The sequence below is a fragment of the Blattabacterium cuenoti genome, from assembly GCF_014251995.1.
GTDB lineage: Bacteria > Bacteroidota > Bacteroidia > Flavobacteriales > Blattabacteriaceae > Blattabacterium > Blattabacterium cuenoti_AE.
This window is the reverse complement of the sequence record NZ_CP059205.1, coordinates 346,030-461,372: the sequence shown is the minus strand read 5'-3', so window position 1 is coordinate 461,372 and position 115,343 is coordinate 346,030. Positions and strand designations below refer to the sequence as shown.

The window sequence follows — 115,343 nt, the reverse complement described above, 5'->3', positions numbered from 1 at the left end:
TTGCTAAAATGGGAGCAGAATGTATAGAAGACCTTTTAAACCGTATTAATTTAGATACTTTATCACTTGAATTGAGAAATCAAGCTAATAATGAAACTTCTAAACAAAGAAGAATTGAAGCCTTAAAACGTTTACAAGTGGTAGAATCTTTCAGAGAAGGAAAGAAAAATGGTGGATCTCCGTCTTGGATGATTATCCATGTATTATCCGTTATTCCTCCTGAGCTGAGACCATTAGTTCCTTTAGATGGGGGGCGTTATGCTGCTTCGGACATGACAGACTTATATCGTCGCGTACTTATCAGAAATAACCGTTTGAAAAGACTTATAGAAATTAAAGCTCCTGAAGTAATTTTAAGAAATGAAAAAAGAATGCTTCAAGAAGCAGTAGATTCTTTATTTGATAATTCAAGAAAAATATCCGCTGTAAAATCAGAAGCAAACCGTCCTTTGAAATCTTTATCAGACGCTTTAAAAGGAAAACAGGGTCGTTTTAGACAAAATCTCCTTGGAAAAAGAGTGGATTATTCAGCTAGATCGGTTATTGTAGTTGGTCCTCATTTAAAATTACATGAATGTGGACTCCCTAAAGACATGGCAGCAGAACTTTACAAACCATTTATAATTCGTAAGTTAATTGAAAGAGGAATAGTAAAAACAGTAAAATCATCTAAAAAAATTATTGACAAAAGGGATCCTATGATTTGGGACATTTTAGAAAATGTTTTAAGAGGACATCCTGTATTATTAAATAGAGCTCCCACTTTACATAGATTAGGGATTCAAGCTTTTCAACCAAAATTAATAGAGGGAAAAGCTATTCAATTGCATCCTTTAGTTTGTGCTGCTTTTAACGCTGATTTTGATGGAGACCAAATGGCTGTTCATTTACCATTATCGTATGGAGCTATTTTGGAGGCTCAAATTTTAATGTTGGCTTCTCAAAATATATTAAATCCTGCTAATGGATCTCCGATTACAGTTCCTTCTCAAGATATGGTATTAGGATTATATTATATGACAAAACCTTTGTTATCAAATATTAATAATAAAGTTAAAGGGGAAGGATTTATTTTTTATTCACCAGAAGAAGTAGAAATAGCTTATAATCAAAAAGCAGTTGATTTACATGCTTTAATTAAAGTTAAAGTAGATATTCGTTGTGAAGAAAACAATAAACTTGTTAAAAAAATAGTAGAAACTACTGTAGGAAGAGTTTTATTTAATCAAGTAGTTCCAAAAAAAGTAGGATTTATTAATGAATCTCTTACAAAAAAATCATTAAGAGAAATTATCAGTAAAATACTACATCTTACAGATGTTCCAACTACTTCTAACTTTTTAGATGATATTAAAGAATTAGGTTTTTACAACGCATTTAAAGGAGGATTATCTTTTGGATTAGGAGATATTATAATTCCTAATAATAAGAAAGATATGGTAAATAATGCTATTCAACAGGTAGATAATGTTAAAACAAACTATAACATGGGATTAATTACGAATAATGAACGTTATAATCAAATTATTGATATATGGACAAATACTAATTCTATGTTAACAGAAAAAGTAATGAAGTATATGAGAGAAGATAGGCAAGGATTCAATCCTGTTTATATGATGTTAGATTCTGGAGCAAGAGGATCTAAAGAACAAATAAGACAGCTTTCTGGAATGCGTGGATTAATGGCAAAACCCCAAAAAGCTGGTTCTTCTGGAGGAGAAATTATTGAAAATCCAATTTTATCTAATTTTAGAGAAGGATTGTCTATTTTAGAATATTTTATATCTACTCATGGAGCGCGTAAAGGATTAGCTGACACTGCATTAAAAACAGCAGATGCCGGATATTTAACAAGACGTTTAGTTGATGCAGCTCAAGACGTAATAATAAGAATGGAAGATTGTAACACTTTAAGAGGATTAGAAGTATCGGCATTGAAAAAAAATGAAGAAATAGTAGAAACTTTATTTGATAAAATATTAGGTCGTGTATCATTAAACAATGTTTATAATCCAAAAAATAATCAATTAATAATATCTTCTGGTGAAATGATTGATGAAAGATTTGCAAAAACCATTGATGAATCTGGAATAAAAACAGTGGAAGTTAGATCTCCTCTGACTTGTGAAGCAAAAATGGGGATTTGTTCTAAATGTTATGGACGTAATTTATCTACAGGAAAAATAGTACAAAAAGGTGAAGCTGTTGGGGTTATCGCGGCACAATCTATTGGAGAACCTGGTACTCAATTAACATTACGTACTTTTCACGTTGGAGGAACGGCAGGAAATGTAACTGAATCCTCACAAATAGTATCTAAATATAATGGAATTATAGAATTAGAAGATTTAAAATTTGTAAAGGTAAAAAAAGATTCTAAAGAAATAGGAATAGTAGTTTCTAGATCTACAGAAATGAAACTTTTTGATGAGAAAAAATCATCTGTTCTAATGGTAAACAATATACCTTATGGATCATCTTTATATGTTAAACATGGAGATATGTTGAAAGTAGGTGATGTAATTTGTAAATGGGATTTATATAATGCAGTTATTATTGCGGAATTTTCAGGAATTATATCTTATCAGCATTTAGAAGAAGGAATCACTTTTCAAATAGAAATAGATGAACAAACTGGATTTCAAGAAAAAGTAATTACAGAAGTAAGAAATAAAAATTTAGTTCCAGCATTAAAAATATTGGACGACCAAAAGAAAGAATTAAAAGTATATAATCTTCCAGTAGGAGCCCATTTAATGGTAGAAGATGAAGAAAAAATTGATATAGGAAAAATTTTAGTAAAAGTTCCTAGAAAATCCGCTAAGTCTGGAGATATTACAGGAGGTTTACCTCGATTATCTGAATTGTTTGAAGCACGAAATCCTTCTAATCCAGCCGTAGTTTCTGAAATGGATGGAATAGTTAGTCATGGAAAAATTAAAAGAGGAAACAGAGAAATTATTGTGGAATCTAAAACAGGAGAAATTAGAAAATATCTTGTAAAATTATCTAATCAAATTCTTGTTCAGGAAAATGATTATGTAAAAGCAGGAATGCCTTTATCAGATGGAGCTGTAACTCCTAATGATATTTTAAATATTAAAGGTCCTAGAGCTGTTCAAGAATATTTAGTTAAAGAGATACAAGAAGTTTATCGTTTACAAGGAGTAAAAATTAATGATAAACATTTTGAAGTTATTGTTTTACAGATGATGAGAAAAGTAGAAGTTATAGACGTAGGAGATACCAAATTTTTGGAAGGAAGTATAGAGTATAAAGATGATTTTATAGAAGAAAATGATAGAATATATACAATGAAAGTAGTTGAAGATTTTGGAGAATCCGATAATTTTAAAAATGGGGATGTAATTAGTTGTAGAGATTTAAGGAATGAAAATGCTATCTTAAAATATAAGAATAAAAAATTAATAAAAACTAGAAATGCAATTCCGGCTACAGCTAGACCTATATTGCAAGGAATAACAAGAGCGGCTTTACAAACGAAATCTTTCATATCTGCAGCTTCATTTCAGGAAACAACAAAAGTTTTAAGTGAAGCTGCAATAAGTAGTAAAACAGATTATTTGTACGGATTAAAAGAAAATGTAATAGTAGGTCATAAAATTCCTGCAGGAACTGGATTAAGAGAATATGAAAAAATTCAAAAACCAAAAATCATGAAATGAAATTATAATTAATTTAATTTATTTATTTTTCCATTTATTCTTTATTGAAACTGTTTGATTAAAAATTATTTTTTCGAAAGAAATTTTTTCTGTATAAAAATATCCAATTCTTTGGAATTGAAAATGTTCTCCTTCTTTTGCTCTTTTTAAATAAGGTTCCGCATAACCTATAATTTTATTTTTTGATTTTACATTTATACATGTAGAAAAATCCAAGTTTGGATTTCTTTTCAAAAAAAGATAATTATATAAATTAATTTCTACAGGAAAAGAATGTTTTACAGAAACCCAGTGTAAAGTACTTTTTATCCTTTTTTTTGTTTCTGTTTTTTTATTTTTTCCGGACTTACTTTTTGAATCATAAGTGCAATGAATCTCTTTAATTTCTCCTTTGCAATTTTTGATAACTGAGTGAGCTTTTATGATATAAGCATTTTTAAGTCTTACTTCTTTTCCAATACTAAGTCGAAAAAAATTTCTTTCTTCTTTTTCTAAAAAATCATCTTTTTCAATATAGATATATTTTGAAAATGGGATTTTTCTTTTTCCAAAATTTATATTTTCTGGATTATTTTCGGATTCAACCCATTCAGTAGTGTTCATTGAATAATTATCAATTACTAATTTTACTGGATTAAGTACTACCATAACTCTAGGTGCTATTTTATTTAAATGATTTCTAATCCAAAATTCTAGAAAAGATATATCAATAATATTATTTCTTTTTGTAATTCCTACGTTATGAACAAAATTTTTTAAAGAAGTTGAAGTGTATCCTTTGCGACGTAATCCAGATATAGTTAATATACGTGGATCATCCCACGATTGGATAATTTTTTTTTCAATTAAACATTGAATTTTCCTTTTACTAGTTATAGTATGACTTAAATTTAGCCTCGAAAATTCTATTTGTTTGGGAATTATTTTTTTTGATATTTTTTTTGATTTGTGAATTTGATTTATATACCAATTATATAATGGACGTTTGTTTTCAAATTCCAATGAACATAAAGAATGTGATATTTGCTCAATGTAATCACATTGTCCATGTGTCCAATCATAAGTTGGATATATGCACCATTGTAGTCCACATCTGTGATGTTTTCTTTTCAAAATTCTATACATAATAGGATCCCTCATGTTCATATTGGATGAACTCATATTAATTTTAGCTCTTAATACACAAGATCCTTCTTCAAGAAAACCATTTTTCATTCTTTCAAAGAGATATAGATTTTCATCTACAGGTCTATTTCTATAAAAACTATTAATTCCAGATTCAAAAGGATTTTTTCTTTGGAATTGTATGATTTCTTGAGATTGCTCATCAACATAAGCTTTATTTTCTTTAATTAATTTTAAAGACCATTCATAAAGTTTTTGAAAATAATCCGATGCATAACTTTCTATATCCCATTTAAATCCTAGAAAAAGGATATCTTTTTTTATGGATTCTATATATGTTTTACTTTCTCCTATAGGATTAGTATCATCAAATCTTAGATAAACTGGGGATTTATATTTTTTACCTAATTCGAAATTTAGAAAAATAGCTTTTACATGTCCAATATGGAGGTAACCATTTGGTTCAGGAGGAAAACGAAATTTAATTTTTTCAATAGGAAATCCATTTTCTATATCCTTTTCTATAATTCTTTCAATAAAATGTAAATTTGATTTTATTTTAAATAATAATTAAAGATCAATTATAATGCGAATATAATTAATTTTTTAAAAAAATATACTTTTGTTTTTATGTTATTTTAATAATTGTAATTTGAATTATTTAGAAACCGTTAGATGGATTTTAAATCGTATTCCAGTTTATCAAACATCAGGAATAAAATCATACAAACCAGGTTTAAAAAGAATAAAAAACTTTTGTTCCCGTTTAGGGAATCCTCAGATTTTTTTTAAAAGTATACATGTAGGCGGCACCAATGGAAAAGGATCTACAGTTCATATGTTATCTTCTATTTTGCAAGAAGAAAAATATAAAATTGGACTATTTACTTCTCCTCATTTAATAGATTTTAGAGAAAGAATAACTTGCAATGGTAATTTGATAGAAAAAGATTTTATTGTTTCTTTTATCAAAAAGAATAAAGAATTTATAGAAAAAGAAAAAATTTCATTTTTCGAAATGAATACAGCTTTAGCTTTTCAATATTTTAAAGAAATAAAAGTTGATATAGCAATTATTGAAGTTGGAATGGGAGGAAGATTGGATTCGACAAATTTAATTTTTCCAGAAATATCTGTAATAACAAATGTTAGTATAGATCATACACAATTGCTTGGAGAAAGCGAATTAGAAATTGCTTCAGAAAAAGCAGGAATAATTAAAAAAAACGTATCAGTAATAATAGGAAGAAAAATTCCGAAAAGTGTACAATTTATTTTTATACAGAAAGCTTTGAAAAAAAACTCTCCAATTTATTTCTCTTTAAAAAAAGAAGAAAATGTAGAATATAAAATTCCTTTTGAAAAAGTCAGTTATCAAAATTTAAATCGAAGTCTTGTATTAAGAATTGTAAATATTTTACATTATAGAAAAAACATAACTATATCTAATCAGTCTATAAAAAAAGGATTAAAAAATGTAGTAAGAAATACAAATTTTAAGGGACGTTGGCAAATATTACAAAAAAATTGTCCAAAAATTATTTGTGATATAGCTCATAATGAAGAAGGAGTACTTATGATTAATCATCAGTTAAAAAAAGAATTTTATAATGAATTACATTTAATTTTGGGATTTGTTAAAGATAAAAAGGTGGATAATTTATTAAAACACTTTCCTACTGAATCTTTTTATTATTTTTGTCAACCTAAAATTGATAGAAAACTATCTATTTATGATTTAAAAATATTAGTTAATAAAACATGTCAATATCAAGATCGTAATAAAATAAAATTTTTTCATTCTGCAAAAAATGCTTTTTTATGTGCTAAAAAAAAAGCTAAAAAAGATGATTTAATATTAGTAAGTGGAAGCACATTTATCGTCTCTGAAATTCTAATATTATAAATATTTTTATTACATTTGATGAATGATTTTATTATTATAATAAATTAAATAAGGGCAATTAGCTCAGTTTGGTTTAGAGCATCTGTTTTACAAGCAGGAGGTCACTGGTTCAAATCCAGTATTGCCCACAGTTTTCATTAAAATAAAACTTAAAATTTTTTCTTTTTCATTTGGATTAAACCATTTTACAGAAGAATCTTTTCTATACCAAGTTAATTGTTTTTTTGCGTATCTCCTGGTATTTATCTTTATTTTTTCTATGGTTTCGTTTAAACAATCTTTTTTATGAAAAATAGATTCAAAGATCTCCTTATAACCTATAGTTTGTAAACTATTTAAATTTCTGTAAGGATAATATAGTTTTGCTTCATCTATTAATCCTTTATTAATCATATTATTTACTCTGTTATTTATTCTAGAATAGATTTCATATCTAGGGAGAATTAATCCAATTTTAAAAATTGAGAAATTTCTTTTCTTTGATTCTTTTTTGAAAAAAACTGAAGGAGTATATCCTGTAGATTTTACAATTTCTAAGTATCGTAGTAAACGTCTTGGATTATTAATGTCTATTATAGATTTATTTTTATTATTAACTTTTAACTTTTTGAATTCTTCTTGAAGAAAAGATATTCCTCTTTTTTTAAAATTAAAAATTAAGTTATTTCTAATATTTAAATCTATTTCTGGAAAATTGTCTAATCCTTCTGTTATAGCTTTTTCATATAATCCAGATCCTCCAACCATAATTAAAATGGGGTACTTTACGAATAATTCATTAATTTTTTTCAGACAATCTTTCTCAAAAAGTTTAGCATTATAAATATCGTGAATACTAATATGTCCTATAAAATGATGTTGTATCTTAGAAAGATCTAATTCTGTAGGCATAGAAGTTCCTATTTTTAATTCTTTATAAAATTGTCTGGAATCAGAAGACAAAATTTCAGTTTTTAGTTTTTCAGCTAAATACAGAGATATATAAGTTTTTCCAACACATGTTGGTCCTAAAATAAAAACAATAAACTTTTGATTCAATTTTATACTTTGTAAATTTTTATAACATATTTTTTATTTTGGAAAGATTTTTATACATCCAAAAATCAGCTAAAACTAAAGCAGTCATTGACTCTACTATAGGAATTGCACGTGGTAAAACACAGGGATCATGTCTTCCTTTTCCTTCTAAAAGAATAGAATTTCCACATTTATCTATAGTTTTTTGTTTTTTCATTATTGTAGCTACAGGTTTAAAAGCTATTTTAAAATAAATATCCATTCCATTTGAGATTCCTCCTTGTATTCCTCCAGAAAAATTTGTTTTAGTTTTACCATCTTTATTAAATAAATCATTGTGTTGAGTTCCAGTTAATTTAGTTCCATAAAAACCACTTCCGTATTCAAATCCTTTAACTGCATTGATTGAAAGCATTGCTTTTCCAAGTTCAGCATGTAACTTATCGAAAACAGGTTCTCCTATGCCTACGGGTGCATTTTTTACTACACAAGTAATAGTTCCTCCTATTGTATCTCCTTTATTTTTTATTTCCTTAATTTTAGATATCATTTTTTCCGCAACTAATGAATCAGGACACCTTATAGGATATTTTTCTATAGATTCTCTTGATAAATCTAACTCTTGATAAGATTTATTAATTGATATATTTCCTACAGATGAAACATAAGATATAATTTTTATACCTTTTATTAATTGCTTAGCAACGGATCCAGCTACTACTCTGCATATTGTTTCTCTAGCAGAAGAACGTCCTCCACCTCTATAATCTCTAATTCCATATTTATTTTCATATGTAAAATCTGAATGAGATGGACGATAAGTATTTTTTATATGTTTGTAATCATCTGATTTATGGTCTTTATTATAAATAATAAAACCTATTGGAGTTCCTGTTGTTTTATTTTCAAAAATTCCTGATAAAAAATTAACTCTGTCAGGTTCGTTTCTAGAAGTAACTATAGATGATTGACCTGGTTTTCTACGATTCAATTCATATTGAATTTCTTCTAAATTTAGTTCTAAACCAGCAGGACACCCATCTATAATCCCTCCTAAAGCCATTCCATGACTCTCTCCAAAAGTACTAACTCTGAACAAATTACCAAAAATATTTCCTGCCATACATAATTAGTTTTTTATTTCTATAGAAATAGGTCTTCCCAAATGGTTTATTCTACTCATCCCAACAAGTATTTTGTTTCTATAACGTTTTTCAACTTCAAATAATGAAGAATTCGACAAAATTTTTATATGTCCGATATGAATATGAGAATTTTTAACTGCTTGATTAATTAAATTAATTAATCCTAATTTTGTTAATTTATCTTTAAATCCTCTATTTAGAAACAATTTAGATAAAGATTCTTTTTTTAATTTTCTAGATTTTGATTGAATTTTTTTTCTAAATTTAAATTTATTGTTTAAAAAATTTTTCTTATTATAAGAAGTGTTATAAACATAATTTATATCTTTAGAACTTTTATAATAGTCAATGAAACGTTTAAATTCAATCCAAGAAAAACGTTTAATTAGTTCACTTTTATCAAACAGTTCTAATTTTTTTTGTATTTCAGGAACGAATTTGTTCATTAATTGTTCATTAACAACAACTTTTTTAACTTTTTCTATAAAAAAAATTAATTGTTTTTCACATATTTCTTTTCCATTAGGAACCATAAAGCGTTCGAATTTTTTTCCAATTTTTTTTTCAACTTCTTTTAAATTTCTTAATTCTTTATTTTGTATAATACAAACGGAAATTCCAGATTTCCCAGCCCTACCTGTTCGTCCACTTCTATGAACGTATATTTCGCTTTCTTTCGGAAGACTATAATTAATAACATGGGTTATATTATGAACATCAAGTCCACGAGCAGCAACATCTGTCGCAACCAAAAATTGTAAACTTTTGTTTCTAAATTTATTCATAACAAATTCACGTTGTGCTTGTGAAAGATCTCCGTATAGAGAATCAGCGTTATATCCATCTTTTATAAGATATTCAGATATTTCTTTAGTTTCTTTTTTTGTACTACAAAATATAATTCCATAAATTCCAGGATTAACGTCAACAATTCTTCTTAAAGCTAAATATTTTTTGCTTAAGTGATTAACTACGTAATAAATATGTTTAATATCGTCAGATCCAACATTTTTTGGACCTGAAGTTATTTCCAAAGGATTTATTAAATAATTGTGTGCAATAACACTTATGTACTTAGACATTGTTGCTGAAAAAAGGAGGCTTTGTCTTTTTTTTGGAAGAATTTTTATTATGTAATCTAACTCTTCTTTAAATCCCATATTTAACATTTCATCTGCTTCATCAAGAATTAAGTATTTTATTTTTTCAAGATTCAATTTTTTTCTTTTAATTAAATCAATAATTCTTCCGGGTGTTCCTATTATTATGTGAGTTTTATTTCTTAACGATTTAATTTGAGAATCTATACTTACTCCTCCATATAAGGAGATAATTTTTATTTTCAATAAAAATCTGGAAAATAAACAAAAATCACGAGTAATTTGTATACAAAGCTCTCTTGTGGGACATAAAATGAAGGCTTGTGGATCATTTATGTGATAATTTATTTTTTGAATAATTGGTAATCCAAAAGCAGCTGTTTTTCCTGTTCCTGTTTGAGCTAATGCGATGACATCTCTTTCTGAAGAAAGTAAAAATGGAATAATTTTCTCCTGTATAGGGGTAGGATACTGAAATCCAATAGCTTCTAGAGCTTTAATAATATTTTCATTAAAAAAGTTATATTCTTTAAATGTTTTTTTCATAAGAAGAAAAGAATGTTTAAAAATGACATTTCATATTATATAATATAAGTTAATATGCTGTATTAACAAATATAGATAATTATTATTAACTATAAATAACTAATTGATTATTAATTACTTATAATTAATAAGTTTTTTAGTTATCATTTCATATCTTATAAAAAGTAGAATAGCCGAGATAGATAATCCTAATCCCAAACCTATCCAAATTCCTATTCCTCCTATTTTAATAGATAGAAACCATGCAGTAGGTAAAGCTATAATCCAATAAGAAAAAAAACTAATCCACATAGGAATATGAGTGTCTTGCAATCCTCTTAATAATCCAAGTATAATTCCTTGTAATCCATCAGATAATTGAAATAAACTAGCAACTAAAATCATTTTTTTTGCAATTATTACAACTTCACTATCATTTTCATTATATATGAATATATATGGAATATAATTCCTAAAGAAAAAAAAGAAAAGACTGCAAGTGAACATAAAAATGAATCCCATTAAAAGAATAGATTTTCCTATCATTCTTAATTCAGAGTATTTTTTTAAGGAAAATCGATTTCCTATTCTTACTGTTGCTGCTACGGAAAGTCCAGTACTAAGCAAAAATGTGGAAGAAACTAAATTGATAACTATTTGGTGAGCAGCAAGTACTGTTACTCCACATTTTCCTGATATGAAAGAAGAAATAGAAAAAACACTCATTTCAAATAACATATGAAATCCAGAAGGAACGCCTATTTTTAGTATTTTTTTTAAATATTTTTTTTTCAAAAAAAAATATTTAAAATGATTATAATAACAACGCACTTTTTTATATCTATATAATAAAAATGGAATTCCTATTAACATTACAATACGAGATATTAATGTGGAAAAAGCAATACCAATAATTCCTAATTTTGGAAAAATCCAAATTCCTTTAATAAAAAGGAAGTTTAATATTATATTAATAATAGCTGAGATCCATGTAATTAAAAGCCCAGGTAAAATTAAAGATAAGCCTTCCGAAAATTTTCTAAAAGCTTCAAACATCATCCATGGAATAAAAGAAATAGATATTATCTTTAAAAAAGATACAGTATCATCTAATATTTCTGGAGGTTGTCCTAAATAAGGCATTATTATTAAAAATACATGTGTTAACCCATACATAATTATGGATAAGAAAAAATTAATGATTAATCCATGATAGAAAATAATAGCTCCTTTTTTATAATTGTTTTTAGCATTTATGGATGATATTATGGAAGAAATAGAAGTTGATACTCCTAATCCGAAAATAATTACAATAAAAAAAATTGAATTTGCTAATGAAACAGAAGATAAAGCTTTTTTCCCCAAATAACCAACCATTATATTGTCAGAAATTCCTACAAATATAACACCCAATTGGGTAAAAAATACAGGAGTTGCTAACAAAAAATTTTCTTTAATATGTTGAAAATATGTTTTATTTTTTTTAATAAACTCCTTATTTTAAAAAGTGAAAAAATTATTTTAATTAACCCCCAGTTATTATTGAGTAAATAATATTTAACATTATATATATAATGTTATTTATTGTAATGACTTTATAATAATATTATATCAATTAGCCTAATAATAAAATAATAAAAATTAGTTATTTAATTATTTAGTTTAATAAAAGGTAATTTTACCAATTTAACGGGTATTACTTTATTTCTTATTGAAAGAAAAACGGAATTCACTTTATAATTATTCCATAAATACCCTAATCCTATTCCTTTCTTTAAAACTGGAGAGAAACTTCCAGAAGTCACATTTCCAATAACATTATCATTATCATCCATTAATGGATATCCTTTTCTTGGAATTTTTCCTTTTTCATCTATAATAAAAGATATAAATTTTTTATGTTTTCTTATTTTTTTCTTTTGTTCTTGTAATATTTTTTTTCCAATGAATTCTTTTTCAAATTTTGTAATCCAAGATAACCCAGCTTCTATTGGAGTTGTATCTTCACAAATATCCTGTCCATACAAACGATATCCCATTTCTAATCTTAATGAATTTCTACTTGCTATTCCACAAGGAATTATTTTATTTTTTCCTATTTCCAAAATATCATTCCATATTTTTTCTGTTTTTTCATTAGGAACATAAATTTCTAATCCTTTAGATCCTGTGTATCCAGTACAAGAAATAAATATTTTTTCGAATCCTGAAAATTTACCTATTTTAAAATGGTAAAAAGGAATTTTATCTAATGAAATGTTAGTCAAATTCTGAACATAAGATAATGAAAGTGGACCTTGAATTGCTAACAGAGAATATTTTTTAGATAGATCTATAAGATTTATATCATCATAATGATATTTATTAATATAATAATTTATCCAGTTTTTATTTTTTTCAATATTAATAGCGTTAACTATGAGTAATAATTTTTCTTCAGATATTTTATAAATTACTAAATCATCTATAATTCCTCCATTATTGTTAATTAAACAATTATATTGGGCTTGTCCTATTTTTATTTTTAGTAAATCGTTTGTAGTTAAATATTGCATTAATTTTATTGTATTTTTTCCGCATAAAATGAATTTTCCCATATGACTTACGTCAAAAATACCGGATTTTTTTCTTACTGCCATATGTTCCTCTAAAGATGAGGTATATTGAAGTGGCATATAAAATCCACAAAAATTTACCATTTTTGCATTTAAACATATGTGATTTTTATATAAAATTGTTTTTTCTAAATTATTATTTTCCATCATATTCAACAAAATTATTTTCTGTTTCGTACAAAGTTATTTTTAAATCTAAATTGGATGATATTTTTTTATTTATTCTATTCCACATAAAAATAACAATGTTTTCTGCAGTAGGATTTATAGAAGAAAATTCTTTCAAATCTAAATTAATATTTTTATGGTCAAAAAATTTATCTATTTCTTCATAAAGAAGATCTCCCAATTTTTGTAAATTAAGTACAAATCCTGTTTTTGGATCAACTTTTCCAGTTACGCTAACTATATAACTATAATTATGACCATGGTAATGCGCGCATTTTCCAAAAAATTCTATATTTTTTTGATAATCCCAATGATTATTATAAAGTTTATGAGCTGCGCTAAAATGACTTTTTTTATTTATTGTTACGATTTTCATTAAAAAAATTTTTAGTTATAGAAATAATTGACATAATTATCAAGAATTATTTTTAACCAAATTGTATAGGAATTTGGATTAATACGAATATTTTTTATTAATTCATTCAATGAAATCCATTTCCAACATTCAACTTCTTTATGATTAATGATTGGAGGTTTTTCATAATTACCCATAAAAACATGATCTAATTCGTATTCTATTAATCCATTACTCAAAAATTCATTATAAGAAAAAGAAAATATTTGTTTTAAAAAACAATCAAATCCCATTTCTTCCATTAAACAACGATGTGCCGCTTTTAAAATAGATTCATCCTTTTTAGGATGAGTACAACATGTGTTAGTCCATAATAAAGAAGAATGATATTTCATTGAAGATCTTTTTTGCAACATTAAATTATTTTTTGTATCAAAAACAAATACAGAAACAGCACTATGAAAAAGTCCTTCTGAATGAATTTTTTCTTTTTTTTCGAATCCAATAATTTTATTTTTTTCCCCTATTAAAGGAATAAAATCATTATTTGATATTTTTTCCATAATTAAAAATTATTTTATTATAAAATTAACGTTAAAAAAATTTAAAAGATTAAATAAATTATCTTAATAAATTTATTTGTAATAAGTAAGAAATGAATGAAAAAATCCAAAATTTACTGAATGAATTAAACAATTTTAAAAAAAATACACTAATGAATATATTGTGTATTCAATTTATTTATATATCTACAAAATTAGATTCTTTGATAGCAAAAATGCCAATAAACAATAAAATTCTTCAACCTTTTGGATATTTACATGGTGGAGCTACAATGGTTTTTGCCGAAAGTGTTGGTAGTTGTTTATCTTTTATTAACCGAAATAAGAAAAAAAATGAACTAGTTTTTAATATTGAAATATCTGTAAATCATATTCAATCTATTAAAAAAGGAATTTTATTTGCTAAAGCAAAAATTATTCATAAAGGAAAAAGTTTACATTTAATTAAAATTGATATTTATAATGAAAAAAAAAATATCAGTTTCTGTAAGATGACTAACATTGTAATTTGCAAGTGAAAAAAATTAGTATTTTTTCTTTATATAAAAAAATTATAAAAAATTTTTGGAATAAAAATAAATTCGTTGTTTTTAAAAAACCTTATGAAAATAAAATATTTTTTTATTCCCATTCCAATTCCAATTGTAGTTATAAAAAAAAGTTCTTTTTAATTAAAGATTTTGATGATAATTATACCGTAAAAATAATTCCAAAAAAAATATATTTTTCAGATATACAAAAATTTTTTGTAGAAACTTATTCTGAAAATAATTCTTCTTTTTTAACTTATTCTTTTGAATATGAAAAATTGATTAAAAAAGCAATAGAAAAAATAAAAGAAGGATTTTTTAAAAAAGTTGTTGTATCTAGATCTATAGAAATTTCTTTTCATAATTTCTATTTTAGAAAAACTTTTCAAAACCTAATTTATTCTTATCCAAATTCTTTAGTTAGTCTTTGGTATGATATTAATCATGGAATTTGGATAGGATGTTCTCCTGAATTATTAATGAAATCTTGTAAAAGAAAACTTAAGATTATTCCTTTAGCAGGAACTATTTGGGGGAACAGAAAAAAATGGACGAAAAAAGAAATAATGGAACATAATATTGTAATAAAATATATTGTTCATTTATTAGAATCTTATAAAGGATTTATTTATTTAAAGAATACTAAAACTATAAAAATAGGACATTTAAAGCATTTAGAAACTGAAATATCCTTTCATTTTTTAGAAAAACCTAATTATTATGAAATACTAAATCAATTACATCCCACACCTTCTATTTGTGGATATCCAAAAAAAGAATCTTTGAATTTTATTCAGAAATATGAAGGATATAAAAGAGATTTCTATACAGGATATATTGGTCTTGTGAATCAAGATAATATGGAACTATATCTTCATTTAAGATGTGCAAAAATTCAGGAAGAAAAAAAAAAAATCACTTTATATTCTGGAAGTGGAGTAACAATAGACAGTGATATAAATCAAGAATATATGGAAACAGAAAATAAAGTAAAAAATATTCTTTCTCAACTTTTTTTTAAATGATTTTTTCTATAAAATGGTCGTATTATTAAACGAACACTTTTGTTATAATTCAAATATTGAATAATCCAATTTGTCAAGGCTATCACTCTGTTTCTAACTCCGTTTAAACTAACTAAATGAACAAACATCCAAATAATCCATGCTAAAAAACCTTTTAATTTAAAGTAAGGAAAGTCACATACAGCTTTGTTTCTACCAATGGTTGCCATAGAACCTAGATTTTTGTAAACAAAAGGTTTAATATCTTTTCGGTTATTTAAATCTTGATTAAAATTTTTAGCTAAATAATTTCCTTCTTGAATAGCAGGTTGTGCAGTCATAGGATGTCCATTTGGATAGGATTTCATATAAGCAACATCTCCAATAGCGAAAACGTTTTCATATTTTATAGTTTTTAAATAATCGTCTACTAAAATTCTATTTTTCATTAAATCTTCTTTCAAAAATCCCTTAATAATAGCTCCTTTTACTCCAGCTGCCCATATTACATTAGAAGATTCTATTTTTAAATTTTTTTCTAAAAAAACTATTTTCCCATCATAATCTTTAACTAAACAATTTAACCAAATAATAACTCCTAATTCTTTTAGATTTTTATAGGCTTCATTTGCAGACTTTTTAGACATACCATCTAATAATCTTGATGTTGCTTGCAATAAATAAATATTCATAGACTGAATGTCTAAATCAGGGTAATCATGTGGAAGAATATACTTTTTCATTTCAGCTAAAGATCCAGCAAGTTCTACTCCAGTTGGCCCCCCCCCTACAATAACGAAAGTCATCAATCTTTCTTTTTCTTTAATATCTTTTGTTAGTAGAGCAGATTCAAAATCTTGTAAAATAAGACTTCTTATATTTAAAGCTTCTGGAATCGATTTCATTGGTAATGAAAAAGATTCGATGTTTTTATTACCAAAATAATTAGTTACGGAACCTGTAGCTACAATTAAATAATCATAATTTAGATTTCCAACATTAGTATATATTTTTTGTTTATCAGTATTAATGTAATGAACATAGGCTAGTCTAAAAAAAAAGTTTTTTGTTTTTTTAAAAATATTTCTGATAGAATGAGCTATAGAATCTGGTTCTAATCCAGCTGTAGCTACTTGATATAATAATGGTTGAAAAGTATGATAATTATTTTTGTCTATAAGAACAACTTGAAACTTATCTCTTCTTAATTTTTTTGCTACTTGCAATCCAGCAAATCCAGCTCCAATAATGACGATTCTTTTTAGATTATTTTTTGTTGGAATATTCATCAGTCAAAAATTTGACATATTAGCTAATTTATAAATATATATTTTCATTTTAATTGATAAATTAATATTTTTGTTCGAAAAAAGGTTCATTGAGCATGAATTATTACCTCATTATAGGTACTACTTTTTTGATAAGTGTTATAGTTAATATAATTTTTAGGAAAAAATTTAGAGAATTTTCAAAATTTAATTTACACTCTTGTATGAGTGGAAAAGAGGTAGCGGAAAAAATGTTAAGAGATAATGGAATTAATGATGTAAGTGTTCTTTCTGTTGAAGGAGAATTAACAGACCATTATAATCCTATGAACAAAACAATAAATTTAAGTGAAATAGTTTATCATGGAAAAGATGCAGCTTCTGTTTCAGTAGCTGCTCATGAATGCGGACATGTTTTGCAACATAAATTAGGTTATAATTTTTTGAAATTACGAAATGAACTGATGTTTATTTTGAAGTTTAGTTCAAGATTTACAAACTTTTTTGTTATGTCTGGATTAACAATTTTTTATAAATCAGAAGGAAAAAGTTTTTTCATTCTAAAATTAGGAATAATACTATTTTTAGTAGTTATTGCTTTTTATTTAATAAATTTACCTATAGAATTTGATGCTAGTTATAGGGCTTTAAATTGGATGAGAAATAAGAATATAGTGAATTTTCAAGAATATGATAAAGCAAAAGAATCTCTTCATTGGGCTGCTATGACTTATATGGTTTCAGCTTTAGGAAGAATAGTTCAACTGGTGTATTTTTTATCATTTTTTAATGATGAGACAATAATAATGAAGCATAAATAAATAATATTTTCAATTTTGTTTCTTCTTTTTTCTTGCATTTCTTGGATTGGGACGAAGATTTCCGTAAGTTTTTTTCCTGATTTTTCCTCTTTTAGTTTTTTTATCTCCTTTTCCCATATTGATTAGTATATAATTTTTCCAGAAATTTAAAAATTTTATTTTCTTGGTTTTGTAAATAATCTATAGATGAATAATTTCTAATTATAATATTAGATTTTTCTTTTCTTTTTTTATTGGATATTTGATTTTTTAATCGATTTATAATTTGATATTCTTTTAAGTTATCTCTTTTAATAATTCTTTTAATCATTTTTTTTTTAGGAGAAATTATATTAATAATAAAATTACATTCTTTATAACTTCCACTTTCAAATAATAATGCTGATTCTTTTATAAAAAGAAATGGAAGAATTTTATTTTGTTGAATAATAGAGAATATCCATTTTTTAAAATCAATTGAAATCCATGGATGAATAATAGAACATAATAATTTTAATGCATTAGGATCATTGAAAACAATTTTTGAAAGGTAATATTTATTTATTTTTTTTTCTCCTTCTTTTTCTTTTTTGTAATAAGAATTTTCTCCAAAATATTTAATGATATTTTTTTTTATAACATTTATTGTATTCATTAATATTGTTCCTCTTTTATCTGATGAATAAACAGGGATTCCTCTTTTCCTTAAAAAAGAAGAAAATAAACTTTTTCCAGTTCCCATTTTTCCTGTAATACCTACTAGTAAAAACTTCATTTTTTTTCTTTTTTATCGTTTTTGCAATTGATAGTATTCTCATTTTCACTATTATAACGTAATTGTGTTAAATCTCTTGAGATTGTATTTTTTTCAAGTTTAATTTTTCCTGAAATAGTTTCTATAATAAAAAAAACATTTATAATTTTTACAATTTTCCCATGTATTCCTGAATTTGTCACTATATAATTTCCTATTTTTAGATTTTCCTGAAATTTTTTTTCAATTTTTTGTTTTTTTATTTGAGGACGTATTATAAAAAAATAAAATATAATTAAAATTAATGCAAACATCCAAATAGTGCTTACAATAGAATTTTGTTGTGATAAAAAAAATAAATGTAATAAAGATGAAAAACACATAGATTAGTAATTTATAAAATTAATTTCAATTTTCATTAAAAATATTTCTTATAAAAGACCTTCTCCAATTTTAAATATTTTATTCTTTTTTTTTAGAAATTTAAATATTTGATCTAATATTCCATTGATAAAAATTTTACTTTTTTTCATACAAAAAATTTTTGTAATTTCTATATACTCATTTATGGTAGCTTTTGGAGGTATATTTGGGAAATATAAAAATTCACAAATAGCCATTTGCAATATAATTAAATCTATTATTGATATTCTTTTAATATCCCAATTATTTGATGTAGAGCTTATCAATTTATTAAATTCTTTTTTATGAGAAATTGTATTCCTATATAAATTAATGATGAATTTTTTATTCTCATTGTTCTTATAAACATTATATAATTCAAAATTTGAAGGAGTAGAATATTTTATAAACTGTAATGTTTTACATACCATATTGTGAGCTATACGTAAATTTTCTTTTCCATTGATAAGGTATAAATCTTCTATATATTCCACTAATTTTTTATTAGGAATTATAATATTTTTATAATATTTTACAAGACTATTTTTTTCTTCTTCAAAAGAAGAACAAGGTTTGTCAAAATATTTTTTATCTAGAATAGATTTATGCATTTCTTGTAAAAGAAAAAGAATATATTTATCTTGTTTTTTCCATGAGATTTTTCCAGAATTTTCATTTATAGAACTGTATTCAGTTATCAAATAATTATTGTTAGACAATATTTTTATAACAGAATTAGAAGCAAATTTTTTTATAGAATTTATGTTTATTTTATTGTTTAAATTTGGATTTTTTTTTACTATGTTTATTATATTCAAAGCATTTTCTTTGATTTTTAATATCAAACAAAGAAGAGATATATATAAATTATGTAATTCTTTAATGTTTTGAAGCATATTTTTTTCTACTTCATTTGAATCCATCTTAGATAAATGTTGAGCATATAGAAATTGCAAGCTTCTTATTCTAAAATATCGTCTTATTGACATTTTTGTTAGAAAATTTATTTATACATAAAATAATATGTTTATATACAATTATATAAACAAAAAATCAATACTTAAATTTTGAATTTTTAATGAATAGTTTATTTGCTTTTAGCAAAAAATATTATTTACGGTATAAATTACGTTTGTGTTTAGGTTTCTTGCTAATATTAATATCAAATATTTTAACCATTCTTCCTATTCCTTATATAGGAAAATCTATTAATGCAATCAAAGATTTGATTGTTAATTTTTCAAGTACATCAAATCCTTTTTTTTTAAAAGAAATTTTCATTTATACTAGTATTATTTTAATAATTCCAGTTGTTGGAAGTTTTGTTAAATATTATATGAGACAATGCATTATTACAACTTCCAGAATGATAGAATTTGACATGAAAAATGATATTTTTTCACATTACCAGAAGTTAAGTTTATCTTTTTATAAAGAAAATTCTACTGGTGATTTAATGAATCGACTAACGGAAGATGTTTCTTTTATAAGACAGTATATAGGTCCTGGAATAATGTATTTTGTAAATCTTATTGTTCTTTTCTTTATGGTTTTTATACAAATGTTAAGACTTGATAAAGTTCTTACTTTTTACATAATTTTACCTATTCCGATTCTTTTTATTTTTGTTTATAATGTAAGTATTTTCATTACTAGAAAAAGTAAAGATGTTCAAGATCATCAATCTTTTATATGTTCTTTTATTCAGGATACTTTCTCTGGAATTCATATTATTAAATCATTTGTTGCAGAATCTTTTTTTCAAAAAAAACATAATAAAATTATATCTGAATTTCATAAAAAGAATATAGAATTAATTAAAGTAAATACTATTTTGTCTTCCATAATAATATTTTTTATAGGAACTAGTCAATTTTTAATTCTTTTTTTTGGAGGAATGGGATATTTTAAAGGAGAAATAAAGGAAATAGGAACTATTGCCGAATTGTTTACATATATTAATATTTTAATTTTTCCTTTCATTGTATTTGGCTGGGTAGTTTCTATTGCAGAAAGAGCTAAAGTATCACAAATGAGGATTTGTGAATTTTTGAAAAAAAAACCAACAATTCTTAATGAAAATTTGATAGATAAAAAAATTTCTGGAAAAATACAATTTAAAAATGTTAGTTTCATTTATGGAAATAATAATAAAAATAAAACAATTAATAAAATATCATTTACCTTAATGAAGGGAAAAACTTTGGTATTAACGGGAGAAACAGGATCAGGAAAAACTACCATAGGTAGATTAATTTCTCGTTTATATGATCCAGATCAGGGAGAAGTATTAATAGATAACTATTCTTTAAAAAAACTAAATTTATACAAATTTAGGAAAAATATAGGTTATGTTCCTCAAGAATCCTTTATTTTTTCAGATTCAATTTATAACAATATAGCTGTAGGAAGTACAGAAAAATTTGTTACTTCACATAAAGTTCATGAAGCTGCTAAAAAAGCAATGATAGCAGGAGAAATATTAAATTTCAAAAATGGATATAAAACAATTATAGGTGAAAAAGGATTTTCTTTATCCGGAGGACAAAAACAGAGGATATGTATAGCAAGAGCTCTTATAAGGAATCCTAAAATTCTTATATTTGATGATAGTTTTTCTTCTATAGATCAAAAAACTAGAAAATCAATTATTTACTGTGTTAAAAAATGTTTAAGAAAAAGTACTATTATTATTATTACTCATGATTTTTCTTATGTGTCCAATTTTGATTTATTTATTATGTTAAAAAATGGAAAAATATCAAAGATTAAATATTATAAATCTCATAATTAAAAAAAAAATTAAATTTGAATAGTTATTCTACATTTTTTATTTAGATTTGCTTTAAAACTATAATATTTTTTGAAATGGACGAAAAAGAAAATCTCAAAGAGAGAAATGAAATTTGTTCACGGACTCTAAAAACTGGTAGTAGGACTTATTTTTTTGATGCACGAGAAACAAGAGCTGGTGACTATTATTTAACTATTACCGAAAGTAAAAAAAATTTTTCTGAAACAGGAGAAGTAACTTATAAAAAACACAAAATTTATTTATATAAAGAAGATTTTTCTAAGTTTCAGAGTATACTTGATGACATGATTCGATTTATTATTAATGAAAAGGGTAGAGAAGTTATTTCGGAACGTCACCAAAAAGATTTTAAAAACCATTCTTCTATGTATAATCAAAATCAAGAATCTACTGCTAAAGAAGAGCAAAAAAAAACTTCAAAAGTAAAAGATTTCACAAGTATTAATTTTGAAGATATTTAAATATTTACTTTTTCTATATTATTGATCTTGATATTGTATTCATTTTTTAAAATCTTTTTATGAAAAATTTTTTTAATGTAAGAAATGATTAGATTATGAAAAATTACATGAATATAATGAATGACATTAACACTTTCGTATTTGACGTTGATGGAGTGTTAACAAATTGTACTTTAAATCTTTTTCCAAATGGAAATTTAGTTCGTCAAATGTTCGTTAAAGACGGATTTGCTATTCAAATAGCGGAAAAAAAAGGGTACAATTTATGTGTTATTACAAGAGGGTCGGATTTAATGGTTTTTCGTCGTCTAAGAAATTTAAACATTAAACATATTTATCAAGGTGTGGGTAATAAGAAAAAGTGTTTGGATGAATATTGTAATCTTTTAAAGATTAAAAAAAAAAATTCTTTATATGGGAGATGATATTCCGGATATCGAAATTATGAAGTCTGTAGCTTTACCTTGTTCTCCAGTGGATGCAGTTCAAGAGGTTAAGGATATATCTAAATATGTTTCTCCAAAAAAAGGAGGGAGGGGATGTGTTAGAGATGTTATTGAAAAAACCTTAAGAGTTCAAAACAACTGGTTTTAAATTTTAAATTAATTAATATAAGCTAAAAAAATAGTGTCTTTAGGCAAAGACACTATTTTTTTTAAAAAACTAAAAAATAAAATAATGTAAAATTAAATTACTTATTACAAGTTACATCATTCCACCCATTCCTCCTCCTGCTCCTGGCATAGGAGGTGCTACATTAGGTTCATCTTTTTTAATTTCTGTAACTACACATTCAGTAGTTAATAACATTCCGGATACTGAAGCTGCATTTTCTAATGCCACTCTAGCAACTTTTGTAGGATCTATAATTCCTTCCACAATCATATTTTTATACTCTCCGATTTTTGCATCATATCCATAATCTCCTTTTCCTTCAGCTACTTTAGCTACAACAACAGATCCTTCCCCACCTGCATTAGCTACAATTTGACGTAAAGGTTCTTCTAAAGATCTTCTTACTATTTGTATACCAGTATCTTGATCTGGATTTTCTCCTACTAAATGATCTAAAGCATTAATAGCACGAACTAAAGCTACTCCTCCTCCAGCTACTATTCCTTCTTCAACTGCAGCCCTTGTTGCATTCAAAGCATCATCAACACGGTCTTTTTTTTCTTTCATTTCAACCTCAGAAGCTGCTCCAACATAAAGAACTGCAACACCTCCTGCTAGTTTTGCAAGACGTTCTTGCAATTTTTCTTTATCATAATCTGATGTAGTTGATTCTATTTGTGATTTAATTTGCTCAACACGAGCTCTTATATCTTTTTTACTTCCCCCACCATTAACAATAGTTGTGTTATCTTTATCAATAATAACTCTTTCTGCTTTTCCTAGCATACTTAACTTTGCGTCTTCTAATTTACTTCCTGTTTCTTCGGAAATAACTGTTCCTCCTGTTAAAATAGCTATATCTTCCAACATGGCTTTTCTTCTATCTCCAAATCCAGGAGCTTTAATAGCTGCTACTTTTAAAGTTCCACGTATTTTATTTACAACTAATGTTGCTAAAGCTTCTCCTTCTACTTCTTCAGAAATAATAAGAAGAGGTTTTCCAGATTGTGCTACAGGCTCTAATATAGGTAACAAATCTTTCATTGCTGCTATTTTCTTATCGGATAATAAAATCCTAGGTTGGTCAAATTCAGCAATCATTTTTTCAGTATTTGTAACAAAATATGGAGATTGATATCCTCTATCAAATTGCATTCCTTCAACTATATCAACAGAAGTATCTGTTCCTTTTGCTTCTTCTACAGTAATAACTCCTTCTTTTCCTACTTTCTCAAAAGCATCAGCTATTAAAGCTCCTGTTTTTTCATCATTATTTGCAGAAATAGAAGCAACCTGTTTTATTTTTTCTGTATTTCCTCCTACTTCTCTAGATTGTTTTCTTAAATCTGAGATTACAGATTCTAAAGCTTTATCTATACCTCTTTTCAAATCCATTGGATTGGCTCCAGCTGCAACATTTTTTAATCCTTCCCTAACAATAGCTTGTGCTAGAACAGTTGCAGTTGTAGTTCCATCTCCTGCTACATCATTTGTTTTAGAAGCAACTTCTTTTACCATTTGTGCTCCAAGATTTTCTATAGAATCTTCTAATTCAATTTCTTTAGCCACAGTTACTCCATCTTTAGTTACTTGGGGACCACCAAAAGATTTTTGAAGTACAACATTGCGACCTTTCGGTCCTAAAGTAACTTTTACTGCATTAGCTAATGCGTCTACTCCTTTCTTTAATTTATCTCTTGCTTCAATATCAAATCTAATATCTTTTGCCATAATTTTTTTAGTTTAAATAAATTTATAAAAAGTTATATACAATGAAATCTAAGTATAATCCATTATATAATAGCTATTACGTCAGATACTCGCATAATAAGATATTCTTCGCCTTCCCATTTTAATTCTGTTCCAGAATATTTACCGTATAAAATTCTATCTCCTTCTTTTAGAATCATAGGTTCATCTTTTTTCCCTTTTCCCACTGCTACAATAGTTCCCTTTTGAGGCTTTTCTTTTGCTGTATCAGGAATAATAATACCTGAAGATGTTTTTGTTTCAGCAGGATCAGGTTGTACAAGCACACGATCTGATAAAGGTTTAATCTTTACTTCCATCATATTTTAAATAATTTTTAAAGTTTATGATACTAATAATTTACAACAGCCAAAAACATGCCAAATAAAAAATTTTGGATTTTTTTTCATTTTAGTAATTTTTAATGTCATTATGACATAATTTATTTCAAAAAATAGTTAAACAATAAAGTCAGAAAAAATATAGTAACAGATAAAAACCAAGTAATATTTTCTATAAAAATATTTGTTTTTTTAACTCCAAGAAATTTGAAATCTTTTTCTATAAAATTTTGATTAATACTTTCTTTTTTAGGAGTTTGTATTAAAACAATTAATATAAAAAAGAAACATGTTATTATAATAATAAATCCTAATATAGTCGTGATAAGAGGCATTTTTATATGTTTTACGAAGTTTATTATTTAATTAGTTTAATTAACATTAATTTGAATAAATATTTTTTTGATGTTTAATTCTAGATTTATTAAATCTAATATAAACTTTAAGATTATTTAATTCTTTAAATATTGTATTCAATTTTTTATTAAAAAAATATATTTTCAGAAATAATTTTACAGGATATGTTTTTAATTTTCATTGAATATTTTTTATTCTTAAAGTTCTAACGTATGCATTCCTTGTTTATAAAATTCCCAAACATATGTACAATAATATACCAATATTTTTAACTTTTTTAGTTTATCAAAAAAACTGAGGAAATAATATTTTTTTGAGATTGATTTAGATTAATGAAAACAATAATTTTCTCAAAAAAATTATTGTTATTTGTTAAAAATATTTTTCAAATACAGGTTATTTATTTAGAATTTAGTAACATTTAATTATAATATTATGTAATATTATAGTTTATGTATAGTAGTTTTTTATGTTGGATAGTTTTATAATAAAAAAATATTGAATATTGTTATTACAAACCATACTGTTTTATTTTTCTATAAAGAGTTCTTTCAGAAATTCCTAATTCTTTGGCAGTTTTTCTTCTTTTCCCATTATTTTTTTTTAAAGTTTTTTGAATAAATTCTATTTCTTTTGTTTGTAAAGAAAAAGAAGATAATTTATCCGATGATTTAGATTGGTCTTCTTCTACTTCTTCATAATAAAGTTGATTTGAATCTTTATTATATCTAGATGAATCCTTTAATTGAAAAATAGAATTATCTCTATCATAAATTGTTTTTCCGAAAACTTTTTCCATAAGTTGTTGATTTTCTTTAATAAATCTTGTATCAGTATGATTTTTAATCATTTTAAATGTTATGTTTTTTAAATTGTTTAAATTTTTTTTCATATCAAAAAGAATTTTGTAAAGGAAATCTCTTTCCCTAGGTAGATCTTGGAAAAATGTTTTAGAAAGTGATATTGAAGGAATATTTTCTGGAATGTATTCTTTTAATTTTTCTACAGAAATCTCACGTTTTTTTTCTACTACAGAAATTTGTTCTACAAGATTTTTTAATTGTCTTATATTTCCTGGCCAAGGGTAATCTTCTAAATATTTTAAAGATTCTTCCGTTAAGATCACTGATGGCATATGATATTTTTCAGCGAAATCATTAGCAAATTTTTTGAATAAAAATTTGATATCATTTTTACGAAATCGTAAAGGAGGAACATTAATCTGAACTGTGTTAAGTCTATAGTATAAATCTTCTCTAAATTTACCTTTTTGTATAGACTCTATCATATTCAAATTAGTAGCAGAAACAATTCGTATATTAGTTTTTTGAATTTTTGAAGATCCTACTTTTATAAATTCTCCTGATTCCAATATCCTGAGGAGACGTACTTGTGTACTTAAAGGTAGTTCTCCTATTTCATCTAAAAATATAGTTCCACCATTGGCTCCTTCAAAATAACCTTTTCTCATACTTGTAGCTCCCGTGAAAGATCCTTTTTCATGCCCAAAAAGTTCACTGTCAATAGTTCCTTCAGGAATAGCCCCACAATTTACAGCAATATAAGAATGATGTTTTCTAGAAGATAATTGATGAATAATTTTTGGAATGAATTCTTTTCCTACTCCACTTTCTCCAAGTACTAATACAGATATGTCTGTAGGAGCTACTTGCATAGCTCTTTCTAAGGATCTATGTAGGGCATAATCAGATCCAACAATTCCAAATTTTTGTTTTATTTTTTGGATAAATTCCATGTTATTTACATATCAATTTTTATATAGTTTTTCCAATTAAAGTAGCTGAAGTAGTTTCTATAATTTTTATATGTGCAATATCTCCTATTTTATAGAAACCTTTAGGAAAAACTGCAACTAAATTTTGAGTATTTCTTCCATACCAATATTGATTGTTTTTTTTAGATTCACCTTCTATTAAAATTTCTTGTATTTTTCCTAAATATTCTTTCATTCTGAGCAACGAATGTTTTCTTTGTAAATCAATAATTTCTTTCAATCTTGTTTTTTTCACTTCTTGTGGAACATTATCTTGTAATTTTCTATATGCATAAGTACCAGGTCTAGGTGAATAAGAAAACATATAGCCATAATTATATTTAATTTGGTTCATTAAATTGATGGTTTCTTTATGATCATTTTCATTTTCGTTACAAAATCCAGTTATGATATCATGTGAAATGGAACATTCTGGAATTATTTTTCTTATCCTTTTTATTAGAGAAATATATTTTTCACGCGTATATTTTCTATTCATCAATTTTAGTATTTTGTTGCTTCCTGATTGAACAGGTAAATGTATATGTTTACAAATATTTGGATTTTTGGAAATTGCTGTCAGAACGTCGTCTGACATATCATGAGGATTAGATGTAGAAAATCTTATTCTCATCATAGGAATTTTTTTAGCTAAAATATTTAAAAGATCAGAAAAATTAATATCATTCCATTGATAAGAATCAACATTTTGTCCTAAAAGGGTAATTTCCTTACATCCATTTTTATATAATTTTTCGCATTCTTGAATTATATAATTAGGATCACTGCTTATTTCTCTTCCTCTCGTAAATGGAACGATACAAAAAGTACACATATTATTACATCCTCTAGTAATGCTTAAAAAGGTTGTTACTCTTTTTTTTATCCGAAATGGACTTATATTTGTGTAAGATTCTTTTCCTTTTCTTTGAGTAGAATGAGAATATTTTTTTCCAATTGTGGAATAATGAATGTAATTAGTTAATTCATTATAAGAACTAGGATCTACAAAAAAATCTATTTTTTTTTCTTCTAAAAAAAAATCTCTATTTTTTTTTGATAGACATCCTATAACTCCAAGTAGAAGATTCTTTTTCTTTTTAAGAGATTGTAATTCATCCAACCTGTTTCTTAAGGTTAATTCTGCTTTTTCTCTAACAGAACAAGAATTAAATAATATTATATTTGCTTTTTCTAAATTCTCGGATAATAAAAAGCCATTTTTTAGTAAAATAGAAGTTACTATTTCACTATCTGATACATTCATTTTACAACCATAATTTTCAATAAAAAAGCTTTTATTTAATCTTTTTTTATTTTTATTCTTATCCATAATTATATAATATTTTGGAATATAATGTAATGTGTAAAAAATAAAGGTAAAAATAATAATGACATAATGTCATAAATGAAGGTCTTTCTTTGCTAGAAAAATCATGTTTTTTTTTCCAGTTGATTTTTCTTTAACGTTAGATAATTTTACAACTGAAATCCATTCTTTTTTTGGGATAGCTTTAATCATTTTTATCACAATATTCATAGAATGAACGCCTACATCATTAGTGAAGTTAGTGCCTATTCCAAAAAAAGGAGTAATTTTATTTTTACAAAAAGAAGAAATGCGAGCCACTTTATCTGGAGTAAGATTATCAGAAAATATAATTTTTTTTTGAATAGGATTTATTTTAAACTTCTTGTAATGTTCTATTGCTTTTTTGGTAAAAAAAATAGGATCACCACTATCATGTCTAATTCCTTTAAAAGCATTAGAAAGTTTCTTGTTAAAGTTTTTAAAGAAAATTGAGGATGTATATGTATCAGATAAAGCTATTCCTAAATTACCATTGTAAACGTTTAACCAGTTTTCCATAGCAATTCGATCTGCCGTTTTAAATCCGTATTTTGCTGCGTGAAACATAACCCATTCGTGCCCCTGAGTTCCTATTGGTTTAATAGAAAATATTTGAGATAAATGAACATTACTGCTTCCCAAAAAAAATGGATAACCTTCTTCCATTAAAACTTTGAACACTAATTTATGAACTTGATATGAATACCTTCTTCTTGTTCCAAATTCCCCAATTTTGGCATTTAATTTTTTGTATTTTTTTAGTTTTCTTTTGATTAAAAATATTATTTTCTTATCGGAAATTCGTTTTTTATCTGTCAATTTATAATATAATTCAGAAATAATAGCCATTAAAGGAACTTCCCACAGTATGGTTCTACTCCATAATCCTTCTATGTTCATTTTTATATTTCTACCTTTTTGATATATATTTACCTCATTTGGATTATATTGATATTTATCAAGAAAGTCTATATAAGAAGAATCTAAATAAGGACAATTTTTTTCTAGAAAAACTTTTTCTTTATTAGAAAGTTTTAATAGGGCCATTTGATTCAATATTTCTTTTAATATTTCTGCAAAATTATTTGGGAAAGAATGGTTTCCTCTATTAATAAATTCATATTTAGCTATTGCTGATGGAAATAGTTTAATAACAGCATTTTGCATGGTAAATTTATAAAAATCATTATCCAATAATGATGATATAATAGAATAATTATTCATTATCAAGGATTCTTAAAAAACTAATTCACAAAAAATTTTTAATTTAACATAAAAAATGGAAAATTTCTATTTTGGTAAATAAATACTTTTTTAGAAAAAATATTTCTCTAAATTTGCTTTTAAAACAATTTATTTTTAATATGGACAATACGAAATTATACGTGGGAAACTTATCATATGATATGACAGAACAAGAATTGAAAAAATATTTTGAGTCTGTAGGAGAAGTGACTCATGCAAAAATTATTTTTGATGAATCTACATCGAATAAAAGGAGTAAAGGTTTTGGATTTATTGAGATGTCTAATGAAGATCATGCAAAACAAGCTATAGAAAAATTAAATGGAACTGAATTAATGGGAAGAAATATTATTGTATCTGCAGCTAGACCTAGGACTACTAAAAAAGATTATTAATATTAATACGCTTTCGCTTACATCTGTTTTTTGAAAAACAATTGAATGATAATATATTTAGTTATGATTAAATAATTAACGGTATTTTTTGAATATCAAAATATCAAACTAATCTTTGTATGAAAAAATTATATGGAACAGGTGTAGCGTTAGTTACTCCTTTTAAAAAGGATGAAAAAATTGATTTTAATAGTCTTGAAAAGCTTATAAAGTATGTTTTAGATAATGATGTTGATTATTTAGTAGCATTGGGAACCACGGCTGAAACAGCTACATTAAAGGTAGAAGAAAAAAGAGACGTTGTGGAATGTATTCAAAACGCAAATTATAAAAAAGTTCCCATAATATTAGGAGTAGGAGGAAATAATACTAAAGAGATTATTGGTCAAATAAATAAAATAAAAAATTTGTCTAGTTTTCATTCTATTCTTTCAGTTACTCCTTATTATAATAAGCCTTCTCAAGAAGGTTTATATAAACATTTTGAATCTATTGTTAATTGTACTGAAGCAAAAATTGTTATATATAATGTACCTAAAAGAACAGGAGTCAATATTCTCCCAGATACTGTTTTGCGATTAGCTAATAATTTCAGTAATATAATAGGAATAAAAGAAGCATCAGGAAATATTTTACAATCTTATAAGATTATTGAAAAAAAACCAAAAAATTTTAATGTTATATCAGGAGATGATTTTATTTCTTTACCAATTATATTGGGGGGTGGTGAAGGTGTAATTTCTGTAATTGCTCAAGGATTACCAGATAAAATTTCTAAAATGGTTAATTTAGCTAGAAATAATCAAGTTCAAAAATCTTTTTCTATTTTTTATGAAATTATTAGAATAATAGATCTCATTTATGAAGAAGGAAATCCAACTGGAATTAAAACTTTTTTAAGTATAAAAAAAATGTGCAATCCATATTTGAGACTGCCATTATTGACTGGAAGTATTTTTTTAAAAAAGAAAATGTTAAATTTATTGGAAAAGATAAAATTTCATGTAAGTAATAAGTAAATTAAATATTAAATTAATATGCTTAGCAAAAAGATGCAAATAGGTTTAAAGGATCAATTAAATAGAGAATCGGAATCTTCTCAATTATATTTATCTATGGCTTCTTGGGTAGAAAAAAGAGGGTTTGAAGGAGTATGTGAGTTCTTATACGATCATTCTAATGAAGAAAGAACACATATGTTGAAATTAATGAGATATATCAACAAAAGAGGAGGGGATTCTATTTTGAATAAAATAGATTTGTCTCATGAAGAGATAAAATATAAATGTTTGAAACAATTATTTCGAAAATTGTTTGAACACGAAAAAAAAATATCTCATGAAATTAATAATTTAGTAGAATTATCTTTGGGAGATAAAGATTTCTTTACATATAATTTTCTTCAATGGTATATTGAAGAACAAGTAGAAGAAGAAACTTTAATTAAAATGATTTTAGATAAAATTGAGTTGATAGGAGAAGATAAAGGAGGACTTTATTTATTTGATAAAGATATAAAAGATATTCATAATAATAAGAAAAACAAAAAATTTTGAGTTTTGAAAAATATTTATTTAAAGGTAATATTCATTTCTTTTTTCATGCTTTTAGAAAGCTGTTTTCTTTTTACCGGAAAAAAAAATGTTCTTACCGAGGGGTTAAATGAATCAAAAGAAGAAGAAGATTTATTTAAGAGTGGTAAAGAATATTATAATTCTTCTCTAAGTTATAATTTAGATCAAGAAAAAACTGATATTGCAATTAATAAACTTAATCAGTTTATAAAAAATTATCCTAATAGTCCAAAAGTTAAAGAGGTTTATGATTTGTTGAATAATTTATTTTTTAAAATAGAAAGAAAGAATTATTGCATAGCGGATTCTTACTTTTTAATGGGTAGATACCAGGCGTCCTTGATCTATTTTCAAAATCTTATAAAAAATTTTCCAAGAAGTATTTTCAAAGAAAAAGTTTTGTACAAAATTTGTGTATCTCAATACAAACTTCGTAGAAAAAAAGATTTTTTTAACTCATATTATGAATATTTGAAACATTTTAAATTTCATTCTAATTCAAAAAAATTGAAGATTTTATATAAAAAATTAGAAAAATTATGAATGTTTTAAATAGTTACACAAATGTTCCAAAAAACACTGAAACTATAGATCGAATAGAATTAGAAAAAAAATCAGGAAAAAATATATATGAGAGCATATGTATTTTAGAGAAAATAAGTGAAATAATTGGAGTTCGTATTAAAGAAGATTTAAATAAAAAATTAGAAGAATTTAATATTATTAGTAAAAATAATTTAGAAGAAATTTTTGAAAATAAAGAACAGATAGAACTTTCAAAAAGTTATGAAAAGCTTCCGAAGGCTACATCGATAGCTGTTCAATATTTACTAGATGGAATAATAAAAATTTAATTGTTATTATCTAATTTTTTGATAGTCCATTAGAAATTTATCTAATCCTATTTTTGTCAATGGATGATTCAAAAGAGATTTAATAACGCTTATAGGAGATGTAATTGCATAAATTCCAATTTTTGAACATTCTGTAATATGCAAAGGATGACGTATAGATGCGGCTAAAATTTTTGTTTTAAAATTGTAATTATCATATATTTTTTTAATTTCTTTTATTAGATTTAATCCGTTATAAGAAACATCATCTATTCTTCCTACAAATGGAGAAACATAATAAGCTCCTACCTTGGATGCTAATAGAGCTTGTCCTGGAGAAAAAATGAGAGTGCAATTAGTTTTTATATTTTTATTTGATAAATATTTGATGGCTTTAATTCCATCATGGATCATGGGAATTTTTACTACAATTCTTGGATGAAGAAGAGATAATTTTTCTCCTTCTTTAATCATATCCTCATAATTAGTACTGATAACTTCTGCACTTACATCTTCTTCATTTCTCATGATATTACATATAGATATATAATGGTTTTTAATTTCTTTTTTATTAATTGTTTCTTTAGCTATTAAAGATGGATTTGTAGTAACTCCATCTAATATTCCAAGTGATCTAGCTTCATTAATTTCCTTTAAATTTGCTGTATCTAAAAAAAATTTCATAATTTGTAATATCATTGTTTTAGTATAAATACAAATTTATTTAAAATTTTTCTGATATAAAATAGAAAAATTGAACTTTTTTTATTGTTTTTTATAAAAATATTTCTTGATAAGAAAAATCTGTAAATTTATTTATTATATATATTTTGTTTGCGTATGACAACAGATTTTGATATCATTATTTTAGGAAGTGGACCAGGGGGATACGTGGCTTCTATACGTGCAGCACAATTAGGAATGAAAACAGCTATAATTGAAAAAAATAATCTTGGTGGTGTTTGTTTAAATTTGGGGTGTATTCCTACAAAATCCCTTTTAAACAGTGCAAAAATTTTACATTATATAAAAAAACATGGAAAATTATTTGGAATAAAAAGTAATCAAATTGAAATAGATTATCATAAAATTGTTACTAAAAGTAAAGATATAGTAGAGAAAATGAGAAAAGGAATTTCGTTTTTAATGAAAAAAAATGGAATTCATGTAATTTATGGAAATGCAATATTAAAAAAAGGAAAAAAAGTTGAGGTTTTTAAAGATGGAAAAAGTATGAAAGAATATTCTTCTCCGAATATTATTATATCTACTGGGGCAATTCCTAAGATTGAAAATAAATTTCAATATGATGGTAAAAAAATTGTAACATATAAAGAAGCTCTTTCATTAACTTCTTTACCAAAGAGAATGATTATTATAGGTTCTGGATCTATAGGGTTAGAATTTGCTTATTTTTATCATTCTATGGGAACAGATGTTATAATAATAGAAATTTGTGAAAAACTTTTTCCAAGTGGAGATCATGAAATATCTGATCATTTAAAATTTTCTTTTGAAAAAATGGGAATTAAAATTTACACATATTACTCCATAAATAAAGTGTTTCAAGAAAAAGACTCAATTTCGATCGAAATTGAGTCTTTGAGGGATAAAAGTTCTGTTACTTTAACAGCAGATATAGTCCTTTGTTCTATTGGAATTGTTCCAAATATTCAATCTATTGGATTAGAAGAAATAGGAATACAAATTGAAAAAGGATTTATTCAAGTAGATGAAAATTATCGTACAAATATAAATGGATATTATGCTATTGGAGATGTTATTAAAACTCCTTCTCTAGCCCATGTAGCTTCACATGAAGCAATAAATTGTGTTGAAAATATAAAAGGATTAAATTGTCAAAAAATAGATTATAATAATATTCCAAAATGTGTTTATTCTTTTCCTGAAATATCTTCAGTAGGATATACCGAGAAAGAATCTAAAGAAAGAGGATTCAAAATAAAAGTAGCTAAGTTTCCATTTAGTTCTCTTGGAAGATCTATTGCTGATGAAAATACAGAAGGATTTATTAAAGTTATTTTTGATAATAAATATGATGAATGGTTGGGTTGTCACATGATTGGAAATAGTGTTACAGATTTAATTTCTGAAGTTGTAGTTGCAAGGAAATTAGAAGCTACTAGCTATGAAATTATGAGTAGTGTACACCCTCATCCTTCATTGAGCGAATCAATATTAGAATCTGTGTCCAGTGCTTATGGAAAATCTATTCATAATATTATATAGTATTTATAGTATATATAGCAATAGAAAATAAATAACATAACATATTATAGAATATAATATAAATAATATTACTTTTAATTAAGTAATAAATAAATTGTTACAATTGCTTTATATTCAGTAATTATTACCTTAAACCTTCTGAACATTATTGTATTTGATTATCATTTTATGTAGTTATATAATACCTATATATATAATTGAAACAAAATAATGTCATATTTTCTTTAACATATAAAATTCGCAATTTTATTATTATTTATGGTAAATATTATATTATTTGGCCCTCCAGGGTGTGGAAAAGGAACTCAAGCAAAAATTATTGCTAAAAAATTTGGATTTATTCATTTATCTACTGGAATGATATTTAGAAATCATATGATGAAAAAAACAGATTTAGGCAAAATAGCTAGTTATTACATCAATAATGGAATATTAGTTCCTGATACAATTACAACAAATATGTTAAATGTAGAAATTCAAAAATATTTTTTTACTAAGGGTATTATTTTTGATGGATATCCTAGAACGAAAAATCAGATTTTTTCTTTAGAGGAAATTCTAAAAAAGTTTGTTTTAGGAAAAATGGATTTGATTTTTTATTTTTCTATTCAAAAAAGGACAATAATGAATAGATTGTTAAAGAGGGGGGAAAAAAGTCAAAGAAATGACGATACTAATATTACAACAGTTAAAAGGAGAATAGAAGAATATGAAAGAGAAACAGCTAAAATTTGGAATAATAATTCTTCTAAATGGGTAAATAACATAATTAAATTAAATGCATCTTTATCCATAGAAGAAATTTCTTTATTTATAGAAAAAAAAATAGAAAGTTTGTTATTAAACAAAAATTAATTTTTATAAAAAAATGGAAAATTGTTTTGTTGATTTTATAAGAATTTTTTGTAAAAGTGGAGATGGAGGATCTGGATGTATTCATTTTCATAGAAATAAACATATCAAAAAGGGAGGACCTGATGGAGGATCAGGAGGTAGAGGAGGGAATATCATTTTTCAAGGAAATTCTAGTATTAATACTTTTTTTCATTTGAGATATCATAAATATTGGATTGCAGAATCAGGATCTCCAGGAAAAAGAAATAATATTACTGGATCAAATGGAAAAGATTTATTAATAGAAGTTCCTGTAGGAACTATTGTCAAAGATGAAAAAAAAAATGTAATAACAGAAATTACAAAAAATTCTGAAAAAAAAATTTTATTTGAGGGAGGAAAAGGTGGAAAAGGAAATTTTTTTTTCAGAAGTTCAATGTGCCGAACTCCTTATCAAGCACAACCAGGTATTAAAACAAAAGGATTTTGGATTTCTTTAGAATTAAAGATTTTAGCGGATGTAGGATTAATAGGATTTCCTAACACCGGAAAATCTACTCTTCTTTCTGTCATTACAAAAGCAAGACCTAAGATAGGAAACTATTCCTTTACAACTAAATATCCAAATTTAGGAGTAGTGAAAAAGAATTTTGATTCTTTTTTAATAGCGGATATTCCAGGAATTGTTGAAAAAGCATCTGAAGGTAAAGGATTAGGGCTTCATTTTCTGAGACATGCAGAAAGAAATTCTATTTTATTATTTTTAATATCATCAGATTCAGAAAATAAAATTAAAGAATATTTTACTCTATTAAATGAACTGGAAAAATTTAGTTCAAAATTTTCAAATAAAAAATATTTATTAGCTATTTCAAAATCAGATTTAATTAATGATATCAAAAAAAATGAGATAATAAAAAGTTTTTTAAAATTAAAAGAACATGTTATTTTTATTTCTTCTTTTACTAAGGAAGGAATATTTGAGCTAAAAGAAAAATTGTGGAAATTAATTAAAAATAAAAATTAATAAAAATCACCAAGTTTTTCCATAACAATATTTTTGTCTATATTTAAAACAGTTTTGATGTTTTCTATATCATACATATAATCTATAAATATTTTTTCGCAAAGAGTTCGTAGACCTCTAGCTCCTAATCCAATTCGGAAAGTTTTTTCTACTATAATGTCCAAAGCTTCATCTGTAATATTCATGGAGATATTATCCATCTCAAATAATTTTTGGTATTGTTTAATCAAAGCATTTTTGGGTTCTAATAATATTTTTTTTAACATTTGTTTATTTAATGGATTTAAATAAGTAACAATAGGAAATCTTCCTATAAGTTCTGGAATCAACCCAAAATTTTTTAGATCGTCAGGAATAATTTTTTTTAAATAGTTATTTTTTTTATTTTCATCTCCATCTCTTATGTTATTACCATTTTTATTATAATTAGTTGGAAATCCTATACTAATCTGTTCTATTCTGTTAGAAATTATTTTTTCTATTCCATCAAAAGTTCCTCCAGCTATAAATAATATATTTTCAGTATTTATTTGAATCATCTTTTGATCTGGATGTTTTCTTCCCCCTTGAGGGGGAACATTGATTATTGATCCTTCTAATATTTTTAACAAAGATTGTTGGACTCCTTCTCCAGACACATCTCTAGTAATAGAAGGGTTATTACTTTTTCTAGAAATTTTATCTATTTCATCTAAAAAAATAATACCTTTTTCAGCGTAATTTATGTTGTAATTGACTGATTGCAATAATTTTGTTAATATCGATTCCACATCTTCTCCAACATATCCAGCTTCAGTTAAAGTAGTTGCATCTGCTATAGCAAAGGGAACTTTTAAAAGTTTTGAAATACTTTTTGCTAATAAGGTTTTTCCAGTTCCAGTATTACCAATTAATAATATATTGGATTTCTCTATTTCTATATTCTTATTTTTTTGATTTTTATTGTCAAATTGATTCTTTTTTTGAAGAATTCTTTTGTAATGATTATAAACCGATACAGAGATAATTCTTTTAGCTTCGTTTTGTCCAACAACATATTTATCTAAAAATAATTTAATTTCTCTAGGCTTTTTTATTTTTATTTCTTCGAATTTTTCTTTTTTTTCGGATTTCTTATCAAAATACTTTTTGTGAATGATAGAGTAAGTTTTTTCTATGCAAAAATTACAAATATGCCCACTAATTCCAGATATAAGAAAAGTTATTTCATTTTTTTCTCTTCCACAAAAATTACATTTTAATGAATCTTCCATAAATTATTGTTCCATTTCATTTTTGCATAATAAAACGGAGCAAGCCGATCTACATCACATCGCTCAACCTAAGTACCTTTGCTGCGTTCCCGCCCTGGAGGGTTATTAGGGAGCTGATTGTGCAGAACTTGCTCCGAGTATTGGTAAATATAAAAAAAAAATCATAAATTCTCGTTTTTTATAAATCAATAATTATATTTCTTGTGTTAAAATTTTCATTAGTTATATGTATTACAGAATTTATAAATTTTATTAAAATTAGTTGATTTTCATTATTACAATGGAAAAGAAATACATTTTTGTTACAGGGGGAGTTACGTCTTCTTTAGGAAAAGGGATAGTTTCAGCATCATTAGGTATGTTATTAAAAGCTAGAGGATATAAAGTTTCAATTTTGAAATTAGATCCTTATTTTAATATAGATCCAGGAACTTTAAACCCTTATGAACATGGAGAGTGTTTTGTTACTGAAGATGGGGCAGAAGCAGATTTAGATTTAGGACATTATGAAAGATTTTTGAATCAGCCTACCACTAAGGAAAATAATGTAACGTCTGGACTGATATATAAAACAGTTATAGATAATGAAAGAAAAGGAAGTTATTTAGGGAAAACAGTACAAGTAATTCCTCATATTACTAATGAAATTAAGAGACGAATAAAGATACTTGGAGAATCGAAAAATTATGATATTATTATTACTGAAATAGGAGGAACAGTAGGAGATATAGAAAGCCTTCCTTATATCGAATCGGTACGTCAAATGAAGTGGGAATTAGGAAAATTTAATGGGTTGGTAATTCATTTAACATTACTTCCATATATTACAGTAACTGGAGAAATAAAAACAAAACCGACACAACATTCCGTTCGGAATTTGATGGAAAATGGAATACAGGCAGATATTATTATTTGTAGAACAGAAAAACATATTTCTAAAGAAATTAGAGAAAAATTGGCATTATTTTGTAATGTAGAACCTAAACATGTTATAGAATCAATTGATACTAAAATTATATATGAAATTCCTTGTTTGTTACATTTTCAAAATTTTGATGATGTAGTATTAAATCATTTAAATTTATCTACTATTATTTCTCCTAAATTAAAAAAATGGAAAATTTTTATTAAGAAATATAAAAATCCAAAATATGAAACTAAAATAGCATTAGTTGGAAAATATGTGTCTTTACGTGATTCTTATAAGTCTATTACTGAAGCATTAATTCATGCAGGAACTGAAAATGAAACTTTTGTTCATATAAAATGGATTTATTCAGAAATGATAAAAGAAAATAATATACAAAAATATTTTAAAGGAATTTCAGGAATATTAGTAGCTCCAGGATTTGGAAAAAGGGGTATAGAAGGTAAGATTCTTGCGACAAAATATGCAAGAGAAAATCAAATTCCATTTTTTGGAATATGTTTGGGAATGCAAATTGCCGTAATAGAATTTGCTAGAAATGTTTTGGGATTAAAAAAAGCGGAAAGTTTTGAGACAAATCCATATACTTCTCATCCAGTCATTTGCTTAATGGAAAAACAAAAAAAATTGCTGTATAAAGGAGGAACTATGCGTTTAGGAAATTGGAAATGTATTCTTGTAAAAGGTTCAAAAATATCTTCTATTTATGGGGGTAGAAAAGAAATTGTTGAAAGACACCGTCACAGATATGAGTTTAATAATAATTACTTAAAATTTTTTTCCAATTCTGAAATGAAGCCAGTAGGAATAAATCCAGAAACCGGATTAATAGAAGCAATAGAATTAGAAAATCATATTTTTTTCTTAGGAGTTCAATATCATCCAGAATATCAAAGTACAGTGACAAATCCACATCCTTTATTTATTAATTTTATAAAAGTTTCTAAAAACTATAAATCTTTTGATTATCGAAATCATAATTCTTCTTATATATGAAGGACAAAAGTTTGGATTATAATTCCATAATAGGGTTATTCCTTATATTATTTGTTTTAACTGTTTTTACATATTTTTTTAATGATAAGGAAAAAGAAGAGATTAATGAGAAGAAAAATTTTTTCAAAAGTAATGAGAAAAATTTCTTTCTTAAGAAAGAAAATGTAGAAAAAAAAAATTTTTCTTTTTTAGAAAATAATGTCTTAAAATTGAAAATATCTAATGTAGGAGGAGGAATAGATGAAGTACTTTTAAAAAAATATCGGGCATATAATTCTTTATTATCATATCATACAAAAAATCTTTTTTTAGTAAAAAACTCCAGTTTCTTGTATAAAATGTCTTTTTCAAACGAAAAAGACATAATTAATACAGAAAATTTACTTTTTAAGTCTTTTGTTTTTAATAATGAAAAAAAAGGGATAAAAATTCTTTTAATGAGAGCTAAAAGTCCTTATGGAAAAGGATTTTTAGATTACGTTTACACAATTGGAAAAAATAATCAATATGACATTGGATTCTATATAAGAACAATAAATTTTTTTCCTTTTAAAAAATTAATCTCTATCAAGATAGATCAAAAACTTATTTCTTTAGAGAAGGATAGAAATTGGGAAAATTCTTATACTCAAGCATATTTTAGCAAAAATTCTAAATCTATAGAATATTTATCTGAAAAAAAAACAGAAGAAAAATATTTACCTGGAATAAATTGGTTTGCTTATAAACAGCAATTTTTTGCATCTATATTTAAACCAGAAAAAATATTAAAAAATATTTTTATTAAATCTAATAACCTTTCATCAGGGAAATTTCTTAAAAAGATTCAGTTTAAAACTTTAATAAAAAAAAACAAAGATGAGGAATTTAATTTCTCTTTTCGTTTTTATTTTGGTCCTTTAGACTTTAATTTGTTGAAAAAATATAAAAATGGATTTGAAAATATAATTCCATTTGGATGGGGGTTCTTAAAATGGATAAATAAATATTTTTTTCTAATAATTTTTCAATTTTTAGAAAAAACTAATCTGAATTATGGTATTATTATTATTTTCATGACTATAGTTGTAAAATTAATATTGTCTCCAATTACCTACAAACAATATAAATTAAGTGCTATAATGAAATTAATTCGTCCAGAAATAGAAAAACTAAATAAAAAATATGAAAATAAAAAAGATACATTTAAGAAACAGAAAGCTATGATGGAATTATATAAAAAAATAGGTATAAATCCAATGTCTGGATGTATTTCTACATTAATTCAAGTTCCTATTTTTTATTCTTTATTTAAATTTTTTCCGACTATAATCAATTTAAGAGGAAAATCTTTTTTATGGGTGGAAGATCTTACTTCGTATGATTCAATTTTTGAATTACCTTTTTTTATTCCTTTTTATGGAAATCATGTAAGTCTATTAACTTTATTGTATTCTTTAGCATTGCTGATTTATACAAAATTAAGTAATAATGAAAAAAAAAATCCTTCTGAAATTGAAAATAGCCCAATTTCTAACATGAATTTTATATTATATTTAATGCCCATCATGATGTTATTATTTATAAATAGTTATGCATCCGCTTTATCTTTATATTATTTTGTTTCTAATGTAATAAATATTTGTTTTTTATTCTTTATTAAAAAATTTATGTTAGACGAGAAAAAAATTATTGTAAGAATTCAAGATAAAAAAATTAATGATATATAATTTTTATTTCTCAATGAATTTTATTTCTTTTTGTCGAAAAAAATAGAATTTTTTATTAAATTCTACTATCAAAAATCCTTGATCTGTTACAGATCGTATGACTCCTTTAAAAATTTTTTTACTCTTGAAAATATAAAAAAAAGATATTTTATCCTTTAAATAAAGATATTTAATATAATATTTACGAATATAATTTTCTCCATAAATAAGAAAATATAAATATTCGTTTTGAATAAAATATATAATTTTATAAAGCAAATCATTCAACTTAAAATCTAAACTTAAAATTTTTTTTAAAGAAGAGGCATTCCATTTTTTTTCAAATTCTGTTTGATTGACATTTAAACCAATTCCAATAATAGAAGTATGAATCTTTTTGAAAAAAATGCTATTTTCTATTAAAATTCCACCTACTTTTTTTTTGAATGAGAAAATATCATTAGGCCATTTAATCCAGAATTTTTTATTGTGTTTATTATCATTTATTTCTAATAATGCTTTATGAATTCCATTACTTACAATGGTATTAATTATATATTGCTTTCTTATATCCAATGGATTAATTGGTTTAAAAATAATACTAAAAGTTAGATTTTCATTTTTTTTTGTATTCCAAAAATTTTTTCCTGATCCTATACCTTTAGTCTGATTCAGAGACCAAATAATGATCCAATTTTTTTTCTTAAAATTGCATTTTCTAGCATATTGATTTGTAGAATTGACTTTTTTTAGGAAAATTATAAATACAGGCCAAAAAAGTTTTATCAAAATATTTTTATATTGAAAAATTAATTTTCTTTAAGATGAAACCTTTATTTTTGTTTTAAAATTAAAATATCAAAAGATATTAATATGTCATATGTCATAAAAATATTAAAAAATATTTCATTTTGTTATTAAAAAAAATTATAGAAGGAATTCAAATGGTTAAAGGAGAAAATATATCTGTTATAAATCTAAAAAATAGAGAAAATTTTATTTGTGATTATTTTGTTATTTGTGATGGAAATTCCAGAAATCAAATTTTTGCAATTTCTCAATCTATAAAAAAAAATACAATTAAAAAACTAAAAAAAAAACCTTGGCATGTGGAAGGATTAATAAATAAAGAATGGATATTAATAGATTATATTTCTATTGTAGTTCATATTTTTCAAAAAAAAGTAAGATTATATTATAATATAGAAAATATCTGGAATCAAAGTTTATAACAACAGAAAATTTGGTTTTTATTTAAATTGAAAAAATTATATGATAGATAAAAAAGCCAAAAACAAAAATAATTTTTTTTGGATATATGCAGTTATATTTGCTATATTTATTGGTATATTTTTTTTTAAATCCTCTTTTTCAGATCCGAAAAAAATAGATCAGGATACTTTTTTTGATATTTTATCTCGAGGAGAAGTTAAAAAAATTATAGTTAAGCATAAAGAAATCGTGCATGTTTTTTTAAAAAAACAATTTTTATATTCTTCTAATAAAAAAGATTCAATAAATATTCCTCTTCTTGATAAAGGAAATGAAAAGAAATTTATTCCTAAATCATTACAATATGAATTTGAAATAGGAGATTTACAATTTTTCCAAAAAAAATTTGAGGAATATAAAAAAAAGTATAGTCTAGACACTATCATTGATTTTAAAAATCAACAAGAATATACAATATCAAAATTTTTTTTCGATTATGGTATATTTTTTATATTGTTAATTATATTTTGGATTTTTCTTTTTAGAAGAATAGGTTCTGCAAGTGGAGGTCCCGGAGGTCAAATATTTAATATAGGAAAATCTAGAGCAAGATTATTTGATGAAAATGATAATGTAAAAATTACATTTAAAGATGTTGCAGGGCTTGAAGGAGCAAAAGAAGAAGTTCAAGAAATAGTAGAATTTTTAAAAAGTCCTCAAAGATATACTAAACTTGGAGGAAAAATCCCTAAGGGGGCTTTACTTATAGGTCCACCAGGAACTGGAAAAACTTTATTAGCAAAAGCGGTGGCTGGAGAAGCTAAGGTTCCGTTTTTTTCTTTATCGGGATCAGATTTTGTAGAAATGTTTGTAGGAGTAGGAGCTTCTAGAGTAAGAGATTTATTTGAAAAAGCTAAAGAAAAATCACCATGTATAATATTCATTGATGAAATTGACGCTATAGGAAGAGCAAGAGGAAAAAGCAGTATAGCTGGATCAAATGATGAAAGGGAAAATACTTTGAATCAATTGTTAACAGAAATGGATGGATTTGGAACTAATACAAATGTCATTGTACTGGCAGCAACAAATAGATCAGATATTTTAGATAAAGCATTACTTCGTCCCGGACGTTTTGATAGGACCATATTAGTAGATCCTCCTGAGTTAAATGAAAGGAAAGAAATATTCAGAGTTCATCTTCAAAAATTGATATTATCTACTGATGTTGATATAGATTTTTTATCTAGACAAACTCCAGGATTTAGTGGAGCAGATATAGCAAATGTTTGTAATGAATCGGCACTGATTGCAGCAAGAAAAAATAGATCTAAAATAGAAAATCAGGATTTTCTAGATGCAATAGATCGTATTATAGGAGGTTTAGAAAAGAGGAATAAAGTTATTAAACCAAATGAAAAAAGAAGAATAGCTTATCATGAAGCAGGCCATGCAACAATAAGTTGGTTATTAGAACATGCTGCTCCTCTAGTAAAGGTTACTATAGTACCAAGAGGAAGATCCTTAGGATCCGCTTGGTATCTCCCAGAAGAAAGACAACTTACTACACCAGAACAAATGAAAGATGAAATTTGTGCGTTATTAGCAGGAAGATCAGCTGAAGAAATTATTTTCAGTAGTATTTCTACAGGAGCATTAAATGATTTAGAAAGGGTTACTAAACAAGCTCAATCTATGGTGGCTATTTTTGGATTAAATGAAAGGATTGGAAATATTTCTTATTATGATTCAACTGGACAAAATGAATTTTCTTTTTCTAAACCTTATAGTGAAAAAACAGCTCAAATTATAGATGAGGAAATATCTAAAATTATAACAGAGCAATATCAAAGAGCTAAAGATATATTAAAAGATAATGAGAAAAAGTTATCTATTTTAGCTAACGAATTATTAGAGAAAGAAGTAATTTTCAGAGAAGATTTAAAAAAAATATTTGGAGATAGACCTTATCCCGATGAAATTGGAGATATGTTAAGCAATATTTCTTAATTCATTTTTAAATAAAATTTAATCAATGAAAAAAAAAAAAAAATTTAATCTTCTAACAAGGCTTTTTACCGGATTAATTTATATTTCTTTGGTTATTTTTTCTATTGAAAAAGGAGAAAAAACGTTTAGAATTATGATGATGATATTATCTTTTTTATGTTTATTCGAATTCCTAATAATATCAGGAACTGATACTATATTAACTAAAATAGTTTCTTTATTTTTTTTATCTTCTATAATTATGGATTTTTTCTTAGAAAAAGGTCATATTTTATATATTATATGTTTTATCCCTTATTCTGTAACTTTTTTTATTATCCAACTTTTTTTAAAAAAAAAATCTTATAAAGAAAGAATAGTACAAATTGGAAATTTAATTTTTGGTTTTGTTTATATTATAATTCCTTTTTATTTAGCTTCTTATATATATACATATGGAAAAAAATTAATTTTAGGAATTTTTATTTTAATATGGATAAATGATTCATTATCCTATTTAGTTGGAAAAAGATGGGGTAGAATAAAAATAGCTACGTCTATTTCTCCTAAAAAATCTGTAGAAGGATTTATTGGAGGATTTTTATTTTGTTCCGCTACAGGTTTTTTTTTATATAAAATATGGGATAAAGAATATTGGATAATTTTATCTTTTATAGTTTCTATTTTTTCTACTATTGGAGATCTTATTGAATCTCTTATTAAGAGATCTTATAATGTAAAAAACTCAAGCATTTTTTTTCCGGGACATGGAGGATTTTTAGATAGATTGGATAGTTTTATTATTGTTATTCCAGTTATAACAACAATAATAATTAGTGTAGTATATTTTTTTTGAAAAAAGACATTAACAATGATTATTCATAAAGAAGGATTTTTATTTTTATTTTATTCTTTTATGATAATATTATTATTGATATTCATATCTTTATCGATATTTTCTATCGTAACTTCTTGTTGTATAACGACTTTATTAATAATATTTTATATTTTTTTGATTTCTTTTTTTAGAAATCCTAAAAGATATTTTTATGATAAAAATCCTTCTAGTAAAGAAATGGTTATTTCTCCTGCTGATGGAAAAATAGTTAAAATAAAAAATGTTTTTGAACCTGAATTTTTAAAAAAAAATTGTATATGCATTTCTATTTTTATGTCTCCTTTAAATGTTCATGTTAATAGATTCCCTGTATCTGGGAAAATAATATATACTAAATATTATCCTGGTAAACATTTTTTGGCTTGGGTTGATAAATCATCATTAAAAAATGAAAGAACGACTGTTGTTATAGAAACAAATAAAGGGAAAAGAATTTTACTTAGACAAATAGCTGGATTCTTAGCTAGACGTATTATTCTTTATGCAAAGAAAAATTCTTTGGCAAAAAGAGGAGAAGAATTTGGGTTTATTAAATTTGGATCTAGGGTAGATATTTTTTTACCTCTAAATTCTTCTCTATTAGTGAAAGAGGGAGCAAAAGTTTATGGAGGAGAAACCAAAATTTCTATTCTTCCATCGTCATAATCGTTATAACAGACATAAAATAATTTTTTTATTATTTTACTTCTTCATAATCTACGTCTTGTACATTTTCATTTCCTTTATCTTTATTATTTATTTTTTCATTATTTTCCTTTTCATTTTTATCTGATTTGCTATTATCCTTATTTTTTGAATAAAGTTCTTGAGATGCATTAGCCCAAGCTTCATTAAGTTTTTTTGTTTTTTCTTCAATAGAAGATAAATCTTTTTTAGAATAAGCTTCTTTTAATTCTTCTAGAGAAATTTTTATATTTTCTCTATTGTTTTCTGACAATTTATCTCCATGATCTTTTAGTTGTTTTTCGGATTGAAAAATCTGATTATCTGCTGCATTTAACTTTTCTATTTCTCTTTTTATTTTTTCATCTTTCTGAGCATTTTCTTCCGCTTCTCTCTTCATTTTTTCTATTTCTTCTTGATTCAATCCTGAAGAAGTTTCAATACGTATTGATTGTTCTTTTCCAGTCCCTTTATCTTTTGCAGAAACATTTAATATTCCATTTGCATCTATATCAAATGTAACCTCTATTTGAGGAATTCCTCTTGGAGCTGGTGGAATATCTATTAAATCAAATCGGCCTATTTCTTTGTTATCATTAAACATAGGTCTTTCTCCTTGTCCAACACGTATGGTTACTGCTGATTGGTTATCAGCGGCTGTAGAAAAAACTTCTGATTTTTTAGTGGGAATTGTAGTATTTGATTCTATAAGCTTTGTGAAAACTCCTCCTAAAGTTTCAATTCCTAAAGATAAAGGAGTTACATCTAATAATAATACATTTTGTACATCTCCGGTTAAAACACCTCCTTGTATAGCTGCACCAATAGCAACTACTTCATCAGGATTAACTCCTTTGGATGGTTTCTTTTTGAAGAAATTTTCTACTTCTTCTTGCACTTTTGGAATGCGTGTGGATCCTCCTACTAGAATAACCTCATCTATATTATTAGTGGTTAAATTTGCATCTTTCAAAGCTTTTGAACAAGGAGTGATAGAACGTCGTATTAGTTTTTCTGATAATTGTTCGAATTTTGAACGAGTTAATGTAATAACTAAATGTTTAGGTCCGGAATCTGTTGCCGTAATATACGGTAAATTGATTTCTGTTTGATTAGAAGAAGATAGTTCTATTTTTGCTTTTTCAGAAGCTTCTTTTAAACGTTGTAAAGCCATGGGATCTTTTCTAAGATCTAGTTTTTCTTTAGATTCAAATTCATTTGCTAGATAATCAATTATTACTTGATCGAAATCATCTCCGCCTAAATGAGTATCTCCATTTGTGGAAAGAACTTCAAAAACACCATCTCCTAGTTCTAGAATAGAAACATCAAAAGTTCCTCCACCTAAATCATATACAACTATTTTTTTATTTTGATTACTCTTATCTAATCCATAAGCTAATGCAGCTGCAGTAGGTTCATTAATAATTCTTTCTACTTTTAATCCTGCTATTTCTCCAGCTTCTTTAGTAGCTTGCCTTTGCGCATCGTTAAAATAAGCAGGAACTGTAATTACAGCTTTATTAACTTCTTCTCCTAAATAATCTTCAGCTGTTTTTTTCATTTTTTGTAAAATCATTGCTGATATTTCTTGAGGAGCATACAACCTTTTATCTATATCTACTCGTGGAATGTTATTCCCTCCTTTTATAATTTTATAGGGAATATGTTTTAATTCTTCTGTTACTTCAGAATACATTCTTCCCATAAATCGTTTAATTGAAAATATAGTTTTTTGTGGATTGGTTACTGCTTGTCTTTTTGCTGGATCTCCTATTTTTCTTTCTCCTTCTTTTACAAAAGCAACTATAGATGGAGTTGTTCTTTTCCCTTCTGAATTAGGTATAACAACTGGATCATTAATTTCCATAACAGCCACACAAGAATTTGTTGTTCCTAAATCTATTCCTATAATTTTACTCATTTTTATTTCGTTTTTTCTATATAAATAGTTAAATAGTTATTCAAATTAGTCTTTCAATCATTATGCCATAATAAAAAAATAACCTAAAATAATAGAATATATTATATAATAATAAAATTTCACAAGGAAAAAATTTTTTCATGACAAAAAGTCATTTATTATAAGTATTTTTAAATTTTTTATATTAATAAAGATAAAAATTTATGGATTTTTTAAGTTTAAAAACAACTTCGATCAAAAAGAAATTAATAATAAGATCATGGATAATAATGGATGCAACTAATCAAATTCTTGGAAGATTTTCTTCCAAAATAGCTTATCTAATACAAGGAAAACACAAACCATTTTTTTCTCCAAATGTTAATTGTGGAGATCATGTTATTGTAATTAATTCAAACAATATCAAACTTACAGGAAAAAAATGGATTAATAAAAAATATATTCATTATACTGGTTATCCAGGTGGAAAAAAAATAACTACTGCAAAAAATTTATTTGACAAAGATTCTAGTATTCTAATATATAAATCTGTAAGAGGAATGCTTCCTAAAAATCGTTTAAGACGTTTGATTATGAAGAATTTACATATATATCATAAATCAACACATAATCATCACTCTCAAAAACCTAAATTTTTATAAAAATTTTAAAATAATATAAAAATCAAAAATCATGATTTATCATACTATAGGAAGAAGAAAAAGATCTATTGCTCGTGTATATTTGAAACCAGGAAATGGGTTAATAACTATTAATCATAAAAATTTAGATAAATATTTTCCAAAATATGTGCATCATAAAATTTTATATCCGATTAAGATTATTGATAAACTAAATCAATTTGATATAAATATAAAAGTACTAGGTGGAGGATTTAATGGACAAGCTGAGTCCATTAGTCTTGCAATATCCCGTTCTCTCTGTAAATTGAATTTAGATTATAGAAAAAAATTAAAATCAGAAGGTTTATTAACTCGAAATTCTAAAGAAGTTGAGAGAAAAAAATTTGGTCAAAAGAAAGCAAGAAAAAAATATCAGTTTTCAAAACGATAGACATTATTTTTATGATGATTATAGATATATAAATTTTTTTAAAAAAAATTAATTTATGAAAATTAATACTCAGGATCTTTTAAAAGCTGGTGTTCATTTTGGGCATATTGCACGAAAATGGAATCCCAATATGCGTCCTTTCATTTTTATGAAGAAAAAAGGGATTCATATTATAGATTTGTCAAAAACAATTGAAAAGTTACAAGAAGCTTGTAAAGGATTACAAAAAATAGTAATAAACGGAAAAAAAATATTATTAGTTGGAACTAAAGCTCAAGCTAAAGAAAAGGTTCTTTTCTATGCAAAAAGTGTAAATATGCCTTGTGTAACAGAAAGATGGTTAGGAGGGTTTTTAACAAATTTTGCAACTATTAGAAAATCTGTTAAAAAGATGAATGGAATAGAAAAAATGAAAAAAAATGGAACATTTAATACATTGTCAAAAAAAGAAAGATTATTATTTGATCGATTATATGGAAAATTACATAAAACTTTAGGAAGTATTTCAAACATGAATCATATACCAGGAGGTATTTTTCTAGTGGATCCAAATAAAGAGAAAATAGCCTTAACAGAAGCTAAAAGGTTACATATTCCTATATTTGCGATGGTAGATACCAATACAAATCCACATGGAATTCAGTACCCTATTCCATCTAATGATGATTCTTCCAAATCTATAGATATTATTTTAAAATTTATAACAAAATCTATTCAAGATGGAATTTTAATTGGAAGAAATGAACGTGAAGAAAAAAATTACATAAATAAAAAATTATGAAAATTTCTATTCATCAAATTAATAAACTTAGAAAGTTAACAGGAATTGGGATAATGGATTGTAAAAAAGCCTTAACCCTTACTAAGGGAAATATAGATGAGGCTATTTATTTTTTAAGAAAAAAAGGGAAAGAAATTTCGATTACACGTTCTTCGTTTCAAATGAAAGATGGAGCTGTTATTTCTTCTGTGAACGCTGATTATACTTCTGGAACAATTATAGGGATTAGTTGTGAAACTGATTTTTTATCTAAAAGTCATGAATTTTTAAATTTTTTATTAGAGCTCTCTAAAAAATCTTTAAATTCCTTTTCTAAGGAAGGTTTTTTAGAAAGTTTTTTTTCTAAAAAAGAACTTGTTAAAGATGCAATTTTTAGAAAAATGGCAATAGTAAAAGAAAAATTAGAATTAAAAATCTTTGAAAGAGTAGATTCCCCATTTGTTATAGATTATACTCATAATAACCATAAAATTTCAACATTAATTGGATTCTCTTCTAAAATTAATAAATCTCCAGCTAGAAATATAGCAATGCATGTTACAGCAATGAACCCATTATCTATTGATGAAGATGATATACCGAATACAATAGTAGAAAAAGAAATAAATTTTATTAAGGATCAAATAAAAAAAGAAAAAATAAGATCAGAAGATATAAAACAAAAAATTGTAGAAGGTAAAATACAAAAATTTATCTTTAATAATACTCTTTTAAATCAAAAATTTATAAGGAATAATAAAATAAATGTTAAAGAGTATTTAAATCAATTTGATAATAAAATAAAAATAAATTTTTTTAAAAGAGTAAAAATTTGATCTTAAGAGACTTAAATGAATGAAAAAATTAATGTTAATAATTTTGGATGGATGGGGAATTTCTACATCTGATAATTCTTTTTCTTCTGCTATAAAAAAAGCTAATACACCATTTATAGATTATTGTTGTAATAACCATCTTTTTAGCAAATTACAAGCCTCAGGGATTTATGTGGGATTACCTAAAGGTCAAATGGGGAATTCTGAAGTAGGACATATGAATTTAGGATCTGGTCAAAAAATTATTCAAAATTTAGAAAGAATAAACCTCTCAATTGAAAATGGTTCTTTTAAAAAGAAATTGAATTCTATTTTTGATGAATTGTCTTTTCCCAGAAAAAAAATTCATTTTATTGGGTTATTGTCTGATGGAGGAATTCATTCACATATAAATCATCTTTTTTATATACTTAAAATAGCATATGAAAAAAAAATAAAGAATATTTATATACATGTTTTTACGGATGGAAGAGATACTTCTCCAAAAAGAAGCATTTTTTACATAAAAAAACTTTTAGAAAAAATTAAAAAATACGGGGGTAAATTATCTACTGTTATTGGAAGATATTATTCAATGGATAGAGATTATAGGTGGGAACGAACCAAACAAGCGTATGATGCAATGGTTTTTTCAAAAGGAATTTATACTAAAAATGTTTTTTCTTCTATAGAATCTTTTTATAAAAATGGAATAACAGATGAATTTTTTCCTCCACTGATAATTACTGATGATAATGGAGATCCTATCTCAAAAATAAAAAATGGTGATATTGTTTTGTGTTTTAACTTTCGATCAGATCGTTCTAGACAAATAACAGAACTTTTAACTGGAAAAAAATCGTTTAAGAATATAAAAAAAACTAATTTATCAAATTATGTAACTATGACTTGTTTTAATTCTAAGTATGAAAAAGTTCATGTTATTTTTAAAACAAATTATCTGAGAGAAACATTGGGAGAAGTTTTAGAAAAAGAAGGAAAAAAACAAATACGAATAGCTGAAACAGAAAAGTATCCACATGTAACTTATTTTTTTTCCGGAGGTAAAGAAACTCCTTTTCAAGGAGAAACTCGGATTCTTTGTCCTTCTCCAAAAGTATCTACTTATGATTTAAAACCTGAAATGAGTGCAAGAAATATTATGGAGAAAATTATTCCTGAATTGAAGAAAAATAGTTTTGATTTCATTTGTTTAAATTTTGCAAATCCAGATATGGTAGGTCATACTGGAAAAATGAAAGAAACTATAAAAGCCTGTGAATATGTTGATCTATATACAAAATTTTGTTCTGAAGAAGCAATAAAAAATTCATATACAGTTATTATAGTGGGAGATCATGGAAATGCAGATTATATGATTAATCTTGATGGAACTCCTAATACATCTCATACTACTTCTTTAGTACCCTTTATTCTTTTAGACAAAAAAATAAAAAAACAAAATACTATTTTAAAAAAAATAGGATCTTTATCAGATGTAGCTCCCACTATTCTTCAATTGATGAAACTTCCTATTCCAAATGTAATGAATGGAATTTCTATGATAGAAAAACAGAAAATATAGAAAAAATTTGATTTTGATACATTTAAAGAGTACTGAGGAAATAATTTTAATTAAAAAAAGCGCTTTTTTAGCTTCTAAAACATTAGGTTTCCTAGCTAAGGAAATTAAACCTGGTGTAAGTACTATTTATTTGGATAAACTTGCGGAAGACTTTATACGGGATCATGGAGGAAAACCCGCTTTTTTAGGTCTGTACGACTTTCCAAATACATTATGTGTTTCTCCAAATTATCAGGTAGTTCATGGAATTCCTAATAAATCTTTTTTGCGAGAAGGAGATATATTATCTGTTGATTGTGGTGTTTACATGAATGGGTTTTATGGAGAACATGCTTACACTTTTGAAGTAGGTACAGTTTCTGAAAAAACGAAGCAATTTTTAAATTGTTCTAAACAGTCTTTATACATTGGAATTTCCAAATGTAAAAATGGAAATAAAATTGGAGATATAAGTAGTTCTATACAATCTTATGTTGAAAAACATGGATATAGCGTTGTAAAAGATTTTGTAGGACATGGAATTGGGAAAAAAATGCATGAGGATCCTCAAGTTCCTAATTTTGGGAAAAAGGGAGAAGGAATGTTATTAAAAAATGGATTAGTGCTTTCCATAGAACCTATGGTAAATTTAGGAAATTCAGAAATTGTTCATCATAAAGATGGATGGACTATAACTACTTTAGACAAAAAAATTTCTTCTCATTATGAACACAATGTAGCTATTGTTGATGGATCTCCTTGCTTACTTTCTACATTTAGTTTTATTTATAAAGAATTGAATATTCAATCTTCCGAAGAAGAGTTATTTCAAAACAAAAAAATTAATTTTTAATATTAAAAAAATTATTAATTTTTATATTGTATTAATTGTATTATTTTATTAAATAACATAATTTGCGTCTTAAATATTTAGAAATAGAAGAAGACTAGAATATGCCTACTATACAACAATTGATTAGAAAAGGTCGTGTTTCCGTGCCTAAAAAAAGAAAATCTATTGCATTAGGATTTTGTCCTCAAAGAAGAGGTGTGTGTACAAGAGTTTATACCACAACTCCAAAAAAACCAAATTCAGCTATGCGAAAAGTAGCTCGTGTTCGTTTTACAAATGGAAGAGAAGTAATTAGTTATATAACAGGAGAAGGACATAATCTTCAAGAACATTCTATAGTTTTAGTTAAAGGAGGTAGAGTCAAAGACTTACCAGGAGTAAAATACAAAATAGTTAGAGGAGCTCGTGATACAGCTGGAGTAAATGGGAGAAAAAAAAGTAGAAGTAAATATGGGGCTAAAGTAGTAAAAAAAGATTGAGTATAATGAGAAAAGTTAAAAAAAGAAGAAAAATATATTTACCTGATCCAAAATTTAATGATCCTCTTGTGACTCGTTTTGTAAATCACATAATGAAAAATGGGAAAAAAAATGTGGCCTATAAAATATTTTATGATGCTTTAAAAAAAATAGATTCAATAAAAAAAGAAAAAGAAGAAAAATCATCATTAGAAATATGGAAAAAAGGATTAAAAAACGCGATGCCTTATGTAGAAGTCAGAAGTCGTCGTATGGGGGGGTCTAATATTCAAGTACCTGTTCCTATTTCATCTAATAGTAGAATAACGAAAGCTATGAAATTATTGATATCTTGTGCTTCTATTAGAAGTGAAAAAACTATGGCAAATAAATTAGCATCTGAGATATGGGACGCATTTCAAGAACAAGGAGAAGCTGTTAAAAGAAAGGAAAATATACACAAAATGGCTGAAGCAAATAAAGCTTTTTCACATTTTAGATTTTAGTTGTTCAACTTTATGAAAAAAGATTTAAGATATACAAGAAATATAGGTATTGCTGCACATATCGATGCAGGAAAAACAACTACTACAGAAAGAATTTTATTCTATACAGGAATTAATCATAAAATAGGAGAAGTTCATGATGGGGCAGCTACTATGGATTGGATGTTACAGGAACAAGAACGCGGAATAACTATAACTTCTGCAGCTACATTTTGTGAATGGATATATAATAATAAAAAATATCAAATTAATATCATTGATACTCCAGGTCATGTAGATTTTACTGTAGAAGTTGAACGATCAATGAGGGTTTTAGATGGTATGATAGTTTTATTTAGTGCTGTTGATGGTGTAGAACCTCAATCTGAAACAGTATGGAGACAAGCAGATAAGTATGAAATACCTAGGATAGCTTTTGTGAACAAAATGGATAGACAAGGTGCTGATTTTTTTAATGTTTGTTACCAAATAAAAAAAATTTTAGGAGGAAATTCTGTTCCATTACAACTTCCTATTAAAAGTGGAGATGATTTTGTAGGGGTAGTGGATTTGATAGCAAACAAAGCAATAAAATGGGATGAAAAAAATTATGGAATGACATATAAAGAACATCCTATTCCAAATGAAATGAAGAGTTTAGTCAACGATTATCATAATCAACTTATTGAAACTTTGTCTGAACATGATGATGTAATTATGGAAAAATTTTTATATAATAATTATTCTATATCAGAAAGTGATATTATTCATTCTTTGCAAAAGAATACAATAAAAATGAAAATAATTCCTATTTTATGTGGTTCTTCTTTTAAGAATAAGGGGGTACAATCTGTATTAGATGCTGTATGTAGATATTTACCTTCTCCTTTAGAAGTAAAGGATATAATTGGAATTAATCCTATTAATCAAAAAAAAGAAATAAGAAAGCCTAATGAAAATGATCCTTTTTCTGCATTAGCTTTTAAAATAGCGAGTGATCCTTTTGTAGGTCGGTTAGCTTTTTTTAGAGTATATTCCGGAAAAATAAAATCTGGTTCTTATAGTTTTAACGCAAGATCTGGTAATAAAGAACGCATTTCTAGAATATATCAAATGCATGCAAATAAGCAAAATCCAGTAGAAAAAATTGGGGCAGGAGATATAGCTGCAATAGTTGGATTTAAAGATATAAAAACAGGCGATACTTTATGCGATGAAAAATATCCAATTTTATTGGAAAAAATATCATTTCCTGATCCAGTTATTGGATTAGCTATTGAACCTAAATTCAAATCAGATATTGATAAAATGAGTTTAGCATTATCTAAACTGATGGAAGAAGATCCAACATTACAGGTTAGAACTGATTATTATACAGGACAAACCATTATTTCTGGAATGGGAGAACTTCATTTAGAAATTATTGTGGATCGTATGAAAAGAGAATTTAAAGTTGAAGTTAATCAAGGGAATCCACAAGTAGAATATAAGGAAGCTTTAACTAATTCAGTAGAACATAGAGAAATTTACAAAAAACAAACAGGAGGAAGAGGAAAATATGCAGATATATTATTTAGATTAGAACCTGGAGAAATTGGAAAATCTGGATTAACGTTTATCAATAAAATAAAAGGAGGAAATATTCCTAAAGAATATATTCCTTCTATAGAAAAAGGATGTAGAGAAATGATGAAAAATGGACCTCTATCTGGATATGAAATAGATAGTGCCAAGGTGACAATTTTAGATGGATCATATCATTCTGTTGATTCAGATCAACTTTCTTTTGAAATAGCAGGTAGACTAGGTTTTAAAGAAGCCTCTAAAAAAACTAATCCTGTTTTGTTAGAACCTATTATGAAATTAGAAGTAATTATTCCAGAAGAAAATATGGGTGAAATAATAGGAGATATAAATCGAAGAAGAGGAACGATTCAAAATATGATAACCCGTAATAATGTAAAAGTAATTCAAGCTTTAGCGCCTTTGTCTGAAATGTTTGGGTATGTAACAATACTAAGGACACTTTCTTCTGGTAGAGGAACATCAGTTATGGAATTTTCTCATTATGATATAGTTCCTTCTAATGTAATTAACAATATTATTACAAATAATAGGAATAAAAAGTTAAAAAAATAAATATCTTAAATTATGAGTCATGATATAAAAATAAAATTGAAATCTTATGATTATAACCTGTTAGATAAGTCTGCTGAAAGAATTGTTAATTCGGTTCTTCCTACGGGTGTAATATTAAATGGCCCCGTTCCTTTACCAACCGAAAAAAAAGTATTTACGGTTTTGCGTTCTCCTCATGTAAACAAGAAATCTAGGGAACAATTTTTTCTTCCTACTCATAAAAGACTTTTGCAAATTCATAATGCTTCATCTAAAACAGTAGATGCATTAATGAAATTAGAATTACCTAGTGGTGTTGAAGCGGAAATAAAAGTGTAAAAAATGTTTGGATTAATTGGAAAAAATATAGGAATGACATCTATTTTTTTAGATGATGGAAAAAATGTTCCTTGTACTGTTATTCAGGTAAATCCTTGTTATGTTGTTCAAATAAAGAAAATAGAAAATGATGGATATTTTTCAGTACAAATTGGAACAGATGATAAAAAGGTAAACAAAACTAATAAACCTTTATTAGGTCATTTTAAAAAAGCCGGACTGTCTCCAAAAAAAAAGTTGTTAGAGTTTAGAGAAAGTTCTTTTTCTTCTTTTATTTTGGGGGAAAAAATAAATATGGATATTTTTAAAGAAGGAGAATTAGTTGATATTAAAGGGGTTTCAAAAGGAAAAGGATTTCAAGGAGTAGTTAAAAGACATAATTTTTCAGGAGTGGGGGAAAGAACTCATGGTCAACATAATCGTTTAAGATCTCCTGGATCTATAGGAGCAGGATCTGATCCTTCACGTGTTTTTAAAGGCAAAAAAATGGCTGGAAGAATGGGGAAAATAAATGTTACTATTAAAAATTTACTAATATTAAAAATAGATTTTCATAAAAATTTAATAATTTTAAAAGGATCGGTTCCAGGAAATAAAAATTCATATTTAATGATTAAAAAGAAAAAATGGAATTAATAATTTTAGATTTTAAAGGGAATTCAACTAATAAAAAGGTGGAGTTTGATGAAAATATTTTTTTTAAAAAGTCGTATAGTCATTCTATATATTTAGAAATAAAAAGATATTTATCGGCTCAACGTCAAGGGACTCACAAATCTAAAGAAAGAAGTGAACTATCTGGAAGTACAAGGAAATTACATAGGCAAAAAGGAACTGGTGGGTCTAGAAAAGGAGATATCAAAAATCCTATTTTTAGAGGAGGAGGAAGAGTATTTGGCCCAAAGCCAAGGAAGTACTCTTTTAAAATAAATAAACAAATAAAAAACAGAGTAAAAAAATATATCATTGAACAAAAATTGATACAAAATCAAGTAAAAATTGTTGAAAATTTCAATTTAGAAACTCCGAAAACTAAGTTTTTTTCTAAATTTTTAGAATCATTAAAATTAAAAAATAAAAAATCATTGATGATTCTTGGAGAAAAGAATAATAATTTATATTTATCTTCTAGGAATTTAGAAAATTTTAAATTATTAAATGTAAATGAATTAGATTGTTTTTCTTTGTTAAATTTTCCGAATATTATTTTTTCCGAAGATTCAATAAAAAAAATTAAAAATTTTCTATCCGTTAGTGTAAGTTAGTTTTAGTTACAGCTTAAAATTAGAATGTTATGATTTTAATTAAACCCATTTTTACAGAAAAATCTAATAGAATGAATAGAAATAATTTTTATATTTTTTCTGTTCATATAAATTGTAATAAAATTCAAATAAAGAAAGAAATAGAAAAAATATTTGGAATTTTTGTAAAGGATGTAAGAACTATGATTTATCCTAGAAAGGATAAATCTAAATATACAAAAAAAGGATTTATTTTTGGAAAAACTAATAAAATAAAAAAAGCTATTATTAAATTTGAAGAAAATCAAAAAATTGATTTTTATAGAAAAAAAGAAAAAGAAAATTAATTTTAATGTCGATTAAAAAATTAAAACCAATTACACCTGGACAACGTTTTAGAATAGTAAATCGTTTTGATCAAATTACAAATTGTAATCCTGAGAAAACTCTAGTTAAAGGAAAATGTAAATCTGGAGGACGTAACAATACTGGGAAAATGACTATGCGTTATTTTGGAGGAGGACATAAAAGAAAATATAGAAAAATAGATTTTAAAAGAAAAAAATTTGGAGTTCCTGCTATTATAAAATCTATAGAATACGATCCTAATCGATCTTCTTTTATATCTTTACTTCATTATAAAGATGGAGAAAAAAGATATATTATTTCTATAAATGGTTTTAAGGTAGGACAAGAAATTATTTCTGGTGAGAATGTTCCTCTTAGAATAGGGAATTCAACTTTTTTAAGCAAAATTCCTTTAGGGACTAATATTTCTTGTATAGAAATCAAACCAGGACAAGGGGCAAAAATAGCAAGAAGTGCAGGTTCTTTTGCCCAATTATTTGCTAAAGATGAAAAATACGCAACTATTAAACTTCCTTCTGGAGAAATACGAATGATAATGGTGAAATGCATGGCTACAATTGGAGAAATTTCAAATGCTGATCATCAATTAGAGAAATATGGAAAAGCTGGAAAAAAAAGAAATTTTGGAAGAAGACCTAGAACTAGAGGAGTCGCAATGAATCCTGTAGATCATCCAATGGGTGGAGGTGAAGGAAAAGCTTCTGGAGGAATACCAAGAAGTAGAACAGGAAAACCTTCTAAAGGATTTAGAACTCGTTCTAAAAAACGATTTTCCAATAAGTACATTTTACAAAGAAGAAAAAAATAAAGTTTATATGGCAAGATCTTTAAAAAAAGGACCATATGTATCATACAAATTACATAAAAAAGTATTAAAAAATATAAAATCAGATAAAAAGACTATTATCAAGACTTGGTCCCGTCCATCTACTATATTACCTGATTTTGTTGGTCAAACATTTTCTGTTCATAATGGAAAACAATTTATTAATGTATATGTTACTGAAAATATGATTGGACATAAATTGGGAGAATTTGCTCCTACTCGTACTTTTAGAGGACATTCCGGAGCTAAAAATAAATTAAAAACGAAAGGAGGAAAAAATTGATACAGTTATGAAACATGAAACTAATTTGGTTTCAGCTTCTTTAAATGGAGTTAGAAGTTCTCCAAGAAAAATGAGATTGGTAGTTAATTTAATCCGAAATAAAGAGATTTATAAAGCGTTAGATATATTAGAATATAGTAGCAAAAAAAGAATCTCTTTATGTTTAAAAAAATTACTTATGTCTTTATTAGATAATTGGGAGAAAAAAAATAATGATCCATATTTTAAGAAAAATGATGAAGAATATTCTTTATATGTTAAGAAAATACAAGTTAATCAAGGAAAAACCTTAAAAAGGTTACGTCCTGTTCCTCAGGGTAGAGGGCATAGAATAAGAAAAAGATCTAGTAATATTATTGCTTTTTTATCAAAAAGAAAAAAAAATTAATTTTCATTATATGGGACAAAAAACAAATCCAATTGTTAATCGTCTTGGGATTATCATAGGATGGCAATCGAGTTGGTGTAATAATTATAAAGATAGAATACAAGAAGATTTTAAAGTAAGGAGATATTTAGAAGCTCGACTACCTAAAGGGATAATTTCTCGTGTCATTATTGAGAGAACTTTAAAATTTATAACTGTTACTATTCGTACGTCACGACCAGCTCTTGTTATAGGAAAGGGAGGAGATGAAGTAGAAACAGTTAGAAAAGAATTGAAAAAGCTTACTAAAAAAGAAATTCATATAAATATATCAGAAGTCAAACGTCCTGAATTAGATGCGCCATTGGTAGCAAAGAATTTAGTAAAACAATTAGAAAACAGAGTTTCATATAAAAAAATAATTAAATTGTCTATTATTTCTGCTATGAGAATGAATGCTCAAGGAATAAAAATTCAAATTTCCGGAAGATTAAATGGATCAGAAATGGCTAGGTGTGAAAGTTATAAGGAAGGTAGAATTTCTCTTGGAACTTTTCGAGCCGATGTAGATTATCATGTAGCTGTAGCTCATACTGTTTATGGAAGTATAGGGATTAAAGTATGGATTATGAAAGGAGAAATTTATGGAAAAAGAGAATTATCACCTTTATTAGGAATAAAGAAAAAACAAAGGGGAAATAGAAATATTCATAGAAAAAAAAAATAAATTCTACATATTTTCATCATGCTTCAGCCAAAAAGAACAAAATATAAAAAAAAACAAAAAGGAAGAATTAGGGGAAATTCTAAAAAAGGAATTTTTCTTTCTAGAGGATTGTATGGAATAAAATCTTTGGAAGGTTCTTGGATTACTTCTAGACAATTGGAAGCAGCTAGAATAGCCGCTACTAGATATATGAAAAGAGAGGGAAAATTATGGATTAATATTTTTCCAGATAAACCTGCTACAAAAAAACCACAAGAAGTGCGTATGGGAAAAGGAAAAGGACCTGTTGAATTCTGGGTTTCTGTAGTTAAGCCTGGAAGAATTTTATTCGAGATTGATGGAATAGAAATGAAAATAGCAAAAGAAGCTTTAAGATTAGCTGCTCAAAAACTTCCTATTAAAGTAAAATTTATTGTTTCTAATGAAATAAAAACATGAATAAATTGAAAATTAGTGATTTATCAATTGATGATTTAACTAAAAAAATTAAGTCCAATAAAAGTGATTATCAAAATATAAAATTTTCTCACTATATAAAAAGTCATAAAAATCCTATTTTAATTAGAATCTTAAGAAGGAAAATAGCTCAGTTAAAAACTGAGTTAAATAAAAAAATAAAGGAAAAAAGTAATGAGAGAAGATAAAAACATTGTTAAAGAAAAATTTAGAAAAAGTAGAAAACAAAAAAAAGGAATAGTTATAAGTGATAAAATGAATAAAACTATTTTAGTTTCTGAAACTAAGAGAATAAAACATAAGTATTACGGAAAAAGTATTATAAAGAAAAAAAAATATATGGCTCACGATGAAAAAAATATTTCTAAAAATGGAGATGAAGTTAAAATTATGGAAACACGTCCTTTGAGTAAAAATAAATGTTGGAGATTAATCTCTATTTTGAAAAAATCTAAATAATTATTATTTATGTTGCAACAAGAATCGATTTGTAAAGTATCAGATAATACTGGAGCTAAAGAAGCTCTAGTAATTAGAGTCTTAGGCGGAACTAAAAAGAGATATGCTTCTTTAGGAGATTCTATAGTTGTTACTATAAAAATAGCTGTTCCTGGAGGTAGTACAGTAAAAAAAGGACAAGTTTGTAGAGCTGTTGTTATTAGAACAAAATATAAAAAAAGAAGAAAAGATGGTTCTTATATAAGTTTTGATGATAACGCTTGCGTTTTAATTAATGATTCTGGAGAAATGATAGGAACGAGAGTTTTTGGGCCTGTAGCAAGAGAACTTAGAGAAAAAGAATATATGAAAATTATATCTTTAGCACAGGAAGTTTTATAAAAAAATTTTTATTTTTTGTAAACATTATGAAGAAAAAAATAAGAAAAAAAGATAAAGTATTAGTTATTTCAGGAAATTATAAAGGAAATAAAAGTTTTGTTATAAAAATATTATCTAAAAAAAATAAAGCAATTGTTAGTGGTTTAAATATGGTAAGAAAACATTCAAAACCTAATGTTAAACTTCCTAAAGGAGGGATTGTAGAGAAAGAAGCCCCTATTCATATATCAAATTTGAAAAAGTTAAAAGAATGAAAAATGCATCAACCTAATCTACAAAAATTATATAAGGAGAAAATAATTCCAAATTTAGTAGAAAAATTTGGATATAAGTCTGTAATGGAAGTTCCTAGATTAATAAAAATAGTAGTTCATCAAGGAATTGGATTATCTATTTTAGACAAAAAAATAATAGATTTTTCCATTAAAGAAATAACAAATATAACGGGGCAAAAAGCTATTTTTTGTTATTCTAAACATGATGAGTCTGGATTTAAGTTAAGAAAAGGAACACCTATAGGTGTTAAGGTAACTTTACGAAGAACAAAAATGTTTGAATTTTTAGAAAGATTGATTTTTGTTTCTTTACCTAGAGTAAGGGATTTTAATGGAGTTAAAGAAAGTAGTTTCGATGGACAAGGAAATTATAATATTGGTATTGTTGAACAAGTAATTTATCCGGAAATAAATATTGATGAGATAAGAAAAAATATGGGAATGAATATTACATTTGTAACTTCTTCTAAAAATGATATAGAAGCTAAAACTCTTTTATCTTTTTTTGGAGTACCTTTTAAAAGAAAATAGAAAATAAAAAAATGGCTAAAGAATCAGTTAAAGCAAGACAAAAGAAAAGGGAAAAATTAGTAATGAAATACGAAAGTAAAAGAAAAATGTTAAAGAAATCAAAAAATTATGATCTCTTACAAAGATTGCCTAAAAATTCATCTCCTGTACGTTTGAGAAATAGATGTTCTATTACTGGAAGATGTAGAGGATATATGCGGCAATTTGGAATTTCTCGTATTGTTTTTAGAAATTTAGTTTCTCAGGGGCTTATTCCTGGGGTAAAAAAAGCGAGTTGGTAATTACTTATTATAAATCAATTTTAAAATTGGAGATATTTTTAATTTATGGACACGATTGCTGATTTTTTAACCAGAATTAGAAATGCTAGCCTAGCGAAACACAAGATTTTGGAAGTTTCTTTTTCTAAAATAAAAGAAGAAATTTCTAAAGTTTTATTTCAAAATGGATATATTCTAGGTTATAAAATAATAGAAAATAAAAAATTTATTAAAATAGCTTTAAAATATTGTGAAAAAGAGACGTCTGTTATACAAAAAATAATAAGAGTAAGTAAACCTGGACTTAGAAAATATTGTAAATACAAGAACATACCTCGTGTATTAAATGGATTAGGAATTGCTATAATTTCAACTTCTTATGGAGTAATAACAGATAAACAAGCAAAAAAGAAAAAAATAGGAGGAGAAATATTATGCTATGTATATTGATTAATAATTAATAATGATATTATGTCTCGAATTGGAAAAAAACCTATTTTTATTCCTGATAATGTAAAGATAAAAATATTTGATAATGAAATATCTATAAAAGGGAATTTAGGATCTTTAAGTCAAAGAATTTCTAGGAACTTAGAATTAAGCTTACGTAATAAAAAATTAATAATTACTAGAAATCAGGAAGATAAAAAATCTAAGTCTTTACATGGGTTATATCGTGTTATAATTCAAAATATGATCATTGGAGTAACAACAGGATTTATGAAAGAATTGGAATTAGTAGGAGTTGGGTATAGAGCTTCTTACAAAGAAAATATTTTAGATCTAAATTTAGGTTATTCTCATAACATTATGGTACAAATTCCTGAAGATATTTTTTTAGAAATAAAATCGGAAAAAGGTAAAAATACTGTCTTAATTTTGAAATCATATAATAAACAATTATTAGGAATAATAGCAGCAAAAATTAGATCTTTTAGAATTCCAGAACCGTATAAAGGAAAAGGAATAAGATATTTGAAAGAAGAAGTTCGAAAAAAAGTAGGGAAATCAGCTTAATGGTTTTTAATTTTAATATTAAATATTTTTTTATGAAAAAAAGGAAATGTAAAAAGATTTTTGGAAAATTAAATAGACCTAGAATTTCTGTTTTCAGAAGTAATAAAGGAATTTATGTTCAAGTTATAGATGATGTTAATAGAAAAACTTTAGCATCATCATCTTCAAGAGAAAAAGTATTTAGTAATTATAAAAAAACAAAAAAGGAATTATCTGTTGAAGTTGGAAAGCTACTTGGAAATAAATTAAAGAAACTGAAAATAAATAAATTAGTTTTTGATAGAGGAAAATATTTATATCATGGAAGAGTTAAATCTTTGGCTGATGGAATTAGGGAAGTTGGATTAGAATTTTAATTAAAATAACATGTCCAAAATAAAACATACGGAATTGGAATTAAAAGAAAAGTTAGTTGGCGTTACAAGAGTTTGTAAAGTAACTAAGGGAAGAAGATATTTTAGTTTCAGTGCTATTATTGTAAAAGGAAATGAAAGTGGGGTAGTAGGATATGGATTTGGAAAATCAAAAGAAGCTCCTGATGCAATTCGTAAAGCAGGAGAACAAGCAAAAAGGAATCTTTGCAAAGTTTGTATTTGTAATGGAACTATTCCTCATTCTCAGGAAGCTAAATATGGAGGAGCGCATGTTCTTATTAGACCGGCATCTGAAGGAACTGGAATTATAGCCGGTGGAGCTTTGAAGGCGGTTCTTGAAGCTGTAGGATTAAGAAATGTTATGTCAAAATCTAAAGGATCTTCTAATCATCATAATATTATCAAAGCTACAATCAAAGCTTTAAGTAAGATGAGGGATGTTTATATTATTGCAAAGCAAAGGGGAATTACTATAAAAAAGGTGTATAATGGATAATAATATTTCAATATTTAATATCAATCAAATATCCCCAAAATTTGGGGCTAATAAAAAAAAGTTAAGATTGGGAAGAGGTCAAGGATCTGGAAAAGGAGGAACCTGTGGTAGAGGGCATAAAGGTGCAAAATCCAGATCTGGATTTTCTAAAAAAATAGGATTTGAAGGAGGACAGATGCCTATTCAAAGAAGAACTCCAAAATTTGGTTTTAAAAGGCATCACTTGAAGAAAAAATTTTCTTTAATTAATTTAGATACAATTCAAAACTTTGTAAATCAAGGAAAAATTAAAAATATTGTTAACAAAGATATTTTAATAGAAAAAAATTTAATTGGAAAAAAGAAATTGATAAAAATTTTAGGAAGGGGAAAACTTCATACTTCATTAAAAATATTTGCATCAAAATTTAGTAAGAAAGCTTTATTAAATATAAAAGAATCTGGGGGAGAAGCTATATATGAATAATTTAGTAATTAATGATAAAAAATTATTGTTATGAATAATTTTTTAATGTTCTTTCCTAAAATTTGGAATATTAAAGAATTAAGGAAAAAAATAATAATAACTGTAAGTTTATTATTAATATATCGTTTTGGATCTTATATACCTATTCCTGGAATTAATCCGTTAGGAATTAGTGATTTTATGGAGAAATTTAATTCAGGATCCAAAGGATTGATGCAAATATTATCTTCTTTTACTGGTGGTGCTTTTAATCGTGCTTCAATTTTTGCTCTAGGGATTATGCCTTATATATCTGCTTCTATCATTGTTCAATTAATGTGTATAATTATACCTTCTTTACAAAGATTACAAAGAGATGGAGAAAGTGGTAGAAAACAAATTAATCTTATTACAAGATGGTTAACAGTAATGATATGCTTAATACAAGCACCTATATATCTTGTTTCTTTAACAAAACAATTTATTCCTTTTTCATCAGATTCTTTTAAAAATACTTATTTAATTGATATAGATACAGTTTATGGAAAAAGTATTTTTTGGACTATAGGAATAATAATCTTAACTTCCGGAACCTTGTTCACTATGTGGTTAGGGGATAAAATTACAGATAAAGGGATAGGAAATGGAGTCTCTTTAATTATTATGTCTGGAATAATAGCACGTTTTCCTGATGCTATAACTAAAGAAATTCTTTCTAAAATAGAAATTAATAATGGAGGATTAATAATTTTACTTATAGAATTTTTATTATGGATGTTAGTTATTTTATTTACTATTTTAATAATTCAGGCTATTAGGAAAATACCAGTTCAATATGTTTCTCATTATAGATCTTTTAATTTTGAGTCTCCATCGATTTATAAAAAACATCAATTCATTCCGTTAAAAATAATTTCTGCTGGAGTTATGCCTATTATATTTTCTCAAGCTATCATGCTTTTTCCATTAACTTTTTTTGAATATGTGAATAATATCAATATTAAAAATTTTCTTCATCTATTTCAAGATATTTATGGATTTTGGTATAATCTAGCAATTTTTCTATTAGTAATAGTTTTTACTTTTTTTTATACAGCTATTACAATTCCAGTAAATCAAATGGCCGATGATTTAAAAAGAAACGGAGGATATATTCCAAGTAAAAAACCTGGAAAAGAAACAGCTAAATATATAGATCATATTTTGTCTGTAATTACATTTCCAGGAGGAATTTTATTAGCAATAATTGCCATTTTACCATCTATAGTTTTTCGGTTGGGGATTACTCAAAATTTCGCTTTATTTTATGGAGGAACTTCATTATTAATTGTGGTAGGAGTTTTCTTAGATGTTTCACAACAAATCAACATTTATTTGTTGAATTATCATTATGACGGTTTGATGGTAATGAAAAATCGTTATAAATGTACTAAATTATAATTTTTTGTGTATATTATTATGTATTGTTGTTGTATGTAATATAAATATACGTTATTGGAAATTATTATATGGCTAAGCAAAAACATATTGAAGTTGATGGAGTGATTATAGAATCTTCTCCAAATGCAATGTTTCGTGTTGAATTAGAAAATGGATGTATTGTAAAAGCTCATATATCCGGGAAAATGAGAATGCATTATATAAAAATATTACCAGGAGATAAAGTAAGATTGGAAATGTCATCCTATGATTTAGAAAGAGGTAGAATAACTTATAGATATTGATATTAGATAATAAATATTTTTAATTATGAAAGTAAGAGCTTCTTTAAAAAAAAGAACTGCAAATTGTAAAATTGTAAGTAGAAAAGGACGTTTACGAATTATTAATAAGAAAAATCCTAGGTTTAAGCAGAAACAAGGTTAAAATTTAATAATTGTATAATAATTTAAAAAAAGTATAATTTTATGAAAAGATATGGCCGTTAGAATTTCGGGAGTAGATATTCCTCTTTCTAAAAGAGGAGTTATAGCTCTCACTCATTTATATGGAATAGGAAAAAGTATTTCGAAAAAAATTTTATTTTCTGTTAAAATAAATGAAAATAAAAAAGTTAAAGATTGGTCTGATAGTGACATTAGTAAAATAAGGAAATTTATATCTAATAATATCAAAATTGAAGGTGAATTGAGGTCTGAAATACAATTCAATATAAAACGATTAATGGATATTGGATGTTACGTTGGAACAAGACATAGAAAAGGATTACCATTAAGAGGACAAAAGACAAAGAATAATTGTAGAACTAGAAAAGGGAAAAAGAAAACTGTAGCGAATAAGAAAAAAGTTACAAAGTGATAAAATAATTTCTATGGTAAAATTATCAAGTAAAAAAAGATCTGTAGTTGTTGATCCTGTAGGAGAGGCTCATATTCAATCCACTTTTAATAATATTATTATAACTTTAACAAATAAAAAAGGCGAAGTAGTTGCATGGTCTTCTGCTGGAAAAATGAATTTTAAAGGATCTAAAAAAAATACACCTTATGCTGCTCAAATGGCAGCTGAAAATGTGGCAAAAAAAGCTATCAATGCAGGAATTAAAAAGGTGGAGGTAAAGGTAAAAGGACCTGGTGCTGGAAGAGATGCCGCTATACGAGCTTTAAGTAATTCAGGAATTATTGTAACAATGATAAAAGATATAACACCTTTACCACATAATGGATGTCGTCCTCCAAAAAGAAGAAGAGTATAAATATTTTTGTATGGCAAAATATATAGGTCCTAAAACTAGAATTTCTAGAAGATTTGGAGAATGTATATATGGAGAAGATAAATATTTTGAAAGGAGAAGATATCCATCTGGACAACATGGAAACAGTCGTCGAAGAATGAAACGTTCAGAATATTTTCTGCAATTAATAGAGAAACAAAAAGCGAAATATATTTATGGGATATTGGAACGTCAGTTTGAAAATCTATTTTTAGAATCTTCTAAAAAAAAAGGAATTACAGGAGAATTGTTATTGCAAGCATGTGAAAGCCGTCTTGACAATATAGTTTTCCGATTAAAATTTGCTCCATCTAGATCTTCTGCACGTCAGATAGTTTCTCATAGGCATATTATGGTAAATAATCGTATGGTAAATATTCCATCATTTAGATTAAAACCTGGAGATAAAATAGGAGTAAGAAAAAAATCTAAAAATCATCCAGTTATATTAGAATCTATTAAAAAAAAATCAGGACCTTTAGTTGAATGGTTAATTTTAGATGAAGATAATATGTTAGGTATTTTTAGAGTAATGCCAAAAAGAACACAGATTCCTGAAAATATTAAAGAACAATTCATTGTTGAATTGTATTCAAAATAACAAAATTTGATTATACACTTTCATTTTATATATGGCTATTTTAGATTTTGTTAAACCTGATAAAATTATAATATCTGAATTATCAGATAATAAAGGTATTTTTCATTTAAAACCATTAGAACCTGGATATGGGATTACATTAGGAAATGCATTAAGAAGAGTTTTATTAGGATCCTTAAAAGGTTTCGCAGTAACTTTTATTAGAATTAAAGGAGTTAAATATGAATTTTCTACTATAGAAGGTGTAGTGGAAGACGTTACCGAAATAGTATTAAATTTTAAAAAAATTCGTTTTAAACGAAAAATTCCGGGAGTTAATAAGGAAATAGTTAATGCTTTTATTCATAGTGATAAAAAAGTTACAGGAAAAATTTTAAATCAATTTATTTCTGGATTTCAAATTCTGAATGATGATTTAGTTATTTGTAATAAAAATGAATCAACTCAATTAGAAATAAGTTTTTCAATTGAGGAAGGAAGAGGTTATGTTCCAGCAGAAGAAAACAAAAAAAATAATGACGATTTCATAATTGGAACAATACCTATTGATTCTATTTATACTCCAATTAGAAAAGTAAATTACAAAATAGAGAATTGTAGAGTAGGTCAAAAAACTGATTTTGAAAATCTTTCCTTAGAAATTAATACAGATGGTTCTATTTGTCCTAAATCAGCTTTAATAGAAGCATCTAAGATATTAATTCAATATTTTTCTATTTTTTCTTATGAAAAGATAGGAAAAAAGAAAAAAGAAGAGGTAAATAAAGAAAAGAAATATGATGAAGCATTTCTTCGAATGCGTAATTTGTTGAAATCTAAATTGAATAATATGGATTTATCTGTTCGAACAAAGAATTGTTTAAAATCTTCTTCCATAGAGACTATATTCGATTTAGTTAGTTGTAATAGAAATAATATGTTAAAGATGAGAAATTTTGGAAAAAAATCTTTGGATGAATTAGAAAGTAAAATGAAAGAAAAAGGGTTATATTTTGGAATGGATGTATCAGAATTTTCAAAATATTTAAATAAGAAAAGAGAAATAGATGAATCATAGGAATAAAAATAATCATTTGGGAAGGAAATATGGTCACCGTAAGTCTATTCTCTCTAATTTAGCATCATCTCTGATTAAAGAAAAGAAAATTTTTACAACTTTAGCCAAAGCTAAATCCTTAAAAAAATATATCGAACCTATTATTACAAAATCTAAAGTAAAAACTACTCACTCTAAGAGAAATGTTTTTTCATATTTAAGAGACAAAATTGCGGTTTCAGAATTATTTAAAAGTATTTTTGATAAAGTTCGTGTTCGTCCTGGTGGATATACGAGAATTATAAAGACGGAAGTTAGACTTGGAGATCAATCTCCAATTTCTTTAATTGAATTAGTAGATTTCAATGAATTTTATCATAATAAAAATAAAAGTCAAAAACTATTGAAATCTGTAAGAAGAAGTAAAAAGAAAAAAATTATTAGCATAGAAGAAAAAATAGAAGAAAAAAAGGATAGTAAGGATAGCATAGAAGAAAAAATAGAAGAAAAAAAGGATAGTAAGGATAGCATAGAAGAAAAAATAGAAGAAAAAAAGGATAGTAAGGATAGCATAGAAGAAAAAAAGGATCATGAGCAAAATTAAAAATATTCAGGCAAGACAAATACTAGATTCAAGAGGAAATCCTACTCTTGAGGTAGACATAGTAACGGAGAAAAATATTTTAGGACGTTCTTCTGTTCCATCTGGAATTTCAAGAGGAGAATATGAAGCATTTGAATTACGTGATAATAAAAAAGATTTTTTTTCTGGGAAAGGTGTTTTGAAAGCAGTACATAATGTTAACAATGTTATATCTCCTGAATTGATTGGAATATCCGTATTTGATCAAATTTATATTGATAAATTGATGTTAGAATTAGATGGTACAACTAATAAAAAAAGACTTGGGTCTAATTCTATTTTAGCTGTTTCTCAAGCAGTATCTAAAGCCGCTTCTAATGAACTCGAAATTCCTCTATATAAATATATAGGAGGAGTATATACTAATGCCTTACCAGTCCCCTTAATTAATATTGTGAATGGAGGTAGACATTCAAATTCTTCTATAGCCTTTCAAGAGTTTATGATAGTTCCTGTAAAAGCTAATACTTTTTTGGAAGCACTTCAAATGGGTCATAAAGTTTTTTATCAATTAAAAGATCTTTTACAAGAAAAAGGATACACAACAAGTGTTGGTGATGAAGGTGGATTTTCTCCTAACATTAATGGAATAGAAAATGTTTTAGATTATATATTAGAAGCTATACATATGGCAAATTATGAACCTTACGATCAAATGGGAATAGCTATAGATTGTGCGGCTTCCGAATTTTATAATAGAGAAAATAAGTTTTATGATTATTCCAAATTTGAAAAAGAAATAAATAATTCGAAAAAATCTAGAGAAGAACATATTGATTATTTATCTTTTTTAACTAAAAAATATCCAATTATATCTATTGAAGATGGAATAGATCAAAATGATTGGGAAGGATGGAGGTTATTGACAGACGAAATTGGAAATGATGTTCAGCTGGTTGGAGATGATCTTTTTGTAACACAAGTGTCTAAATTAGACAAAGGAATTAAAAAAAAGGTAGCAAATTCTATTCTTATAAAATTAAATCAAGTAGGAACATTAACTGAAACAATTGAAACAATTAATTTGGCTAAAAAAAATAGATATGAAAATATCATATCTCATCGATCTGGAGAAACGGAAGATTCTTTTATAGCAGATTTTACTGTTGCATTAAATATTGGAAAAATAAAAACAGGTTCTATTTGTCGTTCTGAAAGGATTTCAAAATATAATCAATTATTACGAATTGAGGAAATTATGGGAAAATATTCTTTTTATTCAGGATGGAAGAATAATAATAAGTGATAAATAAATATTCCTCATCATCTTAATCAATAATGAATTAAGAAGAATAATAATAATCAATGGTAATTTTAATTTTTATACTTGGATATTTATTTATTACTTTTGAAAATTTATTTTCCTTAAATAAGGTTATTCCATCTATTTTGATGGCTGTTTTTTGTTGGTCATCAATTATGTTATTTAATTTTCCCGTTTATGAATTAGATCAAAATCTAATGATTAGGAAAAATCCTAATCACTTATTGTTACTTCATTTAGGAAAGGCTTCTGAAATTATTTTTTTTCTAATAGGAGCTATGTCTATTATTTCTATTATTGAAAAATATTCTGGATTTGAGGCTTTAAAAGAGCTTTTTCGTGCAAAAACGAAACGTAAGTTTTTATGGATGATAAGTTTAATTTCTTTCTTATTATCTGCTATAATAGATAATTTAACAGCAACTATTGTTTTGATTTCTCTCTTGAGAAAAATAGTTTCTAATTATAAAGAGCGTCTGTATTATTTAGGAATAGTTATAATATCTGCTAATGCAGGGGGAGTTTGGTCTCCAATTGGAGATATAACTACTACAATGTTATGGATTTCACATAAAGTAACTACTTTACTTCTCTTCAAAAAGATATTTATATCTTCCGTATTATGTATGTTTTCTTCTACTTTAATAGCATCTTTTATGCCTATTTTTAATGGATATTTTCAGGTAGAAAAAGATAAACTTTCAAAAAGTAAATTAAGTAGGGGTTTTTTTATGTTGAAAACAGGTTTATTATTAATGTTACTTGTTCCTATTTATAAAACTTTAACAGGAGTTCCTCCATATATGGGTATAATGTTATCTCTGGGAATTTTCTTATGCATGATAAGAAAGTATAATACAGAACATCTTTTAGATGATATTTTTAAAAAAATAGATTTTTCTAGTATTTTATTTTTCTTTGGAATTTTACTTTCTGTTTCTTCTTTAGACTCTTTGGGAGTATTGTATAATTTATCTCATTGGATAAATGAAACTGTTTATACATGGAAAATTACAACACTTATATTTGGATTAATTTCTTCTATTATAGATAATGTTCCTTTAGTTGCTGCTACCATTGCTATGTTTTCTTTTTATCCAATTGATCATGAATTATGGCATTTTATAGCTTATGTTTCAGGAACAGGAGGGAGTATTTTTCTCATAGGATCTGCTGCTGGAGTAGCAGCTATGGGAATGGAAAAAATAGATTTTTTTTGGTACCTAAAAAAAATTAGTTGGATAGCTTTGATTGGTTATATATCTGGATTTATTTTTTTATTAATCTAAATCTAATTAGTTAAGTGTAACAAATAAAGCATTAAATTTTCTTAATTTAGAACACAATTAGTATTAATTTTCTATAAAAAAATGTTCAAAATTTTAAATTTCTATGAATTCTAATTTAAAAATAGATTGGATTCCGATTAAAAAATATAAAGATATATTATTTCTTTTTTGGGAAGGAATATCTAAAATAGAAATAAACAGACCATGGTGCCATAATGCATTTCGTGTAGAAACGGTTAATGAAATGATAGATGCAATAAGTATTTGTAGTGTTAGAACTGATATAGATGTTTTAATTATAACTGGATCTGGAAAAAAATCTTTTTGTTCTGGAGGAGATCAAACTACAAGAGGTCCAGGAGGTTACTTTGGAAAAGATGGAATTCCAAGATTAAATATATTAGATTTTTATAAGAAGATAAAAGAAATTCCAAAACCTGTTATAGCTATGGTAAATGGTTATTCTATTGGAGGAGGTCATGTTCTACATGTAGTATGTGATCTAACTATTGCTTCCGAAAATTCTATTTTTGGTCAAGTTGGACCAAAAGTAGGGTCTTTTGACGGAGGATTAGGATGTTCTTATTTGGCTCGTCATATTGGTCAGAAAAAAACACGAGAAATGTGGTTTTTATGTAAAAAGTATACAGCAGAAGAAGCATTAAAAATGGGACTAATTAATAAAGTTGTAACTATAGAAAAGTTAGAACAAGAAACCATAAAATGGTGTAAAATAATACAAAAGAGAAGTCCTATGTGTTTAAGAATGATAAAACGTTGTTTAAATGCAGAATTAGATGGACAACATGGATTAATGCAGTTAGCAGGAGATGCAACTTTAATGTTTTATTTGATGGAAGAATCTCAGGAAGGTAAGAAAGCTTTTTTAGAAAAAAGAGATCCAAATTTCAAAAAGTTTAAAAAGTTTTTATGAAAAAATCAAATATAAAATATTGGATTAATACGATTCGTTTAGAAACTTTACCTTTATCTTTTTCTGGAGTAACTTTAAGTTTTCTTGTTTCTAAATTTAGAGAAAAAAATGTGAATGTAATTACATATATTTTTTGTGTTATTACAGCTTTATTGTTACAAGTATTAGCTAATATTTCGAATGATTATGGAGACTGTATAACAGGGATTGATAATAATTATAAGAGAATAGGACCTAAAAGACCTATTCATTATGGACTTATTTCCTTATCAGAGATGAAAAAGTCTATTTTTTTATTTTCTATATTATCTTTTTTGTCAGGAAGTTATTTAATTTATCAAAGTATTTCCTATAAAAATATTTCTATATTTATATTTTGTATTCTCGGAATTTTATTTTGTATTTTCAGTTCTATTAAATATTCTATTGGAATTTGGTCTATTCCTTATGGATATATAGTTGGTATGGGCGATTTATCAGTTTTTATTTTTTTTGGATTTTTTTCGGTGTTAGGAAGCTATTTTCTATATACACATACTTTTTGTATGGACATTTTTTTATTGTCTTTATCCATGGGATTGTTAAATGTATCTGTTTTAAATATTAACAATATGAGAGATATAGAAAATGATTATGACAACGGAAAATATACTATAGCCGGATTATTAGGGATAAAAAGAGCAAAATTATATCACATAATTTCTATATTGATTGCAATTTTTTCAGGAATGATTTTTATTTTATTAAATAATAAAAATATTTATCAATGGGTTCCTTTTATAATATCAATTTTTTTTTTTGTTTTTCATATTAAAAGAATAATCTTTTTAGAGGATAAAAAATTATTTAATTTAGAATTAAGGAGATTAGTTTCCATTATATTTTTATATGGATTAAGTATAGGAATCAGTAATTTTATTAATTAATAATATATGAAAATAACTTTTTTTACTCATAGTACATTAGGGTTAGAAATTGGAAATTTCTATTTATTAGTAGATCCTTTTTTTTCTGCAAATCCTATTTGCAAAGAAGGAGAAAATTTAATTGAAACTTCTTTAAAAAAAATAGATTATATATTACTTACTCATGCTCATTATGATCATGTATGTGATGTGGAATTTCTTTCAAAAAAATTTCGTGATGTTTTAATCATTTCTAATTATGAAATTTCTAATTATTTTGGGAAAAAAGGAATAAAAACATATGGAATAAATTATGGTTCTTTTATTTTTTTCCCTTTTGGAAAATTAAAATATACATGGTCAGCTCATTCTAGTGTTTTCCGAGATGGGGTTTATGGAGGAAATCCAGGAGGATTTTTATTACATTCAAATGAAGGAAAAAAAATATATATATCAGGAGATACTTCATTAACAAATGAAATGAACATTCTTCCAATTTTTGGAAAGTTGGACCTTTCTATTTTACCGATAGGAGGTAGATTTACCATGGGAGTAGAGGATGCTATTATTGCTTCAGATTTTCTACAATGTAAAAAAATATTAGGAGTTCATTATAATACTTTTGAGGAAATTAAAATAAATAAGGATGAAGCTAAAAAGAAATTTCACGAAAAAGGAAAAGAATTAATTTTATTGGAAATGAAAGAATGTATATGGATTTGAGAGTTGATATTAAAAAAAAAAATTTTTCTTCAGAAATCCTATGTTTAATTCCAATAGAATATTTTATCATAACACTATTTGGTTTATTATTTTAAGGAAAAATAATAAATTAGGAATAGGAGAATGTAATCCAATATTGGATAAATTGGCTTTAAGTAATTTAAATAAATTTGAGAAAGAATTAAATCTTATTTTAAGAAAAGTGATTTCTTTAAAAAAGACAAAAATATTTTTTTATCAAAAATATATTTCATATCCATCTATTTTTTTCGGCTTAGAACAAGCCTTTATTAGTTTGAAAAATCAGTTTCCTATACTATATAATTCTCCGTTTTTTCTTGGTAAAAAAGGTGTTTCTATAAATTCTTTAATGTGGCTTAATTCTTTTCATTATCATGATGAGGAAAAAATAATAAAAGAAATAAGTAAGAATTTGTCTAATGGTTTTTCATTTATAAAAATGAAAATTAATTCTATTTATTTTGAATATCAATATTCAATTTTAAAAAAAATAAAAAAGAAATATCCTTTTATAAAAATACGTGTAGATGCAAATGGTTGTTTTGAAAATATTAAAAAAGTTTTACACTGTTTGAATAAACTTTATCAACTAAATATAGTTCATTCAGTAGAACAACCTATTCCATCTAAAAATTGGAAGAAAATGTCAAAAATATGTAAAAAATCAAAATTACCTATAGCATTAGACGAAGAATTAGAAGGAATTTACAAGTTACAAGAAAAACAAAAATTATTGGATATTATTCATCCTAAATATATCGTTTTAAAACCAAGTGTGAATGGAGGATTTCATGGAACTAAAGAATGGATATTAGAAGCCATAAAAAGAAAAATAGAATGGTGGATTAGTTCTTCTTTAGAAAGTAATATTGGACTTAATTCAATTGCTCAATGGACTTTCGTTATGGATGAAAAATATTTTAATAAATACAAAAGAGTACATGGATTAAATACAGGTAGATTATATATTAACAATTGGATTTCTCCTTTAGAGGTAAAAAAAGGTTCTATTTGGTATAATCCGTATTTAAAATGGAAAATATTTTAAAATAAAAATATAAAATGTGGATAGATTTTTCATCTAAAAAAAAAAGATAATTTTCATTTTTTATTGAAAGAAAGATTTTTTTGGAAAAATGCTATTTTTCAATTTTTAAAAGATTGGTATAATGATGATCCTGTATTATCTGTTTTTACTTCTGGTACTACAGGAATTCCTAAAAAAATTTTAGTAAAAAAGAAGCACTTTTTTGAAAGAGCTAAAAAAACTGTAGAAATTTCAAAGCTTAAAAGTCCAGGAATAAAAGGATTATTATGTTTGTCTCCAAATTTTATTGCTGCAAAAATATTTTTAGTTCGAGCTATTATTTTCAAGTGGAAAGTATATTGTGTACCTCCTTCATCTAATCCTTTGAGAAACATTAAGGAGTATTTTGATATTGCATCAATGGTTCCTATGCAAGTTTTTTCTAGTTTAGAATATTTAAAATATATTAAAATCCTTTTAATAGGAGGATGTTCTATTCCAAATTTTTTAGAAGAAAAATTAAAAAATATTTCATCAACTATTTGTTATGCAACGTATGGAATGACAGAAACATTAGGTCATATAGCTGTAAGGAGGATTAATGGATCAAACAGATCTATTTATTATAAATCCTTCGGAGATATTTATTTAAAGAAAGATAAAAGAAATTGTTTAAAAATTTTTTCTTCATGTTCTATGGACTCTTGGATACAAACAAATGACATTGTTTCAATTAAATCTGATAATGAGTTTTATTGGATAGGTAGATATGATAATATTATAAATAGTGGAGGAATAAAAATTATTCCTGAATTAATAGAAAAAAATATAAGTTTTTTTATTCCTGATAGGAGATATTTTATATCCTCGATTTCAGACAAGATTCTTGGGGAAAAACTAATATTAGTTATTGAAGGAGATCCTTTTAAATTAAAAATTCCAAAAAATTTTTTCTGTGGAAAAAATAAATTTTATAAACCAAAAAAAATTTTTTTTATAACACATTTTACAGAAACTTTACTTGGTAAAATAAATAGAAATATGATTATGAAAAAGTTAATTCAAAAAATTTAGGAAAAAACGAATCATATATTGATTTTGTGTAGTATATAATAATTGTATTTATTTATTATTATATATAAAATTTTTTATTTGTATTAATCAATATATTTAATTTCTACTTAAATAGAAAAAATTTTAGAATTTTATACTATAGATATATCTTTTGTTAAGATAATTTAGTTAGTTAGGAATATTCAATAATGAAAAGAAATTATTATATTTGTTATAAAAATGTATAAAATCATAATTATGTGCATTTATTTATTGAATATTCTTTTCTTTTAAAAAAATTAAAATAGTTATTTATTTTTTGCAGTCAGTTTCTTAAACTTCTTGAGTTTTAATTATACAGAGAAAAAAATATTTAGAAATTAATAATATATCATAATAAATGTAAATAAATATGATATTATAAATAAAGTAATTTTATAAAATTATAACAATAATTCATATTAATTCTAAGAATAAAAGTAATTAAAAAAATGAGACAAACAAAATTAAAAATTTTAGGAAGGATAACAAATTTTCGTTGTGTATCTTGTATATCTTTTAAAAGATTTATGAATATGAAAAATTAAAAATTTATTTTTTCCACTTTAATAATTAAAATTTTTTTTAATAAGAAACAAATATTCTATAGCTTTTTTATGATAATATTAGAGATTTTAATTGTTATAATGAATATAAATTTTATCCAAAAAATAAAATGGGGAAAAAAATTCTTTAATAAAAGAAAAAAAATTTTAATGCTTTTTATAAGTTTCCCATTCTTTTTTTAAGAATAATGGATAATCAATTAATTTAATAAATTAACAATATTGAATAATAATTAAATAATATAAACTAAAATTTAATGTTAGATTTTTTGGATTCTATCTTTAAAGATAATAATAAAAAAAAATATTTATTTCCTAATAAGAAAAAAATTGAAGAATTTGTAAATTCATTGTTTAATTTTTTATTTATTCCTAATCGGAATATAAAAAATATAGTTTCATTTAAAAATAAATACAACCAATTAAAATATTTTTTACATGAAATTTTTCTCGAATTAAACTTGTCTAAAAAAAACTCTGATGAGTCTTCTAAAAGATTTTTTCAAAATATATCTAGTATTTATCAAACTCTAATAATAGATGCTAATGCTATATTAGATTCTGATCCTGCTGCAACAGTTTTAGAGGAAATTTTTCTTTCTTATCCCGGATTTTTTGCTACTGCATTATATAGAATTGCTCATCAATTATGGATTCAAAAAATTCCAATCATACCAAGACTAATTACAGAATATGCACATAGTAAAACCGGAATAGATATTCATGCAGCTGCGGAAATAGGAAAAGCATTTGCAATTGATCATGGAACAGGGATAGTCATAGGAGAAAGTGCAAAAATAGGAAAAAAAGTTAAAATTTATCAAGGAGTTACTTTAGGAGCGATTTATGTAGATAAAAAACTTTCAAATCAAAAACGTCATCCTACTATAGAGGATAAAGTTACTATTTACTCTGGGGCTACTATTTTGGGTGGAAATACTATAATAGGACATGATAGTATTATTGGAGGAAATGTTTGGTTGACAAAAAGTATTCCTTCTTTTTCTATAGTTTATCAAAAAAATGAAATAAAAATGAAAAGAAATAATCCTCTTCTTGATCATGACCCTATTAATTTTATGATATAATGATATAATATAATGAGAAATGAAAGTTGATAATATTTTAGAAACTATTGGAAATACACCCCATATTCGTCTCAATAAACTATACCCTAATCATCAAGTTTGGATGAAATTAGAAAGGAATAATCCAGGAGGAAGTATAAAAGATAGAATTGCTCTTTCTATGATAGAAGATGCGGAAAAAAAAAAAATTCTTCATAAAGGAGATATTATTATAGAACCTACTTCCGGAAATACAGGAATAGGATTGGCTATGGTTTGTGCTGTAAAGGATTATCGTTTAATATTAGTAATGCCAGAATCTATGAGCCTTGAAAGAAGGAAATTATTTTCCATTTTTGGAGCAAAATTCGTTTTAACTCCTAAAGAAAAAGGAATGAAAGGGGCTATTCAAAAGGCAAAAAAACTTGTTGATATTATACCTAATTCTTGGATGCCTGAACAATTCGATAATATATCAAATCCTAATATTCATAAAAATACAACAGCAAAAGAAATTACAAAAGATTTTCCCAAAGGAATAGATTATTTTATTACAGGAGTTGGCACCGGGGGGCATATTACTGGAATAGGAAAATTTTTAAAAAAAAGGTTTCCTAAAATAAAAATTTTTTCTGTGGAACCGTTAGAATCTCCAGTTATATTTGGAGGATGTCCTAATCCTCATTCTTTACAAGGATTAGGAGCAGGATTTATTCCATCTATTTTAGATATTAAAATATTAGATGGAACTTTTTTAATTTCCAAAAAAGAAGCATTTTATAAAGTTCGTGAAATCGCAAAAAAAGAAGGAATTCTCGTTGGAATATCTACAGGAGCATCTTTGTCTGCCATAGATCAAAAATTACCTAAAATTTCTGAAAAATCAGTGATATTAACGTTTAATTACGATACTGGAGAAAGATACTTATCCGTTGATGATCTTTTCTCTAATAATAAAAAATAATTATAGTTTTATTAAACTAAATATATTTATAAAAATAAAATTATTAGTTTTTTTTAGAAAAATCTTTATACGTAATTAAAAAAATTTTTATATATAAGTAATTTTAAGGATGAATTAAAAATAAAAAATGATCAATTTTAAAAAATTTTTTTAATTTCTATAAATTAAAATTATTAAAATTGGATAATCATCCATTTTTCTTATTTAATTATTTTCAATAAAAATTATGGATATTCAGTTTTTTTCTACATACAAAAATTAGAGTAAAATATAAAAAAATGTTATCTAAGTTAAACAAAAGAATGTTTTTAACGTTAATAAAAAATTCTTCTCAAGAAGAAATTATTTGGATGTATGGATATTTATCTGGATTTTTATCCCTAAAAAAAACTAAAAAATGTTCTTTTCCTGAATTTTTAGATGATAAAATATTAAATAAAAAAGAAAAAATCACTATAGTTTATGGAACAGAGACAGGAAATTCTAAAAGTTTAGCTTTTGATTTTCATAAAAGATTTAAAGGTGAAAAAATCAAATCAAACTTAATAAGTTTAGATAAATATTATCTGCAAGATTTGAAAAAAGAAAGTTATTTATTAATAATAATTAGTACGTATGGAGAAGGAGATCCACCTACTTCCGCAAAATCTTTTTTTCATTTTATCCACGAAAATGAAAAAAAGATTATTCTAAAAAATTTGAAATATAGTGTTTTAGCGTTAGGAGATAAATCTTATCTTAATTTTTGTAAAGCTGGATATGATGTAGATAAATGTTTATATAATATGGGGGCAAAAAGAATTATTCCATTATATAAATGTGATGTTGATTATGAAGAAAAAGCAAATAAATGGTTTTTAGAAATTTTATATTTTTTTCAGAAAAATATAAAAAAAGAAAGAAATGTAGAAAAAATAAAAGACAATAAGATATGTGGAATAGTTAAAAATAATATACTTTTAAGTAAAAAAGAAGAAAATGGATCTTATAAAGAAATTCATCATATAGAAATTTCTGTAAATGACAAAATTAAATATAGTCCAGGTGATTCCATAGGAATATTTCCTGAAAACCCTTCAAATGAAATAAATGATATTGTAAAATATTTTACAAATAGAGAAAAAAATGATTTGAAAGAAAAAAAAATTAATGATAAAATATGGAATCTTTTTAAAAAAGAATTGAACATACTTTGTTTATCGAACAATTTTTTAAAAAAATATTCTCTTTTTTTAAAAGAGAAAAAAAATATTCCTGTTAATCGTAAATGGAAACTTATTGATCTTTTAAAAGAATTTCCTGTAAAAAAAGAATTTTTTTTACAGGATTTGATAGAAATATTAGAACCAATAAAACCAAGGTTATACTCTATATCTTCTTATTCTAAATTTCATATAAATGAAATACATATCACTGTATCTAGATACAATTTTCAACTAAATGGGAAAAATATATATGGTCACTGTTCTGATTATTTATCTAAAATAAAAAATGAAGATCAAATATCTTTTTTTGTTTGCAAAAACCAATTATTTAAATTACCGAAAAATTCGGATATCAATATAATTTTAATTGGAACAGGAACTGGAATAGCGCCTTTTCGTTCATTTTTATATGAAAGAGAAGCTACGAAAGCTAGAGGAAAAAATTGGTTATTTTTTGGAGGACAACATTTTAATTCAGATTTTTTGTACCAAAAAGAAATTCAAAACTGGAAAGAAAAAGGAATTATTAATCGTTTAAGTCTTTCTTTTTCAAGAGATCAAAAGAACAAAATATATGTACAAGATAAAATATGGGAAAATCGAATTGATTTTTTTTCATGGATAAAAAATGGAGCGTATATTTATATTTGTGGTAAAAAATCACCTATGAGTATGGACGTTGAAAAAATGATTTGTCGTTTAATAGATGAAGTAGGAAAATGCGATCCAAAATCTTTCATAGAAAAGATGAAAAAAAATAGGAAATATTTGAAAGATGTCTATTAATAATAATAAAAATAAAATTAAACAAAAATATTAAAAATCTCAGAATATATATAGTATTAGTTAGAATTAGAATTCATAAATATAGTTCTTTAAATTAAAAAAGAAGATTTATTTTTCATCAATTTAATAAAAAACATATAAAAATGTAATAAAATTTTTGATATAGTTATCAACGAATAATGTTAGATGCTTTATCTGTTTTTATATTAAAAAACAATATGTAATTCATTTTATGAAATATTTTTCTTATACATAAGAATATATTATTTATGTTTAAAATATTATAATTTTTTTTCTTTATTTTTTAAATTTAATTGTTCACTTAACAGTATAATTTTTTCGACAATTTTTTTATCCATTTTATATTTAGATTCCTTAGTCCATCCAGCGATATGTGGAGTTAATATAACTTTATCAGAATGAATAAGATTTAAAAAATTTTTTGATAATTTTTTATGATGGAAAATATTTTTAAAAGAGTAGTTTTCATACTCTAAGACATCTAAACAAGCTCCATATATTTTTCCTTTTTGTAATGATTTTATTAAATGATTTGTAATAACACATCCTCCTCTTGAAGTGTTGATTAAATAAAAAGGTTTAAAAAACTTTTCAATAAAACTATAATTAATCATTCCTTTTGTTTTCTTTGTATAAGGAACATGCAAACTAATTATATCTGATTTTTGAAAAATTGTTTCCATATCAACTTGTTCCGCATAAGAATCACCAACGTTAGTTAATATATCATAACATAATATATTAGCATCAAATCCAGAAAGTTTTTTTGCAAAAGATTTTCCTGTATTTCCATATCCAATAATTCCTATTGTTTTTCCCATAATTTCTACTCCTCTATTTATTTCCCTACACCATTTTCCTTTTTTTATTTCTTGATAAGAACGAAAAATATTATTCATACAACATAAAAGCATACCTATAGCATGTTCTGCTACAGCATCCTTATTTCCTTCTGGAGAAGAAATTAAAGTAATATTTCTTTTAGAAGCAAAATTTTGATCTATATTTTCTATACCAGATCCTACTCTAGCTATAAATTTTAAATTTATAGCTTTTTGAATAAATTCTCTATCTATTTTCAATCTACTTCTTAAAACAACCCCATCATATATAGAAAGATTAATCTTATTGGTTGAATCATAATAATTTTCATCACAAATAAATCCTTTTTCTTTTAGTTTATGTATAATAAAAATATGATCTTTTTCTAAAAATAATATTCTTTTAATTATCATAATGATTTATTTATCATAATCTTTATTCTTATTATTTTCTTTATTTAAATTTTCATTAAAATCTATGATTTCTTTCTCTTTAATAGGATTTTCATTTTTTTTATTTTCTAAATCTTTATTACTTTCATTTGAAATAACGTTTTCTTCTTGAGAATGAGAAATTCCCTCACATTTATCCCAATTATATTGATAATTTCTAGGTTTATGAAAAAATAATTGATTATTATAATTAAAATTTGTATCTCCATATAAACTTTTCATATAATAAGCCCATATTGGTAAAGCCATATTTGCTCCTTGTCCTAACTTAATACTCTCAAAATGAGAATATCTATCTTCCCAACCAACCCAAATTCCAGTAGTCAAATTAGGAACCATTCCTATAAACCATCCATCTGAATTTTCATTAGTTGTTCCAGTTTTTCCTGCTATTTCTCCTACAAAATTATATTGGTTCAATCTTTTTGCTGTCCCATATTTAATAACTCCTTGCATTAGTTTTAACATAATATATGCTATATCTTCATTAAAAACCTGCCTTCTACTAAGATCCATATTTTCTTTAATCAAATTTCCATTATCATCTTCAATTTTTACTAAAATACTAGGTTTTACATAAATTCCATAATTATTAAATGTATTGAATGCTCCTAACATTTCATATAATGTTAAATCTGCAGAACCAAGCGCTATAGATGGATGTTTAGGAATAATAGATTTTATCCCCATTTCTTTAGCTAAATCAATTACAGGTCCTGGAGTTATTTGTGACATTAAACGAGCTGAAATTGTATTAACAGAAAAAGCCAAACCATCTTTTAATGTAATAAATCCTCCATATTTTCCATTAGAGTTTCTAGGTGTCCATTTTCCTAAATGGAATTTTTCATTTGAAATTCTTGTACAAGGAGTATAATGTAATTTTTTAATAGCAGCAGCGTATAAAATAGGCTTGAAAATAGAACCAACTTGACGTTGTGTTTGTGCTACATGGTCATACTGAAAGTAATTAAAATCTATTCCACCTACCCACGCTTTTATAAATCCAGTCGACGATTCTATAGATAATAAACCAGCTTGAATAATACTTTTTTGATAACGAATAAAATCTAATGGAGACATTAATACTTTTTTAGGTCCATTCCATGTAAAAACTTTTACTAATTGTGGCTTTTGAAATTTATCCATAATTAGATCTTCTGATAATCCTTTTTGTTTCAAATCTTGATAAAGTAAAGTTCTACGCATTGCAGATATTAATATTCTTTTTGTTTTCTTTTCAGAAAGATTTAAAAATGGAAAATTTTTATTTTTTTTTTGAAAAAAGTTAAATAAAACTTGTAATTTCTTAAGATGATTTCTAACAGATTTTTCTGCATAATTTTGCATTCTTACATCTATAGATGTATAAATTTTTAATCCACTAGAATAAAGATTTAATTTCTGTCCTGTTTGGTTTTCATGCTGATCTAAAGATTCTTGAATTTCTTTCTTTAAAAATTCCCCATAATAAGTAAGTAATTCAAAATCTTTTTTTTGGATTTTAAAATTAATTTTTATAGGTTTTTCTAATTCTTTTTTATATCTAGATGTAGACAAAAAATTATACTTCTTCATTTGAAAGAGAACTAAATTTCTTTGTTTTTTTGCTTTTTTAGGATAGTTTTTTGGATTATATAAAGAAGGATTTTCTAACATTCCGACCAAAATAGCGCTTTCTCCTAAATTTAGTTCAGAAGTTTTTTTATTAAAATAAGTATGAGCAGCTGTTTCTATGCCTTTTGCATTATATAAAAAATCAAATTTATTATAATACATTGTAATAATTTCTTCTTTTGTATAACGTTTTTCTAGTTCAATAGCCATTACCCATTCTAAAAGTTTCTGATGAATTCTTTGCAATTTATTTTTTGCAGATGGACCTGTAAAAAGAAGTTTCGCTAATTGTTGCGAAATAGTACTACCCCCTCCTTTTTTACCTAAAGAAAAAATTGCTCTAAGAATAGATCTAGCATCAATTCCAGAGTGATATTTAAAACGAATATCTTCTTTAGCGATTAAAGCGTTCACAAGAGTACTTGGAAGTTGATTATAGGTAACTAATGTTCTATTTTCAGAAAAAAATTTTCCTAATAAAATTCCATTAGAATCATAAACTTCTGATCCTACTTCCATAGCAGGGTTTTCTATATCTTCAGTACTAGGTAAAGCACCTAAGTATCCTTTAGAAGCTGCATAAAAAATTGCAAAAAAAAGGATTATTCCTATAAAAAATAGAAACCAAAAATAAAAAATAAACATACGAAAATAATAATTTACCTTCATATTTTCTACAAACAAAAATTATTTTAAGACAATTTTAATTAATAATTTTTATTTTATTTAATTTGATTGAATAGTTTGAATTCTATTATTTAGAATTATTAACTGTGGATAATTCTTCTAAAGAAGGTGGTATTTTATTTTTTTCTAAAATTTCTTTAATTTTTTTGACTTCTATTTCAAACCAAGTATTAGGATTCTTAACGTAAGAAAACCACATTTTTTTCTTGAAAACATCAATTTTCATACATTTAGCAATTCCTTTTTTTGTATTTATTCTTTTGTTAAAATCTGGGAAATCTTTTAAAGAAATTAAATAAGCATCTAACTCATAGTTTAAACAACATTTTAATTTACTGCATTGACCAGTTAATTTTTGGACGTTTATAGAAATTTGTTGATATCTTGCTGAATAAGTGGTAACACTTTTAAAATTTTTTAGCCAGGTTGAACAACAAAGTTCTCTACCACAAGAACCAATTCCTCCAATTTTTGCAGCTTCTTGTCTATAACCTATTTGACGCATTTCTATACGTGTATGAAAATTCAATGCTAATTCTTTGACTAATTTTCTAAAGTCAATTCTATTTTCTGCTGTATAATAAAAAATAGCTTTACCTCCATCACCTTGATATTCAACATCACAAATTTTCATAGAAAGATTTAGATCTTTTGAAATTTTTTTAGATTTAAAAAGAGCTGAAAATTCTTTTTTTCTAAACGATTTCCAAATATTTATTTCTTTATGTGTTGATTTTCTATATATTTTTTTTAGAACATCTATATTTTTATTTCTTATTTGTAAATTGACTAGTTCACCTGTTAAAGTTATTGTGCCTATATCGTACCCAATTCCAGATTTAGGTTCTACAGTAACGATATCACCTTTTTTTAGAAGAAAGTTTTTTTCATTTATAAAAAATTCTTTTCTATTTTTTTTAAATTTTACTTCCACTATATCATATTTATGATATCCAAAAGGAGATCTAATATTAGATAACCAATCTGTTCCATAAAAATTGGAACATTTTTTTTTCAAAAAAATATGTTTTTTTTTTACACATTGATTTAAACAATTAGAACACGACGATCTGTTCATTACATTTATATTATCTTAAACAGTTTAAAAGTAATTTTATTAATTTTTAACAATCAATTATATTACATAAATATAAAAACATAAAAATTATTATGATAAAAAATGAAAAAATAGCTGTATTTCCCGGTTCTTTTGATCCAATTACTTTAGGACATTATGACATTGTTATTAGAGCTTTGAACTTATTTGATAAAATTGTTATAGCTATTGGTAAGAATTTTAGAAAAAAAACCATGTTTTCTATTCGAAAAAGAAAAGAATGGATTAGAAAAACATTTTGGAAATGTCCTTTTAAAAAAAAAATAGAAGTAGATTCATTTGGTGGATTAACTGTTTCTTTTTGTAAAAAAAAAAAGCAAATTTTTTATTGAGAGGAATTAGAAATCAATTTGATCTTGAATTTGAAAAAGATGTATTATTTGTTAATAATAAATTAAATAACAATAAAGATTTTATTGAAACTATTTATTTTATTTCTTCTTATGAAAAATCTCATATTTGTTCTTCTATTGTAAGAACTATTATTAGTAATGGAGGAGATTATACTACTTTTGTTCCTTCTCCTGTAAGAATAAAATAATAAGATAAAAATAAAATGATCTAATATCTAATATTAGATATTAAAAAATATCTGTATAGAAGAAAATGAAATGATTATATTTCTAAATATCTAATACTTTTAATTTTTCATATTGTTACCCATCCAGCTAAGGATAATTTGTTTTTTTTCCATGTTTATATCCATAAGTTTTACTTTTACTTTATCTCCTAATTGGTAAATTTTTCTTTTTTTTTTACCAATTATGCTATAATTTTTTGAATTAAGAATGTAGGAATCTTCTTTTATATCACGCAATTTAACCATTCCTTCTGTTTGAAATAATAAAATGTCGACATAAACACTCCAATCAGTAAATCCCGTAATAATTCCATAAAATTCTTTTCCTAAAAAATTTTTTATGTATTTTATTTGTATATATTTAAGGAACTCTCTTTCTACATCTATAGCTAATCGTTCTTTATGGCTACAGTGTAGAGATTGTTTTTCATAAAAATCCATGTTTTTTAATCTATATACTGCTGTTTTATTATCTGCATTATTGTTGAGATAATTATCATCATTTAGTAAATAATAATATAACAAACGATGTGCTATTATGTCTGAATATCTCCTTATAGGAGATGTAAAATGAGTGTAGTAGAAAAAGGATAATCCGTAATGCCCTATATTTTTTGTAGTATATTTAGCTTTGCTCATAGCACGAAGAATTAAATTTTCAATCATATTTTGTTCTGGTTTTCCTTTAATTTTTTTTAATAAAGAATTAATAGATTTTTTTAAGTTGTTGGAGTCTAAAAAGTAACCTAAAGGTTCTATAATTTTCTTTATGAAAAATATTTTTTGAAAATCAGGTTTATCATGTACTCTGTAAATAAATATTCTATTAGAAGATTTTTCTTTAAAATTTAAACTAACAAATTCAGAAATTTTATTATTAGCTAATAACATAAACTCTTCTATTAATTTATGAGCATCGTTATTTTTCTCTAAATCCAAAGAAATTGGATTATTTTCATTATCTAAATTAAATTTAACCTCAATCCTATCAAGGTAAATTGCTCCATTTTTTAATCTTTTTCTTGTTAAAATCTTAGAAAAAAAGAATAAATCATTGATTTCTTCGTGAAAATCTCCCTTTTTTTTGTCTATAATTTGTTGGACTTCTTCATATGTAAATTTTCTATTAGATTTTATAATAGTTTTTCCAAACCAATTCTTTAGTATTTTTCCTCGATTGTTTATATTAAAAATATAAGAAAAACTTAACCTTTCTTTTTTAGGTTGTAAAGAAAATAGTTGATTTGATAGTATTTCTGGTAGCATAGGAATTACTTTTCCAGTAAAATAAATGGAAGTAGCACGAGAATATGCTTCTTTGTCTATTAAACTTCCTTCTTTTATATAGTGAGATACATCAGAAATATGAATTCCTATTTCCCAAACATTATTGTCCAATTTTCTAATTGATAATGCATCGTCGAAATCTTTTGCATTTATAGGATCTATAGTGAAAGTATTAATATCTCGCATATCTTTTCTTAAATTCCCATTAAAAAATGAAATTTTTTTTGTTTCTGAATAAATTTTTTCAATTTCGCTTTTTATTTTATTCGAAAATTCATAAGAAATTTCATATTCTTCTAATAAAGAAAACATTTCGGTTGTGTACTCTCCAGATTTACCAAATATTTTTATAATTTTTCCTAAAGGATTTTTCAGTTTTTTAGGCCATGATATAATTTTAACTAAAACTTTATTATTATGATGATGTTTGATAGAATCATTTATCGGAATAAATATATCTACATGAATACTTTTATTATATATAACAACTAATCCATATTTAGAATATGATTTAATTTTTAATATCCCAATAAATTTTTTTGTTTTTCTTTTTACAATTTTCAAAACCTCTCCCTCCATTTTTATTCCCCTTTTATTTCTATATTTTTCATTGAATTTAATTCTTACTAAGTCTCCTTCTAAAGCTCTATTTGTTTTATTTTTTGGAATAAAAATATCTTTTTGAAATTTTTCAATTTTTACAAAAGCGTATCCATTTTTAGTAAAATTGATGTATCCAGTTGTAAAATGGTTATGATGATTGTTATGTTTTTTCTTATTTTTTTTTTCTGATTTCATGATAATAAAACATATTTGATATGTAAAATCATATATATCTTTAAAAAATTTTAAAGTATTAACTAATCTACAAGATTTTGTTTAAAAGAAATCATTTTTCATTTTTATTAAAAATTTGGATACTGAATTTTAATTATTTGTTATATTTGCAATTATCCGTTTTTTACTATATATATCAAAATAAAAATCTTTCTTAAGATGACAGGTAAACGTATATTATATGTTTCTTCAGATCTATTTCCTTTTTCATCAAAAAATCCAATATCTCTATCGGTATTAAAAGCCGCTAAATTTATGCAATCAATAGGAAACGATGTACGTATATTTATGCCTCGTTTTGGAATAATTAATGAAAGAAGACATCAATTACATGAAGTAATCCGTTTGTCGGGTATTAATCTATTGATTAATGATATCGATCAACCATTATTAATAAAAGTAGCATCTATCCCTGATGCAAGATTACAAGTCTATTTTATAGATAATGAAGAATATTTTAAAAGGAAAGCAATATATGAAGATGAAAATGGAGTTTTTTTTCAAGATAATGATGAAAGAGCTTTATTTTTCACAAAAGGGGTGTTAGAAACTGTAAAAAAATTAAATTGGAAACCTAATCTCATCCATATATATGGATGGATAAGTTCCTTTATTCCTTTATATATTAGAAAATTTTATAAACATGATCCTGTATATCAAAATATAAAAATAGTTGTATCTATTTATAACAATCCATTTCAAGGAAAACTGAACAACGAAATTATAAAAAAGATAAAATTGGATAAAATTAAATCAAGAAAATTGAAATTTTTAGAAATCCCAAGTTATTTTAATTTGATTAAACTTTGTATGCATTTTTCAGATGCTATAATAAAAGGAGATTTTTCCTTTCCTAAAGAAATAGAAGACTATATAAAGGTGAAAAAATTTCTAGTATTAAAATATTATCCTGTGGAAAAGATAGAAACAGTTTACCAACAATTTTATAAAGAAAATGTTTTAGTTTAGAATATTAATTTAGAACAATTAAAATAATTTATATATATTGATAAATACTTCTAGTTTTATTAGAATGTGTGGCATAATTGGTTATTTGGGTTATAGAGAAGCTTATCCTATTCTCATTAACGGATTAAAAAAATTGGAATACCGAGGATATGATAGTTCTGGAATTGCTATATTTTATGAAAAAGGATACAGTTTGTGTAAAACGAAAGGAAGAGTTTATGATTTAGAAAAAAAAATATGTTTAAATAAAATAAAAATAAGTGGAACTACTGGAATAGGTCATACAAGATGGGCTACACATGGGATTCCTAATGATTTGAATGCTCATCCTCATGTTTCTAATTCTAACAATCTTATAATAATCCATAATGGAATTGTAGAAAACTATTACGCAATTAAAATTGTTTTATCAAAAAATGGTTTTACTTTCAAAAGTAAAACGGATACGGAAGTTCTTGTAAATTTAATTGAGTTTGTTAAGAAAGAAAATCAGTTATCTTTAGAAGAAGCTGTTAGAATTTCATTAAATGAAATAGTAGGAGCTTATTCTATTGCTGTTGTAGATAAATCTCATCCAGAAACAATTGTTATTGCAAAATTGGGGAGTCCACTTGCTTTGGGGATTAATGACAAAGAATTTTTTATAGCATCTGATCCTATATCTTTCATAGATTATACGAAAAATGCTCTTTATTTAAAGGATGGAGAAATGGCTATTCTTAAAAAAGGAAGAGAATTGGACTTAAGAAAAATTGGGGACAATCATAAATTAAATCCAATTATTGAAAAACTTAAAATAAACTTAAAACAGATAGAAAAGGGAAAGTATAAATATTTCATGTTGAAAGAGATATATGAACAGCCAAAAACTATTTTGGACACTTTGCGTGGAAGATTACTAATTTCAACAAAAGGAAATGAAATCATTTGTATTAATGGGATTGAATCTAATAAAGATGTTTTTATTAATGCTAAATGTATAACTATAGTTGCATGTGGAACTTCATGGCATGCTAGTCTAATTGGAGAATATTTATTGGAAGAGTTAGCTCGTATTCCAGTAGAAGTTGAATATGCTTCAGAATTTCGATATAGAAATCCTATTTTAGATAGGAGAAATGTAATTATTGTAATCTCTCAATCAGGAGAAACAGCTGACACACTAGCTGCTTTAAAATTAGCAAAAAAGAAAGGAGCATTTGTTTTTGGTATTTGCAATGTAGTAGGATCTTCTATTGCGAGAAATGTAGATGCGGGAGTTTATACTCATGCAGGCCCCGAAATTGGAGTAGCGTCTACAAAATCTTTTACCGCACAAATTACGGTTCTTATTTTACTAGCTTTGAAAATAGGAAAATATAGATCAGTTATAAATGAATTACGTTATAAAAATTTATGTCAAGAACTTATATCAATTCCAGAAAAAGTTGATTTTGTTTTAAAAACAGATAATTCCATAAAAAAAATTTCTAAAGAATATTATAATGTTAATAATTTTCTTTATTTAGGAAGAGGTATTAATTTTCCTGTTGCTTTAGAAGGAGCCTTAAAATTAAAAGAAGTATCTTATATTCATGCGGAAGGTTATCCGGCAGCGGAAATGAAACATGGACCTATAGCATTAATTGATTCCAATATGCCGGTAATAATTATTGCTACGAAAAAAGGATTCTATGACAAAATAGTAGGAAACGTACAGGAAATTAAAGCTAGAAAAGGAAAAATTATATCTATAGTTAATGAAGGAGATGTTCAAGTTAGTATGTTATCAGATCATATAATAAAAATTCCTATTATTTCAGAGGAACTTAGTCCTTTAATTACTGTTATTCCTCTTCAGTTATTAGCTTATCAAATAGCTTATATACGGGGAGAAAATGTTGATCAACCAAGAAATTTGGCTAAATCAGTAACGGTAGAATAATAAACTAAATCATATTTGTTTTTTTGTTATTTATATATTTTTCCAAAGCCATTGCCATAGAAGGAAATTCTGGAGTAGGGACTTTTATATCTATTTTTAATCCTGCTTTAGATGCAGCATCTAAGGTATTCTCGCCAAAAGTGGCAATTTTCATTTTATTTTGATCAAACTTAGGAAAATTTTCAAATAAAGATTTAATTTCTGACGGACTGAAAAAAACTAAAATGTCATAATCTATATATCTTAAATCAGATAAATCACTAAAAGTAGTTTTGTATAAAATAGCTCTTTTCCAGAAGATTTTTAGTTTATTCAACATATTTGGAATCTCTGGTTTTAATATGTCTGAAGAAGGCAAAAGGAATTTTTCTTTTTCATTTTTTTTAATATGAGGTAGTATATCCTCAAAAAATTTATTTCCAACATGAATTTTTCTTTTTCTATAAACAATATATTTTTGCAAATAGTAAGCAATTCTATTTGTTTGACAAATATATTTCATAGAAGTTGGAACTTTAAAACGCATAGATTTAGCTATCCTGAAATAATGATCAACAGATTTTTTACTTATGAATAAAATAACGGTAAAATCAGAAAGATTGATTTTCTGTTTTCTCACTTCACTAGACGGTACATCTTTTACTTCTATAAAAGATCTAAAATCAATTTTTACATTTTTGTTTTTACAAAGTTTCAAATATGGAGAGTTAGAACCTCCTTTAATGGGTTGTGAAATAAGAATTTTCATCTCTTATTTTAAGACAAATATATTTTATGATTTAAATTCGCAAATTTAAATAGAAAATCTATATAAAAAAAATTAATAAATATCAAATTCAATCGATTATTAATCGGTAAATATCAAAATAAAAAGGCACAGAGCGGAATCGAACCGCTATAAAAGGTTTTGCAGACCTCTGCCTTTCCATTCGGCCACAGTGCCAGTAATATTGCAATTTATTATATTATTCATATAATGTAACACATATTCTATCTATTTTATTACCTTGTATTGGTGGGTTTTCTTTGCAAATTTTAACTTTTATATGTTTAATTAAAAATTTTTTATATTTGTTCTTGATTTTATGAATTATTCTTCTTGATAAATGTTCGATTAATTTGGAATTAATTTTCATTTCTTTTTTTATAATATAATATAATTCAACATAGTCTATGGTTTCCGATAGTTTATCAGAAATTGATGGTTTATCAAGATTTAATTCAATTTCTACGTTTATGGTATAATAAGATCCAATTTTTTTTTCTTCTAAAAAACATCCATGATATCCAAATAATCTGATATTGTTTAGGGTAATTTTACCCACTACATGAATTATTTATTAATTTTTTATAATTTTCTTCTACTTTTTTCCAGTTAATAATTTTCCAAAAAGAAGAAACGTAATCTGAACGACGATTTTGATATTGAAGGTAATAAGCATGTTCCCAAACATCTAATCCTAATATAGGATAACCTTCACAACCTATTCCGGACATAATAGGATTATCTTGATTTTGTGTAGAACAAATAGCTAATTTTTTTTCTTTTATACATAGCCAAGCCCATCCTGAACCAAAACGATTAATAGCAGCAGCTGAAAACTGGTTTTTAAATGATTCAAAAGAATTAAAATCTTTTACAATTGCATTAGTCATAAAATGGCTAGGATCTGTATAATCATAATTAGGAATTAATATTTCCCAAAAAAGATTATGATTATAAAACCCTCCACTATTATTCCTCAAAGTTGTTGTTTTTGTACAACAACATGATTTTTTCATAATTTTTTCTATAGAAAAATTTTCCATTTCCGTTCCAGAGATACATTTATTTAAATTATTCGTATAAGATGCATGATGCTTTTCATAATGAATTTCCATTGTTTTTCTATCTATATAAGGCTCAAAATCTTTATATGAATAGAGTAATTTCGGAAGTTTGAATGACATAATTATTTTTTTTTGTTAAAAAACAAATATAATTAAAAACTTGATTTTATAATATATTTTATATTTTATGTAATTATTGCTTTTATTCCAGGAAGTATTTTGTTCTTTAAACTTTCTAATAAAGCTCCTCCTCCTGTTGATAAATAACTGATTTTGTTATCACATTTTTCCATTTTTAATGAAGCTATAGAATCTCCTCCTCCTACCAAAGAAAAAGCACCTTTTTCAGTTGTATTTGAAATAGATTTTGCCATAGATTTTGTTCCTAAAGAAAAATTTGAAAATTCAAAAACTCCTACTGGACCGTTCCATAAAATGGTTTTTGATTTTTCTATAATTTCACAAAAACATTTTATAGAATAAGGACCTATATCCAATCCCATCCATCCATCTGGAATGGAGTAAATAGATGATATTCTAGTATTTTCTGTATTTTCAAATGATTTGGAGATAATTACATCTTTTGGAAAAAAGAGTTTTTTTCTTCCTTGACATTTCTCAAGAATTCTTTTTAATTTTTTTTCAATTATTTTTATTTTATTTTTTTCTATTTCTGGAATAGAATTTCCTATTTTTCCTCCTTTTATTTTTATGAAAGGATAAGACATTCCTCCTCCTATTAAAATACTATCTGAAAAATCAATGAGATTTTCAATAATTTCTATTTTGGAAGAAATTTTAGATCCTCCTAATAAAACTGTAATAGGATTATTCCCTTTTCTTAAGAAGAATTGATTCAAAAATTTAATTTCTTTTTGCATAAGAGATCCTATACATTTATTCTTCCTAAAGAATTTAGGAAGAGAAATAATAGAAGAATGTAAACGGTGCGAAACGCTAAAAGCGTCATTTACATAAATATTTCCTAATTTTGATAATTCGAAAGCGAAACTTTCATCATTTTTCTCTTCTTCTTCATGAAAACGGAGATTTTCTAATAATAAAATTTCTCCATTTTTTAGTTTATTGATTCTTTTTTTTACATTTGATCCTATACATTCTTCAATGAAGGAAACAGGAGTATTTAATTTCTCCGACAAAAAAGGAACTAAAAATTTTAAAGAATAATTTTTAGAAGGTTCTCCTTTTGGTCTTCCAAAATGAGAGATAAGGACTATTTTTCCTTCATCAGAAATAATTTTTCTAATAGTAGGAATACTATATTGAATACGTGTATCATCTGTTATTTTATAATATTTATTTACAGGAACATTAAAATCTACTCTTATTAATGCTGTTTGATTTTTAAAATTGAAATCGTTAATAGTTTTAACATTATCCATTTTAATCATAAAAAATAGTATATAGTATTATGGTGGTTATGTTAAGTTATGTAATTACGTATAAAAATATTTTATAATTCGTATAATTCGAACGAAATAATAAATAAATTTATTTCGTGAAACTTTACAAAGTTAATATTAGATTTCGTTTTAAAAAACGAAAAAAAATGAAATTTGTAATTTTTATAATGTATATTTATTTATTTATTTTACATAGTCTAAATCTAGATAGTTTAGTTCTGAAAAATTTTTATGAAAATAGCGATAGGATCTGATCATACAGGAGTATATTATAAATCCTTGATAAAGGATTTTTTAATTAAAATGGGGTATGAAATTAAAGATTTTGGAACCTTTAGTAAAGGAAAAGTAGATTATCCTGATTATGTGCATCCTACAGTTGAATTTGTAAATGAAGAAAAAGCAAATTTAGGAATTATTATATGTGGAAGTGGTAATGGAGCAGCTATGACCGCAAATAAATATAAAAGAATTCGTGCTGCTTTGGTATGGAGGAAAGAAGTGGCTTTTTTAGCAAAAGAGCATAATAATGCTAACGTTATTAGTTTACCAGCTCGTTTTTTAGAAGAAAACGAAGTTTTAGAGATTATAAAAATTTTTTTAAGAACAAAATTCAAAGGTGGAAGACACCAAAAAAGAATAAATAAGATACCAATAAAAGTAAATAAAATAAATGATCCTCAGTAGCTCAGTTGGTTAGAGCACCTGACTGTTAATCAGGATGTCGCTGGTTCGAATCCAGCCTGAGGAGTTTTTTAATTGTAAAAAAAATTAATTAATTGATTAATTTTATGGTAATTAATTTCTTATGAAGATGTGATAAATTATCTTAAAAAATGGAAAATTAATTATAGTAATTGAAATAATTTATTATTCACTAAATTCGTTATAATTTACACTAATTATCAATTTTAATATCCATAAATAAAACGACAAACTAATTGAAGAATTTTTTTTTTTGTTTGAAATAAATCAATATTAAATAATGTAAAATCAAATAATTTAGCATAACTGTTTTCTTTTTTTGCTTTTTTTAAACGTATGTTTATTTGATCTTTTGATTCTTCAAAGCTCCTTTTTATAAGTCTTTCTTTTAGAATTTTCATAGAATTAACCATGATAAATATAGATAAAGAATTATTTGGGTATTGTTTTTTTAAGTTCAATCCTCCTTTAATATCCACATCAAATAAAATATGTTTTTCTGATTTCCAAACTTTTAAAATTTCTTTTTTTAAAGTTCCATAAAATAATTTAGGGTATACCTCTTCCCATTCTGCAAATTGATATTTTTTCACTTTAGAGAAAAAAGAATTCACCGATATAAAATAATAATCTTTCCCATTTTTTTCGTTTTTTCTAATTGATCGAGTGGTACATGAAATAGAAAATTTTAAATCTGGTATCTTTGAAAGGAGATAACGTGAAATAGTAGTTTTTCCAGATCCAGAAGGACCTGATAAAATAATCATTTTTCCTTTTTTCATTATATCTTAATAATTTATTAACTTTGTTTTACAATATGGAAAATTAAATATTTATAATAATCTAAGACATGAAATTGAAAATAGGAGTAGTAGGCGTTACAGGTTTAGTAGGACGTGTTATGATAGATGTTTTAGAAAAAAAAAATCTTTCAATAGAGGAATTATATATTTCAGCTTCTGAAAAATCAATAGGTAAAGAATTTTTTTTTAATAGAAAAAAATATAAAGTTATTAGTTTGCATGATTTATTTCTAAAAAAACCAAATATTGTTTTATTTTCCGCAGGATCAGATTTGTCAAAAAAATGGGCTAAAAGATTTTCAGAAATAGGATCAACTGTTATAGATAATTCTTCAGCATGGAGAATGGATCCTGAAAAAAAATTAATTGTTCCTGAGATAAATGCTTCTTCTTTAAACAAAAAAGATAAAATTATCGCTAATCCAAATTGTTCTACAATACAATTAGTGATGGTCTTATTTCCATTACATATAAAGTATAAAATAAATAGAGTAGTAATTTCTACTTACCAATCAGTGACAGGAACTGGTAAGAAAGCTTTAGATCAGCTAAATCAAGAAAAAGATGGAAATATTAATATCCAAAATAAAATATATCCATATTCTATTTATCAAAATGTTTTACCTCAATGTGATTCTTTCACAGAAAATAATTACACAATAGAAGAAATAAAATTAATAGAAGAGACCAAAAAAATAATGAATGATCAAAATATAAAAGTTACAGCTACGGCTGCACGAGTTCCAGTTATAGGGGGTCATTCAGAAAGTGTAAATATTACATTTGAAAGAAAACCAAACATAGATTGTATTCATAAAATTTTATCTCAAACAAAAGGAATAATTGTTCAAGATAATCCGAAAAAAAATATTTATCCTATGCCATTATATTCTTATAAAAAAGATGAAGTTTTTGTTGGAAGAATACGAAAAGATTTTTCATTTAAAAATTCTATAAATATGTGGATAGTAGCTGATAATTTAAGGAAAGGGGCAGCAACTAATGCAATTCAAATTGCAGAATATTTAATAAATAGAAAATATGTTTAGATTTTTTTTTCAATAATAATAGTGTATTCTCCTAATATTTTATTTGAATTTTTATAATGCAATATTATACTATCTATATTTCCTCTAAGTGTTTCTTGATAAAGTTTAGATATTTCTTTGCAGATTGCAATGTTTCTTTTAACTCCAAAAAATTTTTTCATATCATTTAATGTTCCTAACAATCTATGAGGAGATTCATAACAAACAACAGTTCTATTTTCCTTAGATAAGGTTTCTAATGTAGTTCTTCTTTTTACTTTTTTTTTAGGTAAAAATCCAATAAAAGTAAATTCATTAATGGGAAATCCTGAATTAACCAGTGCTGGAATCAAAGCTGTAGGACCAGGTAAACATTCTATAGAAATAGAAGCGTTTATACAATATTTTATTAGTAAAAATCCTGGATCCGATATACTTGGGGTTCCAGCATTAGATATTAATGCTAGATTTTTTCCTTTTTTCATTTCTTCTACAAGGTTACAAATTATTTTGTGTTCATTATAAATATGATATTTGTTTATTTGATTCTTAATATTATAAAATTTTAATAATTTTCTGGAAATCTTATAACTTTCTACTAACACTAAATCTACTTCCTTTAAAATTCGTAATCCTCTAAAAGTAAAATCTTCTAAATTTCCTATAGGAGTAGGAACAATATATAACATTGTATTTAAAATTTAAAATGTTAATAAATAAATGTATTCAAAAAATATATGAAAAATTCAGTTATTTATGTAACTACAATAAAAATCTATAACTTTTGTATATATATCTTAATAGATCTTTTCAAATTTACTGTTTTTACAGCAACCATATTAGGTTAACATTCTACCAAGTTAATTTTGTAAAAAAAGCTATTTAGAATAATTTTTAGAATTTCATCATCAATTAAAATAGTTAATTTTAATAATAATTTTTACTTATTGTAATAATAATTTTATGAAATAATTAATACTGATGAAATAAATAATAATGAGAGGTAAACAATATATATTTAGAAGTCATTTAGTATCTGGAGATATAATATTTAAATATGATTTAAATGGCTTTTTAAGAGAAGTTATTTTCCCAGAAAAACTTTCTCTTCCGCATTATATTTGGATTGGAAAATATTTACCTTATAACGAATCCATAATTAATAAAATGAAAAATACAAAGGCGGCTTTTTCTATAGAAGAAATTCCTGCAGATTTGTCTTTTAATCGTTTTTGGACAGATTATAAATATAAAGTAGGAAAGAAAAAAATGGCCGAAAATATATGGAATAGAATGTCTTTATCTGATAGAGTAAAAGCTTTATCTTACATTCCAAAGTATTTAGATCATGTTAGAAGAACAGGACATGATCAAGCTTATCCAACCACTTATTTAAATCAAAGATATTTTGATGGATAAGGATATATCAATTATTATTATTTTTTCGATTTTCAATTATAATTTTAATAGCTTGGTCTATATTTAGTGAGTTTGAGCCAAAAAACAACTTATTATCAATTGGAATTGATTGTTTTTTATGTTTAATATAGATATTGTATCTATTTATCTTTAATAAAACTTCTTCTTTTTCAAAAATTCCTAAAGATTTAGGTAATTCAAGAATTTTTAAAGCTTCCTTAAGAGAAATAGTATTGATTTCTTGACTATTCAATAAAGGAGAAAATTTAGGTTTTTCTTTATCTTTAAATTCTCCCATTTGAACAACAGCTCCAAAACGAGCAATTTTAGAAAAAATTTTTCTATTTGATTTAGGGTCAACTCCAAGAAAATATTCTTTTTTTATTTTATTTACATGATCCTTAACATACTGTATTTTTTGATGAAATTCTTTATAAAAATTTTTAATAATATCAGTCCAAATTTCTTTTCCCTTAGCTATTTTATCAAAACTTTCCTCTAAATTTGCTGTAAAATTATAATCTACTATTTTTTCAAAATTTTTCTTCAAAAAATCAGTAGTTACAACTCCTATTTGTGTAGGAAAAAATTTATTTTTTTCAAATTCTGTAATTTTTTCATTTTTTTCTATAATAGAATCTTCTTTTAAAAAGAAATTTTTTCTTGTTTTTATCTTTTTTAAAATTTTTTGTATAATTACATAATTTCTTTTTTGGATAGTAGAAATTATAGGAACATAAGTGGATGGTCGTCCTATTCCTAATTTTTCTAAATCTTTAACTAAAGAAGCTTCATTATATCTATATATCTGATTGGTAAAAATTTGTTTTGCTGTGATTTCTTTTTTTAATAAAAAAGATCCTTTTTTTATTTCAAAAATTTCAGATGCCTCTTTTTTTTGATTTTTTATTTTTAAAAAACCATCAAATAAAATAGTTTTTTTTGTAAAAATAAAGTGATCCTTAAAACAAGATGATTGAATATAAAAAATTTTTTTTTCTATAACAGGATCTTTCATTTGACCCATAATAGTACGATCCCATATAAGTTGATAAAGTCTTTTTTGAAAAATATCTAAAGATTTTAAATAATTTTTATTATTACCATAATCAATTACAGTAGGATGAATAGATTCATGAGCTTCTTGGGAAAATTTTCCTGTTTTTGAAAATTCTTTTATAGATAAATATTCTTTTCCATAAGAAGAAAGTATAAAATTTTTTATTTCTGTCAAAATATCTTTTGATAAGTTAGTACTATCCGTACGGATATATGTAATAAATCCCGTTTCATACAATTTTTGTGCTAGAAACATAGTTTTTGATATAGAAAAATTTAGCTTTTTGTAAGCTTCTTGTTGTAAAGAAGAAGTTGTAAATGGAGGAATAGGAGATAACTTTTCGTTCTTAATAAGAATTTTATCAACTGTAAAAACACTATTTATACATGATAATAAAATGTTTTTCATTTTATCTTTATCTTCAATTTTTTTTTCTAATTTTGCATTAATAACTATTTTTTTTTCATTTGTAAATGTTCCATATACTTGATAAGTTGGTATAGAAAAAATATTTTTGATTTTTTTTTCTTTTTCCACTATAAGTTTTAATGCTGCAGATTGAACTCTTCCTGCAGATAATCCTTTTTTAACTTTTTTCCATAATATAGGAGATAATTCAAATCCTACTAATCTATCTAAAATTCGCCTTGCTTGTTGAGCATAAACTAAATTATAATTAATAGATCTTGGATTTTTTATAGCATTAAAAATGGCTTTTTTTGTAATTTCGTGAAAAACTATTCTTCTGTATCTTTCTTTTGTAAGATTGAAAGTTTTGCAAATTTGGTAAGCAATAGCTTCTCCTTCTCTATCCTCATCAGAGGCTAACCATATAATCTTATAATTCTTTATTAAGTTTTTTAAACTTTTAACTATTTTCCGTTTTTTTGATAAAATAACATAATTAGGTTCAAAGTTTTCTTCTATCTTAATTCCTATCTCTTTTTCTGGAAGATCTACGATATGACCATAACTAGATACTACATAATAGTCTTTTCCTAAGAATACTTGAATAGTATCAGCTTTTTTTGGGGACTCTACTATAACTAAATTGTCTTTCATTAATTAAAAAATTAATTAGATCTTTATTGATTTCTTTCAATAATGAAATTAACCATTATCTCTAATGTTTTTCTGATAGTTCCTTCTGAATAACTCTCTAAAATTTTTAGTGCATTATTACGAAAATTTATCATTTTTTTAGTGGCATATTCTAATCCTCCATATTTTTTTACATAGTAAATTATTTGATTTCTTTTTTTGTCATCATAATTTTTTATAGAGTCCAGTATACATTTTTGGTCTTTTTTTGAAGCATTTTTAATGGTATAAATTAGTGGAAGTGTTATTTTTCTTTCTTTTAAATCTACTCCTATAGGTTTTCCTGTAAAATTATTATTTTTATCTTCATAATCAAATAAATCATCTTTAATTTGAAATGCTATACCAGTAAAAATTCCAAATTTTCTCATTTTTAGTATTGTTTTTTTATCGGCATTAACCGAACGAGCGCCACCTTCACAGGAAGCAGAAATTAAACTTGCTGTTTTATAATAAATTATTTGATTATAAATTTTTTCGGTAATATTTAATTTTTTAGATTCTTCTATTTGCAACAATTCTCCTTCACTCATATTATGGATAGTTTTGCAAATAATCTTTAAAAGATCGTTGTAATTGTTATTTGTAGCTAATAAAAGACTTTTAGATAGTAAATAATCTCCTATCAAAACAGCTGTTTTATTTTTCCATATTGCATTAATAGAAAAAGATCCACGACGAATAGAACTGTTATCTATAACATCATCGTGAACAATTGTTGCTGTATGTATTAATTCTATTAAACAAGCAGTATGATATGTTTTTTTTTGTATTCCTCCTAACATTTTAGCTATTAGAAAAACAAATATAGGACGAATTAATTTTCCTTTTCTATGAGTTAAATAATTATTTATTTGATTAATAAGGGAAATATTACTTTTGATTACATCAAAAAATTGTTTTTCAAATTCTTCAATTTCTTTCTTTATAGGTTCTTTTATTTTCTCTAAAATTATTTTCATAATCTTCTTAATTAAGAAAACATTCTAAATTTTTTCAAAAAAAATTATTATCAAGGTTTTTTTATTAGAATAAAATTGTTATAAAATTAACATAGCATCTCCATAAGAATAAAATCTATATTTTTCTTGAATCGCTATTTGATATGCTTTCATTAGCAATTCAAAACCGGTAAACGCTGCTGTCATCATAATCAATGTTGATTTTGGCATATGAAAATTTGTAATCATAGCATTAGCAATACTGAAATTGTAAGGAGGAAAAATAAATTTATTAGTCCATCCATAAAAAGGATTTAAATTTTTGTTAGATGATACTGAGCTTTCTATTGCTCGCATAGAGGAAGTTCCTACAGCACAAATTCGTTTTTTTTTTTGTATGGCATGATTTATTATGCAACATGTTTCCTTATTTATAAAACATTTTTCAGAATCCATCTTATGTTTTGATATATCTTCCACTTCTACAGGAAAAAAGCTTCCTAATCCTAAATGTAAAGTGATTTCTACTAAATTTATTCCTTTTATTTCTAATTTTTTTAGTAAATGTTTTGAAAAATGTAATCCTGCAGTTGGAGCTGCTACTGATCCTTCTACTTTTGCATATATAGTTTGATAACGAATTTTATCATTTTTTTCTGGATTTCTATTTATATATTTTGGAAGAGGAGTTTTCCCTAATTCTTTTATTTTTTTTATAAGTTCATCATGTGTGCCAATAAAATTAAGTTGTAAAATTCTTCCTCTAGAAGTTGTATTATCTATAACTTCTCCCGTTAGTCCATATCCAAAATTTAATTTATTTCCCACTCTTACTTTTCTTGCAGGATCAACTAAAACATCCCAAGTTCTATCTTCTGAATCTAATTCTCTAAGTAAAAAAACTTCTATTTTTGCCTCTGTTTTTTCTTTATTACCAAATAATCTTGCAGGAAAAACTTTAGTATTATTTAGAATAAAGGTATCTCCATCTTCAAAATATTGATGTAAATCTTTAAAAAGTTTATGTTCTATTTTCTTATTATTTCTATGAATGACCATTAATTTAGATTCATCTCTTTCTTGAGAAGGGAATTTAGCAAGAAGGTCTGAAGGAAATGCAAAATTAAAATCTGAAGTTCTCATATGTAGCATATTATGTAGCATATAATGTTGTATAACTAATAAATTTTATGTAATTAACATAATATTATTGTTGATATAAAAATAGATTATTTTTTTTCAAAAAAAACTTTATTTAATAAAAAAAATGTATAATTGTACTTTTGTTCAATTATTTAATTATTTTTATTAATTATTGTTTGTTTATTTTGTTTTATTGTTATTGTTCTTTATTTATAAAATGATAAAAAAAGCTTCTAGTCCTGGTAAATTTAGGATTTACAACATTTTAAAGATTTTTATATCTTTAAAAAGATTAATTTTCACAACGGAGAGTTTGATCCTGGCTCAGGATGAACGCTAGCGGCGGGCTTAACACATGCAAGTCGAGGGGCAGCATGAAATCTATATTTTGTAGATTTTGATGGCGACCGGCGTACGGGTGCGTAACACGTACGTAACCTGCCTTTTGCAAGAAGATAGCCTGAGGAAACTCGGATTAATATTCTATAATATAATAGAATCGCATGATTTTATTATTAAAGCAGAAATGTGGCAAAAGATGGGCGTGCGTCCGATTAGTTAGTTGGTAGGGTAAAAGCTTACCAAGACTATGATCGGTAGGGGGCCTGAGAGGGCGATCCCCCACACTGGTACTGAGATACGGACCAGACTCCTACGGGAGGCAGCAGTGAGGAATATTGGTCAATGGAGGAAACTCTGAACCAGCCACGCCGCGTGCAGGAAGAATGCCTTACGGGTTGTAAACTGCTTTTGTATAGGAATAAAGATTCTTACGTGATAGGAATTGTGAATGTACTATACGAATAAGTGTCGGCAAACTCCGTGCCAGCAGCCGCGGTAATACGGAGGACACAAGCGTTATCCGGATTTATTGGGTTTAAAGGGTGCGTAGGCGGTTTATTAAGTCAGTAGTGAAATTTTGCAGCTTAACTGTTAAAATTGCTGTTGATACTGGTAAACTTGAGTGAGATTGGAGTAGCTGGAATGTGTGGTGTAGCGGTGAAATGCATAGATATCACACAGAACACCGATCGCGAAAGCAAGTTACTAAGTCTATACTGACGCTGAGGCACGAAAGCGTGGGGAGCAAACAGGATTAGATACCCTGGTAGTCCACGCCGTAAACGATGATCACTAGTTGTTGGATTTGTTTTTTTTCAGTGACTAAGCGAAAGTGATAAGTGATCCACCTGGGGAGTACGGTCGCAAGATTGAAACTCAAAGGAATTGACGGGGGCCCGCACAAGCGGTGGAGCATGTGGTTTAATTCGATGATACGCGAGGAACCTTACCAAGGTTTAAATGTACTACGAATAAGCTAGAAATAGTTTAGTCTTCGGACGGAGTACAAGATGCTGCATGGTTGTCGTCAGCTCGTGCCGTGAGGTGTTGGGTTAAGTCCCTTAACGAGCGCAACCCTTATTGTTAGTTGCCATCAAGTAATGTTGGGGACTCTAGCAAGACTGCCGACGTAAGTCGAGAGGAAGGTGGGGATGACGTCAAATCATCACGGCTCTTATACCTTGGGCTACACACGTGCTACAATGGTCGGTACAAAGAGTTGCTACTGGGTAATCAGAAGCTAATCTCTAAAAGCCGATCTCAGTTCGGATTGGAGTCTGCAACTCGACTCTATGAAGCTGGAATCGCTAGTAATCGCATATCAGCCATGATGCGGTGAATACGTTCCCGGGCCTTGTACACACCGCCCGTCAAGCCATGGAAGTCGGGGATACCTGAAATCGGTGACCGTAAAAGGAGCTGCTTAAGGTAAAATCGATAACTGGGGCTAAGTCGTAACAAGGTAGCCGTACCGGAAGGTGTGGCTGGAACATCTCTTTTTTCAGAGTATTTATTTTTGATAAATCCTTAATTATTAGGCTAGAAGTTTTTTAGATTTATTTATTTTATTATAGAATAAAAAAATTCTAATTAAATATTGGAGATTGATTAATTATATATAATTATATCAGTCTCGTAGCTCAGATGGTTAGAGCGCTACACTGATAATGTAGAGGTCCGCGGTTCAATTCCGCGCGAGACTATTATTATTTTATTGAATTGGCTGGGGGATTAGCTCAGCTGGCCAGAGCGCCTGCTTTGCACGCAGGAGGTCATCGGTTCGATTCCGATATTCTCCATTTTTAAATGAATGTTCTTTGACATACATAATATACATACATATAGGGTATATAAAACTAATTAAGAGCGTATGGTGGATGCCTTGGCTCTGAGAGGCGATGAAGGACGTGATAAGCTGCGATAAGCTGCGGGGATTGGCACATACAATTAGATCCGCAGATTTCCGAATAGGGAAACCTATCATAGACAATAAATAATATGATATTGCTTGTTGAAAGCAAAGCAAACCTAGAGAACTGAAACATCTAAGTATCTAGAGGAAAAGAAAACAATAGTGATTCCGTGAGTAGTGGCGAGCGAAATCGGAAAAGCCCAAACCGTTATAGTCATAGACTATAATGGGGTTGTAGGTCTATATTTAAGGACTATTTTTTTATAGCAGAAAGGTTTGGAAAGGCCTATCATAGAAGGTGATAATCCTGTATGTGAAATAAAAAAATTACCTAATAGTAACCTGATTAGGACGGGACACGAGAAATCCTGTCTGAATCTACCGGGACCATCCGGTAAGGCTAAATACTACTCAGAGACCGATAGTGAACTAGTACCGTGAGGGAAAGGTGAAAAGTACTTCGAATAGAAGGGTGAAATAGATCCTGAAACCATACGCTTACAAACTGTCGGAGCTTTTTCGTGAAGTGACGATGTGCCTTTTGCATAATGAACCTACGAGTTAATTTTTCCGGCAAGGTTAAATAGTTCAGCTATGAAGCCGTAGCGAAAGCGAGTCTGAATAGGGCGTATAGTCGGAAGTATTAGACGCGAAACCGAGTGATCTACCCATGAGCAGGTTGAAGCTGTGGTAACACATAGTGGAGGACCGAACCGGTTGACGTTGAAAAGTCTTCGGATGACTTGTGGGTAGGGGTGAAAGGCCAATCAAACTCGGAGATAGCTCGTACTCCCCGAAATGCATTTAGGTGCAGCATCGTGTTTAAAGTAATACAGAGGTAGAGCTACTGATTGGATGAAGGGGTTTCATCACCTACTAATTCCTGACAAACTCCGAATGCTGTTATTATGTTTCACGGTAGTGAGGGCATGGGTGCTAAGGTCCATGTCCGAGAGGGAAACAACCCAGACCATCAGTTAAGGTCCCCAAGTATATATTAAGTTGAACTAACGAAGTTCAGTTACTCAGACAGCTAGGATGTTAGCTTGGAAGCAGCTATTCATTTAAAGAGTGCGTAACAGCTCACTAGTCGAGTGATTGAGCATGGATAATAATCGGGCATAAATATATCACCGAAACTATGGGATTGATTATTAAAAAATCAATCGGTAGGGGAGCATTGTAATGGCGTAGAAGCTGTGTTGTAAAATATTGTGGAGCTATTACAAAAGAAAATGTAGGTATAAGTAACGATAATGCGGGTGAGAAACCCGCACACCGAAAAACTAAGGGTTCCTCAGCTATGTTAATCAGCTGAGGGTTAGTCGGATCCTAAGGTGAAACCGAAAGGTGTAATCGATGGAAAACCGGTTAATATTCCGGTACTTTCTTTTATTGCGATCGAGGGGACGGAGCTATGAAACTGACGCGTACGGACGGAAGTGTACGTTGAAATAGTTAGGTATAAAATATATTGGAAAATCCGTATATTTTGCTGATCTATGATAGTACCATAACCCTTTGGGGAAGTGGATAGAGCAGGTAAGAGCTTCCAAGAAAAACCTCTAAGCTTCAGGTAAAAGGAATCCGTACCAAAACCGACACAGGTAGTTGAGGAGAGAATCCTAAGGTGCTCGAGTGATTCACGGCTAAGGAACTAGGCAAAATAAACCTGTAACTTCGGAAGAAAGGTAGCCTTTTTTAGAAAGGCCGCAGTGAAGAGTTCCAGGCGACTGTTTATCAAAAACATAGGACTCTGCTAAATTGAAAAATGATGTATAGGGTCTGACACCTGCCCAGTACTGGAAGGTTAAAGAAGAAAGTAAGTTTCGACAAAGCTTTCAACTGAAGCCCCAGTAAACGGCGGCCGTAACTATAACGGTCCTAAGGTAGCGAAATTCCTTGTCGGGTAAGTTCCGACCTGCACGAATGGTGTAACGATCTGGAAACTGTCTGCGTATGGTGGATGCCTTGGCTCTGAGAGGCGATGAAGGACGTGATAAGCTGCGATAAGCTGCGGGGATTGGCACATACAATTAGATCCGCAGATTTCCGAATAGGGAAACCTATCATAGACAATAAATAATATGATATTGCTTGTTGAAAGCAAAGCAAACCTAGAGAACTGAAACATCTAAGTATCTAGAGGAAAAGAAAACAATAGTGATTCCGTGAGTAGTGGCGAGCGAAATCGGAAAAGCCCAAACCGTTATAGTCATAGACTATAATGGGGTTGTAGGTCTATATTTAAGGACTATTTTTTTATAGCAGAAAGGTTTGGAAAGGCCTATCATAGAAGGTGATAATCCTGTATGTGAAATAAAAAAATTACCTAATAGTAACCTGATTAGGACGGGACACGAGAAATCCTGTCTGAATCTACCGGGACCATCCGGTAAGGCTAAATACTACTCAGAGACCGATAGTGAACTAGTACCGTGAGGGAAAGGTGAAAAGTACTTCGAATAGAAGGGTGAAATAGATCCTGAAACCATACGCTTACAAACTGTCGGAGCTTTTTCGTGAAGTGACGATGTGCCTTTTGCATAATGAACCTACGAGTTAATTTTTCCGGCAAGGTTAAATAGTTCAGCTATGAAGCCGTAGCGAAAGCGAGTCTGAATAGGGCGTATAGTCGGAAGTATTAGACGCGAAACCGAGTGATCTACCCATGAGCAGGTTGAAGCTGTGGTAACACATAGTGGAGGACCGAACCGGTTGACGTTGAAAAGTCTTCGGATGACTTGTGGGTAGGGGTGAAAGGCCAATCAAACTCGGAGATAGCTCGTACTCCCCGAAATGCATTTAGGTGCAGCATCGTGTTTAAAGTAATACAGAGGTAGAGCTACTGATTGGATGAAGGGGTTTCATCACCTACTAATTCCTGACAAACTCCGAATGCTGTTATTATGTTTCACGGTAGTGAGGGCATGGGTGCTAAGGTCCATGTCCGAGAGGGAAACAACCCAGACCATCAGTTAAGGTCCCCAAGTATATATTAAGTTGAACTAACGAAGTTCAGTTACTCAGACAGCTAGGATGTTAGCTTGGAAGCAGCTATTCATTTAAAGAGTGCGTAACAGCTCACTAGTCGAGTGATTGAGCATGGATAATAATCGGGCATAAATATATCACCGAAACTATGGGATTGATTATTAAAAAATCAATCGGTAGGGGAGCATTGTAATGGCGTAGAAGCTGTGTTGTAAAATATTGTGGAGCTATTACAAAAGAAAATGTAGGTATAAGTAACGATAATGCGGGTGAGAAACCCGCACACCGAAAAACTAAGGGTTCCTCAGCTATGTTAATCAGCTGAGGGTTAGTCGGATCCTAAGGTGAAACCGAAAGGTGTAATCGATGGAAAACCGGTTAATATTCCGGTACTTTCTTTTATTGCGATCGAGGGGACGGAGCTATGAAACTGACGCGTACGGACGGAAGTGTACGTTGAAATAGTTAGGTATAAAATATATTGGAAAATCCGTATATTTTGCTGATCTATGATAGTACCATAACCCTTTGGGGAAGTGGATAGAGCAGGTAAGAGCTTCCAAGAAAAACCTCTAAGCTTCAGGTAAAAGGAATCCGTACCAAAACCGACACAGGTAGTTGAGGAGAGAATCCTAAGGTGCTCGAGTGATTCACGGCTAAGGAACTAGGCAAAATAAACCTGTAACTTCGGAAGAAAGGTAGCCTTTTTTAGAAAGGCCGCAGTGAAGAGTTCCAGGCGACTGTTTATCAAAAACATAGGACTCTGCTAAATTGAAAAATGATGTATAGGGTCTGACACCTGCCCAGTACTGGAAGGTTAAAGAAGAAAGTAAGTTTCGACAAAGCTTTCAACTGAAGCCCCAGTAAACGGCGGCCGTAACTATAACGGTCCTAAGGTAGCGAAATTCCTTGTCGGGTAAGTTCCGACCTGCACGAATGGTGTAACGATCTGGAAACTGTCTCAGCCGTGAGCTCGGTGAAATTGTAATATCGGTGAAGATGCCGATTACTCGCAATGGGACGAAAAGACCCCGTGAACCTTTACTATAGCTTCGTATTGATTTTGATTGAAAAATGTGTAGGATAGGTGGGAAACATTGAAGCATTGTCGCTAGGTAATGTGGAGTTGTCCTTGAAATACCACCCTTTTTTTAGTTGAAATCTAACTCAATTATAAAAGTTGAGAACATTGCGTGGTGGGTAGTTTGACTGGGGTGGTCGCCTCCAAAAAAGTAACGGAGGCTCCCAAAGGTACCCTCAACACGTTTGGTAATCGTGTGTAGAGTGTAATGGCATAAGGGTGCTTGACTGTGAGACCAACAAGTCGATCAGGTACGAAAGTAGGGCATAGTGATCCGGTGGTTCCGAATGGAAGGGCCATCGCTCAAAGGATAAAAGGTACTCCGGGGATAACAGGCTAGTCTCCCCCAAGAGCTCACATCGACGGGGAGGTTCGGCACCTCGATGTCGGCTCGTCACATCCTGGGGCTGAAGAAGGTCCCAAGGGTTGGGCTGTTCGCCCATTAAAGTGGCACGCGAGCTGGGTTCAGAACGTCGTGAGACAGTTCGGTCTCTATCTATTGCGAGCGTTAGAAGCTTGAGTGGACCTGATTCTAGTACGAGAGGACCGAATTGGACGAACCTCTGGTGTATCAGTTGTATCGCCAGGTGCATCGCTGAGTAGCTAAGTTCGGAAGAGATAAGCACTGAAAGCATATAAGTGCGAAACTCACCACAAGATTAGGCTTCTTTATAAAGGGTCGTTGCAGATGACAACGTTGATAGGCTATAAGTGTAAAGGCAGTAATGTCATAGCTAAGTAGTACTAATTACCCGTAAGTTTTATTATATTCCTTGAAATGTATATTATGTCATGTCATTTTTAAAAATAAAAATGAAAAATTAAACTATAAAAAACAATTTTTTTAAATTGGGTGGTTATGGCAATATGGTCCCACCTCTTCCCATTCCGAACAGAGAAGTGAAACATATTTGCGCTGATGGTACTGGTTATTCCGGGAGAGTAAGTCGCCGCCCATTTCTAATACTACTACACTATTTTCAAAAAAAAAAGTAAAAAGCGAAGAAAATAAAATAATTAGAATCTACTTACTAGAGCATACTTTCTGAGTATAAATCTCTATTTTTTGTTTCTGCGCGGAGAATACTTTCACTTCTATAATAATAAAGACTTTTTAATCCTATTTTCCAAGCTTCAAGATGAACCTTATTTATGTATTTCGCAGGAGTGTTTTGATGAAAAGAAAGATTAATACTTTGACCTTGATCAATATATTTTTGCCGTATACGAGCTTGTTTAAGTAATTCCAATTGATTGATTTCTTTAAAACATCTAAAAACATTTTTTTGTTCTTCATTAAGAGCTTTTAATCCAAGACAGGATCCTTTTTCATTAGCTATTTGTTCCCAAACTTCTGGAAGATTATATCCATTTTTTATAAGTATATTTTCCAAATAAGGATTTTTTCGAATATGCATTCCTTTTGAATCATCATCTACATAAATATTTGCGGCTAAAGGTTCTACTCCTTGAGAGAGCCCCCCAGCTAATTTAGCAGAACTTCTATTTGGGGCTATTGCCATTACAGTTAAATTCCTTTTTCCTGTTCCTATATTCCATTCAGATTCTCCATATTCTTTAGCTAAATATTGAGTAGCTTTTTGAGATTCTGATTGTATTTCCCTAAATATATTATGCGTTAATATTTCAGATTTAACAGAGATAAAAGGAATCATATTAGATTGTAAATAAGAATGCCAACCTAATGCACCTAGACCTAAAGCTCTACTTTTTTCTGCAAAACGAACAGCATCCTCAATTCCCTTTATATTCTTTCCCTTATCAATAAATTCTTGTAAAACAGCATCAAGAAATAAAATAGCATAAAAAACAGTTTTCGTATTTTTCCATTCTATATACTTATAAAGATTTAAAGAAGAAAGACAACATACAAGCGTATGATTTTCATCTGTAGGCAACATAATTTCCGAACAAAGATTACTATGATGTATTCTTAATCCATGTTTTTTCCAATTATCAGGAAGATTTTTATTAGCATTATCCTCAAAAAAAAGATACGGCTCTCCAGTTTTCACACGTTCTTTAAGAGTATTTATCCAAAGAATTCGTTCTTTCCCATTTCTTTTCAAAACTTTTTCCATAAAAGAATTAGAAATTATTACACCTTGATGAACATTATGACATTGACGATTAACATCTCCTTTAGGTTCTCTTATTCTCATAAATTCTGGATATTCTTTATGTTCTATATTTAAATAAATAGCTACAGCACCTCTTCGTGTCCTACCTTGTTTACTAGCCACAATTGTACTATCGTATGATTTTATAAAAGGAATAATACCGTCAGAAACTCCCAATGTTCCATTTTTTATAGGACTTCCTATAGATCTAACTAAACTAAAATCATATGATGTTCCTCCTCCATGTTTGCTTAAAATCGCCATTTCTAAGTTTTTTCTGTATATTTCATACATACTATCTCCAATTCTTCCTGAAAAACAACTAATAGGTAATCCTTTTTCTGTTCCTAGATTTACCATAACTGGCGTAGAAGGAATAAGCCATCCTTTCCAAAAAATGTTAAAAAATTCTTTTTCTATTTTTGGTTTCTTAAGAATTTTTGCTGCATTTTTAGCTAGTCTTTTATATGCTTCAAATGGAGTTTCTCCATCTAGTAAATATCCACCTGTAATTGTAGTCAAATATAATTCATTATTAGCCCAAACAGGAAAGTCTTTTTCAACTTTCCATCCTTCTTTTTCTGCAATAGGGTGTGTTTTCATTTTTTTTCTTTAATAAAAGACCTATTTCTGATTTTTTTCTTTTTCTATTTTTTCTTTCAACTTTGCCAATCCTTCTATATCCCCAAGAGTTGATCTTTCAAATTTTCTACTTTTTATACGTTTTTCTCTTTTTTTGTCTTTATCACGGTAAGTAGATGTATGAGAAACAACAATTTTTTTTGATTCTTTATCGAATTCTATTATTTTAAAACTAGCTATTTCTCCTTTTTTAAGAATTGTTCCATCTTTTTTTTCTAAAAAACGTAATGGGGAAAATGCTTCTATTTCTTGATCTTTTATAAATCTAATAGAAGCACCTTTATCAAATAATTTTGATATCATTCCATCATGAATACTTCCTGTATAATAATTTTTTTCATATTTATTCCATGGATTTTCTACCAATTGTTTGTGTCCTAAATTAAGCCTTCTAGATTGAGAATCCAAAGAAAGTACAATGCATTCTAATTTATCGTTTATATTACAAAATTCAGAAGAATGTTTGATTCTCTTAATCCAAGAAAGATCATTTGTATAAATAATTCCAGATATTCCTTTTTCTAATTCTAAAAAAACTCCAAAATTTGTAAATTTTTTAACAATTCCAATATGTTTTGACCCTATAGGGTATTTACTTTGTATGTTAATCCAAGGATCTGGAGTAAGTTGTTTTACACTTAAAGATATTTTTCTTTCTTGACGATCTATAGTCAAAATTATAGCTTCTAATTCATCTCCTATTTGTACAAAATCTTGAGTAGATGAAAAATCAGTTGACCAAGACATTTCGCTAATATGTAGTAAAGCTTCTACTCCTGGAATAATTTCTACAAAAGCTCCATAATCAGCTAAAACAGTTACTTTTCCTTTGACTTTACTTCCAACTTTTAAATTTTTGTCTAAAGAGTTCCAAGGGTGAGGTTGTAATTGTTTCAGTCCTAATTGAACACGATTTTTTTCTTTATCTACACCTAAAACTACAAATTTTAATTCCTGGTCTAATTGAACGATTTCTGTGGGATGATTTATATGTGGCCAACTCATATCTGTAATATGAAGCAAAGCATCTACTCCTCCCAAATCTACGAATGCTCCGTAAGGAAGAATATTTTTTACTTTTCCCTCTAATACCTGCCCTTTATCTAATTTAGATATCATTTCCTTTTTTTGTTCTTCTATATCTCTTTCTATCAATACTTTATGAGATACAACAACGTTCTTTGTTTTTGAGTTAATTTTAACAACTTTAACTTCCATAGTCTTTCCTACATAAATATCATAATCTCTTACAGGTTTAACGTTTATATGTGATCCAGGTAAAAAGCACTCTATATTAAATATTTCAATAATTAATCCACCTTTTGTTCTAGCAGCAACGTATCCTAATATAACTTCTGACTTTTCGTACGCTTCATTAATTCTTTGCCAATTTCTTAACATTTTTGCTTTTTGATAAGAAAGGATACATTGTCCTTTATAATCTATTTTCACAACCATGACTTCTATTTTACTTCCAGGTTGAAGTTGTTGAACATTAGAGTTTTCTCTAAATTCGCTTATAGGAATAGCCCCTTCTGCTTTAAAACCAATATCTACAATAACAGTTCTATCTGAAATAAATGTCACTGTCCCTTGATATATTTCCAACTCTTTAATATCAGGTAAATTTTTTGTATAAAATTCTTCTAGTTTTTTTCTTTCTTCCTGTATCTCATTATTTAAATGAGTTTCGTATTTCGTCCAATCGAAACTTTTTATTACTTTTTCTTGATCATTTAATTTGTCATTATGAGACAAATCGGATACTTTTCTCTTTACTTTTTCGAGTTGATTAGACATAATTTATTATTTTTTTTACTATTTTTTATCCATATAAATCCATAATAAAGAACCATTTAATTATGAATATATATAGATATTAGGAAATAGAATTAAATATTCTTATTTTGTTTTTTATAAAAAAATAGACAATACAAAACTAATAATTTTTCAGTAACTTTTTCTACTAATTCAAAATATAAAATGTACCTCATTGTTGATACAGAAACAACAGGATTGCCTATATCCTATAATTTTCCAATTAATCGAACGGATTCTTGGCCAAGAATTGTACAATTTTCATGGCAGATTCATGACGTTTTAGGAGATTTAATAAAATCTGAAAATTTCATTGTAAAACCAGATCATTATGATATTCCTTTTAACGCTTTCAAAATTCATGGAATTACCAATGATAAAGCAGAAAAATATGGATATAATTTAGATTTCGTACTTTCTAAATTTAAAGAAGATTTTGAAAAATACCAATGTTTGATTGGACATAATTTAGAATTTGATAGAAAAGTTATAGAATGTGAATTTTTTAGAAAAAAAATAGATATTTCTTTCAAAAAGAAAAAGATTATAGATACTAAAGAAATTTCTGTTTCTTTTTGTAAAATTTTAGCTGGAAACAAAAAAAAATTTAAGTGGCCCACATTATCTGAATTATACCAAAAACTTTTTGAAGAAAAGATTCAAAATTTACATAATTCTGCAAGTGATGTAAAATCTACAGCTCGTTGTTTTTTAGAA

The 115,343-nt window shown here is 26.2% G+C and carries 112 protein-coding genes, 5 tRNA genes, 3 rRNA genes, 1 other RNA gene and 2 pseudogenes (2 of these 123 only partly in view); 83 read left to right on the top strand and 40 right to left on the bottom strand.

Annotated features, from left to right (window positions below):
- Nucleotides 1-3,689: the 3' portion of a DNA-directed RNA polymerase subunit beta' gene (gene rpoC / locus H0H51_RS02215; protein ID WP_185876698.1), read on the top strand. Its footprint begins 568 nt before the window's first position; only the last 3,689 of its 4,257 coding nucleotides appear in the window; its start codon lies beyond the left edge, outside the window; it ends in the stop codon at nucleotides 3,687-3,689.
- 18 nt (nucleotides 3,690-3,707) lie between these two features.
- Here rpoC and glnS read toward each other — a convergent pair whose 3' ends face one another.
- Entirely contained in the window at nucleotides 3,708-5,372 is a 1,665-nt protein-coding gene (gene glnS, locus H0H51_RS02210; protein ID WP_185877128.1) for a glutamine--tRNA ligase, read from the bottom strand.
- Nucleotides 5,373-5,466: 94 nt separating this feature from the next.
- Between glnS and H0H51_RS02205 the strand changes: the two genes are divergently transcribed.
- Both H0H51_RS02205 and H0H51_RS02200 read left to right on the top strand, forming a co-directional pair.
- Nucleotides 5,467-6,720 (top strand): bifunctional folylpolyglutamate synthase/dihydrofolate synthase, encoded by a 1,254-nt coding sequence (locus H0H51_RS02205; protein WP_185876697.1) that lies wholly within the window; start codon nucleotides 5,467-5,469, stop codon nucleotides 6,718-6,720.
- Nucleotides 6,721-6,772: 52 nt separating this feature from the next.
- Nucleotides 6,773-6,848: transfer RNA gene (locus H0H51_RS02200), tRNA-Val, on the top strand.
- Here the strand turns inward: H0H51_RS02200 and miaA are convergent.
- The 7 genes from miaA to idi form a co-directional block, all read right to left on the bottom strand.
- A complete protein-coding gene (miaA, locus tag H0H51_RS02195) occupies nucleotides 6,808-7,758 on the bottom strand; it encodes a tRNA (adenosine(37)-N6)-dimethylallyltransferase MiaA (RefSeq protein WP_185877127.1) in 951 nt (316 codons plus the stop codon). The two genes, H0H51_RS02200 and miaA, sit on opposite strands and share 41 nt — an antisense overlap.
- A 19-nt stretch (nucleotides 7,759-7,777) precedes the next feature.
- Nucleotides 7,778-8,860: a chorismate synthase gene (gene aroC / locus H0H51_RS02190; RefSeq protein ID WP_185876696.1), complete on the bottom strand. Its 1,083-nt coding sequence runs from the start codon at nucleotides 8,858-8,860 to the stop codon at nucleotides 7,778-7,780.
- A gap of 6 nt (nucleotides 8,861-8,866) precedes the next feature.
- Nucleotides 8,867-10,528: a DEAD/DEAH box helicase gene (locus H0H51_RS02185; RefSeq protein ID WP_185876695.1), complete on the bottom strand. Its 1,662-nt coding sequence runs from the start codon at nucleotides 10,526-10,528 to the stop codon at nucleotides 8,867-8,869.
- A 114-nt stretch (nucleotides 10,529-10,642) separates the two neighbouring features.
- Nucleotides 10,643-11,950: an MATE family efflux transporter gene (locus H0H51_RS02180; RefSeq protein ID WP_185876694.1), complete on the bottom strand. Its 1,308-nt coding sequence runs from the start codon at nucleotides 11,948-11,950 to the stop codon at nucleotides 10,643-10,645.
- Between the two features lie 206 nt (nucleotides 11,951-12,156).
- The gene (gene gcvT, locus H0H51_RS02175) at nucleotides 12,157-13,269 is read right to left on the bottom strand and encodes a glycine cleavage system aminomethyltransferase GcvT (RefSeq protein WP_185877126.1); all 1,113 of its coding nucleotides are present in this window, start codon (nucleotides 13,267-13,269) and stop codon (nucleotides 12,157-12,159) included.
- Nucleotides 13,259-13,666, bottom strand: a complete 408-nt coding sequence (locus H0H51_RS02170) for a 6-pyruvoyl trahydropterin synthase family protein (protein ID WP_185876693.1) — start codon at nucleotides 13,664-13,666, stop codon at nucleotides 13,259-13,261. Before H0H51_RS02170 ends, gcvT begins: the two co-directional genes overlap by 11 nt.
- An 11-nt stretch (nucleotides 13,667-13,677) precedes the next feature.
- A complete protein-coding gene (gene idi, locus H0H51_RS02165; protein ID WP_185876692.1) occupies nucleotides 13,678-14,208 on the bottom strand; it encodes an isopentenyl-diphosphate Delta-isomerase in 531 nt (176 codons plus the stop codon).
- A 152-nt stretch (nucleotides 14,209-14,360) separates the two neighbouring features.
- Between idi and H0H51_RS02160 the strand changes: the two genes are divergently transcribed.
- Together H0H51_RS02160 and H0H51_RS02155 are read left to right on the top strand one after the other, a co-directional pair.
- Entirely contained in the window at nucleotides 14,361-14,726 is a 366-nt protein-coding gene (locus H0H51_RS02160) for a PaaI family thioesterase (RefSeq protein WP_394798400.1), read from the top strand.
- Nucleotides 14,723-15,763, top strand: coding sequence for a chorismate-binding protein (locus H0H51_RS02155; protein WP_185876690.1), 1,041 nt, complete (start codon nucleotides 14,723-14,725; stop codon nucleotides 15,761-15,763). The genes H0H51_RS02160 and H0H51_RS02155 overlap by 4 nt, the downstream gene beginning before the upstream one ends.
- Here the strand turns inward: H0H51_RS02155 and H0H51_RS02150 are convergent.
- Nucleotides 15,745-17,031 carry an NAD(P)/FAD-dependent oxidoreductase gene (locus H0H51_RS02150; protein ID WP_185876689.1) on the bottom strand — a complete coding sequence of 429 codons (1,287 nt, stop codon included), beginning with the start codon at nucleotides 17,029-17,031 and terminating at the stop codon, nucleotides 15,745-15,747. The genes H0H51_RS02155 and H0H51_RS02150 overlap by 19 nt on opposite strands.
- 95 nt (nucleotides 17,032-17,126) lie before the next feature.
- Here H0H51_RS02150 and H0H51_RS02145 point away from each other — a divergent pair, with 95 nt between their 5' ends.
- Entirely contained in the window at nucleotides 17,127-17,831 is a 705-nt protein-coding gene (locus H0H51_RS02145) for a zinc metallopeptidase (protein ID WP_185876688.1), read from the top strand.
- 9 nt (nucleotides 17,832-17,840) lie between these two features.
- Here the strand turns inward: H0H51_RS02145 and H0H51_RS02140 are convergent, their stop codons facing one another.
- From H0H51_RS02140 to nusB, 4 genes are read right to left on the bottom strand one after another with little or no spacing between them, the layout of a single operon-like run.
- Nucleotides 17,841-17,948: a 30S ribosomal protein THX gene (locus H0H51_RS02140; protein ID WP_185876687.1), complete on the bottom strand. Its 108-nt coding sequence runs from the start codon at nucleotides 17,946-17,948 to the stop codon at nucleotides 17,841-17,843.
- Nucleotides 17,932-18,585 (bottom strand): dephospho-CoA kinase, encoded by a 654-nt coding sequence (gene coaE, locus H0H51_RS02135; RefSeq protein ID WP_185876686.1) that lies wholly within the window; start codon nucleotides 18,583-18,585, stop codon nucleotides 17,932-17,934. Before coaE ends, H0H51_RS02140 begins: the two co-directional genes overlap by 17 nt.
- Nucleotides 18,582-18,947, bottom strand: coding sequence for a preprotein translocase subunit YajC (yajC, locus tag H0H51_RS02130; RefSeq protein WP_185876685.1), 366 nt, complete (start codon nucleotides 18,945-18,947; stop codon nucleotides 18,582-18,584). Before yajC ends, coaE begins: the two co-directional genes overlap by 4 nt.
- A gap of 48 nt (nucleotides 18,948-18,995) precedes the next feature.
- The gene (nusB, locus tag H0H51_RS02125) at nucleotides 18,996-19,955 is read right to left on the bottom strand and encodes a transcription antitermination factor NusB (protein ID WP_185876684.1); all 960 of its coding nucleotides are present in this window, start codon (nucleotides 19,953-19,955) and stop codon (nucleotides 18,996-18,998) included.
- Between the two features lie 89 nt (nucleotides 19,956-20,044).
- Between nusB and H0H51_RS02120 the strand changes: the two genes are divergently transcribed.
- The 3 genes and pseudogenes from H0H51_RS02120 (at nucleotide 20,045) to H0H51_RS02110 (ending at nucleotide 22,836) form a co-directional block, all read left to right on the top strand.
- A complete protein-coding gene (locus H0H51_RS02120; protein WP_185876683.1) occupies nucleotides 20,045-21,760 on the top strand; it encodes an ABC transporter ATP-binding protein in 1,716 nt (571 codons plus the stop codon).
- Nucleotides 21,761-21,834: 74 nt separating this feature from the next.
- Nucleotides 21,835-22,242, top strand: a complete 408-nt coding sequence (locus tag H0H51_RS02115; RefSeq protein WP_185876682.1) for a DUF3276 family protein — start codon at nucleotides 21,835-21,837, stop codon at nucleotides 22,240-22,242.
- Between the two features lie 95 nt (nucleotides 22,243-22,337).
- Nucleotides 22,338-22,836: pseudogene (locus tag H0H51_RS02110) on the top strand (KdsC family phosphatase).
- Between the two features lie 111 nt (nucleotides 22,837-22,947).
- Here the strand turns inward: H0H51_RS02110 and groL are convergent.
- The 6 genes from groL to pncB form a co-directional block, all read right to left on the bottom strand.
- Nucleotides 22,948-24,588 carry a chaperonin GroEL gene (gene groL, locus H0H51_RS02105; RefSeq protein WP_185876681.1) on the bottom strand — a complete coding sequence of 547 codons (1,641 nt, stop codon included), beginning with the start codon at nucleotides 24,586-24,588 and terminating at the stop codon, nucleotides 22,948-22,950.
- Nucleotides 24,589-24,650: 62 nt separating this feature from the next.
- Nucleotides 24,651-24,929 (bottom strand): co-chaperone GroES, encoded by a 279-nt coding sequence (locus tag H0H51_RS02100; RefSeq protein WP_185876680.1) that lies wholly within the window; start codon nucleotides 24,927-24,929, stop codon nucleotides 24,651-24,653.
- Between the two features lie 119 nt (nucleotides 24,930-25,048).
- Complete coding sequence (gene secG, locus H0H51_RS02095) at nucleotides 25,049-25,282, bottom strand: preprotein translocase subunit SecG (protein WP_185876679.1); 234 nt, start codon at nucleotides 25,280-25,282, stop codon at nucleotides 25,049-25,051.
- 533 nt (nucleotides 25,283-25,815) lie between these two features.
- Nucleotides 25,816-27,060, bottom strand: a complete 1,245-nt coding sequence (locus tag H0H51_RS02090) for a sigma-54 interaction domain-containing protein (RefSeq protein WP_185876678.1) — start codon at nucleotides 27,058-27,060, stop codon at nucleotides 25,816-25,818.
- A 19-nt stretch (nucleotides 27,061-27,079) separates the two neighbouring features.
- Nucleotides 27,080-28,411, bottom strand: a complete 1,332-nt coding sequence (gene miaB / locus H0H51_RS02085) for a tRNA (N6-isopentenyl adenosine(37)-C2)-methylthiotransferase MiaB (RefSeq protein WP_185876677.1) — start codon at nucleotides 28,409-28,411, stop codon at nucleotides 27,080-27,082.
- Nucleotides 28,412-28,480: 69 nt separating this feature from the next.
- A complete protein-coding gene (gene pncB / locus H0H51_RS02080; protein ID WP_185876676.1) occupies nucleotides 28,481-29,653 on the bottom strand; it encodes a nicotinate phosphoribosyltransferase in 1,173 nt (390 codons plus the stop codon).
- Between the two features lie 140 nt (nucleotides 29,654-29,793).
- Here pncB and H0H51_RS02075 point away from each other — a divergent pair, with 140 nt between their 5' ends.
- The 5 genes from H0H51_RS02075 to H0H51_RS02055 all read left to right on the top strand — a co-directional run bounded on the left by H0H51_RS02075 (nucleotide 29,794) and on the right by H0H51_RS02055 (nucleotide 32,497).
- Nucleotides 29,794-30,069, top strand: coding sequence for an RNA recognition motif domain-containing protein (locus tag H0H51_RS02075; protein ID WP_185876675.1), 276 nt, complete (start codon nucleotides 29,794-29,796; stop codon nucleotides 30,067-30,069).
- A 119-nt stretch (nucleotides 30,070-30,188) separates the two neighbouring features.
- Nucleotides 30,189-31,088: a 4-hydroxy-tetrahydrodipicolinate synthase gene (dapA, locus tag H0H51_RS02070; RefSeq protein ID WP_185876674.1), complete on the top strand. Its 900-nt coding sequence runs from the start codon at nucleotides 30,189-30,191 to the stop codon at nucleotides 31,086-31,088.
- An 18-nt stretch (nucleotides 31,089-31,106) separates the two neighbouring features.
- Nucleotides 31,107-31,625 carry a ferritin gene (locus tag H0H51_RS02065; protein WP_185876673.1) on the top strand — a complete coding sequence of 173 codons (519 nt, stop codon included), beginning with the start codon at nucleotides 31,107-31,109 and terminating at the stop codon, nucleotides 31,623-31,625.
- Nucleotides 31,626-31,670: 45 nt separating this feature from the next.
- Nucleotides 31,671-32,186, top strand: a complete 516-nt coding sequence (locus tag H0H51_RS02060; RefSeq protein WP_185876672.1) for an outer membrane protein assembly factor BamD — start codon at nucleotides 31,671-31,673, stop codon at nucleotides 32,184-32,186.
- Complete coding sequence (locus H0H51_RS02055) at nucleotides 32,183-32,497, top strand: hypothetical protein (RefSeq protein ID WP_185876671.1); 315 nt, start codon at nucleotides 32,183-32,185, stop codon at nucleotides 32,495-32,497. The genes H0H51_RS02060 and H0H51_RS02055 overlap by 4 nt, the downstream gene beginning before the upstream one ends.
- A 6-nt stretch (nucleotides 32,498-32,503) precedes the next feature.
- Here the strand turns inward: H0H51_RS02055 and fsa are convergent, their stop codons facing one another.
- Nucleotides 32,504-33,160, bottom strand: coding sequence for a fructose-6-phosphate aldolase (gene fsa / locus H0H51_RS02050; protein ID WP_185876670.1), 657 nt, complete (start codon nucleotides 33,158-33,160; stop codon nucleotides 32,504-32,506).
- Between the two features lie 156 nt (nucleotides 33,161-33,316).
- Here fsa and lpdA point away from each other — a divergent pair, with 156 nt between their 5' ends.
- The 3 genes from lpdA (at nucleotide 33,317) to obgE (ending at nucleotide 36,587) form a co-directional block, all read left to right on the top strand.
- Nucleotides 33,317-34,726 carry a dihydrolipoyl dehydrogenase gene (gene lpdA / locus H0H51_RS02045; protein WP_185876669.1) on the top strand — a complete coding sequence of 470 codons (1,410 nt, stop codon included), beginning with the start codon at nucleotides 33,317-33,319 and terminating at the stop codon, nucleotides 34,724-34,726.
- A 258-nt stretch (nucleotides 34,727-34,984) separates the two neighbouring features.
- Nucleotides 34,985-35,581 (top strand): adenylate kinase family protein, encoded by a 597-nt coding sequence (locus H0H51_RS02040; protein WP_185876668.1) that lies wholly within the window; start codon nucleotides 34,985-34,987, stop codon nucleotides 35,579-35,581.
- A 13-nt stretch (nucleotides 35,582-35,594) separates the two neighbouring features.
- Nucleotides 35,595-36,587 carry a GTPase ObgE gene (gene obgE, locus H0H51_RS02035; protein ID WP_185876667.1) on the top strand — a complete coding sequence of 331 codons (993 nt, stop codon included), beginning with the start codon at nucleotides 35,595-35,597 and terminating at the stop codon, nucleotides 36,585-36,587.
- On the opposite strand, the gene clpX is transcribed toward obgE, so the two are convergent.
- Together clpX and ffs are read right to left on the bottom strand one after the other, a co-directional pair.
- A complete protein-coding gene (gene clpX / locus H0H51_RS02030) occupies nucleotides 36,584-37,840 on the bottom strand; it encodes an ATP-dependent Clp protease ATP-binding subunit ClpX (protein WP_185876666.1) in 1,257 nt (418 codons plus the stop codon). The genes obgE and clpX overlap by 4 nt on opposite strands.
- Before the next feature lie 34 nt (nucleotides 37,841-37,874).
- Nucleotides 37,875-37,974, bottom strand: an RNA gene (gene ffs / locus H0H51_RS02025) — signal recognition particle sRNA small type.
- Between the two features lie 146 nt (nucleotides 37,975-38,120).
- Between ffs and H0H51_RS02020 the strand changes: the two genes are divergently transcribed.
- A complete protein-coding gene (locus tag H0H51_RS02020) occupies nucleotides 38,121-39,764 on the top strand; it encodes a CTP synthase (protein ID WP_185876665.1) in 1,644 nt (547 codons plus the stop codon).
- Nucleotides 39,761-41,473 carry a YidC/Oxa1 family insertase periplasmic-domain containing protein gene (locus tag H0H51_RS02015; RefSeq protein ID WP_185876664.1) on the top strand — a complete coding sequence of 571 codons (1,713 nt, stop codon included), beginning with the start codon at nucleotides 39,761-39,763 and terminating at the stop codon, nucleotides 41,471-41,473. Before H0H51_RS02020 ends, H0H51_RS02015 begins: the two co-directional genes overlap by 4 nt.
- 3 nt (nucleotides 41,474-41,476) lie before the next feature.
- On the opposite strand, the gene H0H51_RS02010 is transcribed toward H0H51_RS02015, so the two are convergent.
- The gene (locus tag H0H51_RS02010) at nucleotides 41,477-42,241 is read right to left on the bottom strand and encodes a biotin--[acetyl-CoA-carboxylase] ligase (RefSeq protein WP_185876663.1); all 765 of its coding nucleotides are present in this window, start codon (nucleotides 42,239-42,241) and stop codon (nucleotides 41,477-41,479) included.
- A 122-nt stretch (nucleotides 42,242-42,363) separates the two neighbouring features.
- On the opposite strand from H0H51_RS02010, the gene rsfS reads away from it, so the two are divergent.
- From rsfS to H0H51_RS01990, 4 genes are read left to right on the top strand one after another with little or no spacing between them, the layout of a single operon-like run.
- Nucleotides 42,364-42,684: a ribosome silencing factor gene (rsfS, locus tag H0H51_RS02005; protein WP_185876662.1), complete on the top strand. Its 321-nt coding sequence runs from the start codon at nucleotides 42,364-42,366 to the stop codon at nucleotides 42,682-42,684.
- A gap of 40 nt (nucleotides 42,685-42,724) precedes the next feature.
- On the top strand, nucleotides 42,725-44,674 hold the full coding sequence (gene ftsH, locus H0H51_RS02000) for an ATP-dependent zinc metalloprotease FtsH (RefSeq protein ID WP_185876661.1): 1,950 nt from the start codon (nucleotides 42,725-42,727) through the stop codon (nucleotides 44,672-44,674).
- A 25-nt stretch (nucleotides 44,675-44,699) separates the two neighbouring features.
- Nucleotides 44,700-45,509 carry a phosphatidate cytidylyltransferase gene (locus H0H51_RS01995; RefSeq protein WP_185876660.1) on the top strand — a complete coding sequence of 270 codons (810 nt, stop codon included), beginning with the start codon at nucleotides 44,700-44,702 and terminating at the stop codon, nucleotides 45,507-45,509.
- An 18-nt stretch (nucleotides 45,510-45,527) separates the two neighbouring features.
- Nucleotides 45,528-46,196, top strand: coding sequence for a phosphatidylserine decarboxylase family protein (locus H0H51_RS01990; protein ID WP_185877125.1), 669 nt, complete (start codon nucleotides 45,528-45,530; stop codon nucleotides 46,194-46,196).
- A 31-nt stretch (nucleotides 46,197-46,227) separates the two neighbouring features.
- Here H0H51_RS01990 and dnaK read toward each other — a convergent pair whose 3' ends face one another.
- Nucleotides 46,228-48,138, bottom strand: a complete 1,911-nt coding sequence (gene dnaK / locus H0H51_RS01985; protein WP_185876659.1) for a molecular chaperone DnaK — start codon at nucleotides 48,136-48,138, stop codon at nucleotides 46,228-46,230.
- A gap of 203 nt (nucleotides 48,139-48,341) precedes the next feature.
- Here dnaK and rplM point away from each other — a divergent pair, with 203 nt between their 5' ends.
- From rplM to H0H51_RS01750, 47 genes are all read left to right on the top strand, one after another.
- Complete coding sequence (rplM, locus tag H0H51_RS01980; RefSeq protein WP_185876658.1) at nucleotides 48,342-48,779, top strand: 50S ribosomal protein L13; 438 nt, start codon at nucleotides 48,342-48,344, stop codon at nucleotides 48,777-48,779.
- Nucleotides 48,780-48,810: 31 nt separating this feature from the next.
- Entirely contained in the window at nucleotides 48,811-49,191 is a 381-nt protein-coding gene (gene rpsI / locus H0H51_RS01975; protein ID WP_202983815.1) for a 30S ribosomal protein S9, read from the top strand.
- 55 nt (nucleotides 49,192-49,246) lie between these two features.
- Nucleotides 49,247-49,972, top strand: a complete 726-nt coding sequence (gene rpsB, locus H0H51_RS01970) for a 30S ribosomal protein S2 (protein WP_185876657.1) — start codon at nucleotides 49,247-49,249, stop codon at nucleotides 49,970-49,972.
- Nucleotides 49,969-50,787 (top strand): translation elongation factor Ts, encoded by an 819-nt coding sequence (tsf, locus tag H0H51_RS01965; RefSeq protein WP_185876656.1) that lies wholly within the window; start codon nucleotides 49,969-49,971, stop codon nucleotides 50,785-50,787. The genes rpsB and tsf overlap by 4 nt, the downstream gene beginning before the upstream one ends.
- 19 nt (nucleotides 50,788-50,806) lie before the next feature.
- Nucleotides 50,807-52,351 carry a 2,3-bisphosphoglycerate-independent phosphoglycerate mutase gene (gene gpmI, locus H0H51_RS01960; protein WP_185876655.1) on the top strand — a complete coding sequence of 515 codons (1,545 nt, stop codon included), beginning with the start codon at nucleotides 50,807-50,809 and terminating at the stop codon, nucleotides 52,349-52,351.
- A 13-nt stretch (nucleotides 52,352-52,364) separates the two neighbouring features.
- Complete coding sequence (gene map / locus H0H51_RS01955) at nucleotides 52,365-53,183, top strand: type I methionyl aminopeptidase (RefSeq protein ID WP_185876654.1); 819 nt, start codon at nucleotides 52,365-52,367, stop codon at nucleotides 53,181-53,183.
- 101 nt (nucleotides 53,184-53,284) lie between these two features.
- Complete coding sequence (rpsL, locus tag H0H51_RS01950; protein ID WP_185876653.1) at nucleotides 53,285-53,662, top strand: 30S ribosomal protein S12; 378 nt, start codon at nucleotides 53,285-53,287, stop codon at nucleotides 53,660-53,662.
- Between the two features lie 5 nt (nucleotides 53,663-53,667).
- Entirely contained in the window at nucleotides 53,668-54,147 is a 480-nt protein-coding gene (rpsG, locus tag H0H51_RS01945; protein WP_185876652.1) for a 30S ribosomal protein S7, read from the top strand.
- A gap of 12 nt (nucleotides 54,148-54,159) precedes the next feature.
- Nucleotides 54,160-56,265 (top strand): elongation factor G, encoded by a 2,106-nt coding sequence (gene fusA / locus H0H51_RS01940; RefSeq protein WP_185876651.1) that lies wholly within the window; start codon nucleotides 54,160-54,162, stop codon nucleotides 56,263-56,265.
- Between the two features lie 12 nt (nucleotides 56,266-56,277).
- On the top strand, nucleotides 56,278-56,583 hold the full coding sequence (rpsJ, locus tag H0H51_RS01935) for a 30S ribosomal protein S10 (RefSeq protein WP_185876650.1): 306 nt from the start codon (nucleotides 56,278-56,280) through the stop codon (nucleotides 56,581-56,583).
- A gap of 3 nt (nucleotides 56,584-56,586) precedes the next feature.
- Complete coding sequence (rplC, locus tag H0H51_RS01930; RefSeq protein WP_185876649.1) at nucleotides 56,587-57,219, top strand: 50S ribosomal protein L3; 633 nt, start codon at nucleotides 56,587-56,589, stop codon at nucleotides 57,217-57,219.
- Nucleotides 57,210-57,848, top strand: a complete 639-nt coding sequence (rplD, locus tag H0H51_RS01925) for a 50S ribosomal protein L4 (protein WP_185876648.1) — start codon at nucleotides 57,210-57,212, stop codon at nucleotides 57,846-57,848. The genes rplC and rplD overlap by 10 nt, the downstream gene beginning before the upstream one ends.
- 29 nt (nucleotides 57,849-57,877) lie before the next feature.
- The gene (gene rplW / locus H0H51_RS01920) at nucleotides 57,878-58,174 is read left to right on the top strand and encodes a 50S ribosomal protein L23 (RefSeq protein WP_185876647.1); all 297 of its coding nucleotides are present in this window, start codon (nucleotides 57,878-57,880) and stop codon (nucleotides 58,172-58,174) included.
- 5 nt (nucleotides 58,175-58,179) lie between these two features.
- On the top strand, nucleotides 58,180-59,004 hold the full coding sequence (gene rplB / locus H0H51_RS01915) for a 50S ribosomal protein L2 (RefSeq protein ID WP_185876646.1): 825 nt from the start codon (nucleotides 58,180-58,182) through the stop codon (nucleotides 59,002-59,004).
- Nucleotides 59,005-59,011: 7 nt separating this feature from the next.
- Nucleotides 59,012-59,305, top strand: coding sequence for a 30S ribosomal protein S19 (gene rpsS, locus H0H51_RS01910; protein WP_185876645.1), 294 nt, complete (start codon nucleotides 59,012-59,014; stop codon nucleotides 59,303-59,305).
- Between the two features lie 7 nt (nucleotides 59,306-59,312).
- Nucleotides 59,313-59,693: a large ribosomal subunit protein uL22 gene (locus H0H51_RS01905; RefSeq protein WP_185876644.1), complete on the top strand. Its 381-nt coding sequence runs from the start codon at nucleotides 59,313-59,315 to the stop codon at nucleotides 59,691-59,693.
- Between the two features lie 10 nt (nucleotides 59,694-59,703).
- Nucleotides 59,704-60,399 (top strand): 30S ribosomal protein S3, encoded by a 696-nt coding sequence (gene rpsC, locus H0H51_RS01900; RefSeq protein ID WP_185876643.1) that lies wholly within the window; start codon nucleotides 59,704-59,706, stop codon nucleotides 60,397-60,399.
- Nucleotides 60,400-60,417: 18 nt separating this feature from the next.
- Nucleotides 60,418-60,837 carry a 50S ribosomal protein L16 gene (gene rplP / locus H0H51_RS01895; RefSeq protein ID WP_185876642.1) on the top strand — a complete coding sequence of 140 codons (420 nt, stop codon included), beginning with the start codon at nucleotides 60,418-60,420 and terminating at the stop codon, nucleotides 60,835-60,837.
- Nucleotides 60,834-61,043, top strand: coding sequence for a 50S ribosomal protein L29 (gene rpmC, locus H0H51_RS01890; protein WP_185876641.1), 210 nt, complete (start codon nucleotides 60,834-60,836; stop codon nucleotides 61,041-61,043). Before rplP ends, rpmC begins: the two co-directional genes overlap by 4 nt.
- Nucleotides 61,030-61,314 carry a 30S ribosomal protein S17 gene (gene rpsQ / locus H0H51_RS01885; RefSeq protein WP_185876640.1) on the top strand — a complete coding sequence of 95 codons (285 nt, stop codon included), beginning with the start codon at nucleotides 61,030-61,032 and terminating at the stop codon, nucleotides 61,312-61,314. Before rpmC ends, rpsQ begins: the two co-directional genes overlap by 14 nt.
- Nucleotides 61,315-61,323: 9 nt before the next feature.
- On the top strand, nucleotides 61,324-61,695 hold the full coding sequence (rplN, locus tag H0H51_RS01880; protein WP_185876639.1) for a 50S ribosomal protein L14: 372 nt from the start codon (nucleotides 61,324-61,326) through the stop codon (nucleotides 61,693-61,695).
- A gap of 26 nt (nucleotides 61,696-61,721) precedes the next feature.
- On the top strand, nucleotides 61,722-61,949 hold the full coding sequence (rplX, locus tag H0H51_RS01875; RefSeq protein ID WP_185876638.1) for a 50S ribosomal protein L24: 228 nt from the start codon (nucleotides 61,722-61,724) through the stop codon (nucleotides 61,947-61,949).
- Between the two features lie 3 nt (nucleotides 61,950-61,952).
- Nucleotides 61,953-62,501: a 50S ribosomal protein L5 gene (gene rplE / locus H0H51_RS01870; RefSeq protein WP_185876637.1), complete on the top strand. Its 549-nt coding sequence runs from the start codon at nucleotides 61,953-61,955 to the stop codon at nucleotides 62,499-62,501.
- A gap of 11 nt (nucleotides 62,502-62,512) precedes the next feature.
- Nucleotides 62,513-62,782 carry a 30S ribosomal protein S14 gene (gene rpsN / locus H0H51_RS01865; RefSeq protein WP_185876636.1) on the top strand — a complete coding sequence of 90 codons (270 nt, stop codon included), beginning with the start codon at nucleotides 62,513-62,515 and terminating at the stop codon, nucleotides 62,780-62,782.
- Nucleotides 62,783-62,827: 45 nt separating this feature from the next.
- Entirely contained in the window at nucleotides 62,828-63,211 is a 384-nt protein-coding gene (gene rpsH, locus H0H51_RS01860) for a 30S ribosomal protein S8 (protein WP_185876635.1), read from the top strand.
- Nucleotides 63,212-63,232: 21 nt separating this feature from the next.
- Nucleotides 63,233-63,778, top strand: a complete 546-nt coding sequence (rplF, locus tag H0H51_RS01855; RefSeq protein WP_185876634.1) for a 50S ribosomal protein L6 — start codon at nucleotides 63,233-63,235, stop codon at nucleotides 63,776-63,778.
- Between the two features lie 32 nt (nucleotides 63,779-63,810).
- A complete protein-coding gene (gene rplR / locus H0H51_RS01850; RefSeq protein WP_185876633.1) occupies nucleotides 63,811-64,134 on the top strand; it encodes a 50S ribosomal protein L18 in 324 nt (107 codons plus the stop codon).
- A 10-nt stretch (nucleotides 64,135-64,144) separates the two neighbouring features.
- Nucleotides 64,145-64,648 (top strand): 30S ribosomal protein S5, encoded by a 504-nt coding sequence (rpsE, locus tag H0H51_RS01845; protein ID WP_185876632.1) that lies wholly within the window; start codon nucleotides 64,145-64,147, stop codon nucleotides 64,646-64,648.
- Nucleotides 64,641-65,114, top strand: a complete 474-nt coding sequence (gene rplO, locus H0H51_RS01840; RefSeq protein ID WP_185876631.1) for a 50S ribosomal protein L15 — start codon at nucleotides 64,641-64,643, stop codon at nucleotides 65,112-65,114. The genes rpsE and rplO overlap by 8 nt, the downstream gene beginning before the upstream one ends.
- A 30-nt stretch (nucleotides 65,115-65,144) precedes the next feature.
- On the top strand, nucleotides 65,145-66,533 hold the full coding sequence (gene secY, locus H0H51_RS01835) for a preprotein translocase subunit SecY (protein ID WP_185876630.1): 1,389 nt from the start codon (nucleotides 65,145-65,147) through the stop codon (nucleotides 66,531-66,533).
- Nucleotides 66,534-66,601: 68 nt separating this feature from the next.
- A complete protein-coding gene (infA, locus tag H0H51_RS01830; protein WP_185870866.1) occupies nucleotides 66,602-66,817 on the top strand; it encodes a translation initiation factor IF-1 in 216 nt (71 codons plus the stop codon).
- Between the two features lie 25 nt (nucleotides 66,818-66,842).
- Nucleotides 66,843-66,959 carry a 50S ribosomal protein L36 gene (gene rpmJ / locus H0H51_RS01825; RefSeq protein WP_185850180.1) on the top strand — a complete coding sequence of 39 codons (117 nt, stop codon included), beginning with the start codon at nucleotides 66,843-66,845 and terminating at the stop codon, nucleotides 66,957-66,959.
- A 51-nt stretch (nucleotides 66,960-67,010) separates the two neighbouring features.
- A complete protein-coding gene (rpsM, locus tag H0H51_RS01820) occupies nucleotides 67,011-67,391 on the top strand; it encodes a 30S ribosomal protein S13 (protein WP_185876629.1) in 381 nt (126 codons plus the stop codon).
- Between the two features lie 13 nt (nucleotides 67,392-67,404).
- Nucleotides 67,405-67,788, top strand: a complete 384-nt coding sequence (gene rpsK, locus H0H51_RS01815; protein WP_185876628.1) for a 30S ribosomal protein S11 — start codon at nucleotides 67,405-67,407, stop codon at nucleotides 67,786-67,788.
- Nucleotides 67,789-67,798: 10 nt separating this feature from the next.
- Nucleotides 67,799-68,407 (top strand): 30S ribosomal protein S4, encoded by a 609-nt coding sequence (gene rpsD, locus H0H51_RS01810; protein ID WP_185877123.1) that lies wholly within the window; start codon nucleotides 67,799-67,801, stop codon nucleotides 68,405-68,407.
- 31 nt (nucleotides 68,408-68,438) lie between these two features.
- A complete protein-coding gene (locus H0H51_RS01805; protein WP_185876627.1) occupies nucleotides 68,439-69,464 on the top strand; it encodes a DNA-directed RNA polymerase subunit alpha in 1,026 nt (341 codons plus the stop codon).
- Nucleotides 69,454-70,047 carry a 50S ribosomal protein L17 gene (gene rplQ, locus H0H51_RS01800; protein ID WP_185876626.1) on the top strand — a complete coding sequence of 198 codons (594 nt, stop codon included), beginning with the start codon at nucleotides 69,454-69,456 and terminating at the stop codon, nucleotides 70,045-70,047. The genes H0H51_RS01805 and rplQ overlap by 11 nt, the downstream gene beginning before the upstream one ends.
- Nucleotides 70,034-71,332, top strand: a complete 1,299-nt coding sequence (gene eno / locus H0H51_RS01795; protein ID WP_185876625.1) for a phosphopyruvate hydratase — start codon at nucleotides 70,034-70,036, stop codon at nucleotides 71,330-71,332. The genes rplQ and eno overlap by 14 nt, the downstream gene beginning before the upstream one ends.
- A gap of 59 nt (nucleotides 71,333-71,391) precedes the next feature.
- Nucleotides 71,392-72,639 carry an SLC13 family permease gene (locus H0H51_RS01790; RefSeq protein ID WP_185876624.1) on the top strand — a complete coding sequence of 416 codons (1,248 nt, stop codon included), beginning with the start codon at nucleotides 71,392-71,394 and terminating at the stop codon, nucleotides 72,637-72,639.
- Nucleotides 72,640-72,742: 103 nt separating this feature from the next.
- Nucleotides 72,743-73,573, top strand: a complete 831-nt coding sequence (gene menB / locus H0H51_RS01785; RefSeq protein WP_185876623.1) for a 1,4-dihydroxy-2-naphthoyl-CoA synthase — start codon at nucleotides 72,743-72,745, stop codon at nucleotides 73,571-73,573.
- Complete coding sequence (gene menA, locus H0H51_RS01780; RefSeq protein ID WP_185876622.1) at nucleotides 73,570-74,499, top strand: 1,4-dihydroxy-2-naphthoate octaprenyltransferase; 930 nt, start codon at nucleotides 73,570-73,572, stop codon at nucleotides 74,497-74,499. The genes menB and menA overlap by 4 nt, the downstream gene beginning before the upstream one ends.
- Before the next feature lie 6 nt (nucleotides 74,500-74,505).
- Complete coding sequence (locus H0H51_RS01775; protein WP_185876621.1) at nucleotides 74,506-75,201, top strand: metal-dependent hydrolase; 696 nt, start codon at nucleotides 74,506-74,508, stop codon at nucleotides 75,199-75,201.
- 40 nt (nucleotides 75,202-75,241) lie between these two features.
- A complete protein-coding gene (locus tag H0H51_RS01770) occupies nucleotides 75,242-76,270 on the top strand; it encodes an enolase C-terminal domain-like protein (protein WP_185876620.1) in 1,029 nt (342 codons plus the stop codon).
- Nucleotides 76,271-76,333: 63 nt separating this feature from the next.
- On the top strand, nucleotides 76,334-77,323 hold the full coding sequence (locus tag H0H51_RS01765; RefSeq protein WP_238784220.1) for an AMP-binding protein: 990 nt from the start codon (nucleotides 76,334-76,336) through the stop codon (nucleotides 77,321-77,323).
- 841 nt (nucleotides 77,324-78,164) lie between these two features.
- The gene (locus H0H51_RS01760) at nucleotides 78,165-78,995 is read left to right on the top strand and encodes a serine O-acetyltransferase (RefSeq protein WP_185876619.1); all 831 of its coding nucleotides are present in this window, start codon (nucleotides 78,165-78,167) and stop codon (nucleotides 78,993-78,995) included.
- 19 nt (nucleotides 78,996-79,014) lie between these two features.
- Nucleotides 79,015-79,938 carry a cysteine synthase A gene (cysK, locus tag H0H51_RS01755; RefSeq protein ID WP_185876618.1) on the top strand — a complete coding sequence of 308 codons (924 nt, stop codon included), beginning with the start codon at nucleotides 79,015-79,017 and terminating at the stop codon, nucleotides 79,936-79,938.
- Between the two features lie 278 nt (nucleotides 79,939-80,216).
- Nucleotides 80,217-81,929, top strand: a complete 1,713-nt coding sequence (locus tag H0H51_RS01750; RefSeq protein WP_185876617.1) for a diflavin oxidoreductase — start codon at nucleotides 80,217-80,219, stop codon at nucleotides 81,927-81,929.
- 281 nt (nucleotides 81,930-82,210) lie between these two features.
- On the opposite strand, the gene H0H51_RS01745 is transcribed toward H0H51_RS01750, so the two are convergent.
- The 3 genes from H0H51_RS01745 to H0H51_RS01735 all read right to left on the bottom strand — a co-directional run bounded on the left by H0H51_RS01745 (nucleotide 82,211) and on the right by H0H51_RS01735 (nucleotide 86,606).
- Nucleotides 82,211-83,182: an NAD(P)-dependent oxidoreductase gene (locus H0H51_RS01745; protein WP_185877122.1), complete on the bottom strand. Its 972-nt coding sequence runs from the start codon at nucleotides 83,180-83,182 to the stop codon at nucleotides 82,211-82,213.
- 9 nt (nucleotides 83,183-83,191) lie between these two features.
- Complete coding sequence (locus H0H51_RS01740; protein ID WP_238784219.1) at nucleotides 83,192-85,486, bottom strand: transglycosylase domain-containing protein; 2,295 nt, start codon at nucleotides 85,484-85,486, stop codon at nucleotides 83,192-83,194.
- A gap of 109 nt (nucleotides 85,487-85,595) precedes the next feature.
- On the bottom strand, nucleotides 85,596-86,606 hold the full coding sequence (locus tag H0H51_RS01735; protein WP_185876616.1) for a PSP1 domain-containing protein: 1,011 nt from the start codon (nucleotides 86,604-86,606) through the stop codon (nucleotides 85,596-85,598).
- Nucleotides 86,607-86,698: 92 nt separating this feature from the next.
- On the opposite strand from H0H51_RS01735, the pseudogene coaD reads away from it, so the two are divergent.
- A pseudogene (gene coaD, locus H0H51_RS01730) lies at nucleotides 86,699-87,186 on the top strand (pantetheine-phosphate adenylyltransferase).
- 99 nt (nucleotides 87,187-87,285) lie between these two features.
- On the opposite strand, the gene rnr reads toward coaD, so the two are convergent.
- Nucleotides 87,286-89,310 (bottom strand): ribonuclease R, encoded by a 2,025-nt coding sequence (gene rnr, locus H0H51_RS01725; protein ID WP_185876615.1) that lies wholly within the window; start codon nucleotides 89,308-89,310, stop codon nucleotides 87,286-87,288.
- A 198-nt stretch (nucleotides 89,311-89,508) separates the two neighbouring features.
- Here rnr and H0H51_RS01720 point away from each other — a divergent pair, with 198 nt between their 5' ends.
- Together H0H51_RS01720 and glmS are read left to right on the top strand one after the other, a co-directional pair.
- Nucleotides 89,509-90,318 carry a glycogen/starch synthase gene (locus H0H51_RS01720; protein ID WP_185876614.1) on the top strand — a complete coding sequence of 270 codons (810 nt, stop codon included), beginning with the start codon at nucleotides 89,509-89,511 and terminating at the stop codon, nucleotides 90,316-90,318.
- Between the two features lie 64 nt (nucleotides 90,319-90,382).
- Nucleotides 90,383-92,242, top strand: a complete 1,860-nt coding sequence (gene glmS, locus H0H51_RS01715) for a glutamine--fructose-6-phosphate transaminase (isomerizing) (RefSeq protein ID WP_185876613.1) — start codon at nucleotides 90,383-90,385, stop codon at nucleotides 92,240-92,242.
- Nucleotides 92,243-92,246: 4 nt separating this feature from the next.
- On the opposite strand, the gene H0H51_RS01710 is transcribed toward glmS, so the two are convergent.
- The 5 genes from H0H51_RS01710 to H0H51_RS01690 all read right to left on the bottom strand — a co-directional run bounded on the left by H0H51_RS01710 (nucleotide 92,247) and on the right by H0H51_RS01690 (nucleotide 95,475).
- A complete protein-coding gene (locus H0H51_RS01710) occupies nucleotides 92,247-92,990 on the bottom strand; it encodes a uroporphyrinogen-III synthase (protein ID WP_185876612.1) in 744 nt (247 codons plus the stop codon).
- Between the two features lie 124 nt (nucleotides 92,991-93,114).
- Nucleotides 93,115-93,185 (bottom strand) — tRNA-Cys (locus H0H51_RS01705).
- A gap of 22 nt (nucleotides 93,186-93,207) precedes the next feature.
- Nucleotides 93,208-93,567, bottom strand: coding sequence for a dihydroneopterin aldolase (folB, locus tag H0H51_RS01700; RefSeq protein ID WP_185876611.1), 360 nt, complete (start codon nucleotides 93,565-93,567; stop codon nucleotides 93,208-93,210).
- Nucleotides 93,560-94,192, bottom strand: a complete 633-nt coding sequence (locus tag H0H51_RS01695; protein ID WP_185876610.1) for a superoxide dismutase — start codon at nucleotides 94,190-94,192, stop codon at nucleotides 93,560-93,562. The genes folB and H0H51_RS01695 overlap by 8 nt, the downstream gene beginning before the upstream one ends.
- Before the next feature lie 65 nt (nucleotides 94,193-94,257).
- Nucleotides 94,258-95,475, bottom strand: a complete 1,218-nt coding sequence (locus H0H51_RS01690) for a phosphoglycerate kinase (RefSeq protein WP_185877120.1) — start codon at nucleotides 95,473-95,475, stop codon at nucleotides 94,258-94,260.
- Between the two features lie 252 nt (nucleotides 95,476-95,727).
- On the opposite strand from H0H51_RS01690, the gene H0H51_RS01685 reads away from it, so the two are divergent.
- Nucleotides 95,728-96,183: an RpiB/LacA/LacB family sugar-phosphate isomerase gene (locus H0H51_RS01685; RefSeq protein ID WP_185876609.1), complete on the top strand. Its 456-nt coding sequence runs from the start codon at nucleotides 95,728-95,730 to the stop codon at nucleotides 96,181-96,183.
- Nucleotides 96,174-96,247: transfer RNA gene (locus H0H51_RS01680), tRNA-Asn, on the top strand. The genes H0H51_RS01685 and H0H51_RS01680 overlap by 10 nt, the downstream gene beginning before the upstream one ends.
- Nucleotides 96,248-96,407: 160 nt before the next feature.
- On the opposite strand, the gene gmk is transcribed toward H0H51_RS01680, so the two are convergent.
- Nucleotides 96,408-96,983, bottom strand: a complete 576-nt coding sequence (gene gmk, locus H0H51_RS01675; RefSeq protein ID WP_185876608.1) for a guanylate kinase — start codon at nucleotides 96,981-96,983, stop codon at nucleotides 96,408-96,410.
- A 74-nt stretch (nucleotides 96,984-97,057) separates the two neighbouring features.
- On the opposite strand from gmk, the gene H0H51_RS01670 reads away from it, so the two are divergent.
- Nucleotides 97,058-98,053: an aspartate-semialdehyde dehydrogenase gene (locus H0H51_RS01670; RefSeq protein WP_185877119.1), complete on the top strand. Its 996-nt coding sequence runs from the start codon at nucleotides 97,058-97,060 to the stop codon at nucleotides 98,051-98,053.
- Here the strand turns inward: H0H51_RS01670 and rsmI are convergent.
- On the bottom strand, nucleotides 98,050-98,721 hold the full coding sequence (rsmI, locus tag H0H51_RS01665) for a 16S rRNA (cytidine(1402)-2'-O)-methyltransferase (RefSeq protein WP_185876607.1): 672 nt from the start codon (nucleotides 98,719-98,721) through the stop codon (nucleotides 98,050-98,052). The two genes, H0H51_RS01670 and rsmI, sit on opposite strands and share 4 nt — an antisense overlap.
- A 307-nt stretch (nucleotides 98,722-99,028) precedes the next feature.
- On the opposite strand from rsmI, the gene H0H51_RS01660 reads away from it, so the two are divergent.
- On the top strand, nucleotides 99,029-99,451 hold the full coding sequence (locus H0H51_RS01660) for a hypothetical protein (protein ID WP_185876606.1): 423 nt from the start codon (nucleotides 99,029-99,031) through the stop codon (nucleotides 99,449-99,451).
- A gap of 7 nt (nucleotides 99,452-99,458) precedes the next feature.
- Here H0H51_RS01660 and topA read toward each other — a convergent pair whose 3' ends face one another.
- The 3 genes from topA to queA form a co-directional block, all read right to left on the bottom strand.
- The gene (gene topA / locus H0H51_RS01655) at nucleotides 99,459-101,573 is read right to left on the bottom strand and encodes a type I DNA topoisomerase (protein ID WP_185876605.1); all 2,115 of its coding nucleotides are present in this window, start codon (nucleotides 101,571-101,573) and stop codon (nucleotides 99,459-99,461) included.
- 23 nt (nucleotides 101,574-101,596) lie between these two features.
- The gene (locus tag H0H51_RS01650; RefSeq protein ID WP_185876604.1) at nucleotides 101,597-102,574 is read right to left on the bottom strand and encodes a polyprenyl synthetase family protein; all 978 of its coding nucleotides are present in this window, start codon (nucleotides 102,572-102,574) and stop codon (nucleotides 101,597-101,599) included.
- Between the two features lie 78 nt (nucleotides 102,575-102,652).
- On the bottom strand, nucleotides 102,653-103,696 hold the full coding sequence (gene queA / locus H0H51_RS01645) for a tRNA preQ1(34) S-adenosylmethionine ribosyltransferase-isomerase QueA (protein ID WP_185876603.1): 1,044 nt from the start codon (nucleotides 103,694-103,696) through the stop codon (nucleotides 102,653-102,655).
- Between the two features lie 301 nt (nucleotides 103,697-103,997).
- Here queA and H0H51_RS01640 point away from each other — a divergent pair.
- The 5 genes from H0H51_RS01640 (at nucleotide 103,998) to rrf (ending at nucleotide 110,984) form a co-directional block, all read left to right on the top strand.
- Nucleotides 103,998-105,538, top strand: a 16S ribosomal RNA gene (locus tag H0H51_RS01640).
- A gap of 129 nt (nucleotides 105,539-105,667) precedes the next feature.
- Nucleotides 105,668-105,741 (top strand) — tRNA-Ile (locus H0H51_RS01635).
- A 22-nt stretch (nucleotides 105,742-105,763) separates the two neighbouring features.
- A tRNA-Ala gene (locus H0H51_RS01630) sits at nucleotides 105,764-105,837 on the top strand.
- A 2,072-nt stretch (nucleotides 105,838-107,909) separates the two neighbouring features.
- A 23S ribosomal RNA gene (locus H0H51_RS03030) occupies nucleotides 107,910-110,786 on the top strand.
- Nucleotides 110,787-110,874: 88 nt separating this feature from the next.
- A 5S ribosomal RNA gene (gene rrf, locus H0H51_RS01620) occupies nucleotides 110,875-110,984 on the top strand.
- Between the two features lie 72 nt (nucleotides 110,985-111,056).
- Here the strand turns inward: rrf and H0H51_RS01615 are convergent.
- Together H0H51_RS01615 and rpsA are read right to left on the bottom strand one after the other, a co-directional pair.
- Nucleotides 111,057-112,769, bottom strand: coding sequence for a ribonucleoside-diphosphate reductase subunit alpha (locus tag H0H51_RS01615; RefSeq protein ID WP_185876602.1), 1,713 nt, complete (start codon nucleotides 112,767-112,769; stop codon nucleotides 111,057-111,059).
- Between the two features lie 21 nt (nucleotides 112,770-112,790).
- Nucleotides 112,791-114,608 (bottom strand): 30S ribosomal protein S1, encoded by a 1,818-nt coding sequence (gene rpsA, locus H0H51_RS01610; RefSeq protein WP_185876601.1) that lies wholly within the window; start codon nucleotides 114,606-114,608, stop codon nucleotides 112,791-112,793.
- A 183-nt stretch (nucleotides 114,609-114,791) separates the two neighbouring features.
- Here rpsA and dnaE point away from each other — a divergent pair, with 183 nt between their 5' ends.
- On the top strand, nucleotides 114,792-115,343 hold the start of the coding sequence (gene dnaE / locus H0H51_RS01605; RefSeq protein WP_185876600.1) for a DNA polymerase III subunit alpha. The gene runs 3,768 nt beyond the window's last position; 552 of the gene's 4,320 nt are visible here — the first part of the coding sequence; the start codon lies at nucleotides 114,792-114,794; its stop codon lies beyond the right edge, outside the window.

What these genes read in the sequence shown, in the direction of transcription:
- aroC (WP_185876696.1), bottom strand. Translation starts at nt 8,860, where the DNA reads ATGGCAGGAAATATTTTTGGTAATTTGTTCAGAGTTAGTACTTTTGGA.
- H0H51_RS02185 (WP_185876695.1), bottom strand. Translation starts at nt 10,528, where the DNA reads ATGAAAAAAACATTTAAAGAATATAACTTTTTTAATGAAAATATTATT.
- gcvT (WP_185877126.1), bottom strand. Translation starts at nt 13,269, where the DNA reads ATGGAAAATAATAATTTAGAAAAAACAATTTTATATAAAAATCACATA.
- H0H51_RS02170 (WP_185876693.1), bottom strand. Translation starts at nt 13,666, where the DNA reads ATGAAAATCGTAACAATAAATAAAAAAAGTCATTTTAGCGCAGCTCAT.
- idi (WP_185876692.1), bottom strand. Translation starts at nt 14,208, where the DNA reads ATGGAAAAAATATCAAATAATGATTTTATTCCTTTAATAGGGGAAAAA.
- H0H51_RS02160 (WP_394798400.1), top strand. Translation starts at nt 14,361, where the DNA reads ATGAATATATTGTGTATTCAATTTATTTATATATCTACAAAATTAGAT.
- H0H51_RS02150 (WP_185876689.1), bottom strand. Translation starts at nt 17,031, where the DNA reads ATGAATATTCCAACAAAAAATAATCTAAAAAGAATCGTCATTATTGGA.
- H0H51_RS02145 (WP_185876688.1), top strand. Translation starts at nt 17,127, where the DNA reads ATGAATTATTACCTCATTATAGGTACTACTTTTTTGATAAGTGTTATA.
- H0H51_RS02140 (WP_185876687.1), bottom strand. Translation starts at nt 17,948, where the DNA reads ATGGGAAAAGGAGATAAAAAAACTAAAAGAGGAAAAATCAGGAAAAAA.
- coaE (WP_185876686.1), bottom strand. Translation starts at nt 18,585, where the DNA reads ATGAAGTTTTTACTAGTAGGTATTACAGGAAAAATGGGAACTGGAAAA.
- yajC (WP_185876685.1), bottom strand. Translation starts at nt 18,947, where the DNA reads ATGTGTTTTTCATCTTTATTACATTTATTTTTTTTATCACAACAAAAT.
- nusB (WP_185876684.1), bottom strand. Translation starts at nt 19,955, where the DNA reads ATGTCAATAAGACGATATTTTAGAATAAGAAGCTTGCAATTTCTATAT.
- H0H51_RS02120 (WP_185876683.1), top strand. Translation starts at nt 20,045, where the DNA reads ATGAATAGTTTATTTGCTTTTAGCAAAAAATATTATTTACGGTATAAA.
- H0H51_RS02115 (WP_185876682.1), top strand. Translation starts at nt 21,835, where the DNA reads ATGGACGAAAAAGAAAATCTCAAAGAGAGAAATGAAATTTGTTCACGG.
- groL (WP_185876681.1), bottom strand. Translation starts at nt 24,588, where the DNA reads ATGGCAAAAGATATTAGATTTGATATTGAAGCAAGAGATAAATTAAAG.
- H0H51_RS02100 (WP_185876680.1), bottom strand. Translation starts at nt 24,929, where the DNA reads ATGATGGAAGTAAAGATTAAACCTTTATCAGATCGTGTGCTTGTACAA.
- secG (WP_185876679.1), bottom strand. Translation starts at nt 25,282, where the DNA reads ATGCCTCTTATCACGACTATATTAGGATTTATTATTATAATAACATGT.
- H0H51_RS02090 (WP_185876678.1), bottom strand. Translation starts at nt 27,060, where the DNA reads ATGGAATTTATCCAAAAAATAAAACAAAAATTTGGAATTGTTGGATCT.
- miaB (WP_185876677.1), bottom strand. Translation starts at nt 28,411, where the DNA reads ATGGATAAGAATAAAAATAAAAAAAGATTAAATAAAAGCTTTTTTATT.
- pncB (WP_185876676.1), bottom strand. Translation starts at nt 29,653, where the DNA reads ATGAATAATTATTCTATTATATCATCATTATTGGATAATGATTTTTAT.
- H0H51_RS02075 (WP_185876675.1), top strand. Translation starts at nt 29,794, where the DNA reads ATGGACAATACGAAATTATACGTGGGAAACTTATCATATGATATGACA.
- dapA (WP_185876674.1), top strand. Translation starts at nt 30,189, where the DNA reads ATGAAAAAATTATATGGAACAGGTGTAGCGTTAGTTACTCCTTTTAAA.
- H0H51_RS02065 (WP_185876673.1), top strand. Translation starts at nt 31,107, where the DNA reads ATGCTTAGCAAAAAGATGCAAATAGGTTTAAAGGATCAATTAAATAGA.
- H0H51_RS02060 (WP_185876672.1), top strand. Translation starts at nt 31,671, where the DNA reads ATGCTTTTAGAAAGCTGTTTTCTTTTTACCGGAAAAAAAAATGTTCTT.
- H0H51_RS02055 (WP_185876671.1), top strand. Translation starts at nt 32,183, where the DNA reads ATGAATGTTTTAAATAGTTACACAAATGTTCCAAAAAACACTGAAACT.
- fsa (WP_185876670.1), bottom strand. Translation starts at nt 33,160, where the DNA reads ATGAAATTTTTTTTAGATACAGCAAATTTAAAGGAAATTAATGAAGCT.
- lpdA (WP_185876669.1), top strand. Translation starts at nt 33,317, where the DNA reads ATGACAACAGATTTTGATATCATTATTTTAGGAAGTGGACCAGGGGGA.
- H0H51_RS02040 (WP_185876668.1), top strand. Translation starts at nt 34,985, where the DNA reads ATGGTAAATATTATATTATTTGGCCCTCCAGGGTGTGGAAAAGGAACT.
- obgE (WP_185876667.1), top strand. Translation starts at nt 35,595, where the DNA reads ATGGAAAATTGTTTTGTTGATTTTATAAGAATTTTTTGTAAAAGTGGA.
- clpX (WP_185876666.1), bottom strand. Translation starts at nt 37,840, where the DNA reads ATGGAAGATTCATTAAAATGTAATTTTTGTGGAAGAGAAAAAAATGAA.
- H0H51_RS02020 (WP_185876665.1), top strand. Translation starts at nt 38,121, where the DNA reads ATGGAAAAGAAATACATTTTTGTTACAGGGGGAGTTACGTCTTCTTTA.
- H0H51_RS02015 (WP_185876664.1), top strand. Translation starts at nt 39,761, where the DNA reads ATGAAGGACAAAAGTTTGGATTATAATTCCATAATAGGGTTATTCCTT.
- ftsH (WP_185876661.1), top strand. Translation starts at nt 42,725, where the DNA reads ATGATAGATAAAAAAGCCAAAAACAAAAATAATTTTTTTTGGATATAT.
- H0H51_RS01995 (WP_185876660.1), top strand. Translation starts at nt 44,700, where the DNA reads ATGAAAAAAAAAAAAAAATTTAATCTTCTAACAAGGCTTTTTACCGGA.
- dnaK (WP_185876659.1), bottom strand. Translation starts at nt 48,138, where the DNA reads ATGAGTAAAATTATAGGAATAGATTTAGGAACAACAAATTCTTGTGTG.
- rplM (WP_185876658.1), top strand. Translation starts at nt 48,342, where the DNA reads ATGGATTTTTTAAGTTTAAAAACAACTTCGATCAAAAAGAAATTAATA.
- rpsI (WP_202983815.1), top strand. Translation starts at nt 48,811, where the DNA reads ATGATTTATCATACTATAGGAAGAAGAAAAAGATCTATTGCTCGTGTA.
- rpsB (WP_185876657.1), top strand. Translation starts at nt 49,247, where the DNA reads ATGAAAATTAATACTCAGGATCTTTTAAAAGCTGGTGTTCATTTTGGG.
- tsf (WP_185876656.1), top strand. Translation starts at nt 49,969, where the DNA reads ATGAAAATTTCTATTCATCAAATTAATAAACTTAGAAAGTTAACAGGA.
- gpmI (WP_185876655.1), top strand. Translation starts at nt 50,807, where the DNA reads ATGAAAAAATTAATGTTAATAATTTTGGATGGATGGGGAATTTCTACA.
- rpsL (WP_185876653.1), top strand. Translation starts at nt 53,285, where the DNA reads ATGCCTACTATACAACAATTGATTAGAAAAGGTCGTGTTTCCGTGCCT.
- rpsG (WP_185876652.1), top strand. Translation starts at nt 53,668, where the DNA reads ATGAGAAAAGTTAAAAAAAGAAGAAAAATATATTTACCTGATCCAAAA.
- fusA (WP_185876651.1), top strand. Translation starts at nt 54,160, where the DNA reads ATGAAAAAAGATTTAAGATATACAAGAAATATAGGTATTGCTGCACAT.
- rpsJ (WP_185876650.1), top strand. Translation starts at nt 56,278, where the DNA reads ATGAGTCATGATATAAAAATAAAATTGAAATCTTATGATTATAACCTG.
- rplC (WP_185876649.1), top strand. Translation starts at nt 56,587, where the DNA reads ATGTTTGGATTAATTGGAAAAAATATAGGAATGACATCTATTTTTTTA.
- rplD (WP_185876648.1), top strand. Translation starts at nt 57,210, where the DNA reads ATGGAATTAATAATTTTAGATTTTAAAGGGAATTCAACTAATAAAAAG.
- rplW (WP_185876647.1), top strand. Translation starts at nt 57,878, where the DNA reads ATGATTTTAATTAAACCCATTTTTACAGAAAAATCTAATAGAATGAAT.
- rplB (WP_185876646.1), top strand. Translation starts at nt 58,180, where the DNA reads ATGTCGATTAAAAAATTAAAACCAATTACACCTGGACAACGTTTTAGA.
- rpsS (WP_185876645.1), top strand. Translation starts at nt 59,012, where the DNA reads ATGGCAAGATCTTTAAAAAAAGGACCATATGTATCATACAAATTACAT.
- H0H51_RS01905 (WP_185876644.1), top strand. Translation starts at nt 59,313, where the DNA reads ATGAAACATGAAACTAATTTGGTTTCAGCTTCTTTAAATGGAGTTAGA.
- rpsC (WP_185876643.1), top strand. Translation starts at nt 59,704, where the DNA reads ATGGGACAAAAAACAAATCCAATTGTTAATCGTCTTGGGATTATCATA.
- rplP (WP_185876642.1), top strand. Translation starts at nt 60,418, where the DNA reads ATGCTTCAGCCAAAAAGAACAAAATATAAAAAAAAACAAAAAGGAAGA.
- rpmC (WP_185876641.1), top strand. Translation starts at nt 60,834, where the DNA reads ATGAATAAATTGAAAATTAGTGATTTATCAATTGATGATTTAACTAAA.
- rpsQ (WP_185876640.1), top strand. Translation starts at nt 61,030, where the DNA reads ATGAGAGAAGATAAAAACATTGTTAAAGAAAAATTTAGAAAAAGTAGA.
- rplN (WP_185876639.1), top strand. Translation starts at nt 61,324, where the DNA reads ATGTTGCAACAAGAATCGATTTGTAAAGTATCAGATAATACTGGAGCT.
- rplX (WP_185876638.1), top strand. Translation starts at nt 61,722, where the DNA reads ATGAAGAAAAAAATAAGAAAAAAAGATAAAGTATTAGTTATTTCAGGA.
- rplE (WP_185876637.1), top strand. Translation starts at nt 61,953, where the DNA reads ATGCATCAACCTAATCTACAAAAATTATATAAGGAGAAAATAATTCCA.
- rpsN (WP_185876636.1), top strand. Translation starts at nt 62,513, where the DNA reads ATGGCTAAAGAATCAGTTAAAGCAAGACAAAAGAAAAGGGAAAAATTA.
- rpsH (WP_185876635.1), top strand. Translation starts at nt 62,828, where the DNA reads ATGGACACGATTGCTGATTTTTTAACCAGAATTAGAAATGCTAGCCTA.
- rplF (WP_185876634.1), top strand. Translation starts at nt 63,233, where the DNA reads ATGTCTCGAATTGGAAAAAAACCTATTTTTATTCCTGATAATGTAAAG.
- rplR (WP_185876633.1), top strand. Translation starts at nt 63,811, where the DNA reads ATGAAAAAAAGGAAATGTAAAAAGATTTTTGGAAAATTAAATAGACCT.
- rpsE (WP_185876632.1), top strand. Translation starts at nt 64,145, where the DNA reads ATGTCCAAAATAAAACATACGGAATTGGAATTAAAAGAAAAGTTAGTT.
- rplO (WP_185876631.1), top strand. Translation starts at nt 64,641, where the DNA reads ATGGATAATAATATTTCAATATTTAATATCAATCAAATATCCCCAAAA.
- secY (WP_185876630.1), top strand. Translation starts at nt 65,145, where the DNA reads ATGAATAATTTTTTAATGTTCTTTCCTAAAATTTGGAATATTAAAGAA.
- infA (WP_185870866.1), top strand. Translation starts at nt 66,602, where the DNA reads ATGGCTAAGCAAAAACATATTGAAGTTGATGGAGTGATTATAGAATCT.
- rpmJ (WP_185850180.1), top strand. Translation starts at nt 66,843, where the DNA reads ATGAAAGTAAGAGCTTCTTTAAAAAAAAGAACTGCAAATTGTAAAATT.
- rpsM (WP_185876629.1), top strand. Translation starts at nt 67,011, where the DNA reads ATGGCCGTTAGAATTTCGGGAGTAGATATTCCTCTTTCTAAAAGAGGA.
- rpsK (WP_185876628.1), top strand. Translation starts at nt 67,405, where the DNA reads ATGGTAAAATTATCAAGTAAAAAAAGATCTGTAGTTGTTGATCCTGTA.
- rpsD (WP_185877123.1), top strand. Translation starts at nt 67,799, where the DNA reads ATGGCAAAATATATAGGTCCTAAAACTAGAATTTCTAGAAGATTTGGA.
- H0H51_RS01805 (WP_185876627.1), top strand. Translation starts at nt 68,439, where the DNA reads ATGGCTATTTTAGATTTTGTTAAACCTGATAAAATTATAATATCTGAA.
- rplQ (WP_185876626.1), top strand. Translation starts at nt 69,454, where the DNA reads ATGAATCATAGGAATAAAAATAATCATTTGGGAAGGAAATATGGTCAC.
- eno (WP_185876625.1), top strand. Translation starts at nt 70,034, where the DNA reads ATGAGCAAAATTAAAAATATTCAGGCAAGACAAATACTAGATTCAAGA.
- H0H51_RS01790 (WP_185876624.1), top strand. Translation starts at nt 71,392, where the DNA reads ATGGTAATTTTAATTTTTATACTTGGATATTTATTTATTACTTTTGAA.
- menB (WP_185876623.1), top strand. Translation starts at nt 72,743, where the DNA reads ATGAATTCTAATTTAAAAATAGATTGGATTCCGATTAAAAAATATAAA.
- menA (WP_185876622.1), top strand. Translation starts at nt 73,570, where the DNA reads ATGAAAAAATCAAATATAAAATATTGGATTAATACGATTCGTTTAGAA.
- H0H51_RS01775 (WP_185876621.1), top strand. Translation starts at nt 74,506, where the DNA reads ATGAAAATAACTTTTTTTACTCATAGTACATTAGGGTTAGAAATTGGA.
- H0H51_RS01770 (WP_185876620.1), top strand. Translation starts at nt 75,242, where the DNA reads ATGTTTAATTCCAATAGAATATTTTATCATAACACTATTTGGTTTATT.
- H0H51_RS01760 (WP_185876619.1), top strand. Translation starts at nt 78,165, where the DNA reads ATGTTAGATTTTTTGGATTCTATCTTTAAAGATAATAATAAAAAAAAA.
- cysK (WP_185876618.1), top strand. Translation starts at nt 79,015, where the DNA reads ATGAAAGTTGATAATATTTTAGAAACTATTGGAAATACACCCCATATT.
- H0H51_RS01750 (WP_185876617.1), top strand. Translation starts at nt 80,217, where the DNA reads ATGTTATCTAAGTTAAACAAAAGAATGTTTTTAACGTTAATAAAAAAT.
- H0H51_RS01740 (WP_238784219.1), bottom strand. Translation starts at nt 85,486, where the DNA reads ATGTTTATTTTTTATTTTTGGTTTCTATTTTTTATAGGAATAATCCTT.
- H0H51_RS01735 (WP_185876616.1), bottom strand. Translation starts at nt 86,606, where the DNA reads ATGAACAGATCGTCGTGTTCTAATTGTTTAAATCAATGTGTAAAAAAA.
- rnr (WP_185876615.1), bottom strand. Translation starts at nt 89,310, where the DNA reads ATGAAATCAGAAAAAAAAAATAAGAAAAAACATAACAATCATCATAAC.
- H0H51_RS01720 (WP_185876614.1), top strand. Translation starts at nt 89,509, where the DNA reads ATGACAGGTAAACGTATATTATATGTTTCTTCAGATCTATTTCCTTTT.
- glmS (WP_185876613.1), top strand. Translation starts at nt 90,383, where the DNA reads ATGTGTGGCATAATTGGTTATTTGGGTTATAGAGAAGCTTATCCTATT.
- H0H51_RS01710 (WP_185876612.1), bottom strand. Translation starts at nt 92,990, where the DNA reads ATGAAAATTCTTATTTCACAACCCATTAAAGGAGGTTCTAACTCTCCA.
- H0H51_RS01695 (WP_185876610.1), bottom strand. Translation starts at nt 94,192, where the DNA reads ATGTCATTCAAACTTCCGAAATTACTCTATTCATATAAAGATTTTGAG.
- H0H51_RS01690 (WP_185877120.1), bottom strand. Translation starts at nt 95,475, where the DNA reads ATGGATAATGTTAAAACTATTAACGATTTCAATTTTAAAAATCAAACA.
- H0H51_RS01685 (WP_185876609.1), top strand. Translation starts at nt 95,728, where the DNA reads ATGAAAATAGCGATAGGATCTGATCATACAGGAGTATATTATAAATCC.
- gmk (WP_185876608.1), bottom strand. Translation starts at nt 96,983, where the DNA reads ATGAAAAAAGGAAAAATGATTATTTTATCAGGTCCTTCTGGATCTGGA.
- rsmI (WP_185876607.1), bottom strand. Translation starts at nt 98,721, where the DNA reads ATGTTATATATTGTTCCTACTCCTATAGGAAATTTAGAAGATTTTACT.
- H0H51_RS01660 (WP_185876606.1), top strand. Translation starts at nt 99,029, where the DNA reads ATGAGAGGTAAACAATATATATTTAGAAGTCATTTAGTATCTGGAGAT.
- topA (WP_185876605.1), bottom strand. Translation starts at nt 101,573, where the DNA reads ATGAAAGACAATTTAGTTATAGTAGAGTCCCCAAAAAAAGCTGATACT.
- H0H51_RS01650 (WP_185876604.1), bottom strand. Translation starts at nt 102,574, where the DNA reads ATGAAAATAATTTTAGAGAAAATAAAAGAACCTATAAAGAAAGAAATT.
- queA (WP_185876603.1), bottom strand. Translation starts at nt 103,696, where the DNA reads ATGAGAACTTCAGATTTTAATTTTGCATTTCCTTCAGACCTTCTTGCT.
- H0H51_RS01615 (WP_185876602.1), bottom strand. Translation starts at nt 112,769, where the DNA reads ATGAAAACACACCCTATTGCAGAAAAAGAAGGATGGAAAGTTGAAAAA.
- rpsA (WP_185876601.1), bottom strand. Translation starts at nt 114,608, where the DNA reads ATGTCTAATCAACTCGAAAAAGTAAAGAGAAAAGTATCCGATTTGTCT.